98 protein-coding genes and 6 pseudogenes (1 of these 104 running past the window's edge) are annotated in these 114,617 nt (G+C 71.2%); 52 read left to right on the top strand and 52 right to left on the bottom strand.

Features of this window, described 5'->3' with window-relative positions; genetic code table 11:
• Window positions 1–975: the 5' portion of an MFS transporter gene (locus AB0I28_RS35275; protein WP_357500080.1), read on the bottom strand. Its footprint begins 255 nt before the window's first position; 975 of the gene's 1,230 nt are visible here — the first part of the coding sequence; it begins with the start codon at window positions 973–975; its stop codon lies beyond the left edge, outside the window.
• A 116-nt stretch (window positions 976–1,091) separates the two neighbouring features.
• Window positions 1,092–1,670 carry a helix-turn-helix domain-containing protein gene (locus tag AB0I28_RS35270; RefSeq protein WP_357500079.1) on the bottom strand — a complete coding sequence of 193 codons (579 nt, stop codon included), beginning with the start codon at window positions 1,668–1,670 and terminating at the stop codon, window positions 1,092–1,094.
• Window positions 1,671–1,817: 147 nt separating this feature from the next.
• Here AB0I28_RS35270 and AB0I28_RS35265 point away from each other — a divergent pair, with 147 nt between their 5' ends.
• The 7 genes from AB0I28_RS35265 (at window position 1,818) to AB0I28_RS35235 (ending at window position 9,811) form a co-directional block, all read left to right on the top strand.
• Window positions 1,818–2,783 carry a bifunctional riboflavin kinase/FAD synthetase gene (locus AB0I28_RS35265; RefSeq protein WP_357500078.1) on the top strand — a complete coding sequence of 322 codons (966 nt, stop codon included), beginning with the start codon at window positions 1,818–1,820 and terminating at the stop codon, window positions 2,781–2,783.
• A 76-nt stretch (window positions 2,784–2,859) separates the two neighbouring features.
• A complete protein-coding gene (rpsO, locus tag AB0I28_RS35260) occupies window positions 2,860–3,129 on the top strand; it encodes a 30S ribosomal protein S15 (protein ID WP_357500076.1) in 270 nt (89 codons plus the stop codon).
• Between the two features lie 228 nt (window positions 3,130–3,357).
• Window positions 3,358–5,805, top strand: coding sequence for a polyribonucleotide nucleotidyltransferase (locus AB0I28_RS35255; RefSeq protein ID WP_357500075.1), 2,448 nt, complete (start codon window positions 3,358–3,360; stop codon window positions 5,803–5,805).
• Window positions 5,806–5,823: 18 nt separating this feature from the next.
• Window positions 5,824–7,140: a pitrilysin family protein gene (locus AB0I28_RS35250; RefSeq protein WP_357500073.1), complete on the top strand. Its 1,317-nt coding sequence runs from the start codon at window positions 5,824–5,826 to the stop codon at window positions 7,138–7,140.
• Between the two features lie 28 nt (window positions 7,141–7,168).
• Window positions 7,169–7,927, top strand: coding sequence for a 4-hydroxy-tetrahydrodipicolinate reductase (gene dapB, locus AB0I28_RS35245; RefSeq protein WP_357500071.1), 759 nt, complete (start codon window positions 7,169–7,171; stop codon window positions 7,925–7,927).
• 115 nt (window positions 7,928–8,042) lie between these two features.
• A complete protein-coding gene (locus AB0I28_RS35240; RefSeq protein ID WP_357500069.1) occupies window positions 8,043–9,482 on the top strand; it encodes a hypothetical protein in 1,440 nt (479 codons plus the stop codon).
• A 200-nt stretch (window positions 9,483–9,682) separates the two neighbouring features.
• Window positions 9,683–9,811, top strand: coding sequence for a hypothetical protein (locus AB0I28_RS35235; protein WP_357500068.1), 129 nt, complete (start codon window positions 9,683–9,685; stop codon window positions 9,809–9,811).
• On the opposite strand, the gene AB0I28_RS35230 is transcribed toward AB0I28_RS35235, so the two are convergent.
• On the bottom strand, window positions 9,790–11,142 hold the full coding sequence (locus AB0I28_RS35230; protein ID WP_357500149.1) for a glycosyltransferase 87 family protein: 1,353 nt from the start codon (window positions 11,140–11,142) through the stop codon (window positions 9,790–9,792). The genes AB0I28_RS35235 and AB0I28_RS35230 overlap by 22 nt on opposite strands.
• 71 nt (window positions 11,143–11,213) lie before the next feature.
• Between AB0I28_RS35230 and AB0I28_RS35225 the strand changes: the two genes are divergently transcribed.
• From AB0I28_RS35225 to AB0I28_RS35210, 4 genes are all read left to right on the top strand, one after another.
• Window positions 11,214–11,831 (top strand): GNAT family N-acetyltransferase, encoded by a 618-nt coding sequence (locus AB0I28_RS35225; protein ID WP_357500066.1) that lies wholly within the window; start codon window positions 11,214–11,216, stop codon window positions 11,829–11,831.
• Entirely contained in the window at window positions 11,815–12,528 is a 714-nt protein-coding gene (locus tag AB0I28_RS35220; RefSeq protein ID WP_357500064.1) for a hypothetical protein, read from the top strand. The genes AB0I28_RS35225 and AB0I28_RS35220 overlap by 17 nt, the downstream gene beginning before the upstream one ends.
• A 49-nt stretch (window positions 12,529–12,577) precedes the next feature.
• Window positions 12,578–13,813 carry a crosslink repair DNA glycosylase YcaQ family protein gene (locus tag AB0I28_RS35215; protein WP_357500147.1) on the top strand — a complete coding sequence of 412 codons (1,236 nt, stop codon included), beginning with the start codon at window positions 12,578–12,580 and terminating at the stop codon, window positions 13,811–13,813.
• Between the two features lie 116 nt (window positions 13,814–13,929).
• Complete coding sequence (locus AB0I28_RS35210; protein ID WP_357500062.1) at window positions 13,930–14,541, top strand: DUF2752 domain-containing protein; 612 nt, start codon at window positions 13,930–13,932, stop codon at window positions 14,539–14,541.
• Window positions 14,542–14,612: 71 nt separating this feature from the next.
• On the opposite strand, the gene AB0I28_RS35205 is transcribed toward AB0I28_RS35210, so the two are convergent.
• Window positions 14,613–15,413, bottom strand: coding sequence for a DUF4097 family beta strand repeat-containing protein (locus AB0I28_RS35205; RefSeq protein ID WP_357500060.1), 801 nt, complete (start codon window positions 15,411–15,413; stop codon window positions 14,613–14,615).
• A 25-nt stretch (window positions 15,414–15,438) separates the two neighbouring features.
• Window positions 15,439–15,936, bottom strand: a complete 498-nt coding sequence (locus AB0I28_RS35200) for a toxin-antitoxin system HicB family antitoxin (RefSeq protein ID WP_357500058.1) — start codon at window positions 15,934–15,936, stop codon at window positions 15,439–15,441.
• Window positions 15,937–16,034: 98 nt separating this feature from the next.
• Here AB0I28_RS35200 and thyX point away from each other — a divergent pair, with 98 nt between their 5' ends.
• The 6 genes from thyX to AB0I28_RS35170 all read left to right on the top strand — a co-directional run bounded on the left by thyX (window position 16,035) and on the right by AB0I28_RS35170 (window position 21,865).
• Window positions 16,035–16,796, top strand: a complete 762-nt coding sequence (gene thyX, locus AB0I28_RS35195) for an FAD-dependent thymidylate synthase (protein WP_357500056.1) — start codon at window positions 16,035–16,037, stop codon at window positions 16,794–16,796.
• A gap of 35 nt (window positions 16,797–16,831) precedes the next feature.
• On the top strand, window positions 16,832–17,746 hold the full coding sequence (gene dapA, locus AB0I28_RS35190) for a 4-hydroxy-tetrahydrodipicolinate synthase (RefSeq protein WP_357500054.1): 915 nt from the start codon (window positions 16,832–16,834) through the stop codon (window positions 17,744–17,746).
• Window positions 17,743–19,431 carry a ribonuclease J gene (locus AB0I28_RS35185; RefSeq protein WP_357500053.1) on the top strand — a complete coding sequence of 563 codons (1,689 nt, stop codon included), beginning with the start codon at window positions 17,743–17,745 and terminating at the stop codon, window positions 19,429–19,431. The genes dapA and AB0I28_RS35185 overlap by 4 nt, the downstream gene beginning before the upstream one ends.
• Before the next feature lie 107 nt (window positions 19,432–19,538).
• Complete coding sequence (locus AB0I28_RS35180) at window positions 19,539–20,627, top strand: oxidoreductase (RefSeq protein ID WP_357500051.1); 1,089 nt, start codon at window positions 19,539–19,541, stop codon at window positions 20,625–20,627.
• A gap of 105 nt (window positions 20,628–20,732) precedes the next feature.
• The gene (locus AB0I28_RS35175; protein WP_357500050.1) at window positions 20,733–21,224 is read left to right on the top strand and encodes a hypothetical protein; all 492 of its coding nucleotides are present in this window, start codon (window positions 20,733–20,735) and stop codon (window positions 21,222–21,224) included.
• 68 nt (window positions 21,225–21,292) lie between these two features.
• Entirely contained in the window at window positions 21,293–21,865 is a 573-nt protein-coding gene (locus tag AB0I28_RS35170) for a hypothetical protein (protein WP_357500049.1), read from the top strand.
• Here AB0I28_RS35170 and AB0I28_RS35165 read toward each other — a convergent pair.
• Entirely contained in the window at window positions 21,862–22,419 is a 558-nt protein-coding gene (locus AB0I28_RS35165) for an SUKH-4 family immunity protein (RefSeq protein ID WP_357500047.1), read from the bottom strand. The genes AB0I28_RS35170 and AB0I28_RS35165 overlap by 4 nt on opposite strands.
• A 45-nt stretch (window positions 22,420–22,464) precedes the next feature.
• Window positions 22,465–23,157 carry an SDR family oxidoreductase gene (locus AB0I28_RS35160; protein WP_357500046.1) on the bottom strand — a complete coding sequence of 231 codons (693 nt, stop codon included), beginning with the start codon at window positions 23,155–23,157 and terminating at the stop codon, window positions 22,465–22,467.
• Between the two features lie 136 nt (window positions 23,158–23,293).
• Between AB0I28_RS35160 and AB0I28_RS35155 the strand changes: the two genes are divergently transcribed.
• Window positions 23,294–25,060 carry a bifunctional metallophosphatase/5'-nucleotidase gene (locus AB0I28_RS35155; protein WP_357500045.1) on the top strand — a complete coding sequence of 589 codons (1,767 nt, stop codon included), beginning with the start codon at window positions 23,294–23,296 and terminating at the stop codon, window positions 25,058–25,060.
• Window positions 25,061–25,107: 47 nt separating this feature from the next.
• Here AB0I28_RS35155 and AB0I28_RS35150 read toward each other — a convergent pair whose 3' ends face one another.
• Window positions 25,108–25,746 carry a TetR family transcriptional regulator gene (locus AB0I28_RS35150; protein ID WP_357500044.1) on the bottom strand — a complete coding sequence of 213 codons (639 nt, stop codon included), beginning with the start codon at window positions 25,744–25,746 and terminating at the stop codon, window positions 25,108–25,110.
• Between the two features lie 78 nt (window positions 25,747–25,824).
• Between AB0I28_RS35150 and AB0I28_RS35145 the strand changes: the two genes are divergently transcribed.
• Complete coding sequence (locus tag AB0I28_RS35145) at window positions 25,825–27,303, top strand: MFS transporter (RefSeq protein ID WP_357500043.1); 1,479 nt, start codon at window positions 25,825–25,827, stop codon at window positions 27,301–27,303.
• A gap of 1,552 nt (window positions 27,304–28,855) precedes the next feature.
• Here the strand turns inward: AB0I28_RS35145 and AB0I28_RS35140 are convergent.
• A complete protein-coding gene (locus tag AB0I28_RS35140; protein WP_357500042.1) occupies window positions 28,856–29,449 on the bottom strand; it encodes a TetR family transcriptional regulator C-terminal domain-containing protein in 594 nt (197 codons plus the stop codon).
• Between the two features lie 71 nt (window positions 29,450–29,520).
• Between AB0I28_RS35140 and AB0I28_RS35135 the strand changes: the two genes are divergently transcribed.
• Entirely contained in the window at window positions 29,521–30,075 is a 555-nt protein-coding gene (locus AB0I28_RS35135; RefSeq protein WP_357500041.1) for a GNAT family protein, read from the top strand.
• Between the two features lie 74 nt (window positions 30,076–30,149).
• Entirely contained in the window at window positions 30,150–31,070 is a 921-nt protein-coding gene (locus AB0I28_RS35130; RefSeq protein WP_357500040.1) for an NADP-dependent oxidoreductase, read from the top strand.
• 18 nt (window positions 31,071–31,088) lie between these two features.
• Here AB0I28_RS35130 and AB0I28_RS35125 read toward each other — a convergent pair whose 3' ends face one another.
• Both AB0I28_RS35125 and AB0I28_RS35120 read right to left on the bottom strand, forming a co-directional pair.
• A complete protein-coding gene (locus AB0I28_RS35125) occupies window positions 31,089–31,304 on the bottom strand; it encodes a hypothetical protein (protein ID WP_357500039.1) in 216 nt (71 codons plus the stop codon).
• 161 nt (window positions 31,305–31,465) lie between these two features.
• Window positions 31,466–31,927: a VCBS repeat-containing protein gene (locus AB0I28_RS35120; protein ID WP_357500038.1), complete on the bottom strand. Its 462-nt coding sequence runs from the start codon at window positions 31,925–31,927 to the stop codon at window positions 31,466–31,468.
• 144 nt (window positions 31,928–32,071) lie between these two features.
• Here AB0I28_RS35120 and AB0I28_RS35115 point away from each other — a divergent pair.
• The 4 genes and pseudogenes from AB0I28_RS35115 to AB0I28_RS35100 all read left to right on the top strand — a co-directional run.
• Window positions 32,072–32,427 (top strand): annotated as a pseudogene (locus AB0I28_RS35115) (cellulose binding domain-containing protein); the annotation flags it as partial.
• Window positions 32,428–32,478: 51 nt separating this feature from the next.
• Entirely contained in the window at window positions 32,479–33,291 is an 813-nt protein-coding gene (locus tag AB0I28_RS35110; RefSeq protein ID WP_357500145.1) for a hypothetical protein, read from the top strand.
• 233 nt (window positions 33,292–33,524) lie between these two features.
• Window positions 33,525–37,337, top strand: a pseudogene (locus AB0I28_RS35105) (GH92 family glycosyl hydrolase); the annotation flags it as partial.
• A 370-nt stretch (window positions 37,338–37,707) separates the two neighbouring features.
• A complete protein-coding gene (locus AB0I28_RS35100; RefSeq protein WP_357500037.1) occupies window positions 37,708–39,081 on the top strand; it encodes a cytochrome P450 in 1,374 nt (457 codons plus the stop codon).
• 133 nt (window positions 39,082–39,214) lie between these two features.
• On the opposite strand, the pseudogene AB0I28_RS35095 reads toward AB0I28_RS35100, so the two are convergent.
• From AB0I28_RS35095 to valS, 4 genes and pseudogenes are all read right to left on the bottom strand, one after another.
• Window positions 39,215–40,681: pseudogene (locus AB0I28_RS35095) on the bottom strand (serine/threonine protein kinase); the annotation flags it as partial.
• A gap of 141 nt (window positions 40,682–40,822) precedes the next feature.
• Window positions 40,823–42,487: a BCCT family transporter gene (locus AB0I28_RS35090; protein ID WP_357500036.1), complete on the bottom strand. Its 1,665-nt coding sequence runs from the start codon at window positions 42,485–42,487 to the stop codon at window positions 40,823–40,825.
• A 105-nt stretch (window positions 42,488–42,592) separates the two neighbouring features.
• Window positions 42,593–42,772, bottom strand: coding sequence for a hypothetical protein (locus AB0I28_RS35085; protein ID WP_357500035.1), 180 nt, complete (start codon window positions 42,770–42,772; stop codon window positions 42,593–42,595).
• 161 nt (window positions 42,773–42,933) lie between these two features.
• On the bottom strand, window positions 42,934–45,486 hold the full coding sequence (gene valS, locus AB0I28_RS35080; protein WP_357500034.1) for a valine--tRNA ligase: 2,553 nt from the start codon (window positions 45,484–45,486) through the stop codon (window positions 42,934–42,936).
• On the opposite strand from valS, the pseudogene AB0I28_RS35075 reads away from it, so the two are divergent.
• Window positions 45,485–46,153 (top strand): annotated as a pseudogene (locus tag AB0I28_RS35075) (non-canonical purine NTP pyrophosphatase); the annotation flags it as partial. The gene valS and the pseudogene AB0I28_RS35075 overlap by 2 nt on opposite strands.
• Window positions 46,154–46,339: 186 nt before the next feature.
• Here the strand turns inward: AB0I28_RS35075 and AB0I28_RS35070 are convergent.
• Complete coding sequence (locus tag AB0I28_RS35070) at window positions 46,340–46,642, bottom strand: thiamine-binding protein (RefSeq protein ID WP_357500143.1); 303 nt, start codon at window positions 46,640–46,642, stop codon at window positions 46,340–46,342.
• 404 nt (window positions 46,643–47,046) lie between these two features.
• Here AB0I28_RS35070 and AB0I28_RS35065 point away from each other — a divergent pair, with 404 nt between their 5' ends.
• Window positions 47,047–47,832, top strand: coding sequence for a lysozyme (locus AB0I28_RS35065; protein WP_357500033.1), 786 nt, complete (start codon window positions 47,047–47,049; stop codon window positions 47,830–47,832).
• 62 nt (window positions 47,833–47,894) lie between these two features.
• A complete protein-coding gene (locus AB0I28_RS35060) occupies window positions 47,895–48,566 on the top strand; it encodes a peptidoglycan recognition family protein (RefSeq protein WP_357500032.1) in 672 nt (223 codons plus the stop codon).
• 238 nt (window positions 48,567–48,804) lie between these two features.
• Here the strand turns inward: AB0I28_RS35060 and AB0I28_RS35055 are convergent, their stop codons facing one another.
• The gene (locus AB0I28_RS35055) at window positions 48,805–49,560 is read right to left on the bottom strand and encodes an SDR family oxidoreductase (protein WP_357500141.1); all 756 of its coding nucleotides are present in this window, start codon (window positions 49,558–49,560) and stop codon (window positions 48,805–48,807) included.
• A gap of 88 nt (window positions 49,561–49,648) precedes the next feature.
• On the opposite strand from AB0I28_RS35055, the gene AB0I28_RS35050 reads away from it, so the two are divergent.
• Window positions 49,649–52,630, top strand: coding sequence for a BTAD domain-containing putative transcriptional regulator (locus AB0I28_RS35050; RefSeq protein ID WP_357500031.1), 2,982 nt, complete (start codon window positions 49,649–49,651; stop codon window positions 52,628–52,630).
• Here AB0I28_RS35050 and AB0I28_RS35045 read toward each other — a convergent pair.
• The 5 genes and pseudogenes from AB0I28_RS35045 to ccrA all read right to left on the bottom strand — a co-directional run.
• The gene (locus AB0I28_RS35045) at window positions 52,590–53,783 is read right to left on the bottom strand and encodes an acyl-CoA dehydrogenase family protein (protein ID WP_357500030.1); all 1,194 of its coding nucleotides are present in this window, start codon (window positions 53,781–53,783) and stop codon (window positions 52,590–52,592) included. The two genes, AB0I28_RS35050 and AB0I28_RS35045, sit on opposite strands and share 41 nt — an antisense overlap.
• Window positions 53,783–54,304 carry a MaoC family dehydratase gene (locus AB0I28_RS35040; RefSeq protein ID WP_357500029.1) on the bottom strand — a complete coding sequence of 174 codons (522 nt, stop codon included), beginning with the start codon at window positions 54,302–54,304 and terminating at the stop codon, window positions 53,783–53,785. Before AB0I28_RS35040 ends, AB0I28_RS35045 begins: the two co-directional genes overlap by 1 nt.
• 3 nt (window positions 54,305–54,307) lie before the next feature.
• Complete coding sequence (locus tag AB0I28_RS35035; RefSeq protein WP_357500028.1) at window positions 54,308–55,267, bottom strand: CoA ester lyase; 960 nt, start codon at window positions 55,265–55,267, stop codon at window positions 54,308–54,310.
• Window positions 55,258–57,264, bottom strand: coding sequence for a protein meaA (locus AB0I28_RS35030; protein ID WP_357500139.1), 2,007 nt, complete (start codon window positions 57,262–57,264; stop codon window positions 55,258–55,260). Before AB0I28_RS35030 ends, AB0I28_RS35035 begins: the two co-directional genes overlap by 10 nt.
• Window positions 57,265–57,389: 125 nt before the next feature.
• Window positions 57,390–58,721 (bottom strand): annotated as a pseudogene (gene ccrA / locus AB0I28_RS35025) (crotonyl-CoA carboxylase/reductase); the annotation flags it as partial.
• 195 nt (window positions 58,722–58,916) lie between these two features.
• Here ccrA and AB0I28_RS35020 point away from each other — a divergent pair.
• On the top strand, window positions 58,917–59,963 hold the full coding sequence (locus AB0I28_RS35020; protein ID WP_357500027.1) for a hypothetical protein: 1,047 nt from the start codon (window positions 58,917–58,919) through the stop codon (window positions 59,961–59,963).
• Window positions 59,964–60,042: 79 nt separating this feature from the next.
• On the opposite strand, the gene AB0I28_RS35015 is transcribed toward AB0I28_RS35020, so the two are convergent.
• From AB0I28_RS35015 to AB0I28_RS35000, 4 genes are all read right to left on the bottom strand, one after another.
• Window positions 60,043–60,798 carry a TetR family transcriptional regulator gene (locus tag AB0I28_RS35015; RefSeq protein WP_357500026.1) on the bottom strand — a complete coding sequence of 252 codons (756 nt, stop codon included), beginning with the start codon at window positions 60,796–60,798 and terminating at the stop codon, window positions 60,043–60,045.
• Between the two features lie 71 nt (window positions 60,799–60,869).
• Window positions 60,870–61,676 (bottom strand): DUF6042 family protein, encoded by an 807-nt coding sequence (locus AB0I28_RS35010; RefSeq protein ID WP_357500025.1) that lies wholly within the window; start codon window positions 61,674–61,676, stop codon window positions 60,870–60,872.
• Between the two features lie 424 nt (window positions 61,677–62,100).
• The gene (gene dacB, locus AB0I28_RS35005) at window positions 62,101–63,684 is read right to left on the bottom strand and encodes a D-alanyl-D-alanine carboxypeptidase/D-alanyl-D-alanine-endopeptidase (protein ID WP_357500024.1); all 1,584 of its coding nucleotides are present in this window, start codon (window positions 63,682–63,684) and stop codon (window positions 62,101–62,103) included.
• Window positions 63,685–63,812: 128 nt separating this feature from the next.
• Window positions 63,813–64,895, bottom strand: a complete 1,083-nt coding sequence (locus AB0I28_RS35000; protein ID WP_357500023.1) for a CapA family protein — start codon at window positions 64,893–64,895, stop codon at window positions 63,813–63,815.
• Window positions 64,896–65,225: 330 nt separating this feature from the next.
• Between AB0I28_RS35000 and AB0I28_RS34995 the strand changes: the two genes are divergently transcribed.
• The 5 genes and pseudogenes from AB0I28_RS34995 (at window position 65,226) to AB0I28_RS34975 (ending at window position 71,960) form a co-directional block, all read left to right on the top strand.
• Window positions 65,226–66,359, top strand: a complete 1,134-nt coding sequence (locus AB0I28_RS34995) for a citrate synthase/methylcitrate synthase (RefSeq protein WP_357500022.1) — start codon at window positions 65,226–65,228, stop codon at window positions 66,357–66,359.
• A gap of 194 nt (window positions 66,360–66,553) precedes the next feature.
• Window positions 66,554–69,868, top strand: coding sequence for a bifunctional lysylphosphatidylglycerol synthetase/lysine--tRNA ligase LysX (lysX, locus tag AB0I28_RS34990; protein WP_357500021.1), 3,315 nt, complete (start codon window positions 66,554–66,556; stop codon window positions 69,866–69,868).
• Window positions 69,865–70,443: pseudogene (locus AB0I28_RS34985) on the top strand (DUF998 domain-containing protein); the annotation flags it as partial. The gene lysX and the pseudogene AB0I28_RS34985, both read left to right, overlap by 4 nt.
• Complete coding sequence (locus AB0I28_RS34980; protein WP_357500020.1) at window positions 70,386–71,177, top strand: alpha/beta hydrolase; 792 nt, start codon at window positions 70,386–70,388, stop codon at window positions 71,175–71,177. The pseudogene AB0I28_RS34985 and the gene AB0I28_RS34980, both read left to right, overlap by 58 nt.
• A 183-nt stretch (window positions 71,178–71,360) precedes the next feature.
• A complete protein-coding gene (locus tag AB0I28_RS34975; protein WP_357500019.1) occupies window positions 71,361–71,960 on the top strand; it encodes a hypothetical protein in 600 nt (199 codons plus the stop codon).
• A gap of 54 nt (window positions 71,961–72,014) precedes the next feature.
• On the opposite strand, the gene AB0I28_RS34970 is transcribed toward AB0I28_RS34975, so the two are convergent.
• The 3 genes from AB0I28_RS34970 to AB0I28_RS34960 all read right to left on the bottom strand — a co-directional run bounded on the left by AB0I28_RS34970 (window position 72,015) and on the right by AB0I28_RS34960 (window position 74,728).
• A complete protein-coding gene (locus tag AB0I28_RS34970; RefSeq protein WP_357500018.1) occupies window positions 72,015–72,773 on the bottom strand; it encodes a hypothetical protein in 759 nt (252 codons plus the stop codon).
• Window positions 72,774–72,836: 63 nt separating this feature from the next.
• Complete coding sequence (locus AB0I28_RS34965) at window positions 72,837–73,490, bottom strand: response regulator transcription factor (RefSeq protein WP_357500017.1); 654 nt, start codon at window positions 73,488–73,490, stop codon at window positions 72,837–72,839.
• On the bottom strand, window positions 73,478–74,728 hold the full coding sequence (locus tag AB0I28_RS34960; RefSeq protein ID WP_357500016.1) for a sensor domain-containing protein: 1,251 nt from the start codon (window positions 74,726–74,728) through the stop codon (window positions 73,478–73,480). Before AB0I28_RS34960 ends, AB0I28_RS34965 begins: the two co-directional genes overlap by 13 nt.
• A 173-nt stretch (window positions 74,729–74,901) precedes the next feature.
• Between AB0I28_RS34960 and AB0I28_RS34955 the strand changes: the two genes are divergently transcribed.
• Genes AB0I28_RS34955 through AB0I28_RS34945 form a run of 3 tightly spaced genes read left to right on the top strand, consistent with a single transcriptional unit; the run spans window position 74,902 to window position 78,340 of the window.
• Window positions 74,902–75,141: a hypothetical protein gene (locus AB0I28_RS34955; protein WP_357500015.1), complete on the top strand. Its 240-nt coding sequence runs from the start codon at window positions 74,902–74,904 to the stop codon at window positions 75,139–75,141.
• Window positions 75,138–75,872: an ABC transporter ATP-binding protein gene (locus AB0I28_RS34950; RefSeq protein WP_357500014.1), complete on the top strand. Its 735-nt coding sequence runs from the start codon at window positions 75,138–75,140 to the stop codon at window positions 75,870–75,872. The genes AB0I28_RS34955 and AB0I28_RS34950 overlap by 4 nt, the downstream gene beginning before the upstream one ends.
• Entirely contained in the window at window positions 75,869–78,340 is a 2,472-nt protein-coding gene (locus tag AB0I28_RS34945) for an FtsX-like permease family protein (protein WP_357500013.1), read from the top strand. Before AB0I28_RS34950 ends, AB0I28_RS34945 begins: the two co-directional genes overlap by 4 nt.
• Here the strand turns inward: AB0I28_RS34945 and AB0I28_RS34940 are convergent.
• Together AB0I28_RS34940 and AB0I28_RS34935 are read right to left on the bottom strand one after the other, a co-directional pair.
• Window positions 78,337–79,680: an MFS transporter gene (locus AB0I28_RS34940; protein ID WP_357500012.1), complete on the bottom strand. Its 1,344-nt coding sequence runs from the start codon at window positions 79,678–79,680 to the stop codon at window positions 78,337–78,339. The genes AB0I28_RS34945 and AB0I28_RS34940 overlap by 4 nt on opposite strands.
• Window positions 79,677–80,897: an MFS transporter gene (locus AB0I28_RS34935; protein ID WP_357500011.1), complete on the bottom strand. Its 1,221-nt coding sequence runs from the start codon at window positions 80,895–80,897 to the stop codon at window positions 79,677–79,679. Before AB0I28_RS34935 ends, AB0I28_RS34940 begins: the two co-directional genes overlap by 4 nt.
• 254 nt (window positions 80,898–81,151) lie before the next feature.
• On the opposite strand from AB0I28_RS34935, the gene pta reads away from it, so the two are divergent.
• Both pta and AB0I28_RS34925 read left to right on the top strand, forming a co-directional pair.
• Window positions 81,152–83,230 (top strand): phosphate acetyltransferase, encoded by a 2,079-nt coding sequence (pta, locus tag AB0I28_RS34930; protein WP_357500010.1) that lies wholly within the window; start codon window positions 81,152–81,154, stop codon window positions 83,228–83,230.
• 9 nt (window positions 83,231–83,239) lie between these two features.
• On the top strand, window positions 83,240–84,427 hold the full coding sequence (locus AB0I28_RS34925) for an acetate kinase (RefSeq protein ID WP_357500009.1): 1,188 nt from the start codon (window positions 83,240–83,242) through the stop codon (window positions 84,425–84,427).
• 19 nt (window positions 84,428–84,446) lie between these two features.
• Here the strand turns inward: AB0I28_RS34925 and AB0I28_RS34920 are convergent, their stop codons facing one another.
• Window positions 84,447–85,274, bottom strand: a complete 828-nt coding sequence (locus AB0I28_RS34920) for a TrmH family RNA methyltransferase (RefSeq protein ID WP_357500008.1) — start codon at window positions 85,272–85,274, stop codon at window positions 84,447–84,449.
• 94 nt (window positions 85,275–85,368) lie between these two features.
• On the opposite strand from AB0I28_RS34920, the gene hutH reads away from it, so the two are divergent.
• Window positions 85,369–86,919, top strand: a complete 1,551-nt coding sequence (gene hutH / locus AB0I28_RS34915) for a histidine ammonia-lyase (protein WP_357500007.1) — start codon at window positions 85,369–85,371, stop codon at window positions 86,917–86,919.
• Window positions 86,919–87,800 (top strand): GNAT family N-acetyltransferase, encoded by an 882-nt coding sequence (locus AB0I28_RS34910; protein WP_357500006.1) that lies wholly within the window; start codon window positions 86,919–86,921, stop codon window positions 87,798–87,800. Before hutH ends, AB0I28_RS34910 begins: the two co-directional genes overlap by 1 nt.
• Before the next feature lie 41 nt (window positions 87,801–87,841).
• Here AB0I28_RS34910 and AB0I28_RS34905 read toward each other — a convergent pair whose 3' ends face one another.
• The gene (locus AB0I28_RS34905) at window positions 87,842–88,279 is read right to left on the bottom strand and encodes an SsgA family sporulation/cell division regulator (protein WP_357500005.1); all 438 of its coding nucleotides are present in this window, start codon (window positions 88,277–88,279) and stop codon (window positions 87,842–87,844) included.
• Window positions 88,280–88,493: 214 nt separating this feature from the next.
• Between AB0I28_RS34905 and AB0I28_RS34900 the strand changes: the two genes are divergently transcribed.
• The gene (locus tag AB0I28_RS34900) at window positions 88,494–88,940 is read left to right on the top strand and encodes a TIGR02611 family protein (protein WP_357500004.1); all 447 of its coding nucleotides are present in this window, start codon (window positions 88,494–88,496) and stop codon (window positions 88,938–88,940) included.
• A 62-nt stretch (window positions 88,941–89,002) separates the two neighbouring features.
• Here AB0I28_RS34900 and AB0I28_RS34895 read toward each other — a convergent pair whose 3' ends face one another.
• Together AB0I28_RS34895 and AB0I28_RS34890 are read right to left on the bottom strand one after the other, a co-directional pair.
• Window positions 89,003–89,527 carry a hypothetical protein gene (locus AB0I28_RS34895; protein ID WP_357500003.1) on the bottom strand — a complete coding sequence of 175 codons (525 nt, stop codon included), beginning with the start codon at window positions 89,525–89,527 and terminating at the stop codon, window positions 89,003–89,005.
• Between the two features lie 33 nt (window positions 89,528–89,560).
• Window positions 89,561–89,998 carry a hypothetical protein gene (locus AB0I28_RS34890; protein ID WP_357500002.1) on the bottom strand — a complete coding sequence of 146 codons (438 nt, stop codon included), beginning with the start codon at window positions 89,996–89,998 and terminating at the stop codon, window positions 89,561–89,563.
• 268 nt (window positions 89,999–90,266) lie between these two features.
• Here AB0I28_RS34890 and AB0I28_RS34885 point away from each other — a divergent pair, with 268 nt between their 5' ends.
• Window positions 90,267–90,644: a hypothetical protein gene (locus AB0I28_RS34885; protein ID WP_357500001.1), complete on the top strand. Its 378-nt coding sequence runs from the start codon at window positions 90,267–90,269 to the stop codon at window positions 90,642–90,644.
• A gap of 38 nt (window positions 90,645–90,682) precedes the next feature.
• Here AB0I28_RS34885 and AB0I28_RS34880 read toward each other — a convergent pair whose 3' ends face one another.
• Window positions 90,683–92,323 carry a bifunctional 3'-5' exonuclease/DNA polymerase gene (locus AB0I28_RS34880; RefSeq protein ID WP_357500137.1) on the bottom strand — a complete coding sequence of 547 codons (1,641 nt, stop codon included), beginning with the start codon at window positions 92,321–92,323 and terminating at the stop codon, window positions 90,683–90,685.
• 89 nt (window positions 92,324–92,412) lie between these two features.
• On the opposite strand from AB0I28_RS34880, the gene AB0I28_RS34875 reads away from it, so the two are divergent.
• The 3 genes from AB0I28_RS34875 to AB0I28_RS34865 are packed head-to-tail and all read left to right on the top strand — an operon-like array spanning window position 92,413 to window position 94,329.
• Window positions 92,413–92,847: a DUF1801 domain-containing protein gene (locus AB0I28_RS34875; RefSeq protein WP_357500000.1), complete on the top strand. Its 435-nt coding sequence runs from the start codon at window positions 92,413–92,415 to the stop codon at window positions 92,845–92,847.
• Window positions 92,848–92,896: 49 nt separating this feature from the next.
• A complete protein-coding gene (locus AB0I28_RS34870) occupies window positions 92,897–93,529 on the top strand; it encodes a TetR family transcriptional regulator (protein ID WP_357499999.1) in 633 nt (210 codons plus the stop codon).
• Window positions 93,526–94,329 carry an NAD(P)H-binding protein gene (locus AB0I28_RS34865; RefSeq protein WP_357499998.1) on the top strand — a complete coding sequence of 268 codons (804 nt, stop codon included), beginning with the start codon at window positions 93,526–93,528 and terminating at the stop codon, window positions 94,327–94,329. Before AB0I28_RS34870 ends, AB0I28_RS34865 begins: the two co-directional genes overlap by 4 nt.
• 18 nt (window positions 94,330–94,347) lie before the next feature.
• On the opposite strand, the gene AB0I28_RS34860 is transcribed toward AB0I28_RS34865, so the two are convergent.
• Window positions 94,348–95,355, bottom strand: coding sequence for a zinc-binding dehydrogenase (locus tag AB0I28_RS34860; protein ID WP_357499997.1), 1,008 nt, complete (start codon window positions 95,353–95,355; stop codon window positions 94,348–94,350).
• 22 nt (window positions 95,356–95,377) lie between these two features.
• Complete coding sequence (locus AB0I28_RS34855) at window positions 95,378–96,190, bottom strand: RICIN domain-containing protein (RefSeq protein WP_357499996.1); 813 nt, start codon at window positions 96,188–96,190, stop codon at window positions 95,378–95,380.
• Window positions 96,191–96,627: 437 nt separating this feature from the next.
• Here AB0I28_RS34855 and AB0I28_RS34850 point away from each other — a divergent pair, with 437 nt between their 5' ends.
• Together AB0I28_RS34850 and AB0I28_RS34845 are read left to right on the top strand one after the other, a co-directional pair.
• The gene (locus AB0I28_RS34850; protein WP_357499995.1) at window positions 96,628–97,179 is read left to right on the top strand and encodes a helix-turn-helix domain-containing protein; all 552 of its coding nucleotides are present in this window, start codon (window positions 96,628–96,630) and stop codon (window positions 97,177–97,179) included.
• Window positions 97,179–98,486: an MFS transporter gene (locus tag AB0I28_RS34845; protein ID WP_357499994.1), complete on the top strand. Its 1,308-nt coding sequence runs from the start codon at window positions 97,179–97,181 to the stop codon at window positions 98,484–98,486. The genes AB0I28_RS34850 and AB0I28_RS34845 overlap by 1 nt, the downstream gene beginning before the upstream one ends.
• Here AB0I28_RS34845 and AB0I28_RS34840 read toward each other — a convergent pair.
• The 7 genes from AB0I28_RS34840 to AB0I28_RS34810 form a co-directional block, all read right to left on the bottom strand.
• Window positions 98,380–100,038 (bottom strand): alkaline phosphatase D family protein, encoded by a 1,659-nt coding sequence (locus AB0I28_RS34840; RefSeq protein ID WP_357499993.1) that lies wholly within the window; start codon window positions 100,036–100,038, stop codon window positions 98,380–98,382. The genes AB0I28_RS34845 and AB0I28_RS34840 overlap by 107 nt on opposite strands.
• 217 nt (window positions 100,039–100,255) lie before the next feature.
• Entirely contained in the window at window positions 100,256–101,470 is a 1,215-nt protein-coding gene (locus AB0I28_RS34835) for a cytochrome P450 (RefSeq protein WP_357499992.1), read from the bottom strand.
• 10 nt (window positions 101,471–101,480) lie between these two features.
• Complete coding sequence (locus AB0I28_RS34830; protein ID WP_357499991.1) at window positions 101,481–102,695, bottom strand: hypothetical protein; 1,215 nt, start codon at window positions 102,693–102,695, stop codon at window positions 101,481–101,483.
• Window positions 102,692–103,294 carry an ATP/GTP-binding protein gene (locus tag AB0I28_RS34825; protein ID WP_357499990.1) on the bottom strand — a complete coding sequence of 201 codons (603 nt, stop codon included), beginning with the start codon at window positions 103,292–103,294 and terminating at the stop codon, window positions 102,692–102,694. The genes AB0I28_RS34830 and AB0I28_RS34825 overlap by 4 nt, the downstream gene beginning before the upstream one ends.
• Window positions 103,284–103,640, bottom strand: coding sequence for a DUF742 domain-containing protein (locus AB0I28_RS34820; RefSeq protein WP_357499989.1), 357 nt, complete (start codon window positions 103,638–103,640; stop codon window positions 103,284–103,286). Before AB0I28_RS34820 ends, AB0I28_RS34825 begins: the two co-directional genes overlap by 11 nt.
• A gap of 4 nt (window positions 103,641–103,644) precedes the next feature.
• A complete protein-coding gene (locus tag AB0I28_RS34815) occupies window positions 103,645–104,100 on the bottom strand; it encodes a roadblock/LC7 domain-containing protein (protein WP_357499988.1) in 456 nt (151 codons plus the stop codon).
• Window positions 104,097–105,356: an ATP-binding protein gene (locus AB0I28_RS34810; protein ID WP_357499987.1), complete on the bottom strand. Its 1,260-nt coding sequence runs from the start codon at window positions 105,354–105,356 to the stop codon at window positions 104,097–104,099. Before AB0I28_RS34810 ends, AB0I28_RS34815 begins: the two co-directional genes overlap by 4 nt.
• A 602-nt stretch (window positions 105,357–105,958) precedes the next feature.
• Between AB0I28_RS34810 and AB0I28_RS34805 the strand changes: the two genes are divergently transcribed.
• Complete coding sequence (locus AB0I28_RS34805; protein WP_357499986.1) at window positions 105,959–106,534, top strand: HEAT repeat domain-containing protein; 576 nt, start codon at window positions 105,959–105,961, stop codon at window positions 106,532–106,534.
• 52 nt (window positions 106,535–106,586) lie between these two features.
• Here the strand turns inward: AB0I28_RS34805 and AB0I28_RS34800 are convergent, their stop codons facing one another.
• From AB0I28_RS34800 to AB0I28_RS34775, 6 genes are all read right to left on the bottom strand, one after another.
• A complete protein-coding gene (locus AB0I28_RS34800; RefSeq protein ID WP_357499985.1) occupies window positions 106,587–107,519 on the bottom strand; it encodes an RNA polymerase sigma-70 factor in 933 nt (310 codons plus the stop codon).
• Window positions 107,516–108,283: an SDR family NAD(P)-dependent oxidoreductase gene (locus AB0I28_RS34795; protein WP_357499984.1), complete on the bottom strand. Its 768-nt coding sequence runs from the start codon at window positions 108,281–108,283 to the stop codon at window positions 107,516–107,518. Before AB0I28_RS34795 ends, AB0I28_RS34800 begins: the two co-directional genes overlap by 4 nt.
• A 112-nt stretch (window positions 108,284–108,395) precedes the next feature.
• On the bottom strand, window positions 108,396–108,959 hold the full coding sequence (locus AB0I28_RS34790) for a hypothetical protein (RefSeq protein ID WP_357499983.1): 564 nt from the start codon (window positions 108,957–108,959) through the stop codon (window positions 108,396–108,398).
• 28 nt (window positions 108,960–108,987) lie between these two features.
• The gene (locus AB0I28_RS34785) at window positions 108,988–109,290 is read right to left on the bottom strand and encodes a hypothetical protein (protein ID WP_357499982.1); all 303 of its coding nucleotides are present in this window, start codon (window positions 109,288–109,290) and stop codon (window positions 108,988–108,990) included.
• Window positions 109,287–109,727, bottom strand: coding sequence for a protein-tyrosine phosphatase family protein (locus AB0I28_RS34780; protein WP_357499981.1), 441 nt, complete (start codon window positions 109,725–109,727; stop codon window positions 109,287–109,289). The genes AB0I28_RS34785 and AB0I28_RS34780 overlap by 4 nt, the downstream gene beginning before the upstream one ends.
• A 66-nt stretch (window positions 109,728–109,793) precedes the next feature.
• Window positions 109,794–111,038 carry an MFS transporter gene (locus AB0I28_RS34775; protein WP_357499980.1) on the bottom strand — a complete coding sequence of 415 codons (1,245 nt, stop codon included), beginning with the start codon at window positions 111,036–111,038 and terminating at the stop codon, window positions 109,794–109,796.
• Between the two features lie 203 nt (window positions 111,039–111,241).
• Here AB0I28_RS34775 and AB0I28_RS34770 point away from each other — a divergent pair, with 203 nt between their 5' ends.
• A complete protein-coding gene (locus tag AB0I28_RS34770; RefSeq protein WP_357499979.1) occupies window positions 111,242–112,561 on the top strand; it encodes a PP2C family protein-serine/threonine phosphatase in 1,320 nt (439 codons plus the stop codon).
• 21 nt (window positions 112,562–112,582) lie between these two features.
• Here AB0I28_RS34770 and AB0I28_RS34765 read toward each other — a convergent pair whose 3' ends face one another.
• Window positions 112,583–112,951 (bottom strand): STAS domain-containing protein, encoded by a 369-nt coding sequence (locus tag AB0I28_RS34765; protein ID WP_357499978.1) that lies wholly within the window; start codon window positions 112,949–112,951, stop codon window positions 112,583–112,585.
• A gap of 304 nt (window positions 112,952–113,255) precedes the next feature.
• Here AB0I28_RS34765 and AB0I28_RS34760 point away from each other — a divergent pair, with 304 nt between their 5' ends.
• On the top strand, window positions 113,256–114,437 hold the full coding sequence (locus tag AB0I28_RS34760; RefSeq protein ID WP_357499977.1) for a glycosyltransferase: 1,182 nt from the start codon (window positions 113,256–113,258) through the stop codon (window positions 114,435–114,437).
• Window positions 114,438–114,617 lie beyond the last annotated feature (180 nt).

Here is a 114,617-nt window from a genome sequence, read left to right as displayed (position 1 = left end):
CCCGGTGATCACGGTCGCGGTGACGGCGAGGGTCAGGGTTGGGGCGAAACCGAGGCCGATCATGCAGGCCCCCTCGACCAGGGCGCCGCCGGCGATCAGGAAGCCGACGCGGCCCTTCGGCTTGAACTTCAGCATGGTCAGCGCCGAGGCGGCCGCGCCGATGCCGAAGCCGGCGAGCAGGACGCCGATGCCGCCCGAGCCCCAGCCGCGGGCGTCGGCCACCAGCGCCAGGCCGACGTTCATCGGGCCGACGAAGCCGAGGTTCAGCAGCAGCGAGACCACCATCAGGCCGCCGACGAGCCGGTTGCGGCGCAGGTAGGCGAAGCCGTCGCGAAGGGCGGCGGTGGTCTTCTTCGGGGCCTCGGTGGTGGTCTCCAGCGGGCGGGGGTGAACGGTCCACAGCATGATCGCCGACAGGCCGAAGGTCACCGCGTCGACGAGGGCGGCCAGGGGCAGCCCGCCGACGGCGACCAGCACACCGCCGAGCGGAGCGCCGAGAGTCAGGGCGGCACGCGAGGTCAGCTCGCGCAGCGCCGCGCCGCTGGAGTACTGCTTCTTGTCGAGCAGTCGGGGCTGGATGGCGCCGGCTGCGGGCATGAACAGCGCGTCTGCGGCACCGAAGACCAGGGACACGACCACCAGCAGCGCGATGCTCGGGCTCCACAGCGCGATGCCGGCGGCGGCCAGCACGATCACGCCGCGCACCAGGTCGGAGCCGATCATGAGCTTGCGGGGGCCGAAACGGTCGACGAAGACTCCGCCGAACAGCATCAGCGCGAGCCGCGGGATCGCCGAGACAGCCAGTACGACGCCGGCGACGGCGGGGGAGGCGAGCTGCACGGCGGCCCAGGAGAGGGCCACGTACCAGACCTGGTCGCCGATGATCGAGACGGTCTGCCCGCCGATGTAGCGCAGGTAGGCGGGTTCACGGAAAGCGGGGCGGGCGGGGGGAGCCATGGGGGCGGTGACGGTCACGTCGGTTCCTCGCAGTCTGCGGCGGCCCGTTTTCGGGCGTGAGGGGGCGCGCCGAGAGGGTGGGCTCGGCGGTGGGTGCGCTGTGTGGTTCTAGAAGGGCCGGGGGAGCGGTGGGGTCACGGGCGCTCGGGGAAGTTGTGCGTGAAGAGGAAGACGGACTCGCGGTTCTCCACGCGGCCCTCGGCGCGCGCCTCCCGGCCGCGCTTCGACCACTTCACGACCAGTGCGGTCAGCTCGTCGTTGAGTTCGGCGAGCTCCTCGGGCGTGAGGAAGAGCGTCGACTCCGACGAGGTCGCCACCCGGTTCCAGGGGGCGCCCCACTCGTCGCGGTCCTTTTCCCACTGGACCGCGCGCTCGAACTCGTCGGCGATCATCTGGCGCTTCACCGTGTCGGCGATGGCGCGGGCCTCGGGGGTGTCGAAGTCGGCGGTGTCCCAGGTGCTCGACCCGGGGGTCGTCCGCCACCAGCGCTCGCGGCGGTCCTTGGCCAGTTCGGGGGCCTCCTCGATGAAGCCGTGCTTGGCCAGCTCGCGCAGGTGGTAGCTGATCTGGCCGGGGTCGCTGTCGGTCTTCTTGGCGAGCACACCGGCCGTCGAGGGGCCGAGCTGGGAGAGCAGCCGGTACAACCTGCGGCGCAGGGGCTGGGCCATCGCCTTGAGGGTCTCGGGCGAGGTGATCTTCCGCATCTCGGTCATGGGGCAACAGTAGATCCAGTAAAAAAGTTCCGCAATAGTTTTTCCAGAACTTTTTTACTGGATCTTGGGAGGTGTCGATCGCGTGTCGCCGCACACACCCCCACGCCAAGGGCCGAGCCGCCTTCCCGGCGTGAAAAGATGGCGATCATGCAGCGATGGCGTGGCGTGGACGCGACCCCCGCGGACTGGGGCCGTTCCGTGGTGACGATCGGCGTCTTCGACGGCGTCCACCTGGGACATCGGGAGATCATCCGGCGAGCGGTGGCCGACGCGAAGGAGCGCGGACTGCGCAGTGTCGTGCTCACGTTCGACCCGCACCCCGCGGCCGTCGTGCGCCCGGGCGCGCAGCCACTGATCCTCACCGAACTGGAGCACAAGGGCGACCTGCTCGCCGAACTCGGTGTCGACGGTATGTGCGTGGTGCCCTTCACTCACGAGTTCTCCCAGCTCGCGGCCGAGTCGTTCGTGCACGACGTGCTCGTCGAGCACCTGCACGCCGCGGTGGTCGTGGTCGGGGAGAACTTCCGCTTCGGACACAAGGCCGCCGGCGACGTGACGATGCTCACCGAACTGGGCCGGACCTTCGGTTTCAGCGTCGACGCCGTGCCCCTGGCGGCGCAGAACGGCGAACTGGAGACCGTCTACAGCTCCACCTATGTGCGCTCGTGTGTCGCCGCCGGTGACGTCGAGGCCGCCGCCGCGGCCCTCGGCCGCCCGCACCGGGTGAGCGGCCTGGTCGTGCGGGGCGCCAACCGGGGCGGCTCGCAGCTCGGCTTCCCGACCGCGAACCTGCACCACGCACCGGATGTGGCCGTTCCCGCCGACGCGATCTACGCCGGCTGGCTGACCCGCGCCGTCGACGGCAAACCCCTGCCCGCCGCGATCAGCGTCGGCACGAACCCGACCTTCGCCGGACGCGAGCGCACCGTCGAGGCGCACATCATCGACTTCTCCGGCGACCTCTACGGCGAGCACGTCTCGCTCGACTTCGTCGAACGGCTGCGCGAGCAGCGCACCTACGACGCCCTCGAACCGCTGATCGCCCAGATCACCGAGGACGTGGCCGAGTCGGGGAAGATCCTGGGCCTGTTAGGCTTAGACGGTCCGCTGTGAGCGGATCACTCCTGTGTGCCTGCACGACGCCGCGGGGCATGGGAATTTCCTGTTCGAAAACCCACTAAGGGAGATCATGGCGCTCGATACAGCCGCCAAGGCCGAAATCATGACCCAGTACGCCACCGCCGAAGGTGACACCGGGTCCCCCGAGGTCCAGGTCGCGGTCCTGTCCAAGCGGATCAGCGACCTCACCGAGCACCTCAAGGTTCACAAGCACGACCACCACAGCCGCCGCGGCCTTCTGCTGCTGGTCGGCCGTCGCCGTCGCCTGCTGAAGTACCTGCAGAAGACCGACATCACCCGCTACCGGTCGATCATCGAACGGCTCGGTCTGCGGCGATAAGCCACTCCGGGGGAGCGACACGAGGTCGCTCCCCCGAGTCATACGGTCACCCGCTGCTCATGCCGGGTACCGTGCAAAAAAGAGAAGCGGCGCGTCGCAGCCGTCGGCGTACCGGTCCTCGGTAGTGGCGTCCGGGCAACAAGACAGCCCGTGCGCTTCGATCGAAGACCGGCCGCGGACCGCTCCACCAAGACGACGTGCCTTGACACGAAGGAGCTGTAGACACACATGTCCGCAGAATCAACCCCGCGTATTCCCGAGGTAACCGAACTCGGTACGCACACCGCGACGGCGACCGTCGACAACGGGAGCTTCGGCACCCGGGAGATCACCTTCTCCACAGGTCGCCTCGCCCGTCAGGCCGGCGGTTCCGTCCTCGCGCAGCTCGGTGACACCGTCGTCCTCTCGACGACCACCGCCAGCAAGGCGCCCAAGGAGCACTTCGACTTCTTCCCGCTGACGGTCGACGTCGAAGAGCGCATGTACGCCGCGGGCCGGATCCCCGGTTCGTTCTTCCGCCGCGAAGGCCGCCCCAGCGAGGACGCCGTCCTCACCTGCCGCCTCATCGACCGCCCGCTGCGCCCCAGCTTCATCAAGGGTCTGCGCAACGAGGTCCAGGTCGTCGAGACGGTCCTGGCCCTCGACGAGGCGCACCCCTACGACGTGGTGGCCATCAACGCCGCCTCGGCGTCGACGAAGCTGTCGGGCCTGCCCTTCTCCGGCCCGATCGGCGCCACCCGCGTCGCGCACATCGACGGCCAGTGGGTCGCCTTCCCGACCCACGCCGAACTCGAGCGCGCCACCTTCGACATGGTCGTCGCCGGCCGCGTCACCGAGGCGGGCGAGGTCGCGATCATGATGGTCGAGGCCGAGGCCACCGAGAAGACGATCGCGCTGGTCGCCGGCGGCGCCGCCGCCCCGACCGAGGAGGTCGTCGCCTCCGGGCTCGAAGCCTCCAAGGCCGCCATCAAGGAACTCTGCCGCGCGCAGGCCGCCCTCGCCGAGGTCGCCGCCAAGCCGGTCCGCGAGTTCCCGGTCTTCCTCGACTACCAGGACGACGTCTTCGCCGCCGTCGAGTCGGCGATCTCCGCCGAACTCGGCGAGGCGCTGACCATCGCCGACAAGCAGGACCGCGAGGCCAAGCTCGACCAGGTCAAGGAACTCGCCCACGAGAAGGTGGACGCGTCCTTCCCCGAGCGCGAGAAGGAGGTCGGCGCGGCCATCCGCTCGCTGACCAAGAAGCTGGTCCGCAACCGCGTCCTGCGCGACAAGGTCCGCATGGACGGCCGCGGCACCCGCGACATCCGCTCGCTCAACGCCGAGGTCCGCGTCCTCCCGCGCGTGCACGGCTCCGCCCTGTTCGAGCGCGGCGAGACCCAGATCCTGGGCGTCACCACGCTGAACATGCTGCGCCTTGAGCAGGCCCTGGACACCCTGTCCCCGGTCACCAAGAAGCGCTACATGCACAACTACAACTTCCCGCCCTACTCGACCGGTGAGACCGGCCGTGTCGGTTCCCCCAAGCGCCGCGAGATCGGCCACGGAGCGCTCGCCGAGCGCGCCCTGGTCCCGGTCCTGCCGGCCCGCGAGGAGTTCCCCTACGCGATCCGCCAGGTCTCCGAGGCCCTCGGGTCGAACGGTTCGACCTCCATGGGTTCGGTCTGCGCCGCGACGATGTCCCTCATGTCGGCCGGTGTGCCGCTGAAGGCTCCCGTCGCCGGTATCGCCATGGGCCTCATCTCCGACGAGGTCGACGGCAAGACCGAGTACGTGACGCTGACCGACATCCTCGGAGCCGAGGACGCCTTCGGTGACATGGACTTCAAGGTCGCCGGCACGCGTGAGTTCGTCACCGCCCTGCAGCTCGACACCAAGCTCGACGGCATCCCGTCGGACGTCCTGGCCGCGGCTCTCCAGCAGGCCAACGAGGCCCGCCACGCGATCCTCGACGTCATGGGCGAGGCCATCGCCACCACCGGCGAGATGGCCGACTCGGCGCCTCGCGTCACCACGGTGAAGATCCCGGTCGACAAGATCGGCATGGTCATCGGCCCGAAGGGCCAGACGATCAACGGCATCACCGAGGAGACCGGTGCCGACATCTCCATCGAGGACGACGGCACGATCTACGTCGGCGCGACCAACGGTCCCGCCGCCGAGGCCGCCGTGGCGATGATCAACGGGATCGCCAACCCGACACTGCCCGAGATCGGCGACCGCTTCCTCGGCACCGTGGTGAAGACCGCCGCCTTCGGCGCGTTCATCTCCCTGGTGCCCGGGCGCGACGGTCTGCTGCACATCTCGAAGATCGGCGACGGCAAGCGCATCGAGAAGGTCGAGGACGTGCTCAACGTCGGCGACAAGATCGAGGTCGCGATCGCCGACGTCGACAACCGCGGCAAGATCTACCTGGACAAGGTCTACCCCGAAGGCCAGGAGCCCCCGAAGCGCCCGGCCGGCGGACGCCCCGAGGGCGACCGCGGACCCCGTTCGGACCGCGGCGACCGCGGACCGCGCGGCGACCGTGGACCCCGCAGCGACCGCGGTGACCGCGGCCCGCGCCGCGACGACGCCCCCCGTGAGGGTGGCGACGCCGACGGCGGCAACGAGGGCGGCGGAGAAGGCGGCGAAGGCGACGGCGACGGCCCGCGCCGGGAACGTCGTCGGCATCGCTGACCCGGACCCGACAATCGAATGAGCGACGCTTTCACCCGCACTCTCGCGGATGACCCGCTGGGCGGCACGGTACGACGTACCGTGCTGCCCAGCGGGCTGCGCATCCTCACCGAGTCGATCCCCGCCATGCGCAGCGTTTCGGTCGGCGTGTGGGTGGGGATCGGCTCGCGGGACGAGTCCGAAGAGTTCTCCGGTGCCTCGCATTTCCTGGAGCACCTCCTCTTCAAGGGCACCACCCGCCGGTCCGCGCTGGACATCACCGCCGAGATCGAGGCCGTCGGCGGCGACACCAACGCGTTCACCGCCAAGGACCACACCTGCTTCTACGCGCGCGTCCTCGACGAGGACCTGCCGCTGGCCGTCGACGTCCTCGGCGACCTGATCTGCGACTCCCTCCTCGAAGAGGACGACGTCGAGACCGAGCGCGGCGTGATCCTCGAAGAGATCGCCATGCACGACGACGAGCCCGACGACGCCGTGCACGACATGCTCGCCACCGCGGTGTTCGGCGAGCACCCGCTCGGACGCGAGATCTCCGGGACCGTCGAGACCATCGAGTCGATGACCCGCGCCCGTGTCAACGACTTCTACCGGCAGCGCTACACCGCGCCCAACATCGTGATCGCCGCCGCCGGGAACCTCAGCCACACCCAGGTCGTCGACCTGGTGGCGAGCGCGTTCGCGCCACTGGCGGCCGCCGACTCGGCGCCTTCCCCGATCCGCTCGGCATTCGAGCCCGTCGCCGACATCGGCCCGGTCCTCACCGTCGAGCGCAAGGACACCGAGCAGGCGCACCTGGTCATCGGCTCGCGCGGTCTGGCCCGTCAGGACTCGCGGCGTTTCGCCCTCGACGTGCTCACCCAGGTGCTGGGCGGGGGCATGTCGAGTCTGCTGTTCCAGCGCATCCGCGAGGAGCGCGGCCTGGCCTACTCGGTGTACGCCTACACCGCCGGCTACGCCGAGACCGGGCTGCTCGGCGTCTACGCCGGGTGCCAGCCGGGCAAGGCCGAGCAGGTCCTCGACCTGACGATGGCCACCCTCGACGAGGTGCTCAAGGACGGCTGCGTCGAGATCGACGTGGCCCGCGCCAAGGGCGCCCTGAAGGGCTCGCTGGTCCTCGCCATGGAGGACACCAGTTCCCGGATGAGCCGCCTCGGCAAGGGCGAGCTGCTCTTCGGTGACCTGCTCAGCCTCGACGAGCTGCTCGTCCGGGTCGACGCGGTCACGGTCGAAGACGTCCGGGGTGTGGCCTCCGAGGTCCTCGGCCGGCCGCGTTCGCTGGCCGCGATCGGGCCCTTCGACGCCAGTCAGTTCACTTGGCCCGGCGGTCGCTGACCGCCGCACCGCACGTGAGGAGAAGACCGTGAGCGACGTGACCGAACCGCTGCGGGTCGGCGTGATCGGCGCCAGGGGCCGGATGGGCACCGAGGTGTGCAAGGCCGTCGACGCCGCCGCCGACATGGAGCTGGTCGCGATGGTCGACGAGGGCGAGTGGCTGTCGGCGATCTCCGACGCCTCCGCCGACGTCGTCGTCGACTTCACCCGCCCCGACGTGGTGATGGACAACCTCCACTGGTGCGTCGAGCAGGGCGTCAACGTGGTCGTGGGCACCTCGGGTTTCACGCCCGAGCGCGTCAAGCGGGTGGAGGACTGGCTCGCGGCGAAGCCCGGGGTCGGTGTGGTCATCGCTCCCAACTTCGGGATCGGGGCCGTGCTGATGATGCAGTTCGCGGCCCGGGCGGCGCGGCACTTCGAGTCGGCCGAGATCATCGAACTGCACCACCCGAACAAGGTCGACGCCCCCAGCGGGACGGCCACCCACACCGCCGAGCTGATCGCCGAGGCGCGTGCCCAGGCCGGTCTCGGTGAGCAGCCTGACGCGACGACGCAGGCTCTCGACGGGGCCAGGGGGGCGTCGGTCGAGGGCGTGCGCGTCCACTCGATCCGCTCGGCCGGTTTCGTCGCGCACCAGGAGGTCGTGTTCGGAGGCGCGGGGGAGACCCTGACGATCCGCCACGACTCGGTGGACCGCGCGTCCTTCATGCCCGGCGTGCTGCTGGCGGTGCGCGAGGTGGTCGGGCGTCCCGGTCTGACGCACGGGCTCGACGATCTGCTGGACTGAACGTGCGAGCGGTCGCCGCGCATCCCTTGGGCGCGCGGCGATCGCTGTATTAGACGGACCACATGCGACATTCACGGGCGGGCGGGTTGCCGGCCGGGCCGACTACGATGTCCGGATGTCCCCCAAGCCCTTCACCAGAGCTCTAGCGTGCGTCGCCGTCTCATCGACGGCCGCGTTCGCGCTGTCCGGTTGCGGCGCCGAGGAATCCGGTGCCGGCGACGCGTTCGGCCGGGTGGCCGAGGACAGCGGCCACATCGCCTGGGTCATGCTGCTCGCGACGCTCGGCGGTTTCGGCCTCGCCGCTTTGGTGATCTGGCTGGTGATTCGGCGCAAGCGCGCGGCCGAGGTCCGGGCGCGGCAGGTGAAGAAGCCCGCCGACGTACCGGTGTTCCGTGCGGCGGTGGTCGCGACGGGGAACGTGCCGACGGTCCCGCCGGGGGAGCGGACCAGTCTGCCCAGGCGAAAGCCGGCGCAGGACCGCGGCGGGGAGGGCGCGGCACCGGCGGTGCCGCCCGGCGTCGCCTCGGTTCCCGAGCCCGCGCGGATGCGCTCGGAGATCCGTCCGCAGCCGCCGGCCAAAGCGGTCTCGCCGCCGAAGCCGAGGATCGTCGAGGGTCTCGTGCCGGAGCCGACCAGGCTCGAACCGGCCGTGCGCCGGGAGTTCCTCGCCGACCCGACCGAGCCGACCGAGAAGCAGGCGGCGGTGCGGGAGGTTCCCGTCGCCGAGGAGGCCGACCCGGGGGAGACCCGCGTGCTGCGGGCGGTGCGGCCCGAGGACTTGGACGGCGCCTCCGCCGAGCCGGAGGTGAAGTCCGCGCCGGTCCTCGAACCGACGAAGATCCAGCCGGCCGTGCGCCTTGAGGACCTGGAGAGCCCGGCCAGCGCCCCCGTGAGCGACGAGCGACCGCCGGCCGTGGAGAACAAGGCCGAGGCCGCCGCAGAGCCGCAGCGGCCAACGGAGGGCACCGAACAGGAGGAGCCCGAGGCGGCTTCGGTCGTCGTGGCGGCCGGCGACGAGGTCGTGGAACTGCCCGTCGTGGAACCTTCCGGTGCCCGCGAGGACGGCCCCGGTGACCAGGCCGAGCCCGCCGGACCGGCCGAGCCGACCGTCGTGTTCCGCGCGGTGACGTTGCCCGAGGACGACGAGCCCGCGAAGTCCGGCGCGCACGAGGACGTCCCGGCCGAGCCCGAGGCCCCTGAGCCGGAGCCCACGCCCCAGCCTGAGACGCCGTCGTCCGAGGTCGAGGAGGCGAGCCCTCCCGCTGCCGCACAGGACGATCCGGCCGACCCCGCCGACAGCGCGCGTGACGACGCCGTGGCGACTTCGGACACCGTCGAGCGAGACAAGGCCGAGCCCCGGCCGTCGACGGCCGAGCCCGAAGCGGCGGAGGCCGCCGAAGCGGCGCCGAAGCCCGAGTCCCGCCCCAAGACCACCGGCCGTGCCAAGGCGCCGGCACCCCCCGAGCCTCCGGTCGTGCCCGGCCAGCGCCCGGTCTTCCCCGAGTGGCCCACCGAGCCGTTCATGATCCCGCCGAAGCAGCCGCCCGCCGAGTAGGGAGCCCCGCGGGTTCCTGCTGCGCAGCGCCGAGCCCGGCGACGCCACCGACCTCGCCGGGCTGCACCACCGGTGCTGGCAGGAGGCCTACCGCGACCTCGTTCCCGCCTCGGCACCGGCCATCATGGACACCCCGCAGAGGCGGTGACGCGCTGGCGGACCCGCGCGAGCGCGGCCTGTCGCCGGTGCGGTCGTGGGCCATGGACGACAACGAACGGGCGGCGCGCTTCTACCGAGGGCACGGTGTCGCCCCCGACGGGAAAACGGCCGTCCTCGACTTCAACGGGGCCGCGCCGCCACTCGTGCGCTACACGCTGGCGACGGGCTGAGCCGGCGGCGCCGCGGCCGACTTCTCCGGTTCGCCGGACTTCCAGGGGATCGGCCACCACACGCCCGGCCGGGAGTCGGTGTCGTCGACTCCCTTGCGCACGGGCATCCACAGCAGCAGCGCCACGAGCGCGAAGACATAGGTGTTCTCGGCGAGGAACCAGGCGAACCCGTGGTCCCAGTGCTTGCCCGGCTCCTCGGCGAACAGCCACACGAAGCCGTACATGAACGGCAGGTACGCGAACAGCGCCAGGCCGCCGTAGGACCACAGTCTTCGCCGCGACATGCGCCGCCGGTCGGTGCGCATGACGTCGAGGATGATCAGCAGGGCCGGCACGATCCAGTAGATGTGGTGGGTCCACGACACCGGCGACATCAGGATCCCGACGATGCCGGTGATGGTCAGCCCGGCGATCTCGTCACCGGCGCGGACGGCCTTGGCGGCCTTCCACATGCCGTAGACCACGACCAGCGCGACGAGCGCGATCCACAGCCACTGCGGGTAGGCGGCGGGGTCGAAGATGCGGGCCAGCAGGCCCGCGATCGACTGGTTGGACGTGTTGTCGTTGTGGCCGACGCGCCCGGAGTCCCAGGCCGTGATCAGCCAGAACCGGATCGACATGCGGGGGTCGACCAGGACGGCGAGGAGGGACACGGCCGCGGCGGTCACGATCGAACCGGCGGCCGCCCGCCATCGTCTCGTCACCAGCAGGTACACGATGAAGATGCCCGGCGTGAGCTTGATCGCCGTCGCCAGGCCGATGCCGATCCCGGCGAGGGAGGACTTGCGGCGCACGAGGAAGAGCACGTCGCCGAGCACGAGGGCGATCAGCATCAGGTTGACCTGGCCGAAGCTCAGCGTCTCGCGGATCGGTTCGACGCTGACGATGAAGCAGCCGGCGACCACCAGCCCGAGCCACAGCGGGATCTTGTGGCGCCGCAGCAGTGGGGTGACCAGCCAGTACGTGGTGATCGCGAGGCACACGACCATCGCGCAGATGTGCGTCCACTTCGCCATGTCCCACGGCAGGGCGCCCATGGGCGCCATCAGGATCGACGCGAACGGCGGGTACGTGTACCCGAGCGTGCCGTTGATGACGTCTTCCTGCCAGTAGTCGTAGACGTTGCCGCCGGCCAGCCAGTAGCGCACGGCCTTGCGGTAGATGCGCAGGTCGAACAGGCGGTGATGGCCGCCGTAGGTCGACACGAGATACCAGGTGAGCGCGACGAGCGCGGCGGCGCCGGTGATCTGGGCCGGGAGCAGCCAGCGCGGCCGGCGGGGGCGTTCGGGGGCCGCTGAGTCGCCGTCCCGCTTCGCCTCGACCACTGCCACCTCTCTCAACAAGCTCCACAACCCCAACCGGTGCCGTCAACGGCACATGATCGTGCCCGTACCCTTGCCGCATGGCGCTCGGTTTTGTCCGTCCGGCCCGTGCAGAGGACGCGGCCGAGATCGCACGGCTTCAACTCCTCACCTGGCGAACCGCGTACACACGGCTCATCCCCCCGCACATTCTCGACCGGCTCGACAAGTCCTGGCTGACCGAACGCTGGCTCGCCGCGGTGTCCTCTCCGCCGACTCCCGGGCACCACGTCCTGGTCGCCGTCGAGCAGTCGGAGCCCGGCGCGCGGGTCGTCGGATTCGCGGCGATCGGTCCAGCCGACGACGATACCGCAGCACCCGGTGATCCCAACCGACAGGAGCGCCCCGCGGGGCCGCTCGCCGCCGTCACCGATCTGTTGGTGGAACCGCGTTTCGGCAGGCGCGGACACGGCAGCCGGCTGCTGTCGGCGGCCATGGCCCACTGGAGCGACGACGGCTTCGCCTCGGCGTGGGCCTGGGCTTTCGCCGAGGACCCGGCCGTGACGGGCTTCCTCAAGTCGGCCGGGTGGGAGTACGACGGCGCCACCAGGGGCCTCGACATGGACGGCGTGGTCGTGGTCCAGCGGCGACTGCATGTGTCCGTACCCGAACGCGACGGGGAAGATCGATTACGATCAGGTCGTGATCACGAAGCGTAATCGGATGGGCGACCGGTCGTACACGCTGAAGCGGGTCCTCGCCGCCTGCGCGCTGGCCCTCGCCGGGGCGCTGGCGCTCGGCGGCTGTGTCAAGTTCGACATGAACGTCTCCGTCAACCGTGACGACACGGTCAGCGGGACGCTCGTCGTCGCCTTCGACAAGGCCGTCCTCGACCGTCTCGGCTCCGACGTCGACCCGCTCGGCGGCGCCCCGCCGCAGGGTGTGACCAGCCAGAAGGCCTACGACGACGGGACCTTCGAGGGAGTCGAGTACACCTTCGAGAACACACCGCTGTCGCAGTTCAACGACAGCGACCCCAACGCCGGCGACTACATCCGCATCGAGCGCGACGGCCAGAACTACGTCCTGTCGGGCGTCTTCGACACCAACTACCAGCCGCCCGGCGACGGCAGTCCCCTCGACCAGGCGATCGAGGCGTCCATGCCCCGCGCCGACATGCGGGTCGCGGTCAGCTTCCCCGGCACGATCGTCAGCTCCAACGGGGAAGTGTCCGGCAACGGCAAGACCGTGTCGTGGCAGCTGGCGATGGGCGAGCGCAACGAACTCGACGCCGTCGCCGGTCCCGGCGGCAACCCGGAACTGGCGTTGTGGGTCCTGTGGATCAGCCTCGCGGCGGTGGTCGTCGTCCTCGCGCTGATCGTCTTCCAGCTGATGCGGGTGAGCCTGCGGCGGTGATCGGCGGTTCTTTGTCACACCGGCCCGCTAATCTGCGCCCGTGGCCTCCATCCGCAAGACGACCATCTCCAACGCCGAGGCGCGCCGTATCGCCCTGGCAGCTCAGGGCTTCGGCGAGCCCCGCCCCAGCGCGGTGCCGACGGTGCGGCACCTGCGAAAGGTGCTCGCCCGCACCAACGCCCTCCAGATCGACTCGATCAACGTCCTGGTGCGCGCCCACTACATGCCGGTCTTCTCCCGGCTGGGGCCCTACGCGACCCAGCTCGTCGACCGCGCGGCCTACGAGGGCAAGCGCGAACTCTTCGAGTACTGGGGGCACGCCGCCTCGCTGCTGCCCGTCCGGCTCCAGCCGCTCCTGAGGTGGCGGATGGCGGCCGCCGACGAGGCCGCCTGGGGCGCCATGAAGAACGTCAACCGCGACCACCGCGACTTCGTTCGGCGCGTCAAGGAGGTCGTCGCCGAGCACGGCCCGCTGCCCGCGCGCGGCATCGAGGCCGTCCTCGCCCAGGAGGACGCCTCCCTGCTGGTCCGCCGCAAGGACAACTGGGGCTGGAACTGGGGCGCGGTCAAGGCAGCCCTCGAGTACCTGTTCTGGACCGGCGAGGTCACCACGGCCGCCCGCCCGAACTTCGAGCGCTCCTACGGCCTGACCGAGCATGTCCTGCCGCCGGAGATCATCGCCACCCCCACCCCGCCGATCGACGTCGCCCACCGCGAGCTCATGGCGCTGTCGGCCGAGTCTCTCGGCGTCGCCACCGAAGGGGATCTGCGCGACTACTTCCGCCTCAAGCCGCAGGCCGCCCGTGAGGCGATCGCCGCCCTGGTCGAGGAGGGGACCATCATCCCCGTCCAGGTGGAGGGGTGGGCCAAACCGGCCTACGTGCACGCCGAGGCGAAGGTGCCGCGCGCCGTGCGCGCCGCTGCGCTGGTGAGTCCCTTCGACCCGTTGGTGTGGGAGCGGGACCGGACCCTGCGCCTGTGGGACTTTCACTACCGGATCGAGATCTACGTGCCGGAGGCCAAGCGCAAGCACGGCTACTACGTGCTGCCCTTCCTGCTCGACGAGATGCTCGCCGCCCGCGTCGACCTCAAGGCCGACCGGCGTGAGAGCGTCCTGCGCGTGCCTTCCGCGTGGCGCGAGCCGCACGTCACCGAGGCCGACGCCGGGCGGGTCGCGGCCGAACTCGCCGAGGAGCTGCGCCGCATGGCCCGGTGGCTGGGGCTGGAGAAGGTGGAGGCCCCGGCCCGGGGCGACTTCGCCCGGGAGCTGTCGGCCGCGCTGTGATCTGGCGCGGCGGTGCCGGGCGGGCGCGCAGTAGGGTGAAGACGTCTCGGCAGAGGCCCGCCGGTGGATCGGCGGCGGCCGGGAGCGCGGACGGTACGGTTTCGAAAGGACCTGCGATGACCGAGGCGGCCACCGCCCCCCAGGAGAACGCGCCGGCGGAGGCGCCGGAAGCGGTCTCGCCGTGCGGTCCGGACTGCCAGGTGCACCCGGTGCACCAAGCGGTCGTCCTCGGCCCGGACGGGCGCTACTACCCGGCCCCCGTGGTGCCCCGCAAGGACCCCACGAAGATCGGCCGCCTGGTCAACCGGATCGTCAACGGACCGGCCTGGCTGGCGCCGCTGGCGCTGCTGGTGTGCGTGTCCCTGCCGATCTCCTATGTCCTGACCAACAACCCGACCGACGCCGAGCCCGATCTCGGCGCGTGCGCGTTCAAGCTGGTCACCGGCTTCGACTGCCCGGGCTGCGGCGGGACCCGCGCGCTCTGGTACCTCTTGCACGCGAATCTGCCCGAAGCCGCCCGCTACCACGCCGTCGCGGTCTTCGCCGCGCCGTTCCTGGCCTACATGTACCTCTCGTGGGCGTGGCGGCGGATGTTCCCCAACGCCCGGGTCACCCTGCCGAAACTGAAGTTCGGGCCGAACACGGTCAGCGTCTTCCTTGCCGTGTGGGGTGTGTTCTGGGTGATCCGGAACCTGCCGTGGGCGCCCTTCACGAACCTGTACGTATGAGCCGAGGGCGACCGCCTCGTGGCGACCGCCCTCCGATGGATGTAGCCCCGCATCCTGCGGGCTCGCCCGGCTCAAGCCTGGCTGCGCACGACCTCGATGTCCCCGCTGACCGTGCGGACCTGGAGGTTCAAGTCCGGCGACGAGACCGCGACGGGCGTGTCGCCGACCGCCAGGTCGCTGCTGGTGCGCCCGCTGGTGCTGCTCAGGTCGAGCCACACGCCGGTGCCCTTGGCGACCCCCACCGAGACCTCCCCGGAGACGGTACGGATCTTGTAGACGCCCCGCAGGCCCTGCCGGACGAGCACGTCGCCGGAGGCGGTGGTGGCCGAGACGGAGTCGCGGGCCTCGCCGATGCGCACGTCGCCGCTGGCCGAGCGGGCGGTGATCTCGCCCGAGGCGCGGTCGATCTCCACGTCGCCCGAGGCGGTGTTGGCGTGCACGTGGCCGTCACTGCTGACGATCTTCACGTCGCCGCTGCCGGAGTTGGCGTTGACCTCGCCGGCCTCGGCGACATGGATGGATCCGCTGGCGGCGGTGATGGTGACCTTGCCCGCACGCCCGCGAAGTGTGACGTCGGCCGAGGCGGACTTGGCCCGCACGTTCGAGCCGACCGGCACGCGCACGGTGATCCGAAGTGAGGGGAGACGCTTGAACAGCCAGCCGATGCCGGCCTCGGGTGTGCGCAGGATCAGCGTGTCACCGTCGAAGTTGACCTCGGTGGCCTCGGCGGCTTCCCGCGCGTGGTGGTCGTTGGCGTTGTGGGGAGCGACGTCGACATGGACCGACTCGCGCTCCTCGACGGTGATGTCGAGGGTTCCCGACCCGATGCCGATGTCGGTGTTCACCGGGGAGGCGCAAGGGAAATCTGGCATGGCATTCCTATTCGGACGAGTGACTTCAGGCCTGGGCGTAACCGGTGATGCGGCGGCCGAAACGGGCCCGCCCGGTCGTGGAGCTGGTCGGCGGACCGCCGTGCACGGAGGCGTTGATGGCGCGGACCAGCCAGGCGTTGACCGAGATGCTCTCGGCCGAGGCGGCCTGCTCGACGGCCTCCTTGAGCTGCTCGGGGAGGCGCAGGGTGATCCGGGCGACGTCGCCGGAGTCGCCGGAACTGGTCGGGGGAGGGGCGGGCGCGGCGGCGGGGGCGTCGGTGACGACCATGTCGGCCTGGCGTCCGCGCATGCGGACCTCGACGGTCGCGGGGTGCCCGCTCTTGTCGAGCTCGTCGGTGATCTCGTCGGCCGCGGCGGACAGGACCTCCATCATCGACAGCCGGATGGCGGCCTCGATGGACCCGGCCAGCAGCTCCGCGGTGCGGGTGACGTCCTCGCCGCCCGGTGCCGCACTGCTGACGAAGTCGCGACGGAGAGTTTCGAGATAAGGGCTCAAATCCATGACGCCAGTATGACACCTCCAGTGGCGTCATGCAATGCCAACCCAGCACAGAACTATTCTCAAGGCCAATCAACCGTCACTGATCGAGGGGCTACACCGTGTCCGCTGAGCCGGTAACCACCACGCCAGAGTTCAGGCTCATCGCCTGGACCCATTTCGAGCCCCCGGCGGACGTGCCGTGGTCGACCGACGCCGAGGGCGGCGAGGCGCTCGCCGAGTTCGCCGGCCGCGCGTGCTATCAGTCGTGGAAGAAGCCGAACCCGGCCACCGCCACCAACGCCGGCTACCTGGAGCACATCCTCCAGGTCGGCCACCTCTCGGTGCTGGAGCACGGCTCGGCGACCTTCTACATGACCGGCATCTCCCGCTCGCTCACCCACGAGCTGATCCGCCACCGCCACTTCTCCTACAGCCAGCTCTCGCAGCGCTATGTGCCCGAGCGCGACGCCATGATGGTCGAGCCCGACGTCATCGCCGACGATCCCGAGCTGCACGCGAAGTTCCTCTCCGCCGCCGCGGCGTCCCAGCAGGCCTACATCGAGCTCCTCGAAGGCCTGGAGAAGAAGTTCGCCGACGTCCCCAACGCCACGCTGCGCCGCAAGCAGGCCCGCCAGGCCGCGCGCTCGGTGCTGCCGAACGCCACCGAGACCCGCATCGTCGTCACCGGCAACTACCGCGCCTGGCGCCACTTCGTCGGGATGCGCGCCACCGAGCACGCCGACGTCGAGATCCGCGCCGCCGCGGTGTCCTGCCTGCGCGAACTGCAGAAGGCCGCGCCGAACGTCTTTCGCGACTTCACGATCACCGCGCTCGAGGACGGCACCGAAGTGGCCAGCAGCCCGTACGTGCACGAAGGCTGATCGGGCCGGCCACGCCGTCAGTTAGGTTGGACTCCATGACGCACTCCGCACGCCCGTTCGGGCGCCTGCTCACCGCGATGATCACGCCGTTCGACGCGCGGTCCGAAGTGGACGTCGCGGGCGTGCAGGAACTCGCCGTGCACCTCGTCGACGTGCAGCGCTGCGACGGTCTCGTGCTCAACGGCACCACCGGTGAGTCGCCGACGACCAGCGACGCCGAGAAGGAGACCGTGCTGCGGGCCGTCCTCGAAGCCGTCGGCGACCGCGCGAAGGTCGTCACCGGCGTCGGCACGAACGACACCGCCCACAGCGTCGAGCTCGCCCGCGCGGCCGAACGGGCCGGCGCGCACGGCCTTCTGGTCGTCACGCCGTACTACAGCAAGCCGCCCCAGGCGGGCCTGCTCCGGCACTTCACGGCCGTCGCGGACGCGACGGCGCTACCGGTCATGCTCTACGACATCCCGGGACGCTCGGGTGTGCCGATCGAGACCGACACGATCATCCGGCTGGGCGAACACCCGCGGATCGTGGCCGTCAAGGACTCCAAGGGCGACCTGTTCGCCTCTCAGCGGGTGCTGGCCGCCACCGACCTGTCGCTCTACAGCGGCATCGACGAACTCAATCTCGCCACGGCGGCGATCGGCGAGGTGGGCGCGGTCAGCGTCGTGGCACACCTCATCGGTCACCGGCTGGCCGAGATGTACGACGCGTTCGACCGCGGCGACGTCGCCGCGGCACGCGCGGTGAATCTCGCGATGACGCCCGCCGTCGCCGGTCTCATGACCCGCACGCAGGGCACCATCGCGGTGAAGGCCGCACTGGACATGAAAGGTCTTCCGGCGGGGCCGGTGCGCTCCCCGCTGGTGGACGCCGATGACGCCCTCCGGGAGCTGCTGCGCGCCGATCTGGCCGCCGCCGGAGAGACGTTGGGAACAGGGGAGACACAGTGAGCCAAGGAAGTACCGAATTGGGCCCGCCGCCCCCTCTAGGCGAGGGTGCGCTGCGGGTCATCCCGCTGGGCGGGCTAGGCGCGATCGGCCGGAACATGGCCGTGTTCGAATACGATGGGAAACTCCTCATCGTGGACTGCGGGGTCCTCTTCCCCGACATGGATCAGCCCGGGGTCGACCTCATCCTGCCGGACTTCTCCCCGATCCTCGACCGGCTCGATGACGTGGAGGCCGTGGTCTTGACCCACGGTCACGAGGACCACATCGGGGCGGTCCCGTACCTGCTCCAGCACAAGCCGGACATCCCCCTCGTGGGATCGCAGTTCACCATCGCGCTCGTCGAGGCCAAGCTCGCCGAGCGTCGCATCAAGCCCTATTCGCTGGTGGTCACCGAGGGCGGCATCGAGAACCTCGGGCCCTTCGAGTGCGAGTTCTTCGCGGTCAACCACTCCATCCCCGACGCGATGGCCGTGGCCATCCGGACGCCCGCGGGCACCGTCCTGCACACCGGCGACTTCAAGATGGACCAGCTGCCGCTCGACGGGCGCATCACCGACCTGGCCGGGTTCGCGCGGCTGGGCGCCGAAGGCGTCGACCTGCTCATGTCGGACTCGACGAACGCCGAGATCCCCGGTTTCGTGACCTCCGAGCAGGAGATCCGGCCGGTCCTCGACGACATCTTCCGCACCGCCGCGGGCCGCATCATCGTGGCGTCCTTCGCCTCGCACGTGCACCGCGTGCAGCAGGTCATGGACTCCGCCCACGAGCACGGCCGCAAGGTCGCGCTGATCGGGCGGTCCATGGTCCGCAACATGGGCATCGCACGCGACCTGAAGCTGCTCAACATCCCCGGCGACCTGCTGGTCTCGATCGACGACGCGGCCTCGCTGCCGCCGGAGGAGATCGTGTTCATGTCGACCGGTTCGCAGGGCGAGCCGATGAGCGCCCTGGGCCGCATGGCCTCCGGCGACCACCGGCACATCACCGTGGGCCCCGGCGACACCGTGGTGCTCGCCTCGTCGCTCGTACCGGGCAACGAGACGGCCGTCTACGGCGTCATCAACCGCCTGTCGCGGGCAGGTGCGACCGTCATCCACAAGGACGTCGCGAAGGTCCACGTCTCCGGGCACGCCCCGGCCGGTGAGCTGCTGTACCTGCTGAACATGGTGCGGCCCAGCAGCTTCATGCCCGTGCACGGCGAATGGCGTCACCTGCGCGCCCACGCCCGGCTCGCGGTCAAGACCGGTGTGCCGGCCGACCAGGTCGCGCTCGTCGAGGACGGCGACGTCGTCGACCTCGTCGACGGTGTCGCGCGCGTCGTCGGCCACGTCCCGAACCGCTACATCTACGTGGACGGACTCGCCGTCGGCGACGTCGGCGAGAGCCTGCTGACCGAGCGGCGCATACTCGGCGATGGCGGCTTCATCGCCGCGACCGTCGTCATCGACTCGGTCACCGGCAAGGTCGTCGGCGGTCCCACGGTCTCGGCCAAGGGCTTCAGCGAGGACCCGGCCGCCTTCGACCCGGTCCTGCCGGTGATCACCGCCGCGCTCGACCGCGCCTCCGAGGACGGCGTCACCGACCCGCACCAGCTCCAGCAGCTCGTGCGGCGCACGGTCGGCCGGTGGGTCAACGAGACCTACCGCCGCCGCCCGATGATCGTCCCGAACGTGCTGGAGGTCTAGGCGACCGCTCGCGTGCGACCGCCCCGGCCGTTCTCGGCCGGGGCGGTTCACGTTGCGTGACTCGCGCGGATCTTGCCGGGCGTCGGCGCCGTTGATACCTTCACCCGATGCAGCGTCATCTCAAGTCGGTCCGCCGGCTCGCCGTGCTGGGCATGGCCTTAATAATGGCGGCGACGATCGCGCCCCAGGCCGCTTCGGCCGACCCGCTCCCGAAGGCCGACGGCCGCCTGGACCTCGGCTGGGAGCTCACCGAGACCGGTGTGACCGGCCAGTTCCGCGGCCTGTCGGCGGTGTCGGGCAAGGTCGCCTGGGTGGCCGGCAGCGGCGGCACGGTCCTGCGGACCGTCGACGGCGGCGGTTCCTGGCAGAACGTGTCCCCGCCCGAGGCCGCGGGACTGGAGTTCCGCGACATCGAGGCCTTCGACTCCCGCCGCGCGGTCGCGCTGACCATCGGCCCGGCCGACGAGTCGCGCGTCTACGTGACCGGTGACGGCGGTGCGAGCTGGACCAACACCTTCACCAACGCCGAACCCACCGCCTTCTACGACTGCATGGCCTTCTTCGACACCCGCCACGGCATCGCCATGAGCGACCCGGTCGACGGCCGCATCCGCTTCATCCGCACCGCCGACGGCGGCCGGACCTGGAGCATCCTCCCGGCCGAGCAGTCGCCCGAGGCCCTGCCCGGCGAGTTCGCCTTCGCCGCCAGCGGCCAGTGCCTCGTGGCCGCCGACAAGCACAACGCCTACCTCGTCACCGGCGGCGCCGAGACGGCCCGCATCATCCACACCGGCGACCGGGGCGCCACCTGGACCGCCCACGACACGGCCGTCACCAGCGGGCCGAGCGCCGGCATCTACGCCGCCGCCTTCCGCGACGCCGGGCACGGCATCCTCGTCGGCGGCGACTACACCACGCCCACCTCGGCGCCCGACGCCTTCGCCTACACCGGCAAGGGACCCGGCGGGCTCAAGCTGTCGGCCGACAGCCCCGGCGAGTACCGCTCGGGCGTGTCGTTCCTGGCGGGCCCGCTGGCCGTCACCGTCGGCCCGACCGGCAGCGACATCACCTTCGACGGCGGCCGCTCCTGGCACCGCTTCGACGACGGCGCCTTCGACAGCGTCGACTGCGTGCACGGATTCGCGTGCTGGGCGTCGGGCCCGAAGGGACGGGTCGCCAAGCTCAGCCTCGGCTGACGCGGAGAACTCCCCGGCAGTGGCCGCGGCGGACAACCGTCTACTGTGGCCACACCGGGGGGTCTCGTGGAAGAACCGTGTCTCTTGAAGGGCATGCAGCGCGACATGAGCGCCGACCGCCTCGCCTGGCAGCGGACCCTGCTGCTGGCCGACGACGCCGACCCCGACGCGGTGGCCAAGCACGCCGCCGGCCGGGACTGGCTCACCTGCGACGAAACCGGCGACTGGCCGGGTGCCACCGTCCTGACCGCCTGGCGGACCGGCGACGGCAGCCTCGTCAGGCACGCCGAACACCAGCTCTACGGAACCCGGTTCGTGTCCATCACGGCCGCGACACCCGAGGCCGGCGAGGCGCTCGCCGCCGAACTGGCCACCGTCGCGCCGACCGCGACGCTCGCCGAGGTCACCGCGGTCCTGTCGGCGGAGCCCGCCGCCGACCCCGTCGACCTGATCCGCGCGGCACGCGAGCTGGCCACGCTGCGCGTCACGCTGGTCGCCGACGGCGGTGAGGACCCCGGGCACGAGGCGATCGACCGGCACGCCGGACATCCCAGCCCGCACGTGCGGCGTGCGGTGCAGTTGGTGGTGGGGGAGTAGGGCGGGGCAGCGCCGACCCGTGTCGCGAATCCCCGCTCAGCCCGCCGCGGGTCTGGAAAACTGACCCCGTGCTGTTCAAGCGTGCCGCCCTCGACCGCATCGCCGCCGGCGCCGACGACCTCGCCTTCCGTCGCTGGCGCAGGCCGACCGTCAAGCCGGGCGGCACGCTGCACACCGCCGTCGGCGTCCTGCGCGTCGACGCGGTCGACGTCGTGGATCCCGCCGACCTCACCGACGCCGACGCCCGCCGCGCCGGATACGCCACCCGCGACGACCTCCTCGCCGACGTCCCCGGCGACGCCGACCGCGACCTCTACCGCGTCGAGCTCCACTTGGAAGGCGCCGATCCGCGCATCGCCCTGCGGGAGACCGAACCCACCGCCGCCGAGCTCGCCGACATCACCGCCCGCCTGGCGCGCCTGGAGTCCCGGCGCGGCCCGTGGACCCGCGAGGTCCTGCGCCTGGTCGCCGACAACCCGGGCACGCGCGCCGCCGACCTCGCCGAGCGCCTGGGCAGGCAGACCCCGCGCTTCAAAGCCGACGTGCGCTCGCTGAAGGCCCTGGGGCTCACCGAGAGCCTTGAGGTCGGCTACCGGATCTCACCGCGCGGCCGGCACGTCCTGGAGCAGGACAAGCCCTAACCCTCGCCGAACTCCTCGTCGAGGGTTTCGAAGACGTGCGTCCAGAAGGGGCCGTCCTCCCCACCCGGTTCGGTGACGGCCGCGCGCAGCTCCGCGATCGCGGAGCCGGGGTCGTCGCCGGTGATCCGGGGCTCGAAGCGCGCGATCAGCCCGAAGGCGCCGGCCAGTTCGGCGATGCCGTCGAAGGCGAGCCCGCCGTAGCCCTCGCCGTGGTCCCAGCCGTCGGCGACGTAGATCTCGACCCGGCCGGTGTCGCCGTCGACCATGAGGTGGCTCTCGCCGTAGGTGGCGAAGCAGTAGGAGATCTCCGTGGGCGGCGAGTCGTCGTCGGGGGTCCGGCGGCCGAAGAGTTCGTCGGTGTCGGCCTCCCACAGCCCTTTCACCGGCAGGAACGTCGCGTCGACGCCGACGCTGTCCAGCAACACGGCCGGGAAGCCGACCTCGCGCAGGAACGCCAGAGTCGCGGTGTCGACGAGGTGCCGCGGGGTCTCGGCTGGGCGCCACAGGGCCTCGTCGCCGAAGATTTCGCCGAGCCAGGCGGCGGAGGGATTCACCGCGTTATTCAAGTCGTCGTTCACGGTGTGGTCTCCGGAGAGGGGTCAGGCGTCCGGCATCCGCGTCGGATGCGGGATCGGGTTGGGCGGCACGATGCGCAGGTCCACGACCATCGCGTCGGCGGGCATGTCGAGCACCTGCGCGATCGCCGTCGCGACCGTGGCCGCGCTCGTCGCCCGCGCCGGGTCGTACTCGGCCTTGAGCTCGGCGCGCAGCTTTCGCTGCATATCGGTGTCGGTGTTGCCCGGGTAGACCGTGCTCACCCGCACGACACCGGTCTCCTCGGCCCGCAGCGCGTCGGCGAGCGCCTTCAACCCGTGCTTGCTGGCGCCGTAGGCGGCCCACAGCGGACCGGCCGACAGGCCCGCGCCCGAGTTGACGAACACGACCTGCCCGCGCGCGGTCCGCAGCGCCGGCAGCAGGATCCGCGTCAGCTCGGCGGGCGCGACGAGGTTGACGTTCAGCTCGCGCTGCCACACCCCGACGCCGAGTTCGCCGACGGGTCCGGGGCTGGAGATCCCCGCACAGTGGACGACGGCGTCGAGCCGCTCGATGTCGGGCAGGGCACCGGCCAGCGACGCGGGGTCGGCGAGGTCGGCGACGATCGGCTCGGCCCCTTCGGGCAGACCCGAAGGATCACGGACGACGGCGAGGACACGGTCGCCCCGGGCGGTGAGAATGGAGACGAGCTCGGCACCGATTCCCCGGCTCGCGCCGGTGACCATGATCGTTCGCATGCGTGCGAGGGTATCGCCGTCTCGATCCCGCAACGATCGGGCGGTGCGCTCTACCGTCCGTGTCGTCGTTACCGGTACGTTGCCTCTTTCTGCTTGGCTATCAGCGGCAGATCCCCCTCCAAAGGAGACCGACACCATGACCGTACGGCGACGTCGCGCTATCGCGGCGTTCGGCGCGGTGGCTGTACTCGGCGGTATCGCTTTCGCCGCTCCCACGAGCGCCGCCAAGCCCGGCAAGACCACCGACATCCAGATCCTGGCGTTCAACGACTTCCACGGAAACCTCGAGCCCCCGTCGGGCTCGTCCGGGACGGTCCAGACCGGCGTCGGCCCCGACGGCAAGCCGGTCACGGTTCCGGCCGGTGGCGTCGAGTACCTCGCCACCCACCTCGACGCGGCCCGCGAGGGCCACGAGAACACCGTGACGGTGGCCGCCGGCGACATTATTGGCGCCAGCCCGCTGCTGTCGGCGGCGTTCCACGACGAGCCGACCATCGACGCGATGGAGAAGCTCGGCCTGGACATGACCGCCGTCGGCAACCACGAGTTCGACGAGGGCATCGACGAGCTGCGCCGGATCCAGTTCGGCGGCTGTCACGAGACCGACGGCTGCGCCGACCCGGCCAACCCCTACGACGGCGCGGACTTCCCGCTGCTGGGCGCCAACGTCGTCGACAAGAACACCGGCCTGCCCGCGCTCGCCCCGGTGTGGGTGAAGAACTTCGACGGCGCGCGTGTCGGCTTCATCGGCATGACCCTTGAGGGCACGCCGAACATCGTGGCCAAGGAAGGCATCAAGAACCTCGCGTTCAAGGACGAGGTCAAGACCGCCAACCTTTACGCGGGCCTGCTGCGCCTGATGGGCGTCAAGTCGATCGTCGTGCTGCTGCACGAGGGCGGCCTGCCGGCCAGCAACACCTACAACTACGACTGCGACTCGCCCGGTCCCGGCGACGGCGTCTCCGGCCCGATCACCGACATCGCGAAGAACCTCGACTCCTCGATCGACCTGGTGGTCACCGGGCACACGCACCAGTCGTACGTGTGCAACATCCCCGACCCCAAGGGCAACCCGCGGATGGTGACGTCGGGCTCGTCCTTCGGCCGGCTGTTCACCGAGATCAACGTGACATACGACCACAAGACGCGCGACATCCTGCGCACGTCGGTGGCCGCCTCGAACCACGTGGTCACCCGCGACGTCGCCAAGGCCGACGACCAGACCGATGTGATCACCAAGTACAAGGAGCTGGTCGACCCGATCGCCAGCCGGCAGATCGGCTACATCTCCGGTGACATGCCCGGCCGCGGTTCCACCAAGCCGGAGTCGCCGCTGGGCGACCTGATCGCCGACTCGCAGCTGGCGGCCACCTCGGCCGCCGACAAGGGCGGCGCGGTCATCGCGCTGATGAACCCCGGCGGCGTGCGCTCGGACCTGGTGTTCAAGGCGGCCGGGGCCGAAGGCGACGGCGTGGTGACCTACGGCGAGGCGTTCACCGTCCAGCCGTTCAACAACAACCTCACCACGATCAGCCTGACCGGCGCGCAGATCGTCACCGTGCTGCAGCAGCAGTACAGCGGCTCCAACGCCGGCAGCCCGAAGGTGCTCCAGCCCTCGGAGGGCTTCACGTACACCGTGGACAACTCCAAGGCGGGCGCGGACAAGATCGTCACCGAAAGCGTGAAGCTGAACGGCGTCGCGCTCGACCCGGCGGCCACCTACCGGGTGACGGTGAACATCTTCCTCGCCGACGGCGGGGACGGCTTCGCCGAGCTGGCGAAGGGCACCGACCGCCTCGTCGGCGGGCTCGACATCGACGCTCTCGAAGCCTGGTTCACGGCGAACACCTCGCCGGGCAGCCCGGCGGCGCCGCTGCCGGCGAACCGGATCACGTTCATCTAGTGCACGACGGTTAGGCCGGGGCCCGGGGATCTCAGGATTCCCGGGCCTCACTCTTTGGCGAACAGCCCACCGAGGCCGCCGTCGAGCAGACCGAAGACCTCCTCAGCGTTGGCCAGGGCCTCGGGGAGCACCTCGGCGGGGCGGCGGCCGTCGGCGAGGGCCTCGTGGTTGAGGTGGATGAGGGTGTTGCGCGCGGCGATGATCTGCGCGGCGACGAACTCCGCGGTCACCTGCGAGCCGCCTTCCTTGATCAGCTGACCGGACAGCAGCCGCTCGCTCAGCGCGTTGAAGGCGAGCATCCGCATCACCAGCGCGGGGGTCTTGAGGACCAGGCTCTGGATCCCGCGCACATAGGGGGCGTCGCTCAGGCCGGTGGCGGCGTCGAACTCGCGCAGCGTCGCCAGGAAGTGGGCACCGAAGGCCGCGTGCGGGGTGACGCCGGCCGCGCGGTCGCGGACGACGCGCATCGGCTCGTCGACGTGTTCGCCCATGGGGTGCATGACCAGGTCTTCCTTGGCGGGGAAGTAGTTGAAGACGGTCATCTTCGACACCTGGGCGGCGTCGGCGATCTCCTTGACCGACACGGCGTCGAAGCCGCGCTCCAGGAACAGGTCGACGGCCGTCTTCCAGATCGTGCGCCCCGTCTCGATCTTCTTGCGTTCCCGCAGGCCGGGTTCCTCCGTCATGACCCCACTGTACTGGATCAAAAAATTGACCGCGCCAAAACATTGACCGAGTACAAAACTCTGGTTAGCGTGGCCGCCATGACCGACAAGCAGAAGAGGATCGGCATGTTCGTGTGCCTCGCCACGATCGTGCTCGCCGTTCTCGACACCAACATCGTCTCGGCCGCGACCGTCCCCATCGTCGGCGAACTCGACCCCCTCCACGGCGTCGAACACATGCCCTGGCTGGTCAGCGCCTTCGCGCTCGCCTCGACCGCCGCGCTGCCCCTCTACGGCAAGCTCTGCGACGTGTTCGGCGCCAAGCGTGTCTTCCTCGGCGCCGTCGGCGTGTTCATGCTCGGGTCGGCGCTGAGCGGTGCCGCGCAGGACATGGAGCAGCTGATCGCCTTCCGCGCCGTGCAGGGCGTCGGCGGCGGTGGCCTGATGAGCGTCACGATGGTCGTCATCGCGCGGATCAGGGCCGGCGAGAAGGACGGCGGCGCCAAAGGCGGCAGCATGGGCGGCCTCTTCGCCGGCCTCGGCATGGCGGTCGGGCCGATGATCGGAGGGTTGTTCGCCGACGCCGGGAACTGGCGCTGGGTCTTCTACATCAACCTGCCGCTGGGGGCGCTCATCATCACGGCGGGCGCCATCGTCCTGCGCTTCCCCCGCCACTCCACGGCCCACCGCATCGACTACCTGGGCGCCGCACTGGCCGCCGCCTTCGCGTCCGGCCTGCTGCTGATCACCGAGTGGGGCGGCTCCGCCTACACCTGGGCCTCACCGCAGATCCTCGGCCTCGGCGCCGCCGTCGTGCTCGCGCTCGCCCTGTTCGTGTGGCGCCAGGCGACCGCCGCCGAGCCGATCCTGCCGTTGGCGCTGTTTCGGATCCGCGCCGTCGCGCTCGGTTTCGCGCTTCAGGGACTCGTCGGCGTCGCGATGGTCGGCGCGATCATGTACGTGATGACCTACCTCCAGGTCGCCCGCGGCATCGGCTCGACCTCCGCCGGTGCGTTCTTGATCCCCTTCGCCTTCGGCCTTGCCGTCGTCGGCCTGATCACCGGCCGCCTCGCCTGGCCCGTACGGACGTTCATGATCACCGGAACCGGCACCGCGGCGGTGGCCATGGCACTGCTCGCGCTGACCTCGGTGGACACCTCACTGTGGACGATCAGGGCGGAGATGCTGCTGCTCGGCGCCGGCTTCGGCCAGTTGCTGGGGATGCTCATCGTGGCCGTCCAGCAGGCCGCACCGCCGCAGCACCTGGGCGTGGCGACCACCGGAATCCGCTTCTTCCAGACCCTCGGCGGCGCCCTCGGCGCGGCGGTCTTCGGCTCGCTGCTGTTCCGCCTCTACGCCGCCGACGTCCCCGGCACCCCGATCGCCGCCATCGACGGCCTCGACCCCATTGCGCGAGTACACGCGATCGGGGCTTTCGTGTCGGCGGTCGACGTGGTCTTCGCCATCGGGGCGGGGATCCTGCTGCTGGCACTGGTGCTGGCGACGCGGTTGAGGACGCCTGAGGGGGACGAGGCGGGGGTGGGGAAGCGCGTGGGGGAGCCGGTGGCGGCGGGGTAGGGGTGTCTCGCCACGCGCGCCCGGACATGGGGCGGTGGGTTCCCGGGCACGGTTCGAGGGTGCGCCCGTTGCGGCTTGCGTAGCAGGTGCTCGCCTTGGAGCGAGGCTGCGGTGCCCGAGAGGTGGGGCGGCAGGTGGTCGCGGGGCCGGGGAAGGCTGAGCGACGATGTTCGAGCGGCCCGTGGACGCCGGGACCCGCCATCGCCACGCCGATGCTCGCGGGTGGCGAGCCGGCTGGCTACGACGATAGCCGTCCCGCCTCCGCCGCCCCCTCACTGCCAGACCCTCGCGGCCACCACGCCAGCCTGCGGGCGCGGGAAGGTGCGGTGCTGACCCGCGTGGCGGTGGCCCCCATGCGGCGCGGTTCGCGTGAGCCACATCGGCCCCCGCCACTGCCTCGTGCTCGTGCCAGCACGAGGCAGTGGCGGGGGTAGTGGGCGGGCAGCGGGGCGCCGTCCGAAGTGGAGGTGAGGGGAAGTGGATGGCTTTGCGCCGCAGCCACCATGCCGCCCCGTTTGGAGCGGTCGCGACGCGAGCGGTGTGGTGGCGCCGACCGGCCAGGCGGTGACGCGAGCGGTGGCGGTGGCTTGGCCAGCGCGCTCCACGCGGTCGAACGGCTTCGCCGCAGCCGTGCGACCACGCAGCGCGGACGCTTCGACATCAGCAGGAGTGGCTGCGTCGCGAGGCATGCGGATGGCTCGTTCGGCGGGTCGCGTGAGCCGCCCGCGCCCCGCCCCCGCCGTGCCGCCTCGCGAGCTTCGGCGTTGACTGGCAAGGTCGCGCGGCGAGTGGCGTGCCGGTGGCTCACTAGGGTCCACATTGGCCCCCGTCCCCATTGACACGAGCGCGGAAGCTGCGGGGCAGACCGCCCGCACGGTGACCCGAGTGGTGCTTGGTGGTTCATGAAGGCGGATACATGGCCTGCCTCCGCCGCTCCTGCCGCCCCCTCAATGCCCCCACGCAGGCGCGGGAGGCTGTGGGGTCGCCTGGGAGTGGCGTGCCGGGGCTCGTGCGCCGTGTTCATACTTTGCCGTCACCGTCACCGTCACCGTCACCGTCACCGTCACCGTCACCGCTCAAGCTTCGGCGCGGATCGGGCGGATGGTGGCGCGACTGGCGTTCGGGTGGCTCGTGCGCCACGATTCACGCGCCGCCGCGCCGCCGCGCCGCCGCGCCGCCCCGCCGCCATGCCCCAACGCAGGAGCGCGAATCCGGGGCGTGACGATCGCGCCCCGGGACGGTATCTCCATGGATCCGCGCTCGCGGGTCATCGCGGAAGTGACCCGCGAGCGCGGGTATGCCGCGGACCGGGCGGCGCCGTTCACGAGGACCGCTGCCGTTTTCGGCGAGGCAGCACCTTGCAGGCGTTGCCGGATCAGCGCTGAGTCTGCGCGACCCGCCGTCCTCCAGCGCCAGGCCGAACCCGGTGGCTCGGGGACAGAGGCGGACCCGCCGAGGATTCCCGGGCGCCCGCAGCGCAGCCAGTGGTGAGGCCGAGGGCGGAGTTGGCGGCGGGGGATGGCCAGGCGAACGGCGCCTCACCCCCGCCCCGCTACCCCGCCCCCGCCAGCCCCGCCAGAAACCCCTCCACCAACCGCTCCTGCCGCACCGCCGGGAACTCCTCCGGGTCGAACAGTGCCTGAGTCACCAGCCCGTGGGTGAAGGCCGCGACGGTCGCGCTCACGTCCTCCGGGTCGCCCGCCGGCAGCTCTCCTCGTTCCTGCGCCGTCTGCACCTGCCGGCGCAGGCGTTCTCGCCAGCGTGCGTACCTCTCGCGCTGGGCCTCGCCGAGGGCGTCGTCGGCCAGGGCGAGGTCCCAGGAGCTGACCCAGACGCGGTTCATGGCGATCTGGCCCGCTCGGCCCAGCGGAAGCACGTCGAGGATGGCTGCGCGCAGCGCGGCCATTCCGTCGGCGTCGGGAGTGCGGCGGGGCATGGCGTCGACGCGCTGGGCGGCCAGGTCCAGGGCATGGCGGACCAGTGCCGTCTTGCTCGGGAAGTAGTGCGTCACCAGCCCGGTGGAGGCGCCCAGTTCGGCGGCGACCGCCCGCATGGTCAACCCGGTGAATCCCTCGGCGGCGACGACTCGCCACACGGCTTCGGACAGGTCTCGGCGGCGGGCGTCGTGGTCTCCGCGTGCGGGCATCTCGTTTGTCCTTCCGGTGAGTCCGTGCCTATGCTACGTACCGAACGTTTGTTATGTACCTGGAGGCTCCCATGTTCTCTCACGCACTCGACGACACCGCCGAACTCCGCCCGCTGGAGCCCTGGCGCGCCACCGAGTTCGCCGGTGCCGTCACCGCCGACCTCGACAACCTCAAACCCTGGCTCCCGTGGGCCGAGACCGTCCTGGACACCGACTCGGCACGCGCATGGCTCCAGGTCTTCGCCGACGGCACGGCCGCAGACGGCCGTCGCATCTACGGGATCTGGGATGCCGGGAAACTCGTCGGCGGCACGATGTTCCGTGTCTTCGACGAGCGCTTCTCCAGCTGCGAGATCGGCGTCTGGCTCTCGCCCGTCGCCGGCGGTCGCGGGCTGATCACCAAGGCCGCGAACCACATGATCGCCTGGGCCGTCGAGGATCGCGGCATCCACCGCGTCGAATGGCGGTGCGAGCCTGCGAACACGCGCAGCTCGGCGGTCGCCAAGCGCCTGGGCATGACCAGGGAGGGCGTGCTGCGCGGCGCCTTCCCGACGCGCGGAACCCACGTCGACGTCGAGGTGTGGTCCCTGCTCGCGAACGAGTGGCGCGCGGCGCACTTGACCTGAAGCGCGGTTGAGGGACGAGTGTTTCGGGCATGAGGGGCGACGGCCGTCCCGAACGCAGAGAAGAGGACCGGCACATGCCGCGAGCACTCGTCATCAACAGTTTCGGCGGACCCGAGGTACTCGAAGTCGCCGACCTACCCTCGCCGGTCGACGTGCCGCCCGGGCGCGTGCGCGTCCGGGTCGCGGCGGCCGGCATCCAGCCGGTGGACACCTCGATCCGGCGCGGCATGGCGCCTGCCGGGCTCGAACTCGCGTTCCCCATCACCCTCGGCAACGACTTCGCCGGGACGATCGAGGAACTCGGCGACGAGGTCTCCGGCTGGGCCGTCGGCGACGAGGTCCTGGGATTCCAGGTGCTGGCCTGCCACGCCGAAGAGGCGATCGTCTCGGCCGACCAGATCGTGGCCAAGCCGCCGAAGATGCCGTGGACGGTCGCCGGTTCGCTGTCGGCCTCCGGGCAGACCGCGCACATCGCGCTGGAGGCCCTCAAGGTCGCTCCCGGCGACACGCTGCTGGTGCACGGCGCCGCGGGCGGAGTCGGCACGATCGCCGTGCAGCTGGCGCGGCATCTCGGCGCGACCGTCGTCGGGACGGCCTCCGAGCGCAACCACGAGCACCTCCGCTCGATCGGCGCGATCCCGGTGACCTACGGCGAGGGACTCACCGGCCGCGTCCGCGAGGCGGCTCCCGGCGGCGTCACCGTCGCCTTCGACGCCGCCGGCGGCGAACGTGCCCTGCACGACTCGATCGAGCTGGGCGTCGAACCCGCCCGGATCGGCACGATCACCGCCTACGAGGAGGCCGAGAGGCTCGGCGCGCTCGGCGTGCGCGGGCCGCGGACGGCCGCGCGGCTCGCCGAGTTGGTCGAGCTGTGGTCGGCGGGGGCACTGCGGATCACCATCTCGCGGACCTTCCGCCTCGACGAGGCCGCCGAGGCGCACCGCCTCGTCGAGGCCCGGCATCTGACCGGGAAAATGGTGTTCGTCAACGACTGACGCCGTCACTCGGAGCCGTCATTCGAAGACGATGTGCACGACGAACCACGCCGCGAATCCCGCCAGCGCGAGGATTCCGACGGGCCGCCACCACCGCACCGGCCGGATGCCCAGCAGGGCCCGGGTGCGTTCGCTGATGGTGTCGCCGGACTTCTTGGTGACCAGGGCGGCGATCTCCACGCCGAGAACCGCCAGGCCGAGTGCCACCAGGACGATGGCGGGGACCTCTTTCACCGGAGTGTCCTTCCGGCCGCGCGTCGGCCGAACCGTCCACAGCGGACGGAGTCGCGACGGTCTGCCTCCAGTGTGGCGCGCGTCACTGGTTATTGCACGGGCGGGGAAGGCGACAGTTCACGAGGGGCGGCCGGGAATCGGCCGCCCCTCGCGGTTCCGCCTCACTCGGCCGCTTCGGCCGGCTTCTCCTTGTCGGCCGCTTCGTCCTCGGCCTTCGGCTCGGCGGCCGGGTTCTCCTCGGCCGGAGCGTCCTCGGCCGCAGCCTCTTCCTCCGCCTCGGCCTGCTCCAGCGCCACCCCGCGACGCTCGACCACGTCGAAGCGCCCGTCCCCGTCGAGGTCCTTCTCGATGATGTCGGGCACGCCGTCCCCGTCGAGGTCGGTCTCCAGGGTGTCGATCACGCCGTCGCCGTCGGCGTCGACCGCGTGGGTCTCGAAGGTCCCGTCCCCGTCGAGGTCGACGTAGACCTCCCCGTCGGGCTGCACGACCGCGTCGAACTTGTCATCGCCGTTGTAGTCGATGTACTTCGTGTCGCCGATGACGGTGACCTCGTCGGGCACGCCGTCGCCGTTCAGGTCGTAGATGACCTCCGGCTTGGCCGCGGTCTCCTCGTTGTCGCTCATCGCACCCGTCCTGACTCGTCGTGTGTTCGTGAACCCGCATCTTACGAAGTGCTCGGGCTGTACCCTTTCGGCGCGAGTAGATAGTGTGGACTCCAAACTAACTAGAGGACCTCGGGGGAGCCCTCGACCAGCAAGGGAGACACCGTGAACCCTCCAAGCGCGCGACGCGCGCGACTCTTATCGCTCGCCGTCCTCACCGCACTCGTCGCCGTCGCCGGACTGTTATCCCTCGTCCCCACCGCGAGCGCGGCGGCCCCCGGCTGCCGCGCCGACTACCGTGTCACCTCCCAGTGGAGCGGCGGCTTCACCGCCGAGATCGGCCTGACCAACCTCGGCGACCCGGTCGCCGGCTGGTCGCTCACGTGGACCTTCCCCGCCGGCCAACGGGTGACCAGGCGTGGAACGCGCAGGTCACCCAGAACACCGCGGCCGCAACGGCCACCGACGTCGGGTGGAACCGCCAGATCGCCACCGGTGCGGCCGTCGCCTTCGGCTTCAACGCCTCATGGAGCGGCCAGAACACCGTCCCCGCGACCTTCGCGCTCAACGGAGTGACCTGCACCGGCGCGACCACCCCGACCACGAGCCCGACCGCCGGACCGAGCCCCACGACGCCGCCGGGCGACCCGTGGAACCCGCCGGCCGCGCTCGCCCCGGGCCTGACCGAGGTCTGGAACCACGTCGAGAGCACCTATCCGAACCTCTACGGGTTCCGCAATTACGGCTGGGACCAGCTCTTCGCCAACGGCGGCGCGATCAACTACTGCGTCCGCTGGGACTCCTCCGCCCCGGTCTCGGCGGCACTGCGCGACCGGATCCACGCCGGCCTGACCCGGCAGTTCACGAAGTGGATGGACGCGCTCAAGGGCTGGAGCGACTGGCCTTACCCGACCGTGCCGGTCAAGGTCGTCGGCTGGGCCGTCCGCGACCGCGCGACGCTCCAGTGGACTGACGACTCCGTCGACATCTACGTCAACGACATCAACGAGAACGCCCCGCAGTGCGCGCCCGCCTGCGGCCGCTTCTTCCACCAGGACGGGAACTACTCCGGATGCCCCGGCGGCAGGGCCCACCACTACGACATGTCGCTGTGGCTGACCTCGAACTTCGGCGGCGGCGCCGGCGGCGACTGGGGACAGCGCGTCGGCAGCGAGTACTTCGTCGGCGCCCTGGGGCAGGAGGACGTCCACATCTTCCTGCACGAGGTCGGCCACTCGTTCGGCCTCGGCGACTTCTACGACTGGACTCCCAGCGGTGTCTGCTGCTTCCTCATGAAGGCCGGCAGCGCCTCCTCGATCACCGAGTTCGACCGGTGGATGCTGCGCGACTGGTGGCGCCACCTCAAGAGCCGCTACGGCTATTAGCGAGGGTCGCGCGGCCGTTCGGCGGTGCCCGGGTCCTCCGGGCGGCCGCGCCCGTCACACCCTGTTATCGTCGCCGCGACACCAGGATCCGGGGACCTTGACAACGTTGTCAACCCGTGGTCGGGTGGGCCATCGCCTCCCGCGTGACCCCGCCCGCCCCACACCCTGGAGACGCCGACATGAGCAGAGACAGGAAGGTCCACCGATCACTGTGGACGGTGAGCGCCACCTGTATGACCCTGATTGCGAGCACGATCATTCCCACCGAAGCCACCGCCGCACCCGCCGGCCCGACGGACTTCGCCACCTCCTTCGAGGACGGCCAGCCCGCGCCCGACTGGACCGACACGGTCGAGACCACACCCTCCGGTGACCGGCTCACCGACGGAGTCGACGGCACCACCCGCACCGGGATCCCCGGCAACGTCATGGACTCCGTGGTCGCGGTGGCCGCCAGCGGCGAGAACGGACCCGACGAGATCAAGGAGAACCTCGCCGACGGCGACGCCTCCTCGAAGTGGCTGGTGTTCGAACCCACCGGCTGGGCCGCGTTCACCCTTGCCGAACCCGTCGCGGTCGTCCACTACGCCCTCACCTCGGCCAACGACGCCGCCGAGCGCGACCCGGCCGACTGGACCCTCCAGGGCTCGCTCGACGGCGTGACCTGGACCGACCTCGACCACCGCGCCGGCGAGGTCTTCGGCGAGCGCTTCGAGACGAGGGAGTTTCGTTTCGGCAACACCACCGCCTACGCCCACTACCGCCTCGACGTCACCGGCAACGCCGGGGCCGACATCCTCCAGCTCGCCGAGATCCAGCTGTCCGACGGCGACACCACGCCCCCGCCGCCCACCGACATGAGGAGCTTCGCGACCTCCGGCCCGCCGTCCTCCCCGACGGCGAAGGGACGCGTCGGGTACACCGGCCTGCGCTCGCTCCAGTTCTCCGGCCGGCACCTCGCCGAGGGCCGTGCGTACTCCTACAACCGGATCCTCGACGTCGACATCGCCGTCACCCCGCAGACCGAGCTGTCCTATCTGATGTTCGTCGGCCACACGCCCGGCGACCTGCGCGATCCCGGCACCTACGCGGCGGTGGACCTCGCCTTCGACGACGGCACGTACCTCTCGCGTCTCGGCGCGCTCGACCAGCACGGTGTGCGCCTCGACCCGCGCTCGCAAGGCCGGTCGAAGACGCTCTACACGGGGCAGTGGAACCACAAGTCGGCGCGGATCGGCGAGGTGGCCGCCGGGCGGCGGATCACCCGGATTCTGGTCGCCTACGACAATCCCGAGGGTCCGCCCACCTCGTTTCGCAACTTCGTCGACGACATCTCGATCGTCGGCGCGCCTCCCGCGGACACCCGCGCGCTGCCCAGCGACTACGTCCTGACCACGCGCGGAACCCAGTCCTCGGGCAGCTTCTCGCGCGGCAACAACTTCCCCGCGACGGCCGTCCCGCACGGTTTCAACTTCTACACACCGCTGACCAACGCCGGTTCGACGAGCTGGCTGTACGAGTACCACCGGGCCAACAACGCCGACAACCGCCCGACGCTCCAGGCGCTGTCGGTCAGCCACGAACCGAGTCCCTGGATGGGCGACCGGCAGACCTTCCAGGTGATGCCCTCGACCGCTCCGGGCGTGCCGGATCCCTCGCGGACGGCGCGGGCGCTGCCTTTCGGGCACGAGAACGAGGTGGCGCAGGCGCACTACTACGGTGTGGGCTTCGACAACGGACTGCGCGCCGAGATCGCGCCCGCCGACCACTCGGCGCTGTTCCGCTTCACCTTCCCCGGCGACGACGCCTCGCTGATCTTCGACAACGTCAACAACAACGGCGGCCTGACCCTCGATACCGCGTCGGGGACCCTGTCCGGCTTCTCCGACGTGCGCAGCGGCCTGTCCACGGGCGCCACCCGCATGTTCGTGTACGCCGAGTTCGACCGGACCGTCACCGAGGGCGGCGCGCTGCCCGGCAGTGGCCGTCCCGACGTCACCGGCTACCTGCGCTTCGACGCCGGCGCCGAGCGGACCGTGACCATGCGGCTGGCGACCTCGCTGATCGGCCTCGACCAGGCGAAGGCGAACCTGCGCATGGAGCTCGGGCAGCTGTCCTTCGACGCCGTCCGGGACGCCGCGCAGGCCGCGTGGAACGCCCGGCTCGGCATCATCGAGGTCGAGGGTGCCACGCCCGACCAGCTCACCACGCTCTACTCCAACCTCTACCGGCTGTTCCTCTACCCCAACGTCGGCCACGAGAACACCGGGACGCCCGAGCTGCCGGCGATCCGCTACGCCAGTCCCTTCTCACCGAAGGCGGGGCCGGACACACCGACGCACACGGGCGCGACGGTCGTCGACGGCTCGATGTACGTCAACAACGGCTTCTGGGACACCTACCGCACGACCTGGCCGGCCTACACCCTGCTCACCCCGGGCAAGACCGCCGAGATGATCGACGGCTTCGTGCAGCAGTACAAGGACGGCGGCTGGATCTCGCGCTGGTCCTCGCCGGGCTACGCCAACCTGATGACCGGTACCAGCTCCGACGTGGCCTTCGCCGACTCCTACCTCAAGGGCGTCACCGATTTCGACGTCGAGGCGGCCTATGACGCGGCGGTGAAGAACGCCACCGTCGCGCCGCCGAGCGCCGGGGTCGGTCGCAAGGGCCTGGACACCTCGATCTTCCTCGGCTACACCTCGACCGACACCGGCGAGGGCATGTCGTGGGCGCTGGAGGGCTACCTCAACGATTACGGCATCGCCAACATGTCGAAGGCCCTCTACGAGGCCGACCCGGACGGCCCCCGGGCCGAGGAGTACCGGACCAACCATCGTTACTTCATCAACCGGGCACAGAACTACGTCAACATGTTCGATCCCTCGATCGACTTCTTCCAGGGCCGCGACGCCGACGGCGAGTGGCGGGTTCCCGCGGAGTCCTTCGACCCGGCCGAATGGGGCCACGACTACACCGAGACCAACGCGTGGAACATGGCCTTCACCGTTCCGCAGGACGGGCGCGGGCTGGCCAACCTCTACGGAGGCACCGACGCGCTGGCGTCGAAGCTCGACGAGTTCTTCGCCACGCCGGAGACCGCCGACCCGGCCAACGCCGGCTCCTACGGCGGGATCATCCACGAGATGGTCGAGGCGCGCGACGTGCGAATGGGCATGTACGGGCACAGCAACCAGCCCGCCCACCACATCGCCTACATGTACGACTTCGCGCGGCAGCCGTGGAAGACGCAGGCGCTCGTGCGCGAGGCCACGTCGCGGCTGTACCTCGGCGGCGAGATCGGGCAGGGCTACCCCGGCGACGAGGACAACGGCGAGATGTCGGCGTGGTGGCTGTTCTCCGCGCTGGGCTTCTACCCGCTCCAGATGGGCTCGGACAACTACGCGGTCGGCTCGCCGATGTTCACCAAGGCCACGGTGCACCTGGAGAACGGCCGCGACCTGGTGGTCAACGCGCCGAAGAACAGCGCCCGCAACGTCTACGTCCAGGGGTTGCGCGTCGACGGGAAGCGCTGGGACAAGACCTACCTCCCGCACGACCTGCTGTCGTCCGGCGCGCGTCTCGACTTCGAGATGGGCCCGGCGCCGTCGCGATGGGGAACGGCCCGTGACGCGGCACCGCCGTCGATCACGAAGGACGGCGAGGTGCCGGCACCGCTGCGCGACGTCACCGGCGGCGCGCAGAGCCCGACGCCGGAGCTGTTCGACGACGACTCGGGCACCGAGGTGACCGTCGACGGCGTGGCCATGACCGTCGACTGCGAGCTCGGCGAACGGGAGAAGGCCGGGATGTACACCCTGACCTCCGGCGCCGGGCCCGGCGACCCGTCCTCGTGGACGGTGCTGGCCTCCGAGGACGGCCGCAAGTGGACCGAGGTGGACCGCCGCACCGACGAGGTCTTCGCCTGGCGCCACCAGACGCGGGCCTTCGCCGTCGAGGATCCGGGGAGATACCGCTACTACCGGATCGTGGTGAGCGCCAACAGCGGTGAGGCGACGACCTCGCTGTCGGAAGTGGAGTTCCTGGCCGAGCCGGGAGGCTGAGCCGGGGAGCCGGGACGGTCCGCGAGGGCCGTCCCGGCCGGCCGCGTTAAGCGTTCGGGGGAGGCTGGGCGGAGATTTTCGGCTCTGTTTCGGCTCGCGCGCATTGCCCGCCGGGCGCCGCGTGACCGCCGCGCGCCCGCTTTGATCACGTTTCCACGCCTGGCGCGGGTGCCCACTGGAAACGGTTACGGCCTGACTTCACAGGGTTTCGCCGGTATTTGAACTAAGCCCGATCACGACCCCCTGACCAGCGCGTTCGTCCGTCTACAATGGATGTCACTGATCGGACAGAGCCGGTTTCGCCCGGTGACTAGGCTCCCGGGACCCAGACTTCCTCCACCGTGGAGCGCCCATGAACACTGCCCGACCGAGCACAGTGACAGCGCCCGCCAAGGGCCTGAGCCCGAGGAACCTGGCCCGGCTGGGCAACCTTCTGCGCGCCCGGCCCCTCGAAACCTTCGCCGCCCTCCGCGACGCCGGACCGCTCGTCCGCTACCGGCTGGGCGGCCGGATCCTCTACGTGGCCAACGATCCGGAACTCGTCTACCAGATCCTGGTCAAGCACGGCGAGGCCATCGTCCGCGGTTCGCAGTTCGAGAAGCTCAAGCCCCTCATGGGCGACGGACTGCTCACCACCGACAACCAGACCCACCGCCGCAACCGCCCCATCGTCAACCCCTCCTTCCACCGCGACAAGCTCAACTCCTACGTCGCCGTCATGGCCGAGGAATCCGACCGCCGCGCCGCCGAGTGGCACGACGGCCAGGTCCTCGACATGCAGTCCGAGGGGCGCAAGAACGCCCTCGCCGTCGCCGCCCGCTGCCTGTCCATGTCCGACCTCGCCGACCGCGTCGCCACCGACGTCGAGAAGCACTTCCCGCGTTTCCTCGACGGAATCAACCCGCGCGCCATGCTGCCCCGCTGGGCGGGCGACCACCTGCCCGGCAACCGGCACTTCGTCTCCTCGGTCCGCTATATCCGCGAGACCCTCGCCGAACTGGTCGCCCACCACGAGAAGCTCCTCGCCGACGACGAGACCCCGCAGTCCGACCTGGTCACCGGCCTGCTCACGGCGAGCAACCCCGAGACCGGCGAGCGCTTGTCGGCCGCGCAGGTCAGCGACGAGGTGGTCACCCTCTTCGTGGCCGCGACCGACACGACGTCCAACACGCTCGCCTTCGCGCTGCGGGTCCTCGGCGACGATCCGGAGCTCGCCGCGCGCGTCCGCGCCGAGGCCGACGCGGCCTTCGGCGAGGGACCGGCCGACCTGGCGACCGTCGGGCGCCTCGAACTGACCCATCGCGTGGTCAAGGAGGTGCTGCGCAAGTACACGCCGCCGTGGCTGGTGACGCGAAAGGTCGTCACCGACGTCGACGTCGACGGGCCGGACGGCACGACCTACCGGCTGCCCGCAGGTTCCGAGCTGGTGTTCTCGCCGTGGGCGATCCATCGCAACCCCGCCGTTTACACCGACCCGGAGCGCTTCGACCCCGACCGCTGGCTGCCCGAGCGCGCCAAGTCGATCCCTCGGCACTCGTGGCTGCCCTTCGGCGCCGGGCGCCGCAAGTGCATCGGCGAGGCCTTCGCCGAACTGGAGGTCACCTTGACGCTGGCGGTGTGGATGCGGCGGTGGCTGGTCGAGCCGACCGCGAAGAAGCCGGTGCGGCCGATCCCGTCGGCGACTCTGCGGCCCGACGACGCCAAGGCCGTGGTGCGCAGCCGCTGATCCGTGGTGTCCGGTGGGCCGCGGAGGGGCTCACCGGACCGCTCTCGACATGACCGGGCGCGCGGGCGTAGTTGCCGGCCACACCTTCGCATGCGGGCAGGGACTCGAAGAAGTAGTAGTAGGTGACGATGGTGATGCGGTCGAACGTCCCACCTGGATCCGGAAACTGGTCGGCGACTACACAGGGGGTTCCCTCCCCGTGGTATTTCTTTGCGGCCTTGGAGTTGTCGAAGCCGGCTTGGCGCAGTCGCTCGGCCGCTTGATCAACCGGGATCCCCGTCAGGTCGGGAACTTCGGCGGTCTTGCCATCGCCGGGCGGGTCCTCACCGTCAGGAGGGTCTTCGCCTCCATTGTCCCCGTCTCCGTCCCCCTCCCCGTTGCCGTCATCCCCACTGGTGGGACTGGGCTGCTTGGTGGGGTCCTTTTCGTCGGGTGTCTTCCCGGTGCTCTTCGAGGGGTCGGCCTGGGGGTCGGTCGACTGCTGGTCGGTTCCGCTGGACGGGCCCGAGGGTGCGGGTAGTTGTCCGCCGCTGGCGTCGCCGCCGCCGTGTGGTCCCCGGCCCAGCCACGGCTGCCAGGCGATGAGCCCGGTGAGCAGGAGGGCGACGATCACGCAGGGCATCACGAGAAGCCGTCTGCGGCGGCCCTTCTCAGGCGCGGGGTCTTCGGGTTCGGGCGGCGGCGACGGCGCCTCGGGCTCCTCGGAGATGCCGTTTGCCTCGGGTTCCTCGGCATCCGGCTCCTCGGCATCGGCGTCGGGGACCTCGGCGACCGGTTCCGCGAACGCCGTCGACACGTCGGTCTCGGACGTCGCCAGGCACGCCAGCCCGAACTCCCGTACGGTCGCCCACCGCTGCGCCGGGTCCTTCCGTAGTGCCTTCATGATCGCCGCCGACAGTGCTTTGGGCACCTCGTCGGGCAGCGGCACGGGCTCTTCGGAGAGCTGGCGGTACATGATGGACGCGGAGGTCGCCGAGACGAACGGCGGGGCACCGGTCAGGCACTCGTAGGCGACGATGCCCAGCGAGTAGATGTCGTTGGCCGGTACCGGATCGCCGTCGGTGAGGTGCTCGGGGGCCGAGTAGGCCACGGTGCCGATCACCATGCCGGTGTCGGTGAGGCCGGTGTCGGCGCTGTTGCGGGCGATGCCGAAGTCGATGATCTTCACGACCCCGCGGGACGTGATGAGGATGTTGGCGGGCTTGACGTCGCGGTGGACGATCCCGGCGGTGTGGGCCGCGTGCAGTCCTTCGGCGGCGGCGACGACCACGCGCGTGGTCTCGGCGACGGAGAGCGGACCCTCGTCGCGCAGAACGTCCGCCAGCGAGTTCCCGGTGACCAGCTCCATGATCAGGTATGCCCTGGTCCCGTCGGCGGTCTCCTCCTCGCCGTAGTCGTAGATCGCGGCGACGCTTCGGGTGTTCAGCGCCGCCACGAGGGTCGCCTCGGAGACGAAGCGCGCCCGGAACTCCTCGTTGTCGGACAGGCCCGGGTGGAGCATCTTGACCGCGACCGGACGCTTCAGGCGCAGATCGGTGCCGCGCCAGACCTCTCCCATGCCCCCGGCCGCGATGCGTTCGTCGAGGCGGTACCTGTCCACGATCAGATCCCCGACGGGCACGGCGGAGTCCTCCCCAGAGATCACCGAGATTCGTTCGCCGCGGCGGCGGCCGGAGCCATTATGGCAAAAGGCCGCCAAGCGTGGGGATTGGTTGTACCGCCGTGGAAGCGGGACGCCGGGTCAGGACGGGGGACCGGTGCGCCAGCGGATGCGGCGCCGCCCCGGCTCGGCGTCGAGGGCCTCCCCGACCGCCGTGCGCACCGCGGCGCGCAGCCCTCGCAGTGCGTGCTTGGGGACCTGCCCCGCTCCCGGATCCTCGCGCAGCTCCTTCAGCAGCGACCAGCACAGCGCGAGCATGACCAGCACGAACGGCAGGGCAACCAGGATGGTGGCCTGCTGAAGGGCCTCAAGGCCACCGGCGACCAGGAGTACGCCCGCGACCGCCCCGATGAGCACACCCCACGTCACCACCAGCCACTTCCTGGGCAGCAGCGAGCCCCGGCTCGACAGCGAACCGAGCACGAGCGAGGCCGAGTCGGCGCCGGTCACGAAGTACAGCGCCACCAGGATCACGCACACCACCGAGGTCACCGTGTACAGCGGCATCGACTCCAGTAGCCCGAACAGCGCCTCCTCCTCGCCACCGGCCAGCTCCGCGACCAAGTCGGCGCGCCCGGTCGCCTGCGTCCGGATCGCCGCCCCGCCCAGCACCGAGAACCACACCGCGCTGGCTCCGCTGGGCACCAGCAGAACCCCGACGATGAACTGCCGCACGGTCCGCCCGCGCGAGATCCGCGCGATGAAGGTCCCCACGAACGGCGCCCACGACAGCCACCAAGCCCAGTAGAAGATCGTCCACGTGCCCAGCCAGTCGGCGTCGGAGAAAGCGCCCGTCCGCGTCGCCATCGGCAGCAGGTCGTTGAGATAGCCGCCGACGCTGGCCGGCAGCACGTCGAGGATGTACACCGTCGGCCCGAGCACGAAGATGAAGACCATCAGCGCCGCCGCCAGGATCAGGTTCGCCGTGCTCAGCCACTTCACACCCCGGTGCACCCCGGAGAACGCCGAGACCACGAACGCCGCCGTGAGCGCGCCGATGATGATCAGTTCGAGGGCCCGGCTGTCGGGGACCCCGCTCACGATCTTCAGCCCCGCGGCGATCTGCAGCGCGCCGAGCCCGAGGCTCGTCGCCGAGCCGAAGACCGTCGCGAAGATCGCCAGCAGGTCGATCGCCCGCCCGGGCCCGCCGTTGGCCCGGCGCTCGCCGAGCAGCGGGACGAAGGCCGCCGACAGCCGGTTGCCGCGCCGCTTGCGGAAGGTCGCGTAGGCCAGCGCCAGACCGGCCACCGCGTAGATCGCCCACGGATGCAGCAGCCAGTGGAAGAAGGTGTACTCCATGGAGGTGCGGGCCGCGTCGTCGCCGAGCGGGGCGATGCCCGTTCCCGGGGGAGGGGCGGCGAAGTGGGTCAGCGGCTCGGCGACGCCGTAGAACATCAGGCCGATGCCCATTCCCGCGCTGAACATCATCGCCACCCACGCCAGCGTGGTGAACTCCGGCTCCTCGTCGTCGGCGCCCAGCCGGATGGGGCCGAAGCGACTGGCGGCGATGACCACGGCCAGCACGAGGAAGACGTCGGCGGCGACCACGAACAGCCAGCCGAAGTTGTGCAGGACCCAGGCGAGGCCGACGTCGGCGACCGAGCTCATCGAGTCCCCGCCGAGGGCGCCCCAGGCCAGCACGGCCAGCACCAGCGCCGCACCCAGGCCGAAGACCGTCTTGTCGACCGGCAGCGACTTCTCCGCGGGTGGCGGGGGCGGCGAATCCTCAACGGATGTTTCCGGCATTTCGTCACTATGGGGCGAGTGGTGCCCGATCCACCGGCGGCACGCCGGACGGGAACGTGAAACGACCCCGGCGTGGTGCCGGGGCCGTCGTGCCGGGGTGCCGGTCTAGCAGTAACCGACGCGAACGCAGCTCAGGTAGAAGCCCTGGCAGTAGTCGTACCAGCAGCGGTAGTAGCTGCCGCCGTCGCAGCGGTAGCGTTCGCGCTCGCAGGGAGCGGCCTGCGCCTCGGCCGGCGGGACGAGTCGGGTGAGCAAGCGGTCGGCGGTCTTGTTGAAGGACTTCATCATCATCTCCAGGGCGGTGGAGGGGTGTTGAGGACCCAGGCTAGAGGGGACAGGTACACCGGACCGCATACGAAGAGTGTCAGGATAATTACTCAAGATCGATGTCGCCGGGCGAAACGGCCCCGGCACAGGTGTGCCGGGGCCGCCTGGTCGGCGAAAGGTCAGACCGAGACCTTCACATCCAGTTCGGCGCCTTCGGCGGCGTCGAGGCCGGCCTCACCGACGTTGCCGGCGTTGCGGACGTCGCCGAGCACCGCGCGGGCGCGTTCGACCGTCGCGGGGTCGGCCGTCACCCGCATGGAGGCGACCTCGGCGCGCATCGACAGCTTCTGCTCGGACTTGGCCTTGCGCACCGCCCCGATGAGCGCGACGGCGGTGTCCAGCAGGGCGGGGTCGGCGTCGGTGACCATGAGCTGCGCGGGCCAGGCGCTGCGGTGCACCGAGCCCTCCTGCCACCACGACCAGGTCTCCTCGGTCACGAAGGGCAGGATCGGCGCGAAGAGCCGCTGCACCGTCGACAAGGCCACGGCCAGTGTCGCCCGTGCCGACTCGGCGGCAGCGTCCCCGACCTCGCCGTAGGCGCGGGTCTTGACGAGCTCGACGTAGTCGTCGCAGAAGAGCCAGAAGAACTCCTCGGCGGCGTCGAGGGCCTTGGCGTAGTCGAAGGCTTCGAAGGCCTCCGTGCAGGCGTCCACCGTGGACGCCAGCCGCGCGACCAGCGCCCGGTCGAGCGGCTCGGTGATCGCGTCGAGCCGGTCGAGGTGCCCGGCCGTCGCACCGATGCCGAGCACGAAGCGGCTGGCGTTGAGCAGCTTCACCGCAAGGCGGCGTCCGACCTTCATCTGGCCCTCGTCGAAGGCGGTGTCGGTGCCCGGACGGCCCGAGGCCGCCCAATAGCGCACGGCGTCGCTGGAGTACTTCTCCAGCAGGTCCATCGGGGTGACCACGTTGCCGACCGACTTCGACATCTTCTTGCGGTCCGGGTCGACGATCCAGCCCGAGATCGCCACGTGCCGCCACGGCAGCACGCCGAACTCCTGGTGCGAGCGGACCACCGTGGAGAACAGCCAGGTCCGGATGATCTCGTGCGCCTGCGGTCGCAGGTCCATCGGGAAGACCCGCCCGAACAGGTCCTCGTCGCGCTCCCAGCCGCCGGCGATCTGCGGGGTCAGCGAGGAGGTCGCCCAGGTGTCCATCACATCCGGGTCGCCGGTGAAGCCACCCGGCACGTCGCGCTGGGCGGCCTCGAAACCGGGCGGCACGTCGGCGCTCGGGTCGACCGGCAGCGTCGCCTCGTCGGGCACGATCGGGCTGTCGTAGAGCGGGTCGCCGGCCTCGTCGAGGCGGTACCAGACCGGGATCGGCACGCCGAAGAAGCGCTGCCGGGAGATGAGCCAGTCGCCGGCCAGTCCGCCGACCCACGACTCGTAGCGGTGGCGCATGTAACCCGGGTGCCAGTCGAGCTCCCGGCCGCGTTCGAGCAGGCGCTCGCGCAGGGCGTCGTCGCGGCCGCCGTTGCGGATGTACCACTGGCGGGTCGTGACGATCTCTAGCGGCTTGTCGCCCTTCTCGTAGAACTTCACCGGGTGCGAGATCGAGCGCGGCTCGCCGATCAGGTCGCCCGAGGCGCGCAGCTGCTCGACGACCAGCGCCTTGGCGCTGTGGACGGTCTTGCCGGCCAGTTCGGCGTAGGCCGCCAGCCCCGCCTCGTCGGTCAGACCGCGCGGCGGGTCGGCGATGATCCGGCCGTCGAAGCCGAGCACCGAGCGCGTCTCCAGGTCTAGCTCGCGCCACCACACGACGTCGGTGGTGTCGCCGAAGGTGCAGACCATCGCGATGCCGGTGCCCTTCTCGGGGTCGGCGAGGCGGTGGGCGACCACGGGCACGTCTACGTTGAAGACCGGCGTGCGCACCGTCGAGCCGAACATGGCCTGGTAGCGCTCGTCCTCGGGATGCGCGACCAGCGCCACGCACGCCGGGAGCAGCTCCGGGCGGGTCGTGGCGATCTCGACCGTCGCGCCGTCCTGGGCGTGGAAGGTGAGGTGGTGGTAGGCGCCGGGCCGCTCGCGGTCCTCCAGCTCGGCCTGTGCCACCGCCGTGCGGAAGGTGACGTCCCACAGGGTCGGCGCCTCGGCGAGGTAGGCCTCGCCGCGCGCGAGGTTGCGCAGGAACGCGCGCTGCGCGGCCGAGCGCGAGGCGTCGTCGATCGTGGCGTAGGTCATCGACCAGTCCACGCTCAGCCCCAAGTGGCGCCACAGCTCCTCGAAGGCCCGCTCGTCTTCGACCGTGAGCCGCTCGCACAGCTCGATGAAGTTCCTCCGCGAGATCGGCAGCTGCTGGCGGCTCGGTTTCTCCGGCGGCGCGAAGTCGGCGTCGTAGGGCAGCGAGGGGTCGCAGCGCACGCCGAAGTAGTTCTGCACCCGGCGCTCGGTCGGCAGGCCGTTGTCGTCCCAGCCCATCGGGTAGAAGATCTCTTTGCCGCGCATCCGCTGGAAGCGCGCGATGGCGTCGGTGTGCGTGTACGAGAAGGCGTGGCCGATGTGCAGGGACCCCGAGACCGTCGGCGGGGGAGTGTCGATGGAGAAGATCTCCTCGCGCGACTTCGAACGGTCGAAGCGGTAGGTCCCCTTCTCCTCCCATACCTGTACCCACGCGGCCTCCAACCCGTCGAGGGTCGGTTTCTCCGGCACACGGGGATTCTGGGAGTTCGTCATGGCTGGCAGAGTACCCACGGCCCTCAGGCGCACGCACGCCCATATGGGGCGACACGCCAGCGCCGGGCTGCGCCCCGGGAAGATCGTCACTGGCTACTCTGCCGAGTACCGGCACCCGCGCGACGGCGGCGCGGCGCCGGAGGCTTTGGGGGCGCCTGACATGACAGTGCACAACGTGTCCTTCGTGACCGCGAACGCGGCGAAGCTCGCCGCGGCGCGCGAGCACCTGTGCGCGCTCGGCATCGAGGTCACGGCGGTGAACCTCGACCTTGAGGAGATCCAGTCCACCCGCGTAGGCGACGTGGCCGCGCACAAGGCGCGGCAGGCGCACCGGGTGCTCGGCAGCCCGGTCATCGTCGAGGACTCCGGCTTCACTATCGACGAACTCGAATATCCAGGCCCGCTCGTGCGTCCGTTGCTGGCCGCGACCGGTGCCCGTGGCGTCGTGGCCCTCGCCGACCTCACCCGGACGCGCACCGCGCGCTTCGAGTCGGTGCTGGTCTACATCGGGGCCGACGGCTCGACACGCAGCTTCAACGGCACCGGCCGTCCCGGAACCGTCGCGACCGTGCCCATCGGGGCCGACGGAGTGGGGGTGTGGGCGCAGCTGTGGCGGGTGTTCATTCCCGACGGACAGCGCACGACGCTGGCGGCGCTCGACGCCGAGACCCGCGACCGCCTGCTCGCCGACTGGCGGAAGGAGTCGGTGTTCGCCTCCCTCGGCCGCTGGCTGGCCGAGCCCGGCTTAGGGCGTGTCCGGGTGATCACTGCGGGGCTGCGGCGGACTCGCCTCGCACCCACAAGACCACCAGGACACGCCTTAGGGCGTGTCCTGGGCCGGCGTCCCGGTCGGTCAGCCCTCCAGGTGGCGCTCGACCGACTCGACCTTGTTGGTGATGCCGTCCTCGCGCCCGGGGTGGTAGTCGATCTTGATGACCGTGCTGACGCGGGGCGCCTGTTCGGCGACGACCTGGATCGCCTGCGTGACGACGACCATGACCTCGGCGAGGCTGCCGCCCTCCACGACCGTGAACATCGCGTCGGTGCGGTTGGGCAGGCCCGAGTCGCGCACCACCTTCACCGCGTCGGCCACAAGCCTGCCGACGTGTTCACCGACGCCGAGGGGGGTCACGCTGAACGCGACGAGTGCGGACACGGCTGATCCTTTCTCGAAAGAAGATCGCTTCAGCGTATCGGTGGCGGCCGCACGTGTGGGTCGAACGCGAAAGACGTACGCGTACCAAGCGGGTTGCGCGCGCTTGGCATGATCGGACGAAGCCACGCAACGGCCCCGAATCGCCCCCCGCCGATCCGTCCGTCGCGAACCCGCCGATCCGCCTCGGCATCCGGCGCCCGAGGCTCGCGAAACCAGTCGCGGAAGGCAATCCCGAGGGGTCGCGATGGCCCCTGCCTAAAACGTCCATAATGGACTGGCGAGAAGTTTTACCGGCCTTCCCTGATTCGTAGTTTCCTGCCATAGTGCAGGTGGGCCCGCTCGCCCCCGGGCGGGCCGGTGCCGGCGCAGCGGCACCGAACCACCGAGCGAGGAGCACGAATCCCATGACCAAGAAGGCATTACGGCGGCCGGGGTCGGCCCGCCTGACGCAACGGTTCCTGGCACTCGTCGCGACAGGCGTGATGGCCGTCGGTTCCATCGTCGGCCTCACCGGCACGGCCGCCCAAGCCGAGCCCACGGTGACGGCCAACCCCCAGGGCATCGACGTCTCTCACTGGCAAGGCGCGATCAACTGGACCTCGGTGCGCAACGCCGGCATCGAGTTCGCCTACATCAAGTCCACCGAGGGGACCACCTACAAGGACCCCAACTTCAACAGCAACTACCCCAACGCCTACCACGCGGGCGTCATCCGGGGCGCCTACCACTTCGGGCGGCCCAACGTCTCCAGTGGAGCCGTGCAGGCGAACTACTTCGTCAACAACGGCGGCGGCTGGTCGCGTGACGACCGGACCCTCCCCGGCGCGCTCGACATCGAGTGGAACCCCTACGGCGCGACCTGCTATGGGCTGTCGACGACCGCGATGCGCAACTGGATCGCCGACTTCGCCAACACGTACAAGTCGCGCACCGGCCGCGACGTCGTGATCTACACCGCCGCGAGCTGGTGGAACCAGTGCACCGGCAGCTGGACCGGTCGCGGCACCCTCAACCCCCTGTGGGTCGCGCACTACACGACCGGCAGTCCCGCCATTCCCGCCGGATGGCCCGTTTACACCATCTGGCAGTACACCTCGACCGGCTCGGTGTCGGGCGTGCCCGGCAACGTGGACCGCAACATCTTCAACGGTTCCCGCGACAGGCTGCTCGCCCTCGCCAACAACACCTGATCCCGGCGAACGGCGGGGCGGCCATCGAGCCGCCCCGCCTCCCTACAACGAGAGAAGGGCACATGAACGACAAGAGCGGCGCCACCCGCCGCACCGTCCTGACCGGAGTCACCGGACTCGCCGCCGCGGCCACCATCCCCTTGGTCGCGGCCACGGCGTCGGCCGGTGACGGATTCTCCGCCGTCGACCAGCCGCGCGTCTACTCCTGCGACGAATGGGGAGCGCGCCCGCCCAACGGCACACCGGTCATCGTGCAGAGCAGGCCGAACAAGATCATCGTGCACCACACGGCCTTCCCCAACACGACCGACTACTCCCTGGACTACGCGTTCCAGAACTCGCGCGACATCCAGGACCTGCACATGGACGACAACGGCTGGTCCGACTCCGGTCAGCACTTCACCAACAGTCGTGGCGGTTTCCTCACCGAGGGCCGCCGGGGGAGCCTCGACGCGCTGCTCGGCGGCACGACGATGATCCAGGGCGCCCACTGCGTCGGCCAGAACTCACAGGCCATCGGCATCGAGAACGACGGCTCCTACCACCTGGGTGCGCCGGTTCCGGCCGCGCAGTGGGACAGTCTCGTCCAGTTCTGCGCGTTCATCTGCCGGCAGTACGGGGTGCCGGCGGAGGAGATCCACGGGCACAAGGACTTCAACTCGACGCTGTGTCCCGGAGGGCTGTGGGACCGGCTGCCCGAGCTGCGGGCCGCTGTGGCGGGCTTGTTGGGGTGAGGGGTAAGTAGTACGGCGCACGACCCGGCATGCGCCGGTGGGAGCGGGGCTCCCACCGGCGTTTTTCGTGGGTGGGGAATGGCCGGGTGAGGGAGAGGCCGTGGGGTTGGGCGCGTGCGTGCGGGTGTGCGGTTGCGGGAGCGGGGCCGCCCGCCGCGCCCGCAATGCCACGCCCCGCCGTGCCCCCGCCACGCCCCGCCGTGCCCCCGCCACGCCCCGCCGTGCCCCCGCCACGCCCCTACCCCGCCACCGTCGCCAAGCCGCCGTGCGCGTTCAGCACGATCCCCGTGCTGAACGTCGCCTCGAAGCCCAAGAACAGCGCGGCCGCGGCCATCTCCTCCGGATCGGCGTGCCGCGACATCGGCGTCAGCTCCTCGCCCGCCTTCTGGTTCGCCTCCCGCTCGGCCTCGGAACCAAAGACAATCCCCATCGTCGGCGTCTGCGTGAACCCCGGTGACAGCACGTTCACCCTGATCCCCAGGGGCAGGAACTCCGCCGCGAAAGCCGAGGCGAAACCGCGCACGGCCGCCACCGCCCCGGTCGCCGCGCTCGTCCCCGCGAAACCGAAACCGTCGAGAACGGCCGTCGTGAACACGAACGAACCGCCCCGGTTCACCATCGGCAGCAGCCGGCGCGTCGTGAAGAAGGCGCCCTTCGCCTTGATCGCGAACATCCGGTCGTAGGCCTCCTCGGTCACCTCGGCCAGCGGCCGCATCTCGGCGTATCCGACGTTGACGAACACGAAGTCCACCGCGCCGAGCCGCTCGGCGACCGCCGCGCCCAACGCGTCGATGTCGGCCATGTCGGCGGCGTCCGAGCGCAGCACGTGCGCCGCCCGCCCCGCCAGCTCGGCCCGCGCCGCCGCCACGTTGTCCTCGTTTCGCCCGGTGAGCAGCACCTCGGCGCCGCCGTCGAGCAAACGCTTCACCGTCGCCAACCCGATCCCGTGCGTCCCGCCGGTCACGACGGCCTTCTTGCCCGCGTAAGCACCCATCTTCGCCACGTCCTCTCATCGCTGGTGGTCACGAGCCTGCGCGCGACGGGTTATGGAATCGTTTCGCCCGGACCGCTAGCCTCGTCCCATGCGGTTCGGAGTCCTGGGTCCACTCACGGTGAGCCGGGCCGACGGCGAAACCCTCGCCGTACCCGAGGCGAAGGTCCGCCTCCTCCTCGCCGACCTGCTCGCCAACGCCGGCGCGCCCGTCGGCACCGACCGCCTCATCGACGACCTGTGGGGCGGCCACCCACCCGCCGACCCACGCGCCGCCCTGCGCGTGAAGGTCTCCCAGCTGCGCCGCGTCGTCGGCCGCGACCGGGTCGTCCACACCGCTCGCGGCTATCTTCTGCGCGTCGCCGACACCGACGCCGCCGACTTCGAACGGCTGGTCACCCGAGCCTCCGTCACGCCCGACCCGGCCGGCCGCGCCGCGCTGCTCACCGAGGCCCTCGGCCTCTGGCGGGGTGACGCCTTCGCCGAGCACGCCGACGAGCACTTCGCGCGGCCGGTCATCACCCGCCTGGACGAGCGCCGGCTGGCCGCGGTCGAGGAACTCGCCGAGGCGCGCCTCGCCCTCGGTGAGCACGCGCTCGTCACCGCCGAACTGGCCGCGCTCGTCGCGGAGCATCCGACGCGCGAGCGCCTGCGTGCCGCGCACCTGCTGGCGCTGTACCGCTCGGGGCGGCAGGCCGAGGCCGTCGAGGGGTTCGCCGCCCACCGTGTCCGCCTGCGCGACGAACTGGGCCTCGACCCGGGTCCCGCGCTGGCCGGCCTGCACCGCGCGATGCTGGCCCAGGACCCATCGCTGCTTGCCCCGCCGGGCACCACGATCTCGGCCTCGCTGCCGGTCGCCGCCACGCCGCTGTTCGGTCGCGAGGACGAACTGGGCGCGCTCGGGGAACTGCTCGGGCGGGCGCGGCTGGTGACGCTGCACGGGCCGGGCGGTGTCGGCAAGACCCGGCTGGCGCTGGCAGCGGCGGTCACCGAGTTCGACGCGGCCTTCGCCGATCTCGCCGCCTTGGCCGCGGGTGCCTCCCAGGAAGGGGTCGCCGCGGTCGTCGCCGTCGCGCTCGGCCTACGCGAGGACGCAGCCGGGGATTTCGAGGCCGCCGTGGCCGGCCGTCGCACCCTTCTGGTCCTCGACAACTGCGAGCACGTCCTCGACGGCGCCGCCGACCTCGTCGCGCTGCTGCTCAAGGCCGCGCCCGAGCTTCGCGTGCTGGCCACCTCACGTGAGCCGCTGGGCCTGTCCGCGGAGCACGTCCGCGCGGTCGCGCCGCTGCCGGAGGCGGCCTCGGCGCGGTTGTTCGCCGAGCGCGCGGCCGCCGCCGGTGTGCCCGTCGACCTGTCCGAGCCCGAGACCGCCGCGACGGTGACCGGCATCTGCCGCCGGCTCGACGGCATTCCGCTGGCCGTCGAGCTCGCCGCCGCGCGTGCGCCCTCGCTGGGCCTTGGGGAGCTGGCCGCGCGCCTCGCCGACCGCTTCGCGCTGCTCACCCACGGACCGCGCGACGCCCCCGCGCGGCAGCGCACGCTGCGCGCGGTCGTCGACTGGAGCTGGGAACCGCTCCCTCCGGCCGAGAAAGCGGTCCTGCGCAGGCTCTCCGTGCACGCCGGCGGTTGCGACCTGGCGGCGGCCGAGCAGGTCTGCGCGGGAGACGGCGTCGCCATCGGCGAGGTCGCCGGCCTGCTCGCCCGCCTCGCCGGCCGCTCCCTGGTCACGGTCGCCCACAGCGCGGGACGCTCCCGGTACCGGCTCCTGAGCACCGTCGCGGCCTACGGCCTCGAACGCCTCATCGAGTCAGGTGAGACCGACGCGGTCCGCCGGCGGCACCGGCACCACTACCTGCGCCTCGCCGAACGGCTGAGTCCTCTCCTCCGCGGGCCCGACCAGCTGCGGGCGCTCGCCGTCCACGACGCCGAGGCCGCGAACCTCCGCGCCGCCTTGCGCGACGCGGTCGCGGCCGAACCCGAGGTCGCCGAGTCCCTCGCCGCGGCACTGGCCTGGTACTGGCACCTGCGGGGCCGGCGCGGTGAGGCCCGCGAGGCGCTGGCCGCCGTCGGCGGTGCCGAGGCCGCGACCTGGCGCGCGGTCCTCGACATCACGGCGGGCACCGAGCTCGATCCCGTCTCACGTGCGCGGGAGGCCTCAGCGGCCGATCCCCGCCCGGAGGCCGCCTGGCTGCTGAGCGACGCGCTCTTCGGGCTCGGCGCGCTGAGCACCGGTGAGAGGCTCAACGACCGCGCTCTCGACGACTTCGCCTCCGCCGGCGACGACTGGGGGGTCGCCGTCGCCCTCGTCGGCCGCGCCCGCCGCCGCGTCGCGCGCGGGGAGTTCGTCGCGGCGAGGGCCGACGCGACCCGCGCGCTGTCTCTCGTGGACGATCGCTGGGTGGCCTCGCAGGCCGCCGAGGAGCTGGCCGCCGTCGCCGAGATCACCGGCTCGCACACCGAGTCGGCACGCCTGCGGGCACGCGCGGTCGCCGACGCCGAGGAGCTCGGCCTTCCCGTCGCGCACGCTTTGGCGAGGCTCGGCCGCACGGCGCTGGTCACCGGAGACCTCGCTCGCGCGCGGGAACTCCACGAACGGGCCCTCGACCTGGCGACGGCGGCGGCCGACGAGGGGACCGCGCAGTTCGCCGAGGTCGGCCTCGCTCTGACCGCTCGCCGTCAGGGCGCCCTCGACGAGGCCGAGGCGCGGCTGACGCGATGGCTCGCCTGGTGCCGCCGCCGCGACGGCGAGGCCGGGCTGGCGCTGATCTCGGCCGAACTGGGCTTCATCGCCGAGCTGCGCGGCGAGGAGGGCGCGGCCCTGGCCAACCACCGGGAGGGCCTGGCCGCCGCCCGCCGCTTCGGCGACCCGAGGGCGCTGGCACTGGCGCTGGAAGGCCTCGCGGGCGCGCACGCCCTCGGCGGACGGCTGCGCCTTGCCGCCGCGCGTCTGGCTCGCGCGCAGGCCTTGCGCGCCGAGGTCGGTGCCCCGCTCCCGCCTGCCGAGAGAGGGGACACCGACCGGATCAGGCGCGCTATCGAGTCCCGAACTCCTCAAGGAGCCGGCGGGCGATGATCGTCTTCTGGATCTCGGCGGTCCCCTCGCCGATCAGCAGCATCGGCGCCTCGCGGTAGAGCCGCTCGATCTCGTACTCCTTGGCGTAGCCGTAGCCGCCGTGGATCCGAAACGAGTCCTCGACGACCTCCTTGCAGTACTCCGACGCCAGGTACTTCGCCATCCCGGCCTCCAGGTCGTTGCGCCGTCCGCCGTCCTTGCGCCGGGCGGCCATGACCATCATCTGGTGGGCGGCTTCGACCTTCGTGCCCATCTCGGCGAGCTTGAACGCGATGGCCTGGTGCTCGGCGATGGGTTTGCCGAAGGTCCGGCGCTGTTGCGCGTAGGCGATGCCCAGCTCGAAGGCCCGCATCGCGACCCCGCAGCCCCGGGCGGCGACGTTGACGCGGCCGACCTCGATGCCGTCCATCATCTGGTAGAAACCGCGGCCGGTGGCGCCGCCGAGCACCGCTTCCCCGGGGAGGCGGTGGTCGTCGAGGATCATCTCGGTGGTGTCGACGCCCTTGTAGCCCATCTTGTCGATCTTCCCCGGGATGGTCAGGCCCGGCGCGACCGTCCCGAAGCCGGGCTCCTTCTCGATGAGGAAGGTCGTGAGGTTCTTGTGCGGGGCCTCGTGGCCGTCGTCGGTGCGGCACAGCACCGCGACGAGGTTGGCCGAGCCGCCGTTGGTCAGCCACATCTTCTGACCGTTGAGGACGTACTCGTCGCCGTCGCGGCGGGCCCTGGTGCGCAGGGCGGCGACGTCGGATCCCATGCCGGGCTCCGACATCGAGAACGCGCCCCGGACCTCACCGGTCGCCATGCGCGGCAGGAGACGCGCCCGCTGCTCGTCCGTGCCGTGGTGGGCGAGCAGGTGCGCCACGATGAAGTGGGTGTTGATGATCCCCGAGACGCTCATCCAGCCCCGGGCGATCTCCTCGACGACCAGAGCGTAGGTCAGCAGCGACTCGCCGAGGCCCCCGTACTCCTCGGCGATGGTCAGTCCGAACAGGCCCAGATCCTTCATGCCCTCGACGATCTTCGCCGGGTACTCGTCGCGGTGCTCCAGCTCGGTGGCGACCGGCAGGATCTCCTTGTCGACGAACTCCCGCACGGTGGCGAGGATGTCGCGCTGAACCTCGGTGAGGCCCTCGGTGGCCGCGAGTCTGCCCATCACCGGCTTCCCTTCTCCTGTACGGCGGGGACCGGACGGCCGGGCTGCTCGCCGCCGCGGGCGTCCAGGTACTCCTGGGTCGGCACCATGACCTTGCGCCGGAACACGCACACCACGACGCCGTTCTGGTTGTAGCCGCGCGTCTCCACGTGCACCACGCCCCGGTCGGGTTTGGACTTCGACGGCGTCTTGCCCAGCACCTCGGTCTCGCCGTAGACGGTGTCGCCGTGGAAGGTCGGGGCGATGTGCCGCAGCGACTCGACCTCCAGGTTCGCGATCGCCTTGCCCGACACGTCGGGCACCGACATGCCCAGCAGCAGCGAGTAGACGTAGTTGCCGACGACGACGTTCTGCTTGAACTCCGTGGTCTGCTCGGCGTAGTGCGCGTCGAGGTGCAGCGGATGGTGGTTCATCGTCAGCAGGCAGAACATGTGGTCGTCGTACTCGGTGACGGTCTTTCCCGGCCAGTGCTTGTAGACCGCGCCGACCTCGAACTCCTCGAAACTGCGCCCGAATCCCATCGCTCAGACCTCCGGCGGGGTGAACTCGGAGGTCCGCGACATGCCCGCCGCGCGGCCCTTGCCGGCGATGACCAGGGCCATCTTGCGGCTGGCCTCGTCGATCATCTCGTCGCCCAGCATGGCCGAACCCTTGTACCCGCCGCCCTCCGAGGTCGCCCACTCGTAGGCGTCGAGGATCAGCTCGGAGTGGTCGTAGTCCTCCTGCGAGGGGGAGTAGACCTCGTTGGCGATGTCGACCTGGCCGGGATGCAGCACCCACTTGCCGTCGTAGCCCAGGGCCGCCGAACGCTCGGCGACCTCACGGAAGCCGTCGACGTCGCGGATCTTGAGGTAGGGGCCGTCGATGGCCTGGAGGTCGTGCGTGCGCGCGGCCATGAGGATGCGCATGAGGATGTAGTGGTAGGCGTCGGCGGGATACCCGGGGGGCTGCTCGCCGACGACGAGGGACTTCATGTTGATGGAGGCCATGAAGTCGGCCGGGCCGAACACGATCGTCTCCAGCCGCGGCGAGGAACCCGCGATCTCGTCGACGTTGACCAGACCGCGGGCGTTCTCAATCTGCGCCTCGATGCCTATCCGCCCCACCGGCAGCCCGATCGTCTTCTCGATCTGGGTGAGGAGCAGGTCGAGCCACCGTACCTGGGTGGCGTCCTGCACCTTCGGCAGCATGACGCAGTCGAGCTTGTCACCGGCGCCCTCGACGACGGTGATGACGTCGCGGTAGGTCCAGTGGGTCGTGAGGTCGTTGACCCGCACGACGGTGGTCTTTCCCGTCCAGTCCCCGGTGGTGAGCGCCTTGACGATCATGTCGCGGGCGCTCTCCTTGACCGCCGGCGCGCAGGCGTCCTCAAGGTCGAGGAACACCTGGTCGACGTCGAGGCCCTGTGCCTTCTCCAGGAACCTCGGATTCGAACCCGGTACGGCGAGGCACGATCGTCGCGGGCGATGGCGATCTACGGACATGAGGCGGGGACTCCCTTCGTAGCGGCCTCCCGCGTGGTGGCGGGAAGCCCGTTGGCGCGCCGGATCTCGGTCACGATGGCGTCGATGATCTCGGTGAGATCGAAGTCTTTCGGCGTGTACACCGCGGCCACTCCGTCCCGGCGCAGGCGGGCGGCGTCGGCGGCGGGAATGATGCCGCCGACGACCACGGGGAGGTCGCCCGCGCCGGAGCGGCGCAGCAGGCGCAGGATCTCCGGCACCAGTTCGGTGTGCGCTCCGGACAGTATGGACAGTCCGACGCAGTGGGGGTCCTCGGCGATCGCGGCGGCCGCGATCTGCCGCGGCGTCAGCCGGATCCCCTGGTAGATGACCTCGAAGCCGGCGTCGCGGGCGCGCACGGCGATCTGCTCGGCGCCGTTGGAGTGCCCGTCGAGGCCGGGTTTGCCGATCAGCAGCCGCAGCCCGCCGACGCCGAGGTCGGCGGCGGTCGCGCGGACCCGGTCGCGGACCCGCGCCAGCGGCGAGCCCTCCGGGACGGTCACCGGCGCGGCGGCCACGCCCGTGGGGGCGCGGTACTCGCCGAACACCTCGCGCAGGGCCTTGGCCCACTCGCCCGTGGTGACACCGGCCCGCACGCACTCGACCGTCGCCGGCATGAGGTTCACGCCGTCCGCGCGAGCGTCGGTGGCCAGCCTCGCCAGCGCCGTGCGCACGTCGGTCGCCGAGCGCCCCGAACGCCACTCCCGCAGCCTCGCCACGGCCTCGCGCTCGGCCTCGGGGTCCATCCGGTGCACGGCGGTCTCCAGGTCGGCGGTGAGCGGGCTCGGCTCGGTCGACTCGAAGCAGTTGACGCCGACCACCTTCTGCTCACCCGACTCGATGCTCGCCCGCCGCTCGGCGTGCGCCGCCACCAGCGCCGACTTCAGGTAGCCCGACTCCACGGCCGCGATCGCCCCGCCCATCTCCTGCACGCGCTCGAGTTCGGCGCCGGCCTCGGTGACGAGTTCGTCCACCTTGGCCTCCACGACCGTCGAGCCGTCGAAGAGGTCGCCGTGTTCGAGCAGGTCGCTCTCGAAGGCCAGGATCTGCTGCGCGCGCAGCGACCACTGCTGGTCCCACGGCCGCGGCAGGCCCAGCGCCTCGTTCCAGGCGGGAAGCTGCACCGCCCGCGCCCGTGCGCCCTTCGACAGGGTCACGCCGAGCATTTCGAGGACGATCCGCGACAGGTTGTTCTCCGGCTGGGCCTCGGTGAGGCCGAGGGAGTTGACCTGCACGCCGTAGCGGAAACGCCGGTGCCGCGCGTCGGCGACGCCGTAGCGCTCACGGGTGATGGTGTCCCACAAGCGGGCGAAGGCCCGCATCTTGCACAGCTCCTCGACGAAGCGGACCCCCGCGTTGACGAAGAAGGACACCCGCCCGACGACCCGCTCGAAGCCCTCGGCGTCGACCTGGCCCGAATCACGGACCGTGTCGAGGACCGCGACGGCCGTCGCGAGCGCGAAGGCGATCTCCTGCACGGGGGTCGCCCCGGCCTCCTGCAGGTGGTAGCTGCAGATGTTGATCGGGTTCCAGCGCGGGATCTCGCGCACGGTGTAGGCGATCAGGTCGCAGGTCAGACGCAGCGACGGCCCCGGCGGGAACGCGTGAGTCCCGCGCGAGAGGTACTCCTTGACGATGTCGTTCTGGGTCGTCCCGGCCAGCTTCGACACGTCGGCCCCGCGCTCGGCGGCGACCGTCTCGTAGAGCGCCAGCAGCCACATCGCGGTGGCGTTGATGGTCATGGACGTGTTGGTCCGGTCCAGCGGGATCCCGTCGAACAGCTCCCGCATGTCGCCGAGGTGAGCGACCGGGACACCGACCCGCCCGACCTCCCCGCGCGCCAGCGGGTGGTCGGGGTCGTAGCCGGTCTGCGTGGGCAGGTCGAAGGCCACCGAGAGCCCTGTCTGCCCCTTGTTGAGGTTGCGGCGGAACAGCGCGTTCGAGGCCGCCGCGGAGCTGTGGCCGGCATATGTGCGCATCAGCCACGGTTCGTCGCGGCCGCCGGTGCTCACCGGGCCCGCCCGGCCAGGGCGTCGGCGCGGTCGGACGCGGTCTCCCGTCCCGCCCGCGAACCGTCACCGGGCGCCGAGCCCCGCGCGGCCGATCCCCGGAACCGGTTGATCGCCGGCGCGTGCTTCTCGCGCAGCTCGTGGTCGGTGACGCCCAGACCCTCCTCGGGCGCCAGGCACAACACGCCGACCTTGCCGTGATGGAGGTTCTTGTGCACGTCGTAGGCGGCCTGCCCGGCGTGCTCCAGCTTGTAGGAGCGCGAGAGCGTGGGATGGATCCGGCCCTTGGCGACCAGCCGGTTGGCCGCCCAGGCCTCCTTGTAGTTGGCGAAGTGCGAGCCGACGATCCGCTTGAGGTTCATCCACAGGTACCGGTTGTCGTACTCGTGGGTGTAACCGGAGGTGGACGCGCAGGTGACGATCGTGCCGCCGCGCTTGGCGACGAAGACCGAGGCGCCGAAGGTCTCGCGACCGGGATGCTCGAAGACGATGTCGACGTCCTCGCCGCCGGTCAGCTCGCGGATGCGCGCGCCCAGCCGCTTCCACTCCTTCGGATCCTGGGTCTGCTCGTCGCTCCAGAAGCGGTAGTCCTCCGCGGAACGGTCGATGACCGCCTCGGCGCCCATCGCGTGGCACAGCGCGGCCTTCTCCGGCGAGGACACCACGCACACCGGCGTCGCGCCCCCCGCCAGCGCGTACTGGACCGCGTAGGACCCCAGCCCGCCGCTGGCACCCCAGATCAGCACGTTGTCGCCCTGCTTCATGGAGGCGCCGTTGGCCGAGATCAGCTGCCGGTAGGCGGTGGAGTTCACCAGCCCCGGCGAGGCGGCCTCCTCCCAGGTGAGGTGGGCCGGCTTCGGCATGAGCTGGTTGGTCTTGACCAGGGCGATCTCGGCGAGACCGCCGAAGTTGGTCTCGAAGCCCCAGATGCGCTGCTCGGGGTCGAGCATCGTGTCGTCGTGGCCCTCGGCGCTCTCCAGCTCCACCGACAGGCAGTGCGCGACGACCTGGTCGCCGGGCTTCCAGTTGTTCACGCCCACGCCGGTCCGCAGGACCACGCCGGACAGGTCGGAGCCCAGGACGTGGTAGGGCAGGTCATGCCGTTTGGCCAACGGCGACATGCGCCCGTAGCGGGCGAGGAACGCGAAGGTCGGGATCGGCTCGAAGATCGAGCTCCAGACGGTGTTGTAGTTGATGGCGCTCGCCATGACGGCCACGAGGGCCTCGCCGGGGCCGAGTTCGGGCACCGGGACCTCGTCGAGGTGCAGCGAGCGGCGTGGGTCCTTGTCGTGTGAGTCGAGCCCTTCGAACATGCCCGCCTCGTCCTTGTGAAGCGTCACCGCCCGGTACGTCTCGGGGACCGGGATCGCGGCGAACTCCGCGGGCGTGGCGTCCGCTGCGCGGATCGCGTCGAGGATTTCCTGCACGATGACCTCCCGAAAGCCGTGGCCGCCTGCGTCCGATTGTGACGCGGGGCACAGTTCGTTACTCGTGAGTAACACCATAATGGCACGCGATGTCTTTGTAAAGGCACTGCGTGCCATTGAATTGAAACCGCTTTGGAACCTCTCTCACCTAACGCGAAGTCGCAGGATGGCGGGCCGAGTATTAAGATTTCGCCCGTGCCCCCGACGACACGCACCAACGCATCCCGCTTCCGCAGCCACCGCGTCGCCGTTCTAGCGACCGCCGCGGTCTTCGCCGTCGCCGCCTGCGCGCCCGCGGAGCCTCCGGCGCTCGCGTCGCCGCTGGGCACTCTCGTGCAGACCGGCTCGAGTGCGCCGCTGGCTCTGGAAAAGACCTTCGACGCGACCCAGACCGCGCTGGTCGGGCCGCACTTCGCCCTCGCCGTGAGCGGGGCGCAGTTCGCCAAGAGCATCGACGCCGCGAAGGCCGCCGAGCTGGGTCTCGAAGGCCCGCTCACCGCGCCGCGCGGCTACGAGGTGATGGCCTTCCAGGTTTCCCCGGACTTCGACGCCGAGCCCGCTCTCAGCGGCGGCGAAGAGGCCGTGGCCACCCTCGAACTCGGCGACAACACCGTCGAGCTCGACGACCTCCCCGAACCCGGTGAGCTCATCGTCGCCATGGCTCAGGAGGGCCAGGCCGCCAAGCTGGTCGTCACCGACGCCGGCAAGCGCTTCTCGGTCAACCTCCGCGACGGCGTCCACGAGGAGTTCGTGGCCGCGCTGGTCGCCGCACCGGACATCGGCAGCTTCGGCAACGCCGGTCCGTACGACCAGGAGGTCAAGGCCGAGACCGACGAATGGGTCATCACCTTCAACGCCGGTACGCAGTTCGACGTGACCCGCACCGGCTGGACGCCCGGCTTCGAGTGGGCCCCCGACGGCAAGCTCTGGGTCGAGGTGCAGTTCACCTTCCAGCACCTGTGGAAGGGCAAGAGCGTCGACATGGACTGGACCCTCGACCCGGCCAAGTCGCTGTCGCTGAAGGCCGGCGACGAGACCGTCAAGGCCACCCACTCCGAGGTGGGCGAGAAGGCCAACCAGATGATCGACTACACGGTCGTCTTCGAGGTCGCGCCCGAGGTCGACTCGGTGAAGCTCGTCTTCAAGCCGAGCGGCGACCTCCGCGTCATCGACGGCAGCAAGAAGATCAAGCCGAAGGTGACCAAGGCGCCCAAGGAGAAGTCCTTCACGGTCGACTTCTAGACGGCAGACCAGCGTAAAGCAGCGGCGGCGGGCCTGGCCCGCCGCCGCTTCGCGTTGTGTTCGCCGGAGATCTCGCCCGTCAGCCGTCGAGCGCCCGCCGGACCCGTTCGGCCACCACCGAGGCGGCCAGGTCCGTGCGCGCCACGACGACCACGGCACCCGACTCCGCCGAGTCCGCCCCGGCGCTGCCGGAGCGCTCCGCCTGGCCCACGAAACGCCTCCGCACGGTTCCCACCGCCCACTCCAGGCGTGCCTCCACGTCGCCGTCGCCGCCGGCGCGCAACCAGCGCCGCAGCACGTGGTTGTGGGCGGCGACGATCGCCGCCGCGGCCACTTCGGCCAGCAGCGGCGTGTCGACGTCGTCGACCGGCACGCGGTCGGCGTGGTCGAGCAGGTAGCGCGTGAACAGCCGCTCGTAGCGCGAGACGACCGCGATCTCCCGCTCGCGCAGGGCCGGCACCTCGCGCAGCAGCCGGTAGCGCGCCACCGACGCCTTCGGGTCCGCCGCGTACATCCGCAAGACCTCGCGGATGCCCCGGTAGACCACCGACAGCGGCTCCTCGCCCGGCTCGGCGCCGTCGAGGACGGCCGCCACGCGAGCCAGCGTCTCGTCGTGGTCGGGGAAGATCGCGTCGTCCTTGCCCGGGAAGTACCGGAAGAACGTCCGCCGGGCCACGCCCGCCGAAGCCGCGATCTGGTCGACGGTCGTGTCCGCGTAGCCCTGCTCGGCGAACAGCGCGAGCGCCGAGGCGGCGATCTGCTGACGGGTCCGGCGCTGCCGGTCCTCGCCGTTCGACGTCCTACGCGCGTCGCCGACCTGATCACGCACAGCCATCTTCCAGCCTCCCCAGCCCGGCTCGCCGCCGGACAGAATCTTTACCGCCTGCGAGCCTAGGTCGGGCTGGGTCAATCGGGATCGCTGGGGTGTTCTGGATCCAGCCGGTGGACGCGCAGGCGCCGCCCGGCCAGCGCCGCCCAGTCGAAGGAGATCCGGAACTGCTCGTCGTCTCCGAGCCGCTCCGGGTCGGCGTGCGTGAGCCCTTCGGGCGTCTCCACGGTCAGCGAGACGATCGTCGAGCTGCACAGGAAGACCAGCGGGTTCACCGCGAAGTCGACCAGCCCGTGCCGCACGTCCTCGGTGTCGCGATCGATGAGCCGGGCGAGCTCGGCGATGGTCGTGGTGACCTCGTCGGGCCGGTTCAGGTCCCCGGTGAACAACTCCGCCAGCTCGCCGGCGATCTCCGCGATCTGGTACTGCCAGCGTCCCTCGTCGGACTCTCGCTCCCACTCGGGGTCCATCGGCAGGACCTCGGCCGGCAGCGGCAGTATCGGGGGTATCCGCCATCGTTCGAGGCCGCCGTGGACCTCGCGGTCGCACAGGCCCAGCCTGCCCATCAGCACGGCCAGGTCTCGCACCGTCTTCGGTTCGCGCAGCCCCAGTTGTCCCAGTGCTCGCACGCAGCGTTCGCGCCGTTGCCTGTCGGAGGCCTCGATCTCGCTGGTCCGCCACTGCTCGTCGGTCGAGAAGCCCCAGAAGATGGGCGCCTCGAGACCGCCGGTCGCGGTGTCGAACCACCGCTCGCCGCTGCGCTGACCTCGTGCCACCAAGGCGTCGAGGTCGCCGTCGGCCTCGCTGCCGGTGGCACCCCGTAGCAGGAGCCACAACCACTGGCCCTGCGTCATCGGAAGTACCTGGAACCAGCCTGAGGCCATCCACTCGTTACCGTTCGGGTCTTTCCGCCTCGCCATCTCGACCCCCACTTTGACGTAGTGATCAGTACACGGTGAAAGCTTGAAGATTCTCGCGGTTCTGGTGTGCTCAGGTGCGGCCGACGACGCCGGCCGCGGACCCACTTCCATTGTGGACCGCGCTCGGCCCGTATCGGCTCTGCTGTATGACACTTGTCCGAACTTTGGTGACGAGCCTGTCACCAGGTGTATCACCAGGGTACCGTCCCCGTCCGCGACAGCCGCCGGGCCGCGTTCGACCGGCCCGCCTTTCTCGTGGGCGCCGCGTCGGACCGCTCGCGCCCAGCGGGCCGGGCGTGTCGTGATCACGCCCGACGAGGCCTCTCGCAGGCGAACGGGACAGAAATGGGGTGGGGCGGCCGTACACGGCCGTCCCACCCCATCGTCCTCAGCAGACCTTGGGCGTCACCCAGGAGCACTCCAGGCCCACGGGCTGCTCGGGCCCTGGTTCGGGCAGGCTCGGCGCGAGCATCGTCTCCGGCGGCGCCGTACGGCTGTAGGAGGCGAGCGCCACCGCGATCATGTCCTCGATCGGCCGGACGCTCTCCTGCGTGACCAGGTGGTTGAGCTGGACGCCGAAGACGAGCGCCCGGCCGTCGGCGTCGGTGACGTAGCCCGACAGCGTCGACACTCCGGTCATGGAGCCCGTCTTGGCGTGCACGTTGCCCGCCGCCGGTGTGCCGCGCATCCGGCTCCGCAGCGTCCCTCCCACCAGCGGGTCGGGGTCGCCCGCGACCGGCAGCGCGGCCTCCCAGGTGGCGAACCACGGCTCGGAGCGGACCGCGACGAGCAGGTCGAGGATCTCGGCGGTCGGCACGTAGGTGCGCCGGGTCATTCCCGAGCCGTCGCCGATCACGTACTTCCCGTCGTCGAGTCCCTTGGCCGTCAAGTAGTCGCCGATCGCCGAGAGCCCGGCGTCCCAGGTGCCCTCCCCGGACACCGCCCGGCCGATGGTCTTCACCAGCACCTCGCCGTGGCTGTTGAGCGAGTACTTCATGAAGGGCACCAGCATTTCCGACAGCGGCATCGACTTGCGGGCGGCGAGCACCTCGGCGTTCTCGGGCGTGGCCCTTCCGGTGCGGGTGCCGCCGAGGACGGTGATCCCGTGCTTCTTCATGGCCGTGCGGAAGATCTCGGCGACCAGGCCGGTCGGCTCCCACACCGAGGCGAGGTCGGCGGCCGGTTCGGCGCCGACCGGGATGGTGCCGGAGACGTCGATGACGTTGCTCCCGTGGCGCCGCTCGATCCACACGTCGTACTCGCCGTCGGCCGCCACGGTCTTGGCGGTGTTGGACACCTTCACGTACTTCGAGGGCGGGTCGATCCGGACCCTCGGCGTGGTCCCCTCGGCGCCCGGGATCACCTCGATGAAGACCGTTCCGGTGTTGTAGTCGGTGTCGAAGGCGGAGAGGTTGAGCGCCGAGACCTGTGCGGCGAACTGGTACGGCTCGTCGTCCCAGGCCCACTCCAGGCCGAGCCGGCGGGAGTCGAACCACGTGTCGTCGGCGACGAGATCGCCGGTGACGGCGGTGACCCCGGCCTCGGCCAGCTGACGCGCCAGGTCGTCGTAGTCGGCGTCGATCATCGTCGGGTCGCCGGTGCCCCGCAGGTAGAGGTCGCCGTCGAGGACGCCGTGGCGCAGGCTGCCGTCGGTGCGCACGTCGGTGACGAAGCGGTGCTCGGGGCCGAGGATGTCCATCGCGGCGGCCGAGGTCAGCAGCTTCATGGTCGAGGCGGGAATGCCGGCGTGGTCGCCGCCGTGGTCGTAGACGGTCTCGCCGGTGGCGGCGTCGCGGACCTGGACGGTGCTCTGCGCGCCTTCCAGGCGGGGATCGCCGAGGACGCCGTCGAGGATCTCGGCGAGCCGGGCGTCGGGTGTGGTCTCCGCGCCGGCCGCGTTCACCGCCGCCACCACGGATCCGGCGGCGATGACGGCCGGCACCAGGATCTTGATCAGGAGTCTGTTCTGCACGGTCGGGCCACTCCATCGGTCGGAAGATGTGATCTCCCTTTAAATGGGGACGGACCCCGCCCAGGCCTCGCCGCGTGACCAGGCTCGCAAGCGCATACGGCCGGGCAGGCGCCGGAGGGGATCGCCCGCTACCCGCGCTCGTCCTTCAGGCCGGTGCAGCCGCGCAGGCCGGCCAGCTTCCCGGTGATCCGGTCCGCCTCGGTGCCCTCCGAGGGCACCGGCCGGCCGTCGCCGTCGATGAAGGCGGGCACGAAGGCGGTGCCGGTGAGCTCGCCGTCGGCGACGGACAGCTCCAGCACGCCGGTGTCGTTGCTGTAGGCGTCATCGCGGTACCAGAGGAAGTTGCCCAGACCGTAGGCCACATAGGAGTCGCCCATCCAGCCCTCGCCCTGGAGAAGGTGGGCGTGGGTGCCGACGATCGCGTCGGCGCCGGCCTCGGAGAGGCGCTTCGCCCAGTCCTTCTGCTCGTCGTTGGGGCACTTGTCGCCCTCGGTGCCCCAGTGCATCATCAGGATCACCACGTCGGCCCGCTCGGCGGCGTCCTCGACGGCGGCGATGAGCTGGTCCTCGTGTGCCACGTGGGCGATGCCGGGCTCGTCGTCGGTGGCCATCCAGGTGTCCCACAGCTCCCACACCTGGGAGGCGCCGACGAAGGCGACGCTGGTCCCTTTGAGGTCGACGACGTAGGGCTCCAGGGCCGCGTCGATGTCCGCTCCTGCGCCGAAGACGGGCATCCCGGACGCCTCGGCGGCGTCGAGGGTGTCGACCAGTCCGTCGCGGCCGTAGTCGAGCGTGTGGTTGTTGGCCAGGCTCACCAGGTCGACGCCGGCGGCCTTCACCGCCTCGTAGGCGGCGGGTGTCGTCTTGAACTTGTACTGCTTGGGCTGCCCGTCGTCGCTGTCGGTGACCGAGGTCTCGAAGTTGAGCATCGCGAAGTCGGCGCGGGTGAAGACCTCCGCGACCGGCCCGAAGACCGTCGCCGGGTCGGCGAGGAGGTCGGCGGTGCGTCCCATGAAGTGCGCGTCGCCGGCGATCGCGATCGTCGCCGCGCCTGGCGCGCCGGAGTCCTCCGGGGCCGCCGAGGACGACCCGGGCGTCACCGGCGGGGGAGTGGAGCCGCCGGAGGACGAACCGCACGCGGCCGTGCCGAGGATCAGCGCGGCGGCCGCCGTCGTGGCGAGGACTCTGCGCGTGGACTTGTCGAGTGGCACGCGGGCAGCATGGCACAGCGCGCCCCCGGGAGGGCGCGGCCGCTCCGGCGCGGGCTCAAGGTTGCGTAAATGTGACGCAGGTGACGTTCTGGAAAAGGCAGGCACTCGGTGCCACCTTGTCGCCCATCGATCAAGGCGGCGACATGGGCAAACGGCTTGACAGGTGGGAGCGCAACCATCCCGTGCCGAGGCCCAGCGTGGCCCACATTACGGTCCCTGACAGCGGTCCACCGCTTCACAAGGTTGACAATGGGGTTGTTACCGAAGGAGTGTGTGTCCGCCGGGCGACCCCCGGCACACAGTGTCGTCATGAATGACAGGGAGGTCGACATGACCACTTTCATCGAGGTGCCGCGCGGACTGGCCGGCGTGATCGTCACCGATACCGAGGTCGGCGACGTCCGCGGTGAAGAGGGTTTCTACCACTACCGGCAGTATTCGGCGATCGAGCTGATCGAGAAGCGCGACTTCGAGGACGTATGGCACCTCATGCTCAAGGGCGAACTGCCCACGGCTGAGCAGCGTGCCGCCTTCATCGCCGAGGTGACGCCGCTGCGCCACCTTCCGAAGGCCGTCGCCGACCTGCTGCCGGCGTTGTCGGGTTCGGTGCCGATGGAGGGCCTGCGCACCGCGCTGTCCTTCGCCGCCGCCCACCGCGGCATGAAGCCCCTGCTCGACATCGACGAGGAGACGCGCCTGGCCGACACGCTGTTCGCGTCGGCGCTCGTCCCCACGATCCTCACCGCTCTGCACCGCCTGCGTCACGGCATGCAGCCCATCGCGCCCCGCGATGACCTGCCCTACGCGGCGAACTACCTGTACATGCTCACCGGTGAGGAGCCCCGGCCCGAGCACGCCAAGGCCATCGAGGCCTACCTGATGTCGACCATCGACCACGGGTTCAACGCCTCGACCTTCACCGCCCGCGTCATCGCCTCCACCGGCGCCGACATCGGCGCGACCCTCGTCGGCGCCATCGGCGCGCTGTCCGGCCCGCTGCACGGCGGCGCCCCCAGCCGCGCCCTCGACGCCCTCGACGCGATCGGCTCGCCGGAGAACATCGACGAGTGGGTGCGCACGACCATCACCAACGGCGAGCGCATGATGGGCTTCGGTCACGCCGTCTACAAGACCGACGACCCGCGTTCGCTGATGCTGCGCGACGTCGCCACCAGTCTGGGCGGTCCGCGCGTGGAGTTCGCCAAGCAGGTCGAAAAGCGCGTCGTGGAGATCCTCGCCGAGCTCAAGCCGGGCCGCAACCTCTACACCAACGTGGAGTTCTACGCCGGTGTCGTCATGGAGGACTGCGGTGTCCCGCGCGACATGTTCACGCCGACCTTCGCCGCCTCGCGTGTGATCGGCTGGGCCGCGAACGTGCTGGAGCAGGCGAGGGACAGCAAGATCATCCGTCCTCGCGCCCGTTACACCGGTGAGGTCCCGCCGGTGCCGGTCCCCGCTCCTTAAGGGGTCCGCGAGAAGCGACGTCCGAGGGCCCGCACGGCGGTGGGAGACCATCGTTGTCCGGGCCTTCGCCGTGCCGGCGGCCGGAACCGGCGAGGGTCCGTCCGTCCACTTCGTACTGTTCGCCGTGAGGCGATCCCCGCCACCCTGAGCCACATCCACGGGACATCGGTGCGCCCGCCTAGCACAATGGCGAAATGAGACAGGCGGAGCCGACCGAGACCAAAGGGCCGCTCACGCGGGTGCCGAAACTGTTCGCCGCGCTCCTGGCGGTGGTCGCGTTCCTGTCGACGCTGGCCGCGTTCGGAAGCGCCCTGCGCCACCGGACCGGATCGATCCGCGAGGCCATCGAGTGGGTCTTCGTGCCCGTCCCGGCCAACCTCGCCTACGCGGCCTTCGTCGCCATCGTCGCCACGGCCGTCGCCCGCCGCAAGCGTCTGGCGTGGTGGCTGCTGGTCGTCTACTTCTTCGTGCAGCTCGCCCTCGGTTCGCTCATCGGCTGGTTCGCCGTGACCCGGCCCGAGGAGGTCTACGCCGAGGAGGCCGGCTCGGCCGTCGAGCGGCCCGGCTTCCTGATCCCGGTCCTCGCCGCCGGCATCGTGGTGTCGCTGCTGGCGATCGTGCTGCTCCTGGTCGCGCGCCGGGAGTTCTACGCGCGCGTGCAGCGCGCGAGCCTGTGGAAGGCCGCCGGGGTCTACGCGGTCCTGTTCGCCGTGTTCACCGCCCTGGGCTGGGCGCTGGTCGGCGTCTTCCCCGGCAGGGTCGCCCCGGCCGAGCGGCTGCCCTACACCGTCGAGCGCCTCCTCGGCGGGGTGTTCAAGTTCGACTGGGACCGCACGACCCACGCGCCCGGCTGGGTGAACCTGGTCATCGGGCTGTTCGGCGCGCTGGCGCTGCTGGCGTCCCTGCTGACCCTGTTCGGTTCGCAGCGCCGGGCCGCCGAGCACCTCCCCGACGAGGAGGTGCGGCTGCGGGCGCTGATCGCGAGCGACACCACCCCCGACTCCCTCGCCTACTTCGCCACCCGGCGCGACAAGTCGGTGATCCTCTCGCCGCGACGGGACGCCGCCATCGGCTACCGCACCGTCGCCGGCGTCTGCCTCGCCGCGGGGGATCCCGTCGGTGAGCCCGCCGACTTCCCCGCCGTCATCGCCGCCTGGCTGCGGCACGCCCGCGCCTACGGCTGGACACCGGCCGTGCTCGGCGCCAGCGAGCTCGCCGCGAAGGCCTACGCCGACGCGGGACTGCGGGTCCGCGAGATCGGCGACGAGGCGATCCTGCTGCCGGGCGACTACACCCTCGACGGCGCCGAGATGCGGCCCGTGCGGCAGGCCGTCGCCCGGGTCGAACGCCTCGGCTACACCGCGCGGATCCGGCGCCACCGCGACCTGTCGGCCGAGGAGACCCGCGAGACGATCCGGCGCGCCGACGACTGGCGCGACACCTCGACCGAGCGGGGCTTCTCGATGGCCCTGTCCCGGCTCGGCGACCCCGACGACGGCGACTGCCTGCTGGTCGAGGCGATCGATGGCGACGGGACCGTGCGGGCCATGCTGTCCTTCGTCCCCTGGGGCGACCGCGGCCTCTCGCTCGACCTGATGCGCCGCGACCGCGACGCCGACAACGGCCTCATGGAGTTCATGGTCACCTCGCTCGCCCGCGGTGCCGCCGAGCACGGCGTCGACCGGATCTCGCTGAACTTCGCGATGTTCCGCGCGGTCTTCGAAGACGGCGCCCGGATCGGCGCCGGCCCGATCCTGCGGGCCTGGCGCGGGTTGCTGATGTTCTTCTCCCGCTGGTGGCAGCTGGAGTCGCTGTACCGATCCAACCTCAAATACCGCCCGCAGTGGATGCCCCGCTACCTCTGCTACGGCGAGCGCCGCACCCTCCCGAAGGTCGGTGTCGCCGCGGCGATCGCCGAGGGGTTCGTGACGCCGCCGCGGCGGCGCGTCTCGATCGGCCGCGCGGCCGCGCCCTTCCCCCTGCCCGGACTGGCCGAGGCGATCGCGGCGAAGACGCCGGCGGCGGTGCCCGCCGCGGACCGCGCGGACCTCCCCGAGCAGACCCGCGTGCGGATCGAGAAGCTCGGCAGGCTGCGCGCGGCCGGCGTCGAGCCCTACCCGGTGGGCTACGACCGCTCCGACTCGTGCGCGGCCATCGCCGCGCGGCACGCCGGACTCGCGCCCGACACCCGCACCGGCGACCTGGTCCGCATCGCCGGCCGGGTCATGCTCCTGCGCCACCACGGCATGCTCATCTTCGCCACCGTCCGCGACTGGACCGGCGACATCCAGCTCATGGTCACCGGCGACACCGGCTTCGGCGCCTCCGTCGACATCGGCGACCACGTCGGTGTCGCCGGAGAGGTCGTCACCACCCGGCGCGGAGAACTGTCGGTGCACGCCGAGTCGTGGGCCTTGACCGCCAAATGCCTTCGCCCCCTGCCTGACAAGCACAAGGGACTGTCCGACCCCGAGGCCCGCGTCCGGCAGCGCCACCTCGACCTCATCGTCGACCGCGACTCCCGCGAGATCCTGCGCGCCCGCGGGGCGGCCGTCCACGCGCTGCGCTCGACCCTCAACGAACGCGCCTTCCTCGAAGTCGAGACGCCGATCCTCCAGCGGGTCCACGGCGGCGCCAACGCCAGGCCCTTCACCACCCACATCAACGCCTACGACATGCGCCTGTACCTGCGCATCGCCCCCGAGCTGTACCTCAAACGGCTGTGCGTCGGCGGAGTCGAGAAGGTCTTCGAACTCGGCCGCACCTTCCGCAACGAAGGCGTCTCCTTCAAGCACAACCCCGAGTTCACCATGCTGGAGGCCTACCAGGCTTACACCGACTACCACGGCATGCGCGAACTCACCGTCACCCTCATCCGCGACGCCGCGCGCGCCGCGCTGGGAACCACCGTCATCGTCCGCGACGGCGTCGAACACGACCTCGCCGGGGACTGGCCGGTCGTGACCGTCCACGACGCGATCTCGGCGGCATTGGGGGAGCACGTCGACCCGGGCACTCCGCCCGAACGCCTGCGCGCGCTCGCCGATGGTGCGAAGGTTCCCTACAACCCGACCTGGGGAGCAGGAGCGATGATCCTGGAACTCTACGAACGACTGGTCGAGCACCGCACGACCACGCCGACCTTCTACACCGACTTCCCGACCGAGGTGTCGCCGCTGACCAGGCAGCACCGGCGGGATCCGAGACTCGCCGAACGCTGGGACCTGGTGGCCTTCGGCACCGAACTCGGCACGGCCTACTCGGAGCTGATCGACCCGGTCGAGCAGCGCCGGCGGCTCACCGAGCAGTCCCTCCTCGCCGCGGGCGGCGATCCGGAGGCGATGGAGCTCGACGAGGACTTCCTCTCGGCGCTGGAGTACGCGATGCCCCCGACCGGTGGGCTCGGCATCGGCGTCGACCGGCTCGTGATGCTGCTGACCGGACGCGGGATCCGCGAGACGCTGCCGTTCCCGCTGGTGCGGCCGGCCGGTACGGGGGAGGGCCCGTGAGACGCAACACCGGATTCGCCGTCCTCATCATCGCGGCCCTGTCCTACCTGACCTGGATCTTCGGCGAGGCCCTCAACCCGGCGCTCGACCCGCTGCACTCCTACGTGAGCGAACTGGCCGCCGACGACCAGCCGCACGAATGGTTCTTCCGGATCGGCGACGTGCTGACCGGCTCGCTCGCCGGGACCGTGGCGATCCTGCGCGTGAAGGGCTCGCACGGCGCCCGCTTCGTCGGCTGGATCGGCGTCATCGTCTTCGGCATCGCCACCCTGCTCGACGCCGGTCCGTTCACGCTGACCTGCGCGCCGTCCATCGACGCCGAGTGCAAGGCCGCCGAACAGGCCGGGACGCTGCCCTTCCCCGACGACGTGCACACCGTCGCCAGCGTCATCGCGGCGCTCGCGCTCGTGGTCGCCGCCTTCGCGTTCGCCCTGCACAGCGGCAGCTTCGTCCGGTGGGGGCTGGCCGTGCTGCTCGCGGTGACCTCGCTCGTCGTGGCCGTGGCGGTGATCGCCGGGTGGGACATCGGTGTGGTGCAGCGCATTCAGCTCCTCGCCTTCTCCGCGTGGCTCGCCGCGCTCGGTTGGTGGCAGCGGTGCGAGCGGGCGTTATCGTCCTGCCCGGGCTCGGCGACGGCGCGTTCAGCTGGGCCGGCGTCCTACCGCGTCCGGGCCGGATCCTCGACCGCCTCGGCCTTCCGGGGCCGTTCACGCTCGACGGGGAAGTCGACCGGATCGCCCGCGCGGTCGGCGAGGGCCCCCCGCCCATCCTGGTCGCGCACTCGATGGCGGCCTGCTACGCCGAGGCCTACGCCCGCCTGCGTCCCGTCTCGGGCCTCGTCCTGATCGATCCGTCCTATGAGGACCGAACCCGCGCCGGCGAGGGCGATGTCCCCGGATGGGCGGCCGTGCTGAACCGGCCCGCGGTCGCCTGGCGGATCGGCCCGGTCCTGTGGAGCGTCACCGCGCTGGCCAATTCGCGCACGCGCATACCGGCGCGCGTCGCCCACGTCGGCCGGCAGCGGTACCGCGACCCGCGTGTGGTCGCCTCGGCGGTCGCGGAGTACTTCTCCTACGACCGGCTCAACGCCGACCTCATCGACCTGCGCCGCCGTACGGTGCCGCCGGAGGCGCCCGTCGTCATCCTCGCCGCCACACCCCGCGCAATGCCGATGCCCGCCGTGCCGCAAGTCCGTCTCTCCAAGATGTTTCCGCTGGCCGAGGTGCGCGTTCTGCCCGGCTGCGGGCACCTGGTGCACATCGACCGGCCCGGGGCGGTACGAGCCGCCATCGCCGCCGTGGAGGAGTGAGCGCTCATCGCGGGGAAGGACCCGTGGATCCTGCTCAGGGAGGAGGAGGACCCCCGCGACTCGGCGGCGGGGTCGTCCCGGAGAAGGAAGAACACTCGCGTGTACACCGATAGCGTCAGGGGCACATGAAGTCACGAGACAACGTCGCGTCCACGGCGTGCCCAGTAATCATCGGAGAGGTACATGTCTGAGTTCACCCCGCAAACGGCTCAGCCGGAGCGCAAGGTCACCCCCGGCACCGTCAACACGGCCGCCTACATCCAGTTCGCGATCCTCGCGCTGGCGCTCCTCGGCCTCATCTTCTCGATGATGTACGCCAAGGACAGTACCGACGCGGCCCTTGAGGAGCTCAAGCGTCAGCAGGCCCCGCAGGACGTGATCGACTCGATGGACAGCAGCAGCAGCTTCACGACCATCGGCGGCATCATCGGCCTCCTGCTCGCCGCCGCCTACGCCGTCCTCGGCGTCTTCAACCGCCGCGGCGTGAACGGCACCCGCATCGCCACGTGGGTCCTCAGCGGGATCTTCCTGCTCTGCGGTGCCGCCATGTTCGCCCTGACCGGCCTGGGCAGCGGCACCGTCAACGGCGTCGACTACGACAAGGTCAACGAGGCCGCCGCCGACGCCGTGCCGAGCTTCTACAACCTCTTCAGCTCGCTCAGCGGCATCCTGCAGATCGTCGGCTACCTCGCCGTCATCATCCTGCTCGCGCTGCCGGCCTCGAACGAGTTCTTCCGCAAGGCGCCGCCGCAACTCGTGCTGCCCGGTGACGAGATCAAGTAACACGGCACAGACGCAGACGGGTGGGCACCGCCGGGGAGGCGGTGCTCACCCTCGTCACTGGTGGCGTCCGGCGATCAGCTCCTGGAGCCAGATCTTGCCCCGGATGATCGGACGGCGCAGCCGCTTCTCCCGCCAGGTCGCCGCCGCCATCTTCCGCTCGCCGCGGCGCTTGCCGGGGCGGTAGCGCCACCGCGCCCACGGGGACCCGGGCCGCGCGAGGCGGACCGCCCCCACGTAGAGGAACAGCGGCACGAGCAGGCCGAGCAGGCCCGACCAGATCTTGCCCTTCAGAAGCGTGATCACCGCGAAGCCGAGGTTGAGCAGCGTCACGGCGATGCTCAAGGGGAGAGCGTAGGGCTCGCCGCGCAGGTCCAGGGAGTCGGCGACGCCGATCGGCCGGAAACCCAGCAGGAGCAGCCCGGTGAGGGCGACGGCGACGAACACCGCGTCGACGGAGGTGCGGCCCTCCTCCGACCAGTAGACGTCCTTGAGGTGGAGGATCAGCGAGAACTCGTCGAGGACGAGGGCCGCGCCGATGCCGAAGAGCGCGGCCATCACCGAGCGCCAGCCGACCAGTTCCTCGGGTACGGTCAGCCCCGCGACGCCGCCGATGAGCATGAAGACCACGCCGAACACGACATGGTGGATGTGCAGGCCTCCCGGCGTCACGTTGCCCGGCCACCACCGCACCTGCGCGCGGATGAGCCGCACGGACAGCCGGATGAAGCCGAAGCCGACGATCATGGCCACGAAGAAGCAGAAGAGGGGGACGAGTCCGGGCTCGATGATCGTGTTCCGGAACCAGGTGTGCACGTGATCAGTCTCGCCGGTGCCTGTGACGCCCGCGCGCGAATACCCGTGCTCGTGGCCGGGCTCCTACCGGCGCGTCCCCTCCAGGTACCGAAGGACCGCCGCCACACGCCGGTCGGTGCGGTCGTCGGGGGCCAGCTCCAGCTTGGCGAAGATGCTGCGGATGTGCTTGTGGACGGCGTTGGCGGTGACGAACAGGCGCTCGGCGATCGCCGTGTTGCCCAGCCCCTCGGCCATCGCCCCCAGCACTTCGCGCTCGCGGGCGCTCAGCCGGTCGAGCGGGTCGCCCGCCCGCCTCGCGGCGAACAACTGGGCCACCACGTCGGGGTCGATGGCGGTGCCGCCCGCCACGACGCGCTCCAGCGCGGTCACGAAGGTCTCCACCCGGCCGACCCGTTCCTTGAGCAGGTAGCCGATCCGGCCCGCACCGTCGGCGAGCAGGTCGGTGGCGAAGCTCTGCTCGACGTAGGCCGACAGGACCAGCACCGCCAGTCCCGGGTGCCGCCGCCGTGCCTCGACGGCGGCGCGGATGCCCTCGTCGGTGTGGGTCGGCGGCATGCGCACGTCGACGACGGCGATGTCGGGCCGGTGCTCGTCGATGGCGGTGAGCAGGCCGGCGGGCTCGCCGACGGCGGCGACGACGTCGAAGCCCTCCCCGGCCAGCAGCAGCGAGAGCCCTTCGCGCAGGAGGGCGTCGTCCTCGGCGATCACGATCCGCATGGCAGCTCCACGTCGATGATTGTCGGCCCGCCTGCCGGGCTGGTGATGCGCGCGGTCCCGTCGTGCGCCGAGACGCGCCCTTTGAGACCGCGCAGACCCGAGCCGCGTTGCTCCTCGGCGCCGCCCCCGCCGTCGTCGGAGACCTTGACGCGCAGCACGTTCCCGTCACGGCGGACGGCGACCGAGGCGTGCGTGGCGCGGCTGTGCTTCGACACGTTGGTGAGGGCCTCGGCGACCACGAAGTAGGCCGTGGCCTCGACGGAGGTCGGGCAGCGGCCGGGGATGTCGACCTCCACGTCGCAGGGGACCGCGCAGCCCGCGGCGAGCGCGGCGAGGGCGCCGTCGAGACCGCGCTGGTCGAGGATCGGCGGGAGGATCCCGCGGATGACCGCGCGCAGTTCGGCCAGCGCCTCCTCGGCGCCGGTCTGCGCGCGTTCGAGCAGCGCGTCGGCGGCGGCGGGGTCGCGCGCGACGGCACGCCGCGCCGCGCCGGTGAGGACGGCGACGCCCACCAGCCGGTTCTGCGCGCCGTCGTGGAGCGCGCGCTCGATGCGGCGCAGTTCGGCGGTGTGCGCGTCGAGGGCGGCGGCGCGGGTCGCGGTCAGTTCACTGATCCGGGCCGAGAGGTCCACATCGGACCGCGGTGACAGGTAGCGGCGGCCCATCGCGTCGGACAGCCGGGCCAGGGGAGGCAGGAGGACCACCGACAGGAAGATCCACACCGGGCTGGCCACCGCCACCGCGATCGCGCCCGTCCAGCTGACGACCTCGATGCCGAAGGCGCCGCCGGCCTCACCGTGGGGGACCAGCGTCCACCACAAGGGGATGGTCGCGTCGCGGACCGCGCTCAACGGCAGCGCCAGCCCGATCGTCGAGACGAAGAAGAAGCACATTCGCAGCACCAGCCACAGCAGGTCGCGGCGGGTCGCCGGGTCGGCGAGTGCGGTGCGCATGGTCGGGCCCCACCCCTCGGGCAGCGGCCGGTAGGGGGAGGGGACCGGGGGACCGGTGCTCGACAGGTGCGCGCGCTCACGGTCGGCGATGGCGCGAACGAATTTCAGCGCATAGGGCAGCGCGGGCAGGCCGACGCTGATCAGCGAGGTCGCCGCCACCACGAGCAGGCCCACCACGGCGGCCATCGCCGCCATCGATGTGACCAGCCCGGCGCCCAGGCGAAGCCACGCCGCGACGGCCGCCCTCAGACGGCCCCGCAGCCAGTGTCGCGAGCTCTCCTCCACGGCCGTCACGGTACGTCGCGGCAGGCCGGCCGTCTCGTCCGGCGGCCTCCGGGGACCGAAAAGTACAGCAGGCGCTACCTGGAAACGGTAATCAGCTGTATCGGCAGGCCGCCGTCGGCTCCATAGCGTGGTCGGCATACCCGGAAGAACCCCCGACCAGCGATTGGACGACGATGAGCGACCCGTACCGGATCACCGACGCACCAGCCCCACCGAACCGCGACCGCGCCGAATCCCGCCCCGGGCGCACCGCGCTGCGCTCGCTGCTGTGGATCGTGATGATCGCCGCCGTCGGCGGCAACGTCACGTCGAACCTCTTGGGCCGCGATCTCATCGGCATCCTCTGCGGCAGTGTCGGCGTCGTCTGCATCGTCGCCCTGGTCGTCTCCCACGTGAAGGGACGCCGCCGGTGAGCGCCGAACACGCCGTGGTCCTGCGCGGAGTCACCCGCGCCTACAAGGGCGGTGTGCTCGCCCTCGACGACGTCTCGCTCCAGGTTCCGCGCGGCGCCTTCCTCGCCGTGATGGGCCAGTCCGGTTCCGGCAAGAGCACTCTGCTCCACTGCGCCTCCGGCCTCGACGTGCCCACGTCGGGCAGTGTCACGGTCGGCGGGATCGAGATCAGCGCGCTCAAGGAGGCCCGCCGGGCGGTGGTCCGCCGCGAGCGGGTCGGCTTCGTCTTCCAGTCCTACAACCTCGTGCCCTCCCTCAACGTCCAGCAGAACATCACCCTCCCGCTGCGGCTCGCCGGGCGCGAGCCGGACCGGCGGTGGCTCGACGGGCTCGTGCGCAGGGTCGGTCTCGACGGCCTCCTGCACCGCGCGCCGTCGCAACTCTCCGGCGGACAGCGGCAGCGCGTCGCCGTCGTGCGCGCCCTGGCCGCCCGTCCCGCCGTCGTCTTCGCCGACGAGCCGACCGGCGCCCTCGACTCCGCCAACGCCGCACAGATCCTCGACCTGCTGGCCGCTCTCGCCGAGGACCTCGGTCAGACCGTCGTGATGGTGACGCACGATCCCGCGGCGGCCGCCCGCGCCCACGACACCGTCGTCATGGCCGACGGCCGGATCACCGAGGTGCTCAAGGGCGCCGGCGCCGGCGAGCTCGCCGCGCGTCTCGGCCGGGCGTGGGCGGGGGCGGCGGCATGAGGAAGCTGCTCCCCATCGCCCTGTCGATGTCCCGCCGCCGCGTCGGCGGCCTGATCGCCGTGGCCGTCGCCGTCCTGTTCGGGGCCGCCGCGGTCACCGCCACCGCGAGCCTCGCCGAGACCGGCCTGCGCGGGCAGGCGCCGACCGGGCGGCTGGGGTCGGCCGACATCCTCGTCGCCGCGCCGCAGACGGTTGAGCAGGTGGAGGACATCGACGTCCCCCTCCCCGAACGCGCTCCGGTCCCCGCCGGACTCGTCGCGAGCCTGGCCGGACTGCCCGGCATCACCCACGCCGTCGGCGACCTGAGCTTCCCCGCCACCGTGCTCCACGACGGTGAGCCCGTCGCCTCCGGAGGCGGACACGGCTGGTCCTCGGCCGCCCTCCCCGCACTGCCGGAGCTCACCGGGGAGGCCCCCACCGCCCCCGACCAGATCGCCGTCGACGCGGCCACCGCCGACGCCCTCGGCGCCCGGCCCGGCGACCGCGTCGAGGTCGTCGCCGGTGGACAGCGCACCGTCTACGTGCTCACCGGCATCCTGGAGAGCGCCCCACCGGGCGCCTACTTCCCCGACGCCACGGCCGCCGTGCTCGCCGGCCGCGTGGGCGAGGTCGACCTCATCGCCCTGTGGTCGGACCCGGAACACGGTGGGCGGGCCGCCGACGAGGTCCGCGCCGCTCTCGCCGGAAGCGGCCTGACCGTCGCCACCGGAGGCGATCGCGGCGACGTCGAATCACTCGCCGCCGGCGCCGGCCGGGGCCTGCTCATCGCCCTGTCGGGCGCGCTGGCGGGCGTGATCCTCATGATCGTCGGCTTCATCGTCACCGGCGCCCTCGCCGTCGGCGTCGCCGGACAACGCCGCGACCTGGCGCTCCTGCGGGCCGTCGGCGCGACACCCCGGCAGGTGCGCACCCTCGCGGCGATCCAGGGCACCCTGGCGACCCTCGTCGTTCTGCCGCCCGGCATCTTCGGCGGTTACCTGCTCGCGAGCCGTGCCCGCGAATGGTTCGTCGAACTCGGCGTCATCCCGCCCGAGCTGCCGCTGGTCACCGGTCCGGCCCCGGCCGCCGTGGCCGCGATCCTCTTCGTCGCGATGGCCGGCCTCGCCGCGAGGGGAGCGGCGATGCGGGTCTCGCGGATGCCCGCCACCGAGGCCGTCGCGCAGACCGAGACCGAGCCGCGCCAGGCCTCGCGCGTGCGGACCGCCATCGGCCTCGCGCTGATCGGCCTGGCCTTCGTCATGTCGGCGGTGCCGCTGTTCCTCCGCAGCCTGGCCGGCGTCGCCGGAACCGGCACGGCCGGGATCGTCGCCGTCATCGGGCTGACCCTCGCCGGGCCGGCGATCCTGCGGGAGTCCGCGCGATTCCTCGCCGGCCGCCTCGCCCGGGGCAAGGCGACCGCGGGCTGGCTGGCCGCGCAGAACCTGCGCGCCTACGCCTCCCGGGGAGCCGGCGCACTGACCGGCCTGGCCATGGCCGTGACCCTGGCGATCACCTACACCTTCGCCCAGACCTCCCCGCAGGCCGCCGTCGAACAGGATCTCGACGACAGCGACCTCGGCGCCGTCGTCGTCACCGCGCCCGCGCTCGGCGGAGTCCCCGACTACGCCCTCGACGCCCTGCGCGCCATCCCCGGCGCGCAGGTCGCCGTCCGCGACACCACCACCGTGCTCTTCCCGCATCTTGAGGACGGCAAGGAGCGGGCCGACGCCCACCCGGCCACGGTCCTGGGCGCCGACGCCGAAGGACTCGTCGACCTCGGCGTCGAGGAAGGCGCCATGAGCGCGCTCACCGGCGACACCGTGGCCGTCGCCGGCACCTTCGCGTTCTGGCACGATCTCGCGCCCGGCGAGACCACCGAGGTGATCCTCGCCGACGGCACCCGCACCGACGTCACCGTCGCGGCCGTCTACGACCGCGAACTCGGCTACGGGAACTTCGTGCTCTCGCCCGACGTCGCCTACCCCTCCGGCTCGCTCTACGAGTCCGTCCTCGTCGGCGGCACCGACCCCGGTACCGTCCGGGCAGCGCTCGACGGCGTGCCCGGAGCAGTCGTCGGCGATGGACCCCGTGAGGTCGCCGCCGAGGTGACCCCGCAGATGTGGCTCAACTTCGTGGTGGTCGGCGGCCTGCTCGGCTACGTCCTGCTCGGCGTGACCAACAGCCTGGTGGCCGCGACGGCCCGGCGCGGCGGGGAGTTCGGCGCGCTGCGCTTCGCCGGCGCGAGCCCCGCCCAGCTGCGGGCGATGATCCGCCGGGAGGGCCTCTGGTACGGGCTCGGCGCCTGCGCGGCCGGTCTGGTGCTCTCGGCCCCGCCGATGCTGTTCCTCGGCGTCGGGCTGCTCGGCACGCCGATCGCGGCCGGGCCGTGGTGGGTGCCTCCGGCGGTGTGCGCGGTGGTGATGGCGACGGCCTACGCGGCCACGGTGCTCCCGGCCCGGCGGGTGCTGCGGGGGGTGGCGGGCGCTTAGGGCTCGTCCTGTGGGTCTTGTGTGCCCCGCTGTGATCCACCGGACGCGCCCTGAACCTCCGCCAGTTCCCCTGGGCGCGGTAGCCCGCGGAGGTGGCGGCTCAGCGTCGCGAGGGCCGCCACCAGCGTCACCCCGCCCATCACGCCGAAGGCGGCCGGCGGCCCGCCGAGGTCGAAGACCGTTCCGAACAGCAGCGGGGCCAGCGGCTGGAGACCTTGGGCGAGGAAGGCGGCCCCGGCGCTGACCCGGCCCTGCAGTTCGTCGGGCGTGCCGGAGACGACGTAGGTGAAGACGAGGGTGTTGAGCGCGGGCACGAAGAACGTGATCGCGCAGCAGAGCACGGCGATCGCCAGTGTCCCGGGGATCACGCCGAGCGCGGCGACCAGGAACGGCACGCAGAAGGCCAGGCCGATGATCAGCGGCGTCGGGCGGGCGGACTTGAGGATGCGTCCCGACATCAGCGCGCCGAGCAGCCCTCCGACGGCGATCACGGCGGCGAGGACACCGATGGCCGTGTCGGCGACGCCGCGCTTGTGCCAGGTGGCGATCAGGATCAGGTGGAAGCCGCCGAAGGCGAAGTTCACGCCCATCGCCCACAGCATCAGCATTCGCAGGCGGCGGTCGGCGAACAGGTGCCGCAGCCCGGCGGTCAGGTCGCCGAGGGCGGGGCGCCGGGCGGAGGTCGCCGACCGTTTCCCTTGCAGCGGCCGGCGGATGAACAGCAGCGCGATGGTGCCGAGCACGAAGGTGATCGCGTCGAAGACGAAAGGCACCGCCCGGCCGAGGCTCAGCAGCCAGCCTCCGATCGGGGGCCCGGCAAGTTCGGCGCCGAACATGCGGGCCTGGTTCTGGGCCATCGCCTCGGGCAGCTGCGAGGGCGGGACGAGCTGCTTGAGGGCGGCGGCCGCGGCCGGGTTGAACAGCGCGCCGAAGAAGGCGGAGACGATCGCGGTGCCGATGATCAGCGGGATCGACGCGAATCCGTTGAGGACCGCGAAGGCGAGCACCCCGAGGGCCGTCGCCCGGGCGAGGTTGCCGGTCATCATGATCGCCCGGCGGTTGCCCCGGTCGGCGAGGAGCCCGGCGGGCAGCGCGGTCAGCAGGGCGGTCAGCAACTGGGCGGCGCCGAGCATGCCGGCGTACCCGGCGCTGCCGGTCACCGCCAGCATGATCAGCGGGTAGGCGAGCTCGCTGACCTCGTTGCCGAGTGTCGAAACGGCGCGGCCGCTCCAGAGGATCTGGAAGTCGCGGTTGCGGCGGAGGGGGACCGGTGGCGCGGGAACCGGCGCGGCAGGCGGCGCCGGTGCCCGCATGGGTGCTTCGGCGGTGAGCGTGCTCATTCGGCGGCGACTTCCTCGGGGCGGGGGAGGTTGCGGACCGGGCGGGTGAGGGTGAACAGGGCGGCGACGAGGGCGGTGGCCGCCATGACCGAGAAGGCGAGGGTCGTGCCCCGTGCGTCGTAGAGGGTTCCGGCCACGACCGGCGCGATCGGGGAGATGAGCATGGACAGGAAGTTCGCTCCGGCGCCGACGCGCCCTTGAAGCTCGTCGGGGGTGCCCGAGGCGATGTAGGTCCAGCCTACGGAGTTCAGCGCGGGCAGGAAGAACCCGACGAGCGCGGAGACGATCGCCAGCGGGAAAACGCCGGGCAGCAGCCCCATCGAGAGGAACATCAGCGGGAGCGACCAGGCGAGGCCGATGACGAGGTGGCTCGGCCGGGTCCGCCTGATGATGAAGGGGGCGAGCATCGCTCCGAGCAGGCCGCCGACGGTGCCGGTCGCGGCGAGCAGGCCCACGGTCGCCTCGGAGGCGCCCCGGTCGCGCCAGGTGGCGATGAGCACGAGGAAGAAGCCGCCGAGCGCGAGGTTGATGCCCATCGACCACAGCAGCAGGTTGCGCAGCATGGGCTTGGCGAACAGGTAGCGGATGCCGGCGGTGGCTCCGCGCCAGTGGGACTCCCGGACCTTCGGCTTCTCGCGCGGGGCCTGGAGCGGCTTGCGGATGAGGAGGAGGGCGCAGGCGGCGACGAGGTAGGTGATCGCGTCGACCACGAAGGGGATGCTGCGGCCGACGGCGAACAGCCAGCCGCCGACGGGCGGGCCGATCAGCGCCGTCGCGCGCATCCGGGCCTCGTTCTGGGCCTGGGCGCTGGTCATCTGGCTCGCCGGGACGAGCTGCTTGAGGGCGGCGGTGGAGGCGGGGTTGAACAGCGCGCCGAACATCGACGACAGGACGGCCGAGCCGATGATGAGGGGGATCGTCGCCCAGCCCCCGTACACGGCCAGCGCGACGGTGCCGAGGATCAGCGCGCGGGCGAGGTCGCTGACGATCATGATCGTGCGGCGGTTGACGCGGTCGGCGAGCAGGCCGGCGGGGAGGATCGCGACGACCTGCACGGCGATCTGGCCGGTGGCGAGGAGGCCGGCGTAGCCGGCGCTGCCGGTGAGGGCGAGCATCAGCAGCGGGTAGGCGATCCCGGCGACCTCCTGGCCCAGTCCGGCGACGGCGCGCCCGCTCCACAGCAGCTGGAAGTCGCGGTTGCGCCGGAGCGGGGTCACGGGCGCTGTCTTTGGAACGTCAGTACTGACGTCCTTAGTGTCAATCACGGCACTAGGCATGACGTCATTCTGACGTCTGTCTGTGTCGTGCGTCAAGTCCGAGGGGATAACGAGATCGTTTCGGCTCGGCCGCGGGCGTCACCGGCCCACCGCGACGGCGTTATACACAGTGGACGGTCCCGCGGGTGCGGACCGCGAACCCCGGTCGGCCGTTACCCGCGCCGGTGGGTGCCGAGCCGATCTAAGGTGCATGAGTGGCGAAGAGTCTCTACCTCGCGGCCCTCGACGCGGCCAGCGGCAAGTCGACCGTTGCGCTCGGTCTCACCGAGCTCCTTTCCCGCCAGGCGGGCGTGGTCGGGGTGTTCCGGCCGGTCACCCGCGGCGGAGGTGAACGCGACCCCCTGATCGAACTCCTCCGCGACCGCTTCAAGCTCGCCGCGCCCTACGAGGACTGCGTCGGCGTCACCTACGACGACGTGCACGCCGACTCCGAGGACTCCATCGGCCGGATCGTCGAACGCTTCCACGCGCTCGCTGCGCACTGTGACGTCGTACTGGTGGTCGGCACCGACTACACCGACGTCGCCTCGCCCACCGAGTTCGAGTTCAACCTGCGTGTCGCGGTCAACCTCGCCGCCCCCGTCCTGCTCGTGGTGACCGGCGCCGACCGCTCGCCCGCCGACATCGCCGCCGCCGTGGCCCTCGGCCGAGCCGAGGCCGGCTCCTCGCACGCCGCCGTCTGCGGTGTGGTCGTCAACCGTGTCGCGCCCCGCCACCTCACCGAGGTCCGCGAACGCCACGCCGCCCCCGCCGACGACGTGTGGGTCCTGCCCGAGACGCCCGCGCTGACCGCGCCGACCGTCGGCGAGCTCGCCGACGCCTGCGGGGCCGAACTGATCGCCGGTGAGCGCGACATGCTCGGCCGCGAGGCGGCCGGGCTGCTCGTCGGCGCCATGACCCTCCCGAACCTCATCGACCACCTCGTCGACGGCGCCGTGGTCATCACCCCCGGCGACCGCATCGAACTGCTCCTCGGCCTGCTCGTGGCACACCACGCCGTGGGCGTGCCCAACGTCGGCGCGGTCGTCCTCACCGGCGGCCTGCGCCCGCCGCTCCAGATCCGCCGCCTCCTCGCCGGCGTCGACGCGCGCCTGCCGATCCTGCTCACCGAGGCCGACACCTTCGAGACCGCCACACGCCTCGACGCCGTCCGGGGCACCATGACCGCCGAGTCCGACGGCAAGATCGCCACCGCCCTCGGCCTGTTCGCCGCCAACGTCAACGAGGGCGTCCTCCTCGACCGCATGCGCCTGGCACTGTCCCCGGCGGTCACACCGCTGATGTTCGAGCACCGCCTCGTCGAACGCGCCCGCGCCGCCAAGCGCCGCATCGTCCTCCCCGAGGGCACCGAGCCCCGCATCGTCCGCGCCGCCGACATCATCCTGCGCAGGGGAGTGGCGGACCTGACCCTCCTCGGCGACCCCGCCGAGGTGCACCGCCTCGCCGGGCAGCTCGGCGCCGACCTGTCCGGCGCCACCGTCACCAGCCCCTTCGACCCCGAACTCCGCGAACGCTTCGCCTCCGAGTACGCCCGCATCCGCGCCCACAAAGGGGTCACCGCCGAACAGGCCCTCGACATCGTCACCGACGTCTCCTACTTCGGCACGATGATGGTCCAGGACGGGCTCGCCGACGGCATGGTCTCCGGTGCCGCGCACACCACCGCGCACACCATCCGCCCGTCCTTCGAGATCATCCGGACCCTCCCGGGCACCGAGGTGGTCTCCAGCGTCTTCTTCATGTGCCTCGCCGACCGCGTCCTCGTCTACGGCGACTGCGCCGTCATCCCCGAACCCACCGCCGAGCAGCTCGCCGACATCGCCGTGTCCTCGGCGGTCACCGCCGAGGCCTTCGGGGTCGATGCGCGCGTGGCGATGCTGTCCTACTCCACCGGCGCCTCCGGCTCGGGAGCCGACGTCGACCGGGTCCGCGCCGCCACCGCCATGGTCCGCGAACGCGCCCCGGGCCTGCCCGTCGAGGGCCCCATCCAGTACGACGCGGCCGTCGACGCCGGAGTGGCCTCCACGAAGCTGCCCGACAGCGAGGTCGCCGGACGCGCGACGGTGTTCGTCGTCCCCGACCTCAACACCGGCAACAACCTCTACAAGGCAGTCCAGCGCAGCGCGGGCGCCGTCGCCGTCGGTCCGGTCCTCCAGGGACTGCGCCGGCCCGTCAACGACCTCTCGCGCGGCGCGACCGTGCACGACATCGTCAACACCGTCGCCCTCACCGCCGTACAGGCACAGATCACCGCCGAGGGAAGCCGAAGCTAAGGAGACTCGGTGTCAGCCAAGGTTCTCGTCGTCAACTCGGGTTCGTCCTCCATCAAGTACCAGCTCCTCGACATGCCCGAAGGCGTCCCCGTGGCCGGAGGCGCCGTCGAGCGCATCGGCGAACCCGACGGGCGCGTCACCCACCACGGGCCCGGCGGCACCGAGGAACGCGACGAACCCGTCGCCGACCACGCCGCCGGGATGCGCGCCATGCTCCACTCCTTCGCCGCCGCCGGTCCCGACCTCTCCACGGTCGAGCTGACCGCCGTCGGCCACCGCGTCGTCCACGGCGGAGAGCGCTTCACCCGGCCGACCCTCGTCACCGACGAGGTCTGCGAGGTCATCTCCGACCTGAGCGCGCTCGCCCCGCTGCACAACCCCGCCAACCTGCGCGGCATCCAGGTCGCCCGCGAGGTGTTCCCCGATGTGCCGCACGTCGCGGTGTTCGACACCGCCTTCCACGCCACGCTGCCCCCGCACGCCTACACCTACGCCGTGCCGAAGGAGTGGCGCACCGAGCACGGCGTCCGGCGCTACGGCTTCCACGGCACCTCCCACGCCTACGTCTCGCGCCGGGCCGCCGCGCTGCTCGACAGCGAACCGGCCGGCGTCAACGTGATCGTGCTGCACCTCGGCAACGGCGCCAGCGTCTCGGCGGTTCGCGGCGGGGTCTGCGTGGACACGTCGATGGGCCTCACCCCGCTGGAGGGCCTGGTCATGGGCACCCGCAGCGGCGACATCGACCCGGCGATCGTGTTCCACCTGCGCCGCACCGCTGGCCTCGACGTCGACCAGCTCGACGACGCCCTCAACAAGCACAGCGGACTGCTCGGCCTGACCGGCGTCAACGACATGCGCGAACTGCTCAAGCTCGTCGACGGCGGCGACCCCGACGCCGAACTCGCCTTCGAGGTCTACTGCTACCGGATCCGCAAGTACGTCGGCGCCTACACCGCGGCCCTCGGCCACGTCGACGCCATCGTGTTCACCGCCGGAGTCGGCGAGCACAACCCGCTGGTCCGCGCGACGGCCCTCAAAGGACTCGGCGACCTCGGCATCCGGCTCGACGCCGACCGCAACGACCGCAACGAGCCGATCGTCTCCGCGCCCGGGTCACCGATCGCGGTCCTGGTCGTGCCCACCAACGAGGAACTCGAGATCGCCGAGAGCGTGCTAGGTGTGGTCGGCGGAGGCTGAAAGGCGTCTTGTGCGTGCCCTAGGACACGGCCTGGCCCCGCCTGGCCCCCCGGCGCTGGACCCCGGCCTCGTACAGCGCGATCGAACCGGCGTTGGCGGCGTTGAGCGAACTCGCCGTACCGCCCATCGGGATGCGCACCAGCACGTCGCACGACTCCCGCCACGCCTGGCTCAGGCCGGCCGTCTCGTTGCCGACCAGCAGCAGCGTCGGGCCGCTCAGGTCGGCCTCGGCCAGCTCGACCTCACCCGCCTCGTCGGTCCCCACGATCCGCAGCCCCGGCTGCGCCCGCGCCCACGCCAGCACCTCGGTGTGGGAGGCCGCGCGCACCGTCGGCACCGCGAACAGCGAACCCGTTGAGGCACGCACGCACTGCGGGTCGTAGACGTCGGCGGCGTGCCCGGTCACCACGACCCCGGCGGCGCCGAAGGCGTCGGCCGAGCGGATCAGCGAACCGATGTTGCCCGGATTCGTCGGCCGGTCGAAGACCGCCCCGAGGAAACCCGGGCCGACCTCGATCCGGGCGAAGTCGTCGGCGGGCACGGCCGCCACCGCGATCAGCTCCGGCGGCTCCTCGGGCCGCTCGCCGAGTTCAGCGATTAGCTCGGGTGCGACGTCCACCACCGGCACACCGGCCTCGTCGAGGACCCCCGAGGCCCAGTCCGACATCCGCCGCCCGTCCTGCCGCAGCAGCGTCACCAGCGGCCAGCCCGTGCTCACCGCGAGCGTGATCGGCCGGACCCCCTGCACCAGGAACTCCCCGGCACGCTGGCGCTTCTTCCGGTTCGACAACAGCGTCTGCCAGTGCTGAAAGGTCGCGTTGCGCCGACCCACGTGCAGCCCGCCCACCCTTGACTCCCCTCGCCGCTCGATCGCCCAAGACTACGGGCCGGATCATCGCCCGCCGCGACCGAGCGGGAAGGACGGCGGTTATGGTCTGCCTATGCGTGATCTTCTATTGACCGGAGACGCGCTCACGGTAGAAGACGTCGTCGATGTCGCACAACGCCGTGCGCGTGTTTCACTGGGCCCCGGGCTCGCCGAACGGATGGCCCCGAGCAGGGGCGTCGTCGTCGACGCCGTCAGCCGCAAGGACGTCGTCTACGGCGTCACCACCGGGTTCGGCGCGCTCGCCGATACCACGATCGGCGCCGACGACCTCGCCGCCCTCCAGTTCGCCCTCGTGCGCAGCCACGCCGCCGCCGTCGGCAGGCCCCTCCCCGACGAGGTGGTCCGGGCGCTGCTCCTCCTGCGCGCGCGCACCCTGTCGGCCGGGCACTCCGGCGTCCGCGTCGACCTGCCCGCGCTGTTCATCGCCCTCCTCGACCGCGACCTGCTCCCCGTGATCCCCGAGAAGGGCTCCGTGGGAGCCTCCGGCGACCTCGCGCAGCTCGCGCACCTCGCACTGCCCCTCATCGGCGAAGGCCGCCTCAAGGCACCCGGCGACCCCGCCGAGGGCCGCCCCGCGGCCGAGGTCCTCGCCGAGCACGGCCTCACCCCGCTGGCGCTGGAGCCGAAGGAGGGCCTGTCCCTCATCAACGGCACCGAACCGATGCAGGCCGTACTGGCCCTGGCGATCGTCGCGGCCGAGGAACTGTGCGCCCTCGCCGACATCGGCTGCGCCATGTCCGTCGAGGCCCTCTTCGGCACCGACCGCGCCTACGACGAACGCGTCCAGGTCATCCGCCCCCACCCCGGACAGCTCGACTCGGCCGCGAACCTGCGCGCCCTGCTCGCCGACAGCCCGCTCCTGGCCAGCCACCGCTGGTCCGACCACGCCGTGCAGGACTCCTACTCGCTGCGCTGCGCCCCGCAGGTCCACGGCTCCGCCCGCGACCTCATCGCGCACTGCCGCCGCGTCCTCACCATCGAACTCGGCTCCATCGTCGACAACCCCGTCGTCGTCACCGACAACAACGGCGGCTACGAGGTGATGAGCACCGGCAACTTCCACGGCCAGCCCATCGCCTTCGCCGCCGACGCGCTCGCCATGGCCGTCGCCGAGCTCGGCAGCATCGCCGAGCGGCGCGTCTACCGGATGCTCGACCCGGCGACCTCGCGCGGTCTCCCGCCGTTCCTCGCGCCCGACGCCGGCACCAACTCCGGCTTCATGCTCGCCCAGTACACCGCGGCCAGCGTCGTCAGCGAGAGCAAGGTCCTGTGCCACCCGTCGAGCGTCGACTCGATCGTGACCTCGGGAAACCAGGAGGACCACGTGTCGATGGGCTGGCACGGCGTCCGCAAGGCCCACGAGGTCATCGACAACACCCGCACCGTCCTGGCCATCGAGATCCTGTGCGCCTCCCAGGCCCTCGACCTGCGCTCCGACATCGCCGAACCCGGACCGGCCACCGGCGCCGTGCACCGGCTCGTACGCCGCGACGTCGAGCCCATGATGGTCGACCGCGAGATGGCCTCCCAGATCGAGGCGGTGCGCGCGATGCTGAGCGAAATCGTCTCGTGCGCCTCGGCGGTGGTGGATACGCTCCGCTGATGAATCTTCGCGAAGCCACCCCCGAGGAGAACGCGTCCTGGGAGAGCGACTGGACATCGCGCCTGGAACCGGGCAACAGGCAGGCCGAGAACCGCGCCCGGGCGATCAAGGCCCCCGTCTACATGCTCGAAGCCGACGGCGAGACCGTCGGTGCGCTCGCCCTGACGCTGGTCAAGGCCGGTGAGAGCACCGAGACGATCCTGACCGACGTGCTGATCGACCCCGCCCACCGCCGCAAGGGCCACGCCAGGGCCGCCCTCGCGCTGGCTCTCGCCTGGGGACGCGAGCAGGGCTCCCGTGCCCTCAACATCGGCTACCGGGGCGACGACCCCGCCGCCGAGGCTCTGTTCGGCGAGTACAAGCTCATCGCCCAGCACATGGGCATCGACCTCGACGGGAAGCGCGAGCTGCCCGCCGGGATCGTCGCCGAGCCGCTGACCGGCGCGGCCTACGACGAGTGGCACGAGCACTCCGTCGTCGGGTATGCCGAGATCACCGCCGCGTCGAGTTTCGGGACCTACGAGGAGGCCTACGAGCGGTCGGTCAGGGAGTTCGGTGAGCTACTGCCGCAGGGACCCGACACGCCGGGCCACTCACTGGCGCGCCTGACCGTCGACGGCGAGACCGTCGCCACGATCTGGGTCAAGCACGGCTACCAGCCGGACACGTCCTTCGTCTTCGACGTGGAGTCCTCCGCCGAGCACCGCGGCAAGGGCTACGGTCGTGCGGCGATGTGGCACGGGGAGAACCTCGCCATGGCCGCGGGGGACGGCCGGATGATGCTGAACGTGCACGGGCACAACTCCGTCGCGATCAATCTCTACGCCAAGCTCGGGTACGAGGTCGTGCGGCGCTACCGCGGCGCCGACCTCACGGCCTGAACAGGCGGGCGCCGTCCTCCCCGGGCGGCGCCCCGTCGGTTCTAGCGCTCGCGTTCGGCCAGCAGCCGCGTGAGGGCCGCGTCGACGTCCAGGTGCTCCGATTCGCGTCCGCGCGGGACCACGCCGTACGTGCGCCGCAGGAAGCGGGTGAGCACGTTGCGCGGTACCTCGAACAGCGCGTTGCCGTCGGGAGACGACAGCGCCAGCGCCATCGCCTCTCCTCGCGGTGTGCTCCACGGCCACACCCGCACGTCGCCGATGCCCGAGGGCTCGGTGAGGCCGGTGGACAGCAGCTCGCGGGCGAAGGACCAGCTGATCGGCTCGCCGCCCTCGCCATCGGGGTGGAACACCACGTGCACGGCGTAAGGATCGCGCTGGTCGTAGCGTAGGCTCGCCCGCACGGCGAGGGTGGCGAAATCGGGCGCGACCAGGCGCATCGACGTGTCCACCTCGATGGTGACCGGTTGTGTCGTAGCCATGTCTGCCCCCCGGCACTTGGGCGGGCCCTTCCCGGAGCCCACCATCTGTTCACTTGTGGTCTTACCACCCACGAAGGGCCCGCGCCCGCTGATCGCTCGGACTTGGAAAAACACGTCCGGGTGAAGTACCCACGGACCATCTCAAACCGGACTGTCGGGTTCTTGTCCCCGACAAAAACGGTACCGTCAAAAAGATCCGCAAGAGGGGTGATCAATGAGAGACGGAACGGCCGCCGAAGAGTCGAAGGCTCCGCCGGCCGAGGCGACCGAGGAGCCCAGGACGGGCATCCACGGGCGTCTCGACCGCGTGCGCCGAACCCGCTCGGGCCGGCTCACGCTCAAAATAGTCATCGGCATCGCCGGATTCGCGGTGATGGCACTCGGCTTCGTGCTCATCCCCTTCCCCGGCCCCGGCTGGGCGATCGTGCTCGCCGGGCTGGCGATCCTGGCCCTCGAGTTCGCCTGGGCCCACCGCCTGTTCACCTTCACCAAGCACCAGCTCACCCGCTGGCTGCACTGGGTCGGGCGGCAGCACTGGACGGTCAAGTTCCTCATCGGGCTGGCCGGGCTGATCTTCGTCGGCTGTGTCGTGTGGCTGTCGGTGTGGATGAGCTTCGACATCAACCTCGTCACCGAGGTCACCCGCCACCTCGGGATCTAGGACACCGCCAAGGGCGTGTCCGGTGGATCACTGCGGGGCCTACAAGACCCACAGGACAAGCCCTAGGGCTCCGGCGCCTCGTCGAGGGGCCTGGTGGCGCAGTCCAGCCGTTCGCCGAGCGCGGACAGCTGCCCGGCGAGCGCGGCGCGGGTCCTGTCGCCGTGTCCGCGGAAGAAATTGTTGGCCAGCGGCACCGCCCAGCGGCTGCCCCTGCCGGCCACGTTGTAGACGCGCAGGGTCAAGACCGTGCCGCCGTCCTCGGCGGCGGTGACGGTGTACTCGCCCCGGTACCACCAGCCGCCCTGCGCCGAGAGGGTGCGGCGTTCGCGGTCCACCTCGACGGTGAGGCGTCCGCCGGCGTATTCCAGCGTGAAGTGGTCGGGTCCGCCGCTGACCGGTCCGCCGCCCACTCCCTGCGCTTGGAGCAGGACGAGGTTGTCGCCCTGAGCAGGGCCGGGGCGCACGCGCAGGATCGTCTCGGCGACGGTCGCGAGGGGCGCGTCGAGATGCCCGGCGGCGGTGAACATGGGCTTGCGGCCGGCCATCGCGACCTCCCGTGTCGGCGGCGTGCGGAGGATCCGGCGCAACCGTAACGCCTCGGTGCCCGATGGGGGAGGAGCTCAGTCCTCCTCGTCGGCCGGGCCCTGGAAGTCGAGTGTGGACAGCCAGTGGGAGTCGGCCTCGGCGGCGTCGCCCAGATGCGCGGTCATGGCCGTCATCCGGACCAGTCGTGCGCGGATGATCTCCTGCAGCTCATCGGCGACGCTGTCGCGGATCCGTTTGTAGTCGCCGCCGGCCCGCGCCACGTCGGTGACGGCGGCGGCGAGCATGTCGGGATCGCCGTACTCACGGGCGTAGGCGAGCGACTGCCTGGCCTCGGTGAGGCGCTCCATCGCGGCCCGGCGTGCGGCCAGCAGGCGGTCGCGGTGCAGGGCGGCCACGTGGCTCTCGGCCTCGTTGACGATCACGTCGTCCCAGAACCGGGCCCGCGCGGCCGCGGCGGCCTCTTTCCCGGACGCGGACTCGGCGGAGTCCCCGGGGAGATGCTCGGATGTCATCGGACGTCCTCGAAGTGCTGGTCCGGCGTGGGGGCTGGGTGACGCGCACCCGTAGTCACCGGTCCGCGACGCTCCCTTTTGGACGGTACTCGAAAATTCGGCCCGGCGACACCGTCACATGCGCCTTGAGAGCGGCCGGTTCTCCCTGACGGGCAAGGGAAGCGGCGGCGCGTCGCCCGAATGGAAGGCGGTTCCGCCGCCACCGGGGGGCGCCGCGCCACGGCGTCGATCCGTCGGTAGGCCAGGTTTTTGGCTACGGTTGATCACCATGACCGGTCCCCGCTCCTGGCTCCAGCACTGGCAGGCCACCGCCGTCCAGACGCCATGGCGCGACGCGCTGACGCGCGCCCTGGCCGAAGCGCAGCCCGGTGAGCCCGACACCACCGTGGGCGCCGACCTCACCCTCGCCCGTGCCGTGGCGTACTGGCTCCTGGCGTGCGAGGCCGGCCCCGAGACCGACGTGGACACCCTCGACGCCGTCGAGGCCGACGCGCTGCTCACACCGGAGTCCTGGCCGGACCTGGCCGCGCGCCTGAGGGCCGCCGGTGTCGACGCCGACGGCGACGGAGACGTCGACGACGCTTGGGCGCGCCTGTCCCGCCACAGTCCCCTGCGTCCCGGCACGCGGACCGACCTGCCCGGCTGAACCCGGCGGTGTGCGGGTTTCCGATCCCCGCGCTCCGCTCATTTGGCGTCGGCGTAGCTGTCGACCGTGGTCGTCTGCATCGGGATCCGGACCGGCGTACCGGGGAACAGCAGCGCCGTCGCCTCCCTGGCCGCCTCATCGACGGCTTCGTGCGCTCTCGCCGCCCGCGATTTCGGGCAGTGCACGATCACCTCGTCGTGCTGGAAGAACACCAGCTCGCCCAGATCCTCGGCGTGCAGGCGACGGCGGAGGAATGCCAGCAGCGCCAGCGCCCATTCGGCGGCGGTGCCCTGCACGACGAAGTTGCGCGTGAAGCGGCCCCGGTCCCGCACGGCCCGCGTGGCGTCCGGTCCCGCGCCCATGCTCTTGAAGCGCGCCGAGGCCGGCGGGCACGTGCGGCCGAGCCAGGACCGCACCATGCGGCCCTGCTCGCCCGCCTGAGCGGCGGCCTCGACGTAGGCGTAGGCGACGGGGAAGCGCTGCCGCATGACCGCCAGCAGTGACAGCGCGTCGGCGCTGCCGCCGCCGTACATCGCCGACAGCAGTGCGATCTTGGCGCCATCGCGTTTGCCGCCGAAGGCGTCCGACAGGGCCGCGTAGAGGTCGATCTCGCCGGCGGCGCGGGCCATCCCGGCATCGCCGGACATGGCCGCCAGTACGCGAGGTTCGAGCTGGGCGGCATCGGCGACGACCAGGCTCCAGCCGGCGTCGGCGGTCACCGCTCTGCGCAGCGCCTTGGGGATCTGGAGCGCCGCGCCGCCGTTGGTCGCCCACCGGCCGGAGACGACCCCGCCCACCACGTACTCCGGCCGCAGGCGCTGCCCGGCGGGGGTGGGGCCCTCGCCGACCCACTGGTCGGCCCAGGTCCAGCCGTGCGCGACCCAGATGCGGGCGTTCTCCTTGTACTGGAGCAGCGGCTCGACCGCCGGGTGGTCGACCTGTTTGAGGACCCAGGAGCGGGTGGACTCCACCGGCTTGCCGGCGGCCTTGAAGGCGGCGACGATCTGCTGCGGCGAGTCGGGGTTGACGACCTTCCCGAAGGCCTCGGCGATCCGGTCGGCGAGTTCCTGGAGCAGACGCGGGCGCATGCCCTTCACCGGTCTGGGACCGAGCATTCCGGTGAGGAGCTCGTCGTGCACGTCTCGGCGGAAAGGCAGGCCCTGGGCGGTCATCTCGGCGGCGACCAGGCCGCCGACCGACTCCGCCGCGACGAGGGTCCCGAGCCCGGAGACGCCGGCAGCGGTGCGGCGGACCTGTTCGGCGTGGACGACGGCGAGGCGGTCGATCTCCTCGCGGCCGGAGGGCCGCGGCTTCTCGTCGGCGAAGAGCGTCTCCTGCCGCAGCACCCGCTCGGGCTCCTCGACGGGAACGGGCAGGCCGCGAGCACGGGCGTACGCCGCGGCGACCGAGGTGGGTTCGCCGTAGCGCCCTTCGAAGCCGAGCAGGACGCCCTCGGCGAGGACGGGGTCGTGGCAGCGGGCCAGCCGGGCACCCGCGGCCAGCAAGGGCGGGTAGCCGTGGGCGACGTCGGCGAGGACCCACCGGGGCGACTCGGCGGCCTCGCGGCGCCGGACCTCGGCGGCGAGGTCGGGGTACTCGACGGCGGGCGTGGAAGTGGCGCCGTCGTCGCCGACGGCTTTGATCCACCCCGACCCGTCCTCACCGGGTACCAGCAACATCCGCACGGGCCGATCATTCCAGCGGAGTGTGACAGTTCCGGTCAGGTTCATCCGGTCCCGCCGGCGTCGCGCGCTGTTACGTTGACCTGGTGAGAAGCGAAGCCGAAACCGTCGACGAGTACGTCGCCGCGCTCCCCGATGGCCGCCGCGAGGCCGTCGCGGCCGTCCGTGGGCTGATCCTGGCGAACCTCCCCGAGGGCTACCGCGAGGAGATGTCCTTCGGGATGATCGGGTACGTCGTCCCGCTCGAACGCCATCCCGACACCTACAACGGTCAGCCGCTGGCGTACGCGGCCCTGGCCTCCCAGAAGAACCACATGTCGCTGTACCTGATGTCGGTCTACGGCGAGGCGGGCGAAGCCTTCCGGGAGCGGTGGGCGGCCAGCGGAAAGAAGCTGGACATGGGCAAGAGCTGTGTGCGCTTCCGTTCCGTCGACGACCTCGCGCTCGACGTCATCGCCGCCGAGATCGCCGCGAACTCCGTCGACGAGCACATCGCCCACTACGAGGCCACCCGTCACTAGTCATCCACTCGGGGATTTCAATCATCCAGTTGGGTGATAAGTTCGGCGCATGCCTCGCCGCGCCCTCGAACCCGAAGACCGCCGCCGCGACGCCGAGCGGACCCGCGCCAAACTCCTCGACGCGGCCTTCGACGAGTTCGCCGCCCACGGTTACGCCGGTGCCCGCGTACAGGACATCGCCACCCGCGCGGGTGTGAACAAGCAGCTCATCACCTACTACTTCGGCGGCAAGAGCGGCCTCTACCGCGCTCTCCAGCAGAGTTGGCACGAGCGCGAGCGGACCTTCGTCACCGACGATGCGTCCTTCGCCGACATCGCCGTCCGCTTCGTCCGCCACACGCTCGTCGACCCGCGCGGAACCCGCCTGACGCTCTGGCGCGGCCTCGATGACGACGCCCCCGGCGAAGTCGACGGACAAGCGCGCACCGAGGCCGACATCGCCGACATGCGCGCCCGGCAGGAGGCCGGTGAACTGCCCGCCGACATCGACATGCGGGCCTTCCGGATCGCGCTGATCGGGATGGTCATCGCTCCGGTCGCGCTGCCCGAGCTGGTACGCGACGCCTACGGGGACGACCCCACCGACCCCGGCTTCGCCGAGGAGTACGCCGAACAGATCCGCCGGATCCTGGACCACCTGTGTCCCCTGGCGGCCCACCCCACCGAACAGGAGAACCCGTGACCATCCTCGTCACCGGCGCGCGCGGCCGAGTCGCCCGCGCCGCCGTCGCCCGCCTCACCGCCGCCGGAGCCGACGTGCGCGCCGCCGGCAGTGATCCCTCGGCGACACCGCCTCTCGAAGGCGTGGGCGTCATCGGCCTCGACCTCGCCGACCCGGCCAGTGTCAAAGCCGCCCTCGACGGCGTCGACCGCGTCTTCACCTACGCCCCGCGCGGCGACTTCGGCGGCTTCCTCGCCGCGGCCGCCGACGCCGGGGTCGAGCGCGTCGTCATGCTCTCGTCGATCGCGGCGGCCTACCCCGGCAACCCGATCGGGGACCTCCACCTCGCCGCGGAGAACCCGCTGCGCGAGTCGGGAATCCCCTTCACGATCCTGCGGCCCGGCATGTTCGCGAGCAATTCACTCGGCTGGGCGGAGTCCATCAGGGCCGAAGGTGTCATCCGCTCCGCCTTCCCCCGCGTCCACGGCACCCCGATCCACGAGGACGACATGGCCGACGTCGCCGTCACCGCCCTGACCGGCCCCGGCCACGCCGGAAAGACCTACGCCCTCGGCGGGCCCGAATCGCTCGACGAGTACGACCGCGCACGCATCATCGGCGAGGCGATCGGCCGCGAGGTCAGGATCGAGCTGATCACCATCGAAGAGGCGCTCGCCGTCGGCTACGAACCCGTGGTCAGGGCGATGGCGGAGGCGGGCACCGACCCCTTGGCGCCGGGCCCGCTCTCCCAGGACGTCACGGGCATCCCGTCGCGGACCTTCGTTCAGTGGGCGCGCGACCACGCCGGCGACTTCCGCTGAGCCGCCGGTGCGGGGCGTTCAGGGTTCGACGACGGTCTTGAGCCCTCGCCGGGCGGTCGCCGACTTGAAGGCCTCGGCCACCTCGTCGAGCGTGTACCGGTCGCTGACCAGCGACGATACGTCCACCTGTCCCTTCTCGACCAACGCGATCGCGCGCGGATAGACCTCCTTCATCCGCCGCACGAGCGCGATGGTGAGGCCCTTGCGGCGGGCCGTGGAGGCAGGGAAGGCGATCTCGTCGGGGTCGGGGATGCCGACCAGGACGACCCGGCCGCCGGGGCGGGCGGCGAGCATCGAGGTGGCCACGGCGTCGTTGGAGCCGGCGACCTCGAACACCACGTTGGCGCCGACGCCGACGGCCTCGCGCAGGAACTCGTTCACGTCCGCGCCGGACGCGGGGTCGAAGACGGCGTCGGCGCCGTACCGGGTCGCGGCCTCGCGACGCTGCGGTAGCGGGTCGGAGGCCACGACCGTCGCGGCCCCGGCCAGCCGAGCGAGCCGGATGAGCAGCAGCCCGATCGGGCCGCAGCCGATGACCGCGACCGTGTCGCCGAGCCGGACGTGTCCGAGGTCGAGGGAGTGGACGGCCACCCCGAGGGGTTCGAGCATGGCGCCGTCGGCGTCGGAGAGGTTGTCGGGCAGGGGATGCAGGCGCGAGCTGGGCCAGACCAGCAGTTCGCGCAGCCCGCCGTCGGTCACGCCGTGCCCGGCGAAGCCGATGTCGAGGCACAGGTTCGGGTGCCCCTCGCGGCACAGTTCGCAGACGTGGCAGGGGATCGCGGGGTCGACGGCGACCCGGCGGCCCTTCAGCGGCCCGCTCTCGACCACTCCGGCGAACTCGTGACCCACCACCAGTGGAGCGGAGAGCTGTGCGTCGCCGATGCCGCCCTCGCCGTACCAGTGCAGGTCCGAGCCGCAAAGGCCGATCGCGGTCACCCGCACGAGCGACTGGCCCGCACCCGGTACCGGGTCGGGTTCCTCCCCGACCCTTATGTCACCGATCCCGTGCAGTCTCGCGACCTTCATCGGACCTCCTGCTGGTTTCTCGTCACGGCGTCTCGAACGTGAAGACCTGTGCCGGGCCGCCGCAGCGCGCCTGGATGAACGCGACCCCGGCGGTCAGTCCGCCACCGACCACCGAGAAGCAGTGTCCACTGGCGGCGTTGCGGATGCGGTGGCCGCCCCCTTCGGCCGCCTCGATACCGAAGAGCTGCTCGGGAGCGGTGCCGTGGTCGTCGCACTCGGCGCCCCGGTAGAGCATCTCGACGTCGGGGCCGTCCGGCTCGACGCAGCCGGTGCCCAGCTGCGGGTTCTTCAGCTGGAGCTGGAAGACGCCGGGGGTGAACTCTTTGAGCGCCATCGGCGGCGTGGCGGTCGCGCAGTCGGACTGGACCAGGACGATCTTGTCGGTGTTGCCCGGCTCGGGGCCCTCGCCCACGCACAATCCGGAGTCGACGAGCCTGATCGTGTAGTCGCCGGTCGCGACCGTGCCCACGGGCAACGGCCCGGAAGGCCGGGCCGACGGAGGCGCCGGCGTGGGGTCCGCGCTGGACTCCGAGGTCGCGGGCGCGGCGCCGTCGCCGGAGGGCTCGTCGCGCAGGGCGACGGCGCCCCACACGATGCCGACGGCGAGCAGGAGCGCGGCGGGGATGGGCGCGTAGCGCCAAAGGCCCCGGCCCGTCCGTACGGGCGGGGGAGCGGGCGGCGACGTCGGTGCCGGGGCCGCCCAAGGCGCCGAGGAAAGAGGCTCCTGGGTGGCGGGACGGACCGGTGCGAGGTACGGATCCGGACGCGCGCCGGGCACGGCGTAGGGATCCTGCGGGGGAGCGGCGTACGGGTCGGGTGCGAGGTAGGGGTTCACCGGAGAGCCGGGAGCCGGATGGCCGAGCGGTGGAGGCGCGGGCGGCGATACCCGGACCGTCGGGGCCTGTGCGGGAGTCACCGGCGCGACCGGGGTGGAGGGCTCGACATACGGGTCCGGCCGAGCCGGCGGCCACGCCGTCCGCTCCGTCACCGGTTCCGCGGCGGGCGGTGGGACGGGCTCGCCGCGCTGCGCGGGAGCGCCCCGCCGCGACCTGCGCCCGGAATCCCTCAGCGATGGAAAAGGGCGCACCGCGTCGTCCGGTCGGTCGCGCTCACCGGGCTCGGGGGCGGTGTCCACTGTCTGCTCCTCGCGAGGGAATCCGTGGGACGGGTGAGCCCCAATGCTATGGGAACCCCCGTCGATCGGGTGACCTGCCGGAAGGAAAGCAGAACACTTCTTCGCGAACAGTTCTTCGCAGAAGCTAGACTCCCCGCATGACCGACCACGTGACCCTCGACGCCGCCGCCCTGCGCGTGCTCGCCCACCCGATGCGGCTCACACTTCTCGACCGCCTCCGCCGCCACGGCCCCGCGACCGCCCGCCAGCTCGCCGAACTCTTCGGGCTCGACTCCGGCGCCGCCAGCTACCACCTGCGGCGCCTCGCCTCCGGCGGCCTCATCGAAGAGGACACCGAGCGCGGCAACCGGCGCGACCGCTGGTGGTGCGCGGTCCACCGGCAGTCTCTGCACGACCCCGCGACCTTCCCCGGCGACCGCTCCGACAGCCGCGCGTACACGCAGGCCCTCGTCCTGGCCTACGCCGACCAGCTGCGCCGCGTCTCGGCGACGGTCCCGCTGCTCCCCGAGGACTGGTTCGACGCCTCGGTGTTCAGCGACCACGCCCTGCGCCTGACCCCCGGCGGCCTCGACGCGCTCAAGCGGGAACTGCACGACCTCATCGAAGGACACGCCCAGGCGGCCGACGGTGATCCCGACGCCGCCGTCGTCTCCGTGCGGCTCCAGGCGTTCCCGCTCCTGGACGACTGATGCTGCTCCAGGCCCCGCCCCGTCCCGCCCACCGCGACGGCGCCGTCCTGCGCTGGCTCGGCGCCTACACCACCTCGATCACCGGCGACCTCGTCTACTTCCTCGCCCTGTCCTGGGCGGTCACCCGCGCCGCCGGACCCGCCGAGGTCGGCGCCGTCCTCGCCGCCGGCGCCGTGCCCCGAGCTCTGCTGATGCTCGGCGGCGGCGTGCTCGCCGACCGCTTCGGGCCGCGCCGGGTCGTCATCGCCAGCGACCTGATCCGCTGCGTCGTGATCCTCGCGGCGGCCGGGATCGCCTACAGCGGCGGCGGACTGTGGCTCCTGTTCGCCGTCGCGCTGATCTTCGGAGCCGCCGACGCGCTCTTCATCCCCGCCGTCGGCGCTCTCCCGCCCCGCCTCACCGACCCCGGCCAGCTGACCCGCGTGCAGGCCATGCGCTCGCTGGCCCTGCGGATCGGCAATGGCCTCGGCCCCCTGCTCGCGGCGCTCGTCTTGACCTGGGCGGGCGCGCCTGCCGGGTTCGCCCTGGCCGGCCTCCTCTTCGCGCTGTCGCTGGTCCTGCTGGCCACCCTGCGCCTGCGCCCGGCACCGTCCGATGTGGACTCCAGTGGCGGTGCGTGGCGCGACTTCCGCGACGGGCTGCGATACCTGCGCACCGACCGGCGACTCCTGCCACTGGTCGCGGTGATCGGCCTCGGCGAGATGTGCTTCAGCGGCCCGGTCGCCGCCGGACTCGTCCTGCTCACCGGCGAGCGCGACTGGGGCGCCGGTGTCCTCGGGGCGCTGCTGAGCGCCTTCAGCGTCGGCGGCGCGGTCTCGGGACTACTGCTGGTCGCGTTCCCCGCCGTCCGCCGCCCCGGCCCGGCGATGGCGGCGTCGCTGACGGCGAGCGGCGTCCTGGTCGCGGCGACGGGCTTCGTGCCCGGCGCGGGTCTCGCGATCGCCTGCTCGGGCGCCCTCGGCCTGGCCGGCGGCGTCGCGATGGTCCTCGGCGCCGGCGAACTCCAGATCCGCACCGAGCCCCGCTACCTCGGCCGAGTCACAGCGGTCACGAGCCTGTGCACCCTCGGCCTCAGCCCGATCCTGCTGCCCCTCGCCGGCCTGGTCTCGGCGCGATGGGGCGCCGGGTTCTTCTTCGCCGGCTGCGGTGCGGTGTGCCTGATGGCGGCCGCCGTCGCCACGACCGTCCACCGGACACGATCTAGGGCTTGTCCGACGGGGCGAGCCCGGTTGCCGGGCCGGTCAGCGGTATCGTCGGCAGAGCCCGCAGGTACGGGCCGTCGGCGGTGCTGGAGGCGCGCTCGATGAGCATCGTCGCCTCCCGCCCGCGGATGCGCAGCGAGGCGACCGCGTTCCCGAAGTAGGGGCCCGCGATCTTGTCCCACGAGACCGGCAGCGGCTTGATGTGCCGCGAGCGGAGCATCAGGAACCGGGGGAACGCCGCCAGCCACTTCCACCACGCGGCGCGGAACACCGGCCGCATCCACCACTCGACCCGGTTGTGCAGCGGCGAGCAGGTCAGCTGGTAGACGCGAGCGTTGACCGGACGGTCGAAGGTCGCCTCGGCGGCGTAGACATGGTGCACGTCACCGGACAGGACGCTCACCGACGCGGCCGTGCCCTCGGCGATCCGGCGGATCAGCCGGGTGAGCCGGTCGGAGGAGTCCCGGAAGGACGGCCAGTGCTCCAGGTCGGCGGCCTGCCGCAGCTTCTCCGCGAGCCGACCGCGCCAACCCGGTCGCCGGCAGGCGATCTCGTTCATCGACTGCGCGTGACTGATCGCGTGCGGCATCAGCCACGGCAGCGAGGATCCGATCAGCAGGTGCTCGTAGTCGCCGGTGGCGTTGTCCTCGATCCACTCGAACTCCCCGTCGCCGACCATCGACCGGTTCCCGTCCTCCAGGATGCGGCCCGACCGCGTGTCGACGACCAGGAGCCGCACGTTGCCGAAGTCGCGCCGGTAGCTCCAGCGGGTCCCCTTGCGCCCGTTGACCTCCCGGTCGGCCTCGTCGGCGAACTCGCGCAGCACTTCGATCGCGTCGCCGTCGCGCCCGGCCTCCAGGACGGCCCGGTAGGTCTTGTCCTCGGCCAACTCGGTCGGCGACAGGTTCCCGATGTGCTGGTAGATCCAGTAGCTGATCAGCGCCCCGCGCTCGCGCGAACTCCACCAGGAGGTGCGCTCGATCTCGTCGCGCCAGGCCTGCGAGGTGTTCCAGTCGTCGCGCACGTCGTGGTCGTCGAAGATCATCGAGGTCGGCACCGTGGAGAACAGCCAGCGGACCAGCTTCGCCGACCACGACTCGTGGTAGAGCCGGACGTACTCGGTGAAGTCGGCGACCTCGGTCCCGGGGGCGACGTTCACGTCGCGGCGTTCGCCGATCCAGGCGCCGGTCGCCTTGCTCGTCTCGTCGGCGTAGACCTGGTCGCCGAGCAGGGCGAGCGCGTCGGGCCACTCGGCCTCGGGCCGGGTGGCCATGCGCACGGCGTAGGCGGCCAGCGCGTCGGTGCCCCAGGACACGTTCTCCAGTGGGTCGTCGCTCTCCGGGAGGCGGCAGGAGCCGAAGAGGAGCAGGAAGTCGTCGTCGCCGCCGACGGGGAGCGTGCGGATCCGGCTGGGGGGCAGGCCGGAGCCGGTCTCGGGCCAGTGGACCTCGCCGTCGAGCACGACCTCGTAGTCGACGGCCGTGCCCGGTTCGAGCCCGGTGATCACGACGAGGGCGTAGTGATGGCCCTCGACCTGGAAGGTGCGGGCGGAGGAGCCCGCGACCGTGACCTCGCATGGCGCGTCGGTCTCCACCCATACGGTGGCGGAGTTCGTGTCGACGTGTCTGAGCAACGGCCCCAGCACCAGTTCCGGCATTGGACCTCTCCTCACTCGCGGATTCGCTTACGCAACCTACCGGTTCGCAGGGGTGCTTGAGTAGGCGCGCACGGTCCTTCGTGAGGCGGGTGATCTTGGCCACGGCGCCGAGGCCTTCGGTTCGCGACGTGCAAGAGGCCGGATCCCTCGGGGACCCGGCCTCCGGCTCATGCGCGGGAGCGGCACCGTCCACATGGGACGATGTCGCGATCTCGGTCTAGCGCCTGGTCAGCAGCACCGGGACGGCGCTGTAGTCGTTGCCGATGAACGACGGCTGCCGCCGCAGCTCCGAGGGTTCGACGGCGAGTTCGACGTCGAAGCGGTCGAAGAGGCGCCGCAGCGCGACGGTCGCCTCCAGCCGCGCCAGCGGGGCGCCCATGCAGTAGTGGATGCCGTGACCGAAGGCGAGGTGCGCCTTGTCGGTGCGGTCGAGGTCCCACTCGTCGCGGCGGTCGTGCGCCGAAGGGTCGCGGCCGGCGGCGCCGAAGCCGATGAGGATGAGCTCACCGGTCCTGATGAGGGTTCCGTCGGGGAGGGTGATGTCCTCCAGCGCGTAGCGCGCCGGGATGTGCATGATCGGCGCGTCCCGCCGCAGGGACTCCTCGATCACGTCGTTCCAGCGGTCCTCGGCCCGGGTGGTAGCCAGGTGCTCCGGGTGCGTGAGCAGCGCGACCGTGGAGTGGTCGATGAGGCTCACGGCGGTCTCGGACCCGGCGCCGACCATGAGGATCAGCGTCGCCACCAGTTCCTGCTCGGTGAGGCGGTCGCCGTCGTCGTGGATGTCCAGCAGCTGCGTGGTCATGTCGTCGCCGGGTTCTTCGCGCTTGGCGGCGATGAGGTCGATGATCGCCTTGACCATCGCGTAGTTGTTGGCCGCGGCCTCCTCGGCGGACATGGAGGTGTCGATGGCCGCCTCCATGACCTGGGCCATCAGGTCCCGGTGCTCCTTGGGCACGCCGAGGAGGTCGCAGATGACCGTGATGGGGATCTTGTAGGAGAAGGTGGCGCGCAGGTCGACCGGCTCACCTTGCGGGGCCGTGGTGAGCGCGTCGAGGAGGCCGTCGACGATGGCCGTCACCGACGGGCGCAGCGCCTCGACGCGGCGCTGTGTGAACGCCGGGCTGATGAGCTTGCGCAGCCGGGTGTGGTCGGTCCCGGAGGCGTTGAACATCGACGCCGGCGTCCAGGGCATCATCCACGGCGGCTGGGTCTCGTCGGTGAAGCCGGGCCAGCCCTTGCGGGGGTCGCGGGTGACCCTCGGGTCGGTGACGAGGGACTTGATCATGGGGGTCGAGGTGACCGACCAGGCGGTTAAACCGCCGGGCAATGCCACGCGGGTGGCGTCGCCGCCCGCGCGCAGCTCGTCGGTCTGCCGGTACAGCCGTCTTCCGGTGGAATCCATGACGACCAGTGCCGGGGAGGGGTGGCTCACTTGGTGCTCCTTACCGGGGTGGGGAAGTTGCCGTCGCGGGAGTGAACGCGACGTTCAAATGCGCGGGGCACTGGTGGAAGAGCCCCGGCATGTTCGGTACGCGGCCCTTGTCGGCGAGCCGAACGTCCCAGAGGTGTTCGAGGACGGCCGTGATCGCCTCCTGGGTGATGATCGCGGCATGGACCGGCGCCGGGCAGCGGTGGTCGCCGGCGGAGAAGGCCAGGTGCGCGCGCGAGTCGTAGGAGACGTTCGAGGGCAGCGCCGGGTCGGTGTTGACCGCGTGGTGGCTGATCAGCACCGGTACGCCCCTGGGGATGGGGACGCCGTTGAGGCGGGTGTCGGCGACGGCGAAGTGGAAGCTGAACGTCGACAGCGGACTGGCCTCCCACAGCGCCTTCTCCATCGCGCGGCGGACGCTGACGGCTCCGGCGGTGAGGTCGCCGCTGTAGTCGTCGTCGGTCAGGAGCAGCCGCAGGGCCTGCACGATCCACGTGGAGGTGGGCACGTGGCCGGCGCCGACGAGGGTGTAGAGGCTGGAGACGACCTCCTCGAAGGTCAGCTCGTTGGCGTGCGCGATCATCCAGCTGGCCAGGTCGTCGCCGGGCTGTTCGCGCTTGAGGGCGACGATCCCGGCCAGGATCCCGCCGAACTCCTCGCTGCCCTGCGCGGCGTCCGGCCCCGCCCCGATGACCTTGGCACAGGCGTCGACGATCTGCGCGCTCACCTCCGGCGAGCAGCCCAGCAACTCGGTGAAGACGAGCAGCGGGACGCTCATCGCGTACTCGGCGACGAGCTCGGCGCGGCCCTTGCCGTTGAGGCCGGCGATGATGCTCAGCGCCGCCTCGCGGGTGATCTCCTTCAGGCGCCACGCGCGCACCCGCGACATGCAGTCCTCGATGGCGGTACGCAGGCGCGCGTGCTCGGCGCCGTCGGCGTAGAGGAGGCTCGGCCGCCACCCCAGGATGCCCAGCAGCGGACTGTCCGGCGGCACCCGTCCCTCGTTCAGCGCCGCCCAGTTGCGGGTGTCGCGGGTGTAGACGCCCGGAGGGCTCGACAGCAGCTCGACGGCCGCGGGATGGCTGGTGACGACCAGGCCGTGAACGCCGGGCGACAGCTCCGCCCACGCCACCGGACCGGCGGCGCGCAGCGCGTTGTAGGCCGTGTTCGGATCGACCGTGAAGGAGTCCCCGAATAGTTGCGGCAAAGAGGTGGCGGTCTCGTTCATGCGTGGGAAGGCTCCGGTCGGGATGCTTCGCTGCGGGCCAGGAGGTGGCGGACCAGGGAGATCAGCGGCAGTTTCGCCGAGTCGCGCCGCCGGGCGTCGCAGACGACCAGCGGCGTGTCCTCGTCGAGCTGGAAGGCCTGCCGCAGCTCGTCCTCGCTGTAGGCGGGGGCGCCGTCGAAGGTGTTGACGGTGATCACATAGGGGACGCCGGCGTGTTCGAGCCGGTCGATGTGGTCGAAGCTCGCCTCGATCCGGCGGGTGTCGGCCAGGACGATGCCGCCGAGCGCGCCGAGCATCAGGTCGTCGACGAAGCTGCGGAAGCGCGGCTGCCCGGGCGCCCCGAACAGGTACAGGGCGACGTCGTCGCCGATGGTCAGGCGCCCGAAGTCCATCGCGACCGTGGTGGTCGTCTTGTCGGGCAGATCGGCGAGGTCGTCGACCTCCTGCCCGTACTGGGTCATGGTCTCCTCCGTCGACAGTGGACGGATCTCGGAGACGCTGTTGATGAGCGTCGTCTTGCCGACCCCGAACGGGCCCAGGACGATGATCTTCACGCTCTGGGTGACGCTGGTCGGCAGATGTCGGACGTCAGAGCTCATGGAGGGCACTGAGGATCCTCTCCAGCAGTTCGCAATCGTTGCGCTGCTCCGGCGGGGCGGGGGTGCGCGCCAGCACGTGTCCGCTGGCGACGAGATCGGCGGCGATGACCTTCACGATGGGGACCGGCATGCGCAGGTGCGCACTGATCTCGGCCAGCGCCAGCACGCCCGGTGCCAGCAGGTCCATCACCCGGCTGGCCGTCATCGAGAGCCCACCGCGCTCGATGTTGGTGTCGGGGTACAGGAGCGTGCTCTCGTCGAGACTCGATCGCACGGGCCTGGCCTGGCCGTCGGTCGGGGTGTGCGACCGGACCAGTCCGGCACGGCTGCGGCGCACGGGCGTCATGGCTTCAGACCCTTTCGTATGTACTCGGGTTCGGATTCCCTGTCGTGCCGCGCGCCCGCTCGGGCGCACCGAGGTGCTCGTTCATCGCCTTGATGACACCGACCGCCGTGTGCGTCACCACGACGATCTGGTCGCTGGTCAGCCCGGCCGCGACGGACACCGCGAGGTAGGTGTTCGCCGCGGCGGTCAGCACCATGACGGTGTGCTCGCCGAAGTCGACGATCGTGCGCCGCCAGGCGAGGTGGTCGGTGCCGCAGAAGTCGCCGAGCCCTCGTGAGAGCGACCCGATCCCGGTGAGACCGGCCGCGGCCCGTTCGGCGTCGGCGCGGTCGATGCCCGAGGACTTCGCCTTCAGGAGTCCGTCGCCGGTGAACAAGACGGCGTGCAGGCAGCCGTTCTCCTGGGTGATGTGGTCGAGCTGTCGGCCCATCTCGGCATCGACGTGCTGCTGAGCGGTCACTTCGGCTCTCCTTCTTCGGTGTCGTTGAATGCTCGCGAGAAATTGGCCAGTCCGGCCGCCGCCTCGTCGGGATCGAAGGCGACGGGCGCGACGCTGCGTTCGGGCGGTGCGGGCATGGGCGAGGGTCTGGAGCCGCGCTGGCGGACGGGCAGACCCGAGACGGTCCGCTCCGACTCCGACTCCGGCACGGGGGCGGGCCGCGGGGACGGCACGGGCAGCTGCCCGGTGTCGCGGCGCATGGGCGGGTTCGCCAGCCGCGCGGCGCTGGGCTCGGCACCGCCGGCGTCGGCCGCATTCGCCGCGCCGGTCGAGATGTCGTCGCGGGAGATGAGCATGACCACCCTGGTTCCGCCGAATGCCGAGGGGCCGGCGATTTCGGCGCGGAATCCGTATCGGCGGCACAATGCGCCGACGATGTGGAATCCGACCTGACCGCCGTCGCCGAGTGTCGTGATGTCGACGGTGACCTCGCTGCTCATCAGTGCATTGGCCTGATCGCGCTGGCGGGTGTTCATTCCGATCCCGGCGTCGTCGACGACGATCGCGTATCCGGTCGCGGCGTCCTGGACTTTCACGTCGACGGGCCGCGCGGAATGCTTGGCGGCATTGTCGAGCAGTTCGGTCAACGCGACCACCAGCGGTTCCACGATTCTTCCGTGGACCCACACGTCGGCGGCGGTATTGCTGTAGAGGTGCTTGATGCTGGTGTGCGTCTCGACGCGTCCGCGGGCGGCTTCGACGACGTCGCCGATGGGGCTGGTGTCGCGCTGCACACCGGGCCAGGCGCCGGCCAGGATCAGGCCGCGCTGCACGGCGTGGCGGGCGGTGCTGGCCAGCGAGTCCAGTCTCATCAGGGACTCCACCACCGCGGGGTCGTGGTGCTGCTCCATCTCGGCGAGGATTCCGGCGCTCAGCCGCGTCATCCGGACCAGCGGTTCGTCGAGGAGGTGCTCGACGACCACGCGGGCCGAGCCGCTCACGTCGCGCCGCATGACCTCGAAGCCCTTGCCGATCCCGTCGAGGACCTGCTGGTAGGACTCGTCGAGGGCCGAGCCCTCGAATGTGGGCCGGGAAAGGCCCGGGACGTTCACTCCCGGCGTGTTGCGGGCCTGGATCTCGACGCAGGCGGGAACGCGCACATCAGCGAGGTAACGGGCCTCGTTGACATAGGCGAGGTTGTAGGAGCGGGCCTTTTCGACCTCGCCGACGGCCGCCTCATAGCGTGCTCGCTCGGCCTCGATCGCTCTCTTGTTCACTGTTCTTTGACGCAGGAGGAAGAAAGAGAACACCGTCGCCGTAACGACGATGCCGATTACCCAAGCGGTTTCAGGCACAACTGTCCTTCATCGTGGTCGTTCTCGTCATGGAGATGCGCACGGTCGATCAGCCGAGTTCTCGGGGGACTCCACACTGGGGGATGTCGCCCCAACTGGGCGCGGGGGGATCGTAACACGTCGATATGATGATCAAAGCGCCATAGGTGGACGAAGGCGACCGGCCGTGCCGATCCGGCGGTAAGTTCCCACTTCATCGCCCTGATACGCGAAACCCGTGGTGTACAAGGGATCCCGCAGCCCCTGCGGGCATCTTCCCAGAAGCCCGGAAACTTGTGAACCGCTCGGGGCCGTCCACATTGGACTGTCGAACGCCGTTTTCCCGCGAACCCTTCAGCGAACGGGGGATATGACGCAGAGTGACCGTCATTGGTGACCGTGATCACAGGGATTCGAGACGTCACCTGCGGCCCGTGCGCCCGCTGAAAGGGCCCGGAGGTGACCGGAAGCCACTGCGGGGAAGCCGAACGGCGCAGTGTTGAATTATCGCTTTGATCCTTGGCAGCAAAGGGGACGAGGCCGCGATGACCGACGAGAGTCACCGATTGGTGCTCAAGGACCACGCCGGCTTCGCCGCGCTCGCCGAGTGCGCCGAGACGCACGGCTGGACCTCACTGGGGATGCTCGAACGCGATCCCGGGCAGCGCGTCTACCGGGAACTCGCCTGGTCGGCCGGTGACGACATGACCGTCCACTACGTCGAGGACGAGTTCGTCGACGAGCGCTTCGTCTTCGCCAAGGGAGGCACCGCCGAGGCGCGCGAGACGGCGCTGTCCGGCGTCGCCGGGACCGTGGCCGTCTGGTCCCTCGACGACCTCATGTACGAGGTGTCGGCGGCGGCCTACCCGGCCGGGCGGGCGCGGGCGGTCATGCGCCTCGGCGTCGGTTCGCCGGCGCGAGCGGTCGAGGGTGTCCTCACCCGGATCGAGCGCGCCTCGCGCGACGCCGACCCGCGGGTCCGCAAGTGCGCCGTCTGGGCGATGGGCTACGCCGACTGGCCGGAGTACGGCCCTGTTCTCGACCGGGTCGCGGGCGATGACGTAGACCCGGGCATCGCCCACTCGGCCTCGCTGGTCCGCCAGGGTCTCGGCCTGAGCTGAACCCGACTCCGGCGGGCCGGTCCTCCGCACGGGAGAAACGGCCCGCCGTCCCTCACACCCCGCGCGGGCGTCCGGCCTCGCGCAAGGCCGCCCACGCGTCGGCGACCGGTCCCAGGTGCCCGAGCTTGTCGGGGTTGGTGACCGTGCGGATCGTCTGGATCCGCCCGCCGAGGACGTCGAGCGCCCAGGCGCTCAGGACCTTCCCCTCGCGGTCGCGGAGGATCGCGCCCGGCTGCCCGTTCACCTCGCACCTGTCCACGACCCCGGCGATCCGCGCGAACGGCGGGGTGAATGCCACGAGCAGGCGGGCCACGTTCTCGACGCCGACGGCCGCCTTCGAAGCCTGCGGAGCCTTCCCGCCCGCGTCACCGACGATGGTCACGTCGGCGGCGAGGAGTTCCCGCAGCCCGTCGACGTCGCCCTCCTTGAAGGCGTCGAAGAAGCGGCCGGCGAGTGCTTCGCGCTCACGCCGGTCGGCCTCGAAGCGGGGGCGCCCGCCGTCCATGTGGCGCCGGGCCCGCACCGCGAGCTGCCGGCACGCCTCCTCCGAGCGGCCCACCGTCGAGGCGACCTCACCGAAGTCGAAGGCGAACACCTCTCGCAGCACGAAGACCGCGCGTTCGAGCGGGCTGAGCCGCTCCAACAGGAGCAGCGCGGCCATCGAGACCGAGTCGGCCAGCTCCGCCGAACGCTCCGGATCCTCGTAGGGATCGGTGAGCAGCGGTTCGGGCAACCAAGGTCCGACGTACTCCTCGCGCCGCATCCGTGCCGAGCGCAGCACGTCGATGGAGATCCGGGTGACCACCGCCGAGAGGAACGCCTTGGCCGAGACGGGCCGCGTCGTTGACGCCGCCCAGCGCAGCCAGGTCTCCTGGACGGCGTCCTCGGCCTCGCCGACGCTGCCGAGGAGCCGGTAGGCGATCGTGAACAGCAGCGGCCGCAGCTCCCAGAACTCCTCGGTGCGCGACGAGCCCGGGGGCGTCACCAGGGCTCCGTCCCGGCCTCGCCGAAGAACCCGCCGGTGGGCCCGCCGGAGTCGAGCGTCGCGTAGCGGACGAGCACCGCCGCGCCCTGCGCCGGGGTGAGGAACCCGGTGTTGCCGTTGATCTCGGTGTCGACGTACCCGGGCGCTACGGCGTTGACGAGGATTCCGTCCCCGCGCAGCTCGTTGGCGTACTGGACGGTCAGCGCGTTCAGCGCGGCCTTGGAAGGCGTGTACGCGGCCGAGGCCGGCAGCGTCGAGAGCGGCCCCGCCGGGTCGGCGGCGAGCGCCGTCGAGGCCGCTCCGCTGCTGACGTTGACGATCCGGGCCACGGGGGACCTCCGCAACAGCGGCAGCATCGCGTTGGTGACCGCGACGACGCCGAACACGTTGGTCTCGAACACCGTGCGGACCATGTCCAGGTCGACGGTGCTGGGGATCTGGTCGAGGGCCTCGACGGGCGAGACGTTCCCCGAGCCGGTGATCCCGGCGTTGTTGATCAGCACGTCGAGGCGGCCGAAGCGCTCCTCGACGAACTCGGCCGCCGCCCGCACGCTCGACGCGTCGGTGACGTCCAGTGTGACGGCGTGGGCGTTCGCGCCCGCCGCGCGCAGCGCCGCCGCGGCCTCCTCGCCGCGTCGGGCGTCCCTGGCGCCGATGAGGACGGTCATGCCGAGCTCGCCCAGCCGCTCGGCGGCCGCGCGGCCGATTCCCTTGTTCGCCCCGGTGACCAGTGCGATCTCGCGGTGCGTGTTCTGCTCGCTCACGTGTGGGCTCCCTGCGGTCGAATGCTGTCCGGACTGTCGAAGGACTCGCCTTCGACACTCGAGACGAGACAGCCCGCCGGACAGTGACATCGGCGCGTGTGACGCGCGTCCATCAGACCTGCTGTGTGTTCCAGAACAGATCGCCTCCGGGCCAGTCGGCGAGCGCGGCGCGCACCGGCAGGACCATCGCGGGCACCTCGATGCGTTCGACGGCCGGGTTCCAGGGGTCGAACGCCAGCGTCGAGGAGACGCCGGGCCGGGGGTGCCAGCCGCAGGCGGTGTAGAAGCCGCTGAGCCGCGGCGCGCACAGCAGGAGACCGAAGGGGACGGCCAGTTCGCCGAGCAGCGCGGCGGTGCGGGCCATCAGCTCGCGGCCGTGCCCGCCGCCGGCCAGGTCGGCGCGCACGCCCACAAGGCCGACGACGGCGACGAGCTGGTCGACGCGCTCGCCTTCGCTACCCGCCTGGATGAAACGGCGGACGACGCCGGCGTGCGCGGCGATGCCCGAGTCGTCGCCGCCGATGACGCGCGCCTCCGGGCGCGCCCCCAGCCAGCTGCGGGTGCCGGTGAAGCGGCCGGGGTATTCGGGGTAGACGCCGTCGAGCATCGTGGCGAGGGCCGTGTGGTCGTGGGGGAGGAGCTCGCCTTCGCGTCGGGCGCACCAGTGGAGAGTCATGGGGCCATGATCGCAATACCGCGTGGGCTCACACGACCGCGCGAGGGAGCGCCTCGATCGCGCGCAGGACGTCGTCCACATTGACCAGGCCGCTGCGCTCCCGGCCGGCCAGGCTCGCCTCGATGGCACCGCGGATCCACGCCGAGGGTGACACGCCCGCCGCGTCGGCCGCGTCGGCGATCGCCCGGTCGATCGCACGGGGCACCCGGACGGTCTTGACCACCATCGCGTCGGAGTCCGCGGGCGCCGGCGGATCGACGAGGTCGAGCGCGTCGGTCAACGCGATGCCGTCGGTGGAGGCGAACTCCAGGTCCGCCGTCTCCCCGGTCATGCCGGCGCTCCGAACCGCCGCACGAAGCGATGCTGCCAGGGCATCTCGACGGCCTTTCGGTGAAAGCCGGCCCGCACGAACGCGACCGCCTCACCCGCCGGAACGCCGTCCAGGACCGCCAGGCACGCCAAGGCCAGGCCGGTGCGCCCGCGCCCGCCGCCGCAGGCGACCTCGACCCGCTGCGAACCCGCGCGCTCCAGGGCCTCGCCCAGTACCGCGCGCGCCTCCGCGCGGTCGGGGGTCCAGAAGTCGCGGCAACGCAGCCACCGCGAGTCCCACGCTGTTTCGTCGAGGGCCTCACCGAGCAGGTAGACGCCGAAGGACGGCTCCAGCCCTTCCGGCGGCGGGCCATGGCGCAGCCCTCGTCCGCGAACCGACCGGCCCGAAGGCAGCCGCAGCACGCCGGGCGTGCCCGCATTCCACGTCTCCACACTCATCCGAGCCTCCGCGTCGCCGGGGTTTCGAGCTGAGTGTAATACGTTTCGTATACGCCTCGATCATCGCTAGGAGCCTTCACCCGCCAGCGCGCCGAGGCCCACGCGGCGCAGGCCGCGGATCGCCGGGACCGCCAGCATGGCCAGGCAGCAGGCGAGACCGACGGCGGTACCGAAGCCCAGCACGGCCTCGGCGCCGACGAGTGCCGCCATCGGGCCGGCGAGGGCCTGGCCGATGGGGATGGAGCCGACGGAGCCGGCCACCTCGTATGCGGTCACGCGGTTGAGCACCTCGGGGGCGACCTGGGTCTGCACACTCGTCGACCACATCACCGACCAGAACGCCCACGAGGCGCCGCCGAGGATGTGCAGGGCCACCAGGCCCCCGAAAGGCGCGTGGACGGCGTAGCCGAGCGGCATCAGCGCGAAGCCGACCAGGGCGACGGCCCCGGCGCGCAACGGCCGCGCCGGCTTGTAGCGCATGGCGATCAGGCCGCCGAGGATCGTTCCGGCGCCCATCGCCGACATGACCCACCCGTAGGCGGTCTGGCCGAGCCGGTCGGTGACCAGGGTCGAACCGAGCGGGTAGAGCGGGGCGAAGGTGAGCATCGCCATCGCGGAGAAGATCGAGATCACGCCCCACATCCAGGCGCGTGAGCGAAACTCGCACCAGCCTTCCTTGAGGTTGCGCAGCATCGATGCCCCCCGGGCGACGACCGGTTCGGCGCCCAGTCGCAGGGCCAGCAGGCACACCGCGCTGACGGCGAAGGTGGCGGCGTTGACGGCGTAGACCACTCCCGCGCTGATCGCGGCGACCAGGATCGCCGACAGGGCCGGTCCGGCGAGCTGGGCGATGGCGTCGGCGACGCGGAGGGTGGCGTTGGCGCGCTGGGGGTCGCTCGCCACGCGGCGCACCATGCTGTTGACGCCCGGCTGGAACATCGCCGCCGCGGCCCCGGCGATCGCCGACATCGCCACCAGCAGCCACAGCGAGGGGTCGCCGGAGAACAGGGCGACGGCGACCACCGACTGCGTCACGACGCGCGCGAGGTCGGCCCCGATCATCATCTTGCGGGCCGTGAAGCGGTCGGCGAACACGCCGCCGAACAGGATCAGCAGCGCGAAGGGCACCATGAACGCGGCGAGCACCAGACCGACGCCGGTAGGGCCGAAACCGGCGCCCCCGACGGCCAGCGCGACGGCGACGGGGAGCATGCCGTCCCCGAGGAGCGCGATGGAGCGGGCCGTGAAGTAGAGGCTGAAATTGCGGGTCCAGAGGGCGCTGGGGGTGCGCGGCTGGGCGAGGGCGACCACTGCCGCTCCTTCCGGGTAAGGGGCTCAATGGATAGCCTTCCTTACAATTAGGGAGGCGGCAAGAGGACGTGGATCACACCCGCCGCTCCTCCGAGCGGTGACAGCCGACTCGTCTCGACATGGCGGTCCCGTCGGCGGGGTATCGGACGAAGACCACCCGCGACCCGCGGGCGGACCGATGCCGAAGCGGAGATGAGGAACCGATGAGTGATCCGGAGCGAGACGCCGGGGGCCGACGCATGCTGGCCGACCTGCTCGCGGCCAGCCACCTGATGCCCTTGGAGCTCCTGCCCGCGCGCACCGAGGAGACCGCCGCGCACGCCGGCTTCTCGCAGGTCCTGATCTATCTCGGCGACCTCCAGCGTCGAGTGCTGCGCCTGGTCACCGGCATCGGGGTGGCGGAGGAGGAGCACGCCTCCGAGATCGCCGTCGAGGCGACCCTGCCCGGCCGCGCCTACCAACTCGGCCAGATCGTGGAGGCCAAGCCCTGCGACGGGGCGGGCCACCACTGGTGGGTGCCGCTCATCGACGGCACCGAGCGGCTCGGCCTGCTGCGCATCTGCTCCGAGCACAACGACGAGCGGGCCTATGAGGACGCCGACAGGCTCGCCGCGCTGGTGGCTTTGATCGTCGTCAGCAAGCGCGACAGCAGTGACTCCCTGGCCCGGTTGATCCGCACCGAGCCGATGAACGTGGCCGCCGAGATGCAGTGGCGCTTGACGAACGCGCGCAGCTACGCCGACGGCCGCGTCGTGGTCGCCGCCTCCATGGAGCCGGCGTACCGGATCAGCGGGGACGCCTTCGATTACGGAACCGACGGCCCCTTCGTCCACCTGTCGGTATTCGACGCGATGGGGCATGACACGGCCGCCGGACTCACCGCCAACCTCGCCGTTGCCACCTGCCGCAACGCCCGCCGCCAGGGTGCCGACCTTCTCGACATGGGGCAGGCGGTCGAGGACGCGCTGATCGAGCAGTACCAGCACCAGCGCTACGCCACCGGTGTCCTTGCCACCCTCGACACCCGTAGCGGGGAACTGAGCTGGGTCAACCGCGGCCACCCGCCGCCCATGCTCATCCGCGACTCGCGCTGGAACACCGACCTTGAGTGCGCGCCCATGCACCCCATGGGCACCGGTCTCGGTGTGAAGAACCCTGTGTGCACGACGCAACTGGAGCCCGGGGACCGCGTGGTGCTCTACACCGACGGCATCACCGACGCCCGCAACGCCGAGGGGACCGCCTTCGGTCGCGAGCGCTTCGGCGAGATCCTCATCCGCCACCACGCCGACCGGCTGCCCGTTCCCGAGACGCTGCGCCGCCTCAGTGAGACCTTCCTGGACCACCACGACGGGCGGCTGCGCGACGACGCGACGATCCTGCTGTGCGAATGGCTCGGCCCGTCGCTCACCGCGACCGACCACGCCGCCGCCCTTACAGCCGTCACCGACCCCAACCCGGCGACGCAACCGGACGGCGACCACCCGCCGGCGCCGAGTCAGCACCGGCACAGCCGGCCGTGAGCGGCGCCCGTGCAGGGCGGGTCAGGCGGACGGCAGCGGCGCGGCAGCGGCCTCGTCCACGGTGTCGTACATCGGCAGGGCCCGGTCGAGCGCGTTCATGGTGATCAGACGGGCGATGTGATCCTGGGGCGCGGCGATGCGGATCTGGCCGGAGACGCTGCCCATGTGGCGGACGGCTCGCAGGAGGATGCCCAGCCCCGTGGAGTCGCAGAAGGCCACTTCGCTGAAGTCGAGCACGACGATCCCGCCGGGGGCGCCGTCGAGGAGGGCGAGGAACTCGGCCTCCTGCGCGCCGGACATGGCCACGTCGACCTCTCCCGCCAGAGTGATCACGCGGCAGTCGGAACGGTCGTCGGCGGCGAAGCCGACGCCGTGCTCGGGAAGGATCATAGGCCGACCCTAGACCCGCGACGCGAGTCTCACTCGCCGACCTCCCAGAGGGGCCGCCCCTCTGGTCGCGGGACAGTGCCCGGGGCGCTGTGAATCCGCGTGGATTCGTCGCCGGTGTCCTGATCGACCGCCGAGGCCGGTGACACCGGGGACCGGGTGCACGAGAAAAGGGCGCCGAAGCGCCCTCCACTACTAATTTATCTATCACACCCCCGCTGAGCAGGCACAACCGGGGTCTCTTCCGGTGGTCGGCCGTGTTGCAGAATCAGCGCTCGAACAGTCGATCCCGACGAAGATGGGTGCCATGACGATGCGTGTACTGCTGTCGACATTCGGATCACGCGGTGACGTCCAACCCGTGCTGGCGCTCGCGCTGCGCCTGCGGGAGTTGGGCGCCGACGTGCTGCTCTCCCTCCCGCCCGACTTCACCGACATGGTGGAGGCCCGCGAGATCCCCGCGCTGCCGATCGGCCCCTCGGTGCGGTCGTTCGTGGGCGGGGAGAAGCCGCCGACTCTCGACGACGCCCGCGCCATCGCCGCGACCCTCGTCGAGGCCCGCTTCACCACCCTCGCCGCGGCGGCGGAGGGCCGCGACGTCATCCTCGCCGCCGGGTTGATGCCCGCGGGGCTGCGCGAGGTCGCCGCGAACCTGGGCATCCCCTACGTCTACGCGGCCTACCAGGTCTTCGGTCTGCCGACGCGAAGCGGGAACAACGACTACGGCCTGCCCCCGGCGGCGGCCGAGGCCGTCAACGGCATGTACCGCGAGCCGCTCAACACTCGCCGGTCGAAGCTGGGCCTGCCGCCCGTCGACGACGTCCGCGCGCACGTCTTCACCGACCGTCCGTGGCTGGCCTGCGACCCGGTCTTGTGCCCGACCGACGACATCGCCCTCGACGTCGTGCAGACCGGCGCGTGGATCCTGCCCGACGAGCGTCCCCTGCCGCCCGGCCTGGAGGCTTTCCTGGACGCCGGCGAACCGCCGGTCTACGTCGGTTTCGGCAGCATGCCGATGCGCGCGCCGGCCGACCCCGCGCACGTGGCCGTCGAGGCCGCCCGCGCCCACGGCCGCCGCGTGGTCCTCGGCAGCGGCTGGGCCGACCTGACCGTAGTCGACGACCGGGACGACTGCTTCGCCGTCGGGGAGGTCAACCAGCAGGAGCTGTTCACCAGGGTCGCGGCCGTCGTGCACCACGGCGGCGCGGGCACCACGACCACCGCCGCCCGCGCCGGCGCGCCGCAGGTCGTGGTGCCGCAGATGGGCGACCAGCCCTACTTCGCCTCCCGGGTGGCCGCGCTCGGCGTCGGCGTCGCGCACGACGGCCCGGTCTTCGGCCTCGACTCCCTCTCCGGCGCGCTCGGCGCCGTCCTCGACCCGGAGACCGGGCGACGGGCCGCCGAGGTGGCCGGCCGGATCCGCTCCGACGGCGTCGACGCGGCCGCGCGCATGCTGTTCGAACTGGCGGGAAAGGAACCCGTCGGCTAGGGCCTGTCCTGTCGGTGCGAGGCCCGCAGCCCCGCGGTGATCCCCACTGGAAAGCCCTAGGGTGTGTCGTCAAAGGGTGGGTAGCCCATTGGTGGATGGCGGCGAGGGTGATGGCTGCCTGGTAGGACTGGTGGGTTTTGTCGTATCGGGTGGCGATGCCCCGCCACTGCTTCAACTGGT

It is taken from the genome of Phytomonospora sp. NPDC050363, assembly GCF_040655735.1.
Taxonomy (GTDB): Bacteria; Actinomycetota; Actinomycetes; order Mycobacteriales; family Micromonosporaceae; genus Phytomonospora.
This window is presented reverse-complemented; position numbering and strand designations above follow the sequence as displayed.

Coding starts and splice junctions, on each gene's coding strand:
- AB0I28_RS35270 (WP_357500079.1), bottom strand. CDS start 1,670: ATGACCGAGATGCGGAAGATCACCTCGCCCGAGACCCTCAAGGCGATG.
- AB0I28_RS35265 (WP_357500078.1), top strand. CDS start 1,818: ATGCAGCGATGGCGTGGCGTGGACGCGACCCCCGCGGACTGGGGCCGT.
- rpsO (WP_357500076.1), top strand. CDS start 2,860: ATGGCGCTCGATACAGCCGCCAAGGCCGAAATCATGACCCAGTACGCC.
- AB0I28_RS35255 (WP_357500075.1), top strand. CDS start 3,358: ATGTCCGCAGAATCAACCCCGCGTATTCCCGAGGTAACCGAACTCGGT.
- AB0I28_RS35250 (WP_357500073.1), top strand. CDS start 5,824: ATGAGCGACGCTTTCACCCGCACTCTCGCGGATGACCCGCTGGGCGGC.
- AB0I28_RS35240 (WP_357500069.1), top strand. CDS start 8,043: ATGTCCCCCAAGCCCTTCACCAGAGCTCTAGCGTGCGTCGCCGTCTCA.
- AB0I28_RS35235 (WP_357500068.1), top strand. CDS start 9,683: ATGGACGACAACGAACGGGCGGCGCGCTTCTACCGAGGGCACGGTGTC.
- AB0I28_RS35225 (WP_357500066.1), top strand. CDS start 11,214: ATGGCGCTCGGTTTTGTCCGTCCGGCCCGTGCAGAGGACGCGGCCGAG.
- AB0I28_RS35210 (WP_357500062.1), top strand. CDS start 13,930: ATGACCGAGGCGGCCACCGCCCCCCAGGAGAACGCGCCGGCGGAGGCG.
- AB0I28_RS35205 (WP_357500060.1), bottom strand. CDS start 15,413: ATGCCAGATTTCCCTTGCGCCTCCCCGGTGAACACCGACATCGGCATC.
- AB0I28_RS35200 (WP_357500058.1), bottom strand. CDS start 15,936: ATGGATTTGAGCCCTTATCTCGAAACTCTCCGTCGCGACTTCGTCAGC.
- dapA (WP_357500054.1), top strand. CDS start 16,832: ATGACGCACTCCGCACGCCCGTTCGGGCGCCTGCTCACCGCGATGATC.
- AB0I28_RS35180 (WP_357500051.1), top strand. CDS start 19,539: ATGCAGCGTCATCTCAAGTCGGTCCGCCGGCTCGCCGTGCTGGGCATG.
- AB0I28_RS35175 (WP_357500050.1), top strand. CDS start 20,733: ATGAGCGCCGACCGCCTCGCCTGGCAGCGGACCCTGCTGCTGGCCGAC.
- AB0I28_RS35160 (WP_357500046.1), bottom strand. CDS start 23,157: ATGCGAACGATCATGGTCACCGGCGCGAGCCGGGGAATCGGTGCCGAG.
- AB0I28_RS35155 (WP_357500045.1), top strand. CDS start 23,294: ATGACCGTACGGCGACGTCGCGCTATCGCGGCGTTCGGCGCGGTGGCT.
- AB0I28_RS35150 (WP_357500044.1), bottom strand. CDS start 25,746: ATGACGGAGGAACCCGGCCTGCGGGAACGCAAGAAGATCGAGACGGGG.
- AB0I28_RS35145 (WP_357500043.1), top strand. CDS start 25,825: ATGACCGACAAGCAGAAGAGGATCGGCATGTTCGTGTGCCTCGCCACG.
- AB0I28_RS35140 (WP_357500042.1), bottom strand. CDS start 29,449: ATGCCCGCACGCGGAGACCACGACGCCCGCCGCCGAGACCTGTCCGAA.
- AB0I28_RS35135 (WP_357500041.1), top strand. CDS start 29,521: ATGTTCTCTCACGCACTCGACGACACCGCCGAACTCCGCCCGCTGGAG.
- AB0I28_RS35130 (WP_357500040.1), top strand. CDS start 30,150: ATGCCGCGAGCACTCGTCATCAACAGTTTCGGCGGACCCGAGGTACTC.
- AB0I28_RS35120 (WP_357500038.1), bottom strand. CDS start 31,927: ATGAGCGACAACGAGGAGACCGCGGCCAAGCCGGAGGTCATCTACGAC.
- AB0I28_RS35100 (WP_357500037.1), top strand. CDS start 37,708: ATGAACACTGCCCGACCGAGCACAGTGACAGCGCCCGCCAAGGGCCTG.
- AB0I28_RS35090 (WP_357500036.1), bottom strand. CDS start 42,487: ATGCCGGAAACATCCGTTGAGGATTCGCCGCCCCCGCCACCCGCGGAG.
- AB0I28_RS35085 (WP_357500035.1), bottom strand. CDS start 42,772: ATGAAGTCCTTCAACAAGACCGCCGACCGCTTGCTCACCCGACTCGTC.
- valS (WP_357500034.1), bottom strand. CDS start 45,486: ATGACGAACTCCCAGAATCCCCGTGTGCCGGAGAAACCGACCCTCGAC.
- AB0I28_RS35065 (WP_357500033.1), top strand. CDS start 47,047: ATGACCAAGAAGGCATTACGGCGGCCGGGGTCGGCCCGCCTGACGCAA.
- AB0I28_RS35060 (WP_357500032.1), top strand. CDS start 47,895: ATGAACGACAAGAGCGGCGCCACCCGCCGCACCGTCCTGACCGGAGTC.
- AB0I28_RS35055 (WP_357500141.1), bottom strand. CDS start 49,560: ATGGGTGCTTACGCGGGCAAGAAGGCCGTCGTGACCGGCGGGACGCAC.
- AB0I28_RS35050 (WP_357500031.1), top strand. CDS start 49,649: ATGCGGTTCGGAGTCCTGGGTCCACTCACGGTGAGCCGGGCCGACGGC.
- AB0I28_RS35045 (WP_357500030.1), bottom strand. CDS start 53,783: ATGGGCAGACTCGCGGCCACCGAGGGCCTCACCGAGGTTCAGCGCGAC.
- AB0I28_RS35040 (WP_357500029.1), bottom strand. CDS start 54,304: ATGGGATTCGGGCGCAGTTTCGAGGAGTTCGAGGTCGGCGCGGTCTAC.
- AB0I28_RS35035 (WP_357500028.1), bottom strand. CDS start 55,267: ATGTCCGTAGATCGCCATCGCCCGCGACGATCGTGCCTCGCCGTACCG.
- AB0I28_RS35030 (WP_357500139.1), bottom strand. CDS start 57,264: ATGCGCACATATGCCGGCCACAGCTCCGCGGCGGCCTCGAACGCGCTG.
- AB0I28_RS35015 (WP_357500026.1), bottom strand. CDS start 60,798: ATGGCTGTGCGTGATCAGGTCGGCGACGCGCGTAGGACGTCGAACGGC.
- AB0I28_RS35010 (WP_357500025.1), bottom strand. CDS start 61,676: ATGGCCTCAGGCTGGTTCCAGGTACTTCCGATGACGCAGGGCCAGTGG.
- AB0I28_RS34995 (WP_357500022.1), top strand. CDS start 65,226: ATGACCACTTTCATCGAGGTGCCGCGCGGACTGGCCGGCGTGATCGTC.
- lysX (WP_357500021.1), top strand. CDS start 66,554: ATGAGACAGGCGGAGCCGACCGAGACCAAAGGGCCGCTCACGCGGGTG.
- AB0I28_RS34975 (WP_357500019.1), top strand. CDS start 71,361: ATGTCTGAGTTCACCCCGCAAACGGCTCAGCCGGAGCGCAAGGTCACC.
- AB0I28_RS34965 (WP_357500017.1), bottom strand. CDS start 73,490: ATGCGGATCGTGATCGCCGAGGACGACGCCCTCCTGCGCGAAGGGCTC.
- AB0I28_RS34955 (WP_357500015.1), top strand. CDS start 74,902: ATGAGCGACCCGTACCGGATCACCGACGCACCAGCCCCACCGAACCGC.
- AB0I28_RS34945 (WP_357500013.1), top strand. CDS start 75,869: ATGAGGAAGCTGCTCCCCATCGCCCTGTCGATGTCCCGCCGCCGCGTC.
- AB0I28_RS34940 (WP_357500012.1), bottom strand. CDS start 79,680: ATGAGCACGCTCACCGCCGAAGCACCCATGCGGGCACCGGCGCCGCCT.
- hutH (WP_357500007.1), top strand. CDS start 85,369: ATGCGTGATCTTCTATTGACCGGAGACGCGCTCACGGTAGAAGACGTC.
- AB0I28_RS34910 (WP_357500006.1), top strand. CDS start 86,919: ATGAATCTTCGCGAAGCCACCCCCGAGGAGAACGCGTCCTGGGAGAGC.
- AB0I28_RS34905 (WP_357500005.1), bottom strand. CDS start 88,279: ATGGCTACGACACAACCGGTCACCATCGAGGTGGACACGTCGATGCGC.
- AB0I28_RS34900 (WP_357500004.1), top strand. CDS start 88,494: ATGAGAGACGGAACGGCCGCCGAAGAGTCGAAGGCTCCGCCGGCCGAG.
- AB0I28_RS34890 (WP_357500002.1), bottom strand. CDS start 89,998: ATGACATCCGAGCATCTCCCCGGGGACTCCGCCGAGTCCGCGTCCGGG.
- AB0I28_RS34885 (WP_357500001.1), top strand. CDS start 90,267: ATGACCGGTCCCCGCTCCTGGCTCCAGCACTGGCAGGCCACCGCCGTC.
- AB0I28_RS34880 (WP_357500137.1), bottom strand. CDS start 92,323: ATGTTGCTGGTACCCGGTGAGGACGGGTCGGGGTGGATCAAAGCCGTC.
- AB0I28_RS34870 (WP_357499999.1), top strand. CDS start 92,897: ATGCCTCGCCGCGCCCTCGAACCCGAAGACCGCCGCCGCGACGCCGAG.
- AB0I28_RS34860 (WP_357499997.1), bottom strand. CDS start 95,355: ATGAAGGTCGCGAGACTGCACGGGATCGGTGACATAAGGGTCGGGGAG.
- AB0I28_RS34850 (WP_357499995.1), top strand. CDS start 96,628: ATGACCGACCACGTGACCCTCGACGCCGCCGCCCTGCGCGTGCTCGCC.
- AB0I28_RS34845 (WP_357499994.1), top strand. CDS start 97,179: ATGCTGCTCCAGGCCCCGCCCCGTCCCGCCCACCGCGACGGCGCCGTC.
- AB0I28_RS34840 (WP_357499993.1), bottom strand. CDS start 100,038: ATGCCGGAACTGGTGCTGGGGCCGTTGCTCAGACACGTCGACACGAAC.
- AB0I28_RS34830 (WP_357499991.1), bottom strand. CDS start 102,695: ATGAACGAGACCGCCACCTCTTTGCCGCAACTATTCGGGGACTCCTTC.
- AB0I28_RS34825 (WP_357499990.1), bottom strand. CDS start 103,294: ATGAGCTCTGACGTCCGACATCTGCCGACCAGCGTCACCCAGAGCGTG.
- AB0I28_RS34820 (WP_357499989.1), bottom strand. CDS start 103,640: ATGACGCCCGTGCGCCGCAGCCGTGCCGGACTGGTCCGGTCGCACACC.
- AB0I28_RS34805 (WP_357499986.1), top strand. CDS start 105,959: ATGACCGACGAGAGTCACCGATTGGTGCTCAAGGACCACGCCGGCTTC.
- AB0I28_RS34790 (WP_357499983.1), bottom strand. CDS start 108,959: ATGACTCTCCACTGGTGCGCCCGACGCGAAGGCGAGCTCCTCCCCCAC.
- AB0I28_RS34785 (WP_357499982.1), bottom strand. CDS start 109,290: ATGACCGGGGAGACGGCGGACCTGGAGTTCGCCTCCACCGACGGCATC.
- AB0I28_RS34780 (WP_357499981.1), bottom strand. CDS start 109,727: ATGAGTGTGGAGACGTGGAATGCGGGCACGCCCGGCGTGCTGCGGCTG.
- AB0I28_RS34770 (WP_357499979.1), top strand. CDS start 111,242: ATGAGTGATCCGGAGCGAGACGCCGGGGGCCGACGCATGCTGGCCGAC.
- AB0I28_RS34765 (WP_357499978.1), bottom strand. CDS start 112,951: ATGATCCTTCCCGAGCACGGCGTCGGCTTCGCCGCCGACGACCGTTCC.
- AB0I28_RS34760 (WP_357499977.1), top strand. CDS start 113,256: ATGACGATGCGTGTACTGCTGTCGACATTCGGATCACGCGGTGACGTC.